Genomic DNA, 106738 nt, shown 5'->3' with positions numbered 1-106738 from the left:
GACCGTCGCCCGCGCCCGCAAGATCCAGCGCTTCCTGTCGCAGCCCTTCGACGTGGCGCAGGTCTTCACCGGTTCGCCGGGCGTGCAGGTGCCGCTGGCCGAGACGATCCGCGGTTTCAAGGAAATCACCGAAGGCAAGCACGACCATCTGCCGGAATCGGCCTTCTACATGGTCGGCACCATCGACGAGGTGATTGCCAAGGCGAAGAAGCTGGCCGCCGAGGCGGCCTGATCACCGCCTGAACGGGTAAGGAGCTAGACCATGGCCGAGACCTTCGGGTTCGAACTGGTATCGCCGGAAAAGCTGCTGCTCTCGGTGCAGGCCGAGCAGGTGGTGGTGCCCGGCGAGGCCGGCGATTTCGGTGTGCTGCCGGGCCATGCGCCGGTGATCTCGACCTTGCGCAACGGCATCATCGAGGTGACCGGGGCGGACGGCAGGATCGAGCGCATCTTCGTCTCCGGCGGCTTCGCGGAAGTTGCCAACGACAAGCTGACCGTGCTGGCGGAAGAAGCCATGCCGGTCGGCCAGATCGACCGGGCCAAGACCGAAGCGGCGCTGAAAGATGCCCGCGAGGATGCCGAGGACGCCAAGGACGACCACAGCCGGACCCGTGCCCAGGCCAAGGTGGAAAAGTTCACCGCCATGCTTGAGGCGGCGGCGTAAGCCTCATTGTCATGGCCGGGCTTGACCCGGCCATCCACGTTTCAAGGCCCCTTCAAACCGGGCCTTGATTTTTTGGAAAAAATGTTCTTATATTGTTCTTTTATCGCTCTTGATCATCGTGAATATATTGCTTCGTGCATAGAAGCTGCCCCGTGGAGAATTTCGGATGGAAGCCCGCGAATTTCGAGAGCGTTTTATAGTCACTCTCTTCCGAGTGGCTCATTCAGCGGGACTAATAAAATATTATGATGCTGTAATGATCGCAGACAAAGGTGGGCTAACCCCATTACGCGACCAGCTTCGGCTTGTTGTAGACGACATTGCAGGACGGGGGTGGGGGAAAGCTTATCCGGGCATGAGCCATCTTAATGTGCAGATTACGCATGCAGGAATTGAAGCGGCGGAAGATCTATTACAGGTTCATCCTGAGTATAAAGGCGTACCAGCATCAGATCGATATGTTGCGTTGTCAGATAATCAACGTAATGAAGTTGCCGCGGAAGTTCAGAATCTAAAATCTGCCGTCAGGGCCGCTAACGATGTTGAAGAAAAAGACAGGCAGATAGCGCTTAGTGAGATTGCGGTATTCGAGGCGACGATAGTTCAACCTCAAATACCGGTGGAGCTTGTTGAGCGTTTCGCTCAGAAGGTCTTGGGTTGGATTTTGAAGAAATTTGGCGAGGCACTGACCGGAGCGGCCATAAAAGTCCTCGTTGACCGTTTAATCAAGATTGCGCTCGGCGTTGGTTAGCGCCGAATGATTTGCGTCCCGACCCCGCGGCGGTGTTCCCAGCCGCGTTTTTCCAGTTCCGGGGTATCCGTCTCTTCCGCCGGCCAGCCGACGCAGAGATAGGCGACCAGCCGCCAGTCCGGCTCCATGATGTCGAGGTCGCGGGCGATGCGCTCGGGGTCGAGGATCGACACCCAGCCGACGCCGACCCCCGCGGCGCGGGCGGTCAGCCAGAAGCCATAGACCGCCATCACCGCGGAATAATCCAGCATCTCCGGCATGGTGCGGCGGCCGAGCCCGTGGCCCTGACCGGTGGCCTCGTCGCAGAACACCGCCAGATGCACCGGCGCGTCGCGCAGGCCGGCCAGCTTCAGCCCGGCATAGAGCCTGGCCTGTTCGCCGCGATAGTCGCCCAGCGCTTCGGCATTGGCCGCCTCGAAATTGGCAATCACCTTCTGCCGCCGGGCCGGATCTTCCACCAGCACGAAGCGCCAGGGCTGGCTGTTGCCCACCGAGGGCGCCAGCGCGGCCATTTCCAGCAGCCGGGCGATCAGGTCGGCGGGCACCGCTCTGCCGGCCTGGAAATGGCGCACGTCGCGCCGCCAGGCCAGCAGGTCGGTCAGCTTCTGCCGGAAGGCATCGTCGAAGACCGGCGGCGTAGTCACGTCTTAGATCTGCTGGATGGCGCTCAGAATCCAGCGACCATTATTGGCGCGCAGGAAAGTCCAGGTCTCGAGGCTTTCGCCGCGCTCAGTCGTGCTGCCTTCCACCACCTTGCCGCTGGCATCGGTGGTGTAGTCCAGCGCGCTCCAGCGCATGGCGACGGTGGCATAGTCGACGCCGTATTCGCTCCAGGCTTCCGCCAGATCGCCCTGTTCGAGAGTCACCTGCTCGACATGGTTGGTCAGGCCCTGGCTCGCCAGCGCCGAGAGTTCGCGGCCGAAATAGCCGAGCATCTCCGGTGTGACATGGCTGCGCAGGGCTTCGAGGTCGGCCTTCGACCAGGCAGACTGGATATCCGACAGCGCCTGCTGAAAAGCCTCGAAGTCAGCGTCGCCGATCTGCAGCGCCGGAGCGCCGCCACCCAGCATGGTGCCGGTGCGTGCCTGGGTGTGGGATGGGATGTCAGTCACCAGCGCGCGGTCGCTATCCTGCGGACCGCCGGCCATGGCTGGCTGCTGGCGGTTGCGGAAGACGTTCAGCGCAAAGCGCACGATGAAGAAGACCAGCACCAACTGCAGCAGAAGGCCGATCATGCCGCCAAAGCCCATGGCGCCGAGGCCGCCTTCGCCGAACAGGCCGCCGCCGAACAGCAAACCGCCGATCCCCATACCGATCAGGCCGCCCATCAGGGCCGGCATGAAGGGGCGGTTGAAGAAGCCGGGCTGAGCCGCGGCGGGGGCACCTGCCGTGGTGGCCGGGCGGGGCGCAGCCTGCGGCTGGGTCTGCGTGGGCGGCGGTGGCGTAACCGTGCGCTGCACCGGTGCGGCCGAGGGCGCAGTGGGCGTGGCGGGCGCCGCATCGTAGGTGCGCATGCCGCGGCTGCCCATGCTGCCGCCGCGACCGGCCTTGGCTTCGACCAGGGCCGGCAGCAGGGCGAGACCTGCCGCCAGGATGGCGACAAGAATGGAAGTCGGTTTGCGGATCATGGTTGCCTGCCCTGTGAAGCGGTCCCGATTTTATGCCGGGTTTATGGTCCACGAGATGTAAGCAGCGGCAGCCGGATGCACAAGACCCGGCTGCCGCTTTTGCGCTGCGGCAGGCTCAGCCGGCTGGCCGGTAGATTTCCCCGCCCTGGTCGCGGAAGCGTTCTGCCATCTCCGTCATGCCCTGTTGGGCGACGTCATTCTGTGCCACGTCATTCTGCTTCCTGGCGGCGTCGCGCACCTCCTGGCTGATTTTCATCGAGCAGAATTTCGGCCCGCACATCGAGCAGAAATGGGCGAGCTTGTGGGCCTCCTTGGGCATGGTCTGGTCGTGGAAGTCGCGCGCGGTTTCCGGGTCCAGCCCGAGGTTGAACTGGTCCTCCCAGCGGAACTCGAAGCGGGCGCGGCTGAGCGCGTCGTCGCGGCGCTGGGCACCCGGATGGCCTTTCGCCAGATCGGCGGCATGGGCGGCGATGCGGTAGGTGATCACCCCGGTTTTCACGTCCTTGCGGTTGGGCAGGCCGAGGTGTTCCTTCGGTGTGACATAGCACAGCATGGCGCAGCCGAACCAGCCGATCATCGCAGCCCCGATGCCGCTGGTGATGTGGTCATAACCCGGCGCGATGTCGGTGGTCAGCGGCCCCAGCGTATAGAAAGGCGCCTCGCCGCAGGCCTTGAGCTGCTTGTCCATGTTGGCCTTGATCTTGTGCATCGGCACATGGCCGGGGCCCTCGATCATCACCTGCACGCCCTTGTCCCAGGCGATTTTTGTCAGCTCACCCAGCGTCTCCAGTTCGGCGAACTGTGCCGCATCGTTGGCGTCGGCGATCGAGCCCGGCCGCAGCCCGTCGCCCAGCGAGAACGAGATATCGTAAGACCGCATGATGTCGCAGATCTCGGCAAAATGCGTGTAGAGGAAATTCTCCTCGTGATGCGCCAGGCACCATTTCGCCATGATCGAGCCACCGCGCGACACGATCCCGGTCACGCGATTGGCGGTCAGCGGGATGTAGCTCAGCCGCACGCCGGCATGGATGGTGAAATAGTCGACACCCTGTTCGGCCTGCTCGATCAGGGTGTCGCGGAACATCTCCCAGGTCAGGTCCTCGGCCTTGCCGTTCACCTTCTCCAGCGCCTGGTAGATCGGCACGGTGCCGATGGGGACCGGCGAATTGCGCAGGATCCAGTCGCGGATATTGTGGATGTTGCGCCCGGTCGACAGGTCCATCACCGTATCGGCGCCCCAGCGGATCGCCCAGACCATCTTGTCGACTTCCTCGGCCACCGAGGAAGTGACGGCGGAATTGCCGATATTGGCATTCACCTTCACCAGGAAATTGCGGCCGATGATCATCGGCTCGAGTTCCGGGTGGTTGATGTTGCAGGGGATGATGGCGCGGCCGCGCGCGATCTCGTCGCGCACGAACTCCGGCGTCACATAGTCGGGGATCGACGCGTCGAAATCCTCGCCGTCGCGGACGGCAGCCTGCGCCAGCGCCGCGCGGCCCTCGTTCTCGCGGATCGCGACATATTCCATTTCCGGCGTGATAATGCCGCGCCGGGCATATTCGAACTGGGTGACGGCGACGCCGGGCTTGCCGCGCAGCGGCCGGTTGGCAACCGGGAACAGCGGCACGGTCGCCGCGCCGCCATTGTCCTCGGGCTTGATGCTGCGGCCGTCATAGCCTTCCACATCGCCGCGGGCCTCGACCAGTGCGCTGCGCCAGCGCGGCAGGCCGCGATTGATGTCGATCTCGGCGGCCGCGTCGCTGTAGGGGCCCGAGGTGTCGTAGACCGGCAGCGGTGGCTCGTTGGCCGTCGGATGGGTGGCGATCTCGCGATGCGGCACGCGGATGGCCGGGTGCAGCCGGCCGGGCGTGTAGCGCTTCACCGAGGCCGGCAGCGGTCCCCCACTCACTTGAATATTGGTGGTGATCTGGAAATTCTGGGCGTCGGCAATCTTGTCCATGGGGATCTCCTTCTCAACAGCGACAGGAGATCCGGGGTGTGGTGGATGGTTGTGCGGAATGCCGGTGCCGTGGCACCGCGCGACCGTTCCCTCCGCCGGCATGACCCGGATCAGGTTCACAAGCCCCGCCGGCCTCTGGAAACAGTGACGGACGGGACTCTCAGGGTCACGGCGGTGCCGGAAGCATGCTCCCGGCCGGCCGAATCTCAGCGCCCTCACGGCGCCCCCCTCGGTAGCCGGGACCCTGACGCCTTTCCGTCCCCGCGTCAACCACACGCCCTATGGTTGTGCTTCGGCGATAGATTGCGATTTACGGCAGGCCTTTCGACCGCCATGCTGGCAGGGGTGATTCGGGCAGGGAATCGCCGTTTTTCCGGTCGCGATTGCGCGGAAGCCGGGGAGGGATGAATGGGTACGGTTGCAGAATTCTTCGCCACCGATGGCTTCATGCCACATGGCGTCTGCCTGCTGTGGAAACCGGAAGTTTTCTGGCTGCAGATGATTTCAGACCTGGTCATCGCCGCCAGCTATTTCGCCATTCCGGCAGCCCTGCTCTATCTGGCGATCTACCGTGCCGATCTGGTGCCGCGCGGCATCCTGGCGTTGTTCAGCGCCTTCATCGTGCTCTGCGGCATGACTCATCTGTTTGCGGTCTGGGTGCTGTGGACTCCGGATTATGGCGCCGAGGGCCTGGTCAAGGCTGCCACCGCCGTGGTGTCGCTGGCCACCGCCATCTCGCTGGTGCCGGCGCTGCGTTGGGCGCGGCTGGTGCCAAGCGCCGGGCAGTGGATGGGGCTGAACGACATGCTCAACCGCGAGGTGGCCGACCGTCGCGCCGCCGAGGCCCAGGTGCGGGCGCTGAATGCCGATCTGGAAAACCGTATCCAGTCGCGCACCGCGGAGCTTGAAGCCACCAACCGGCAATTGCGCCGCGAGGTGGAAGAGCGGCGCAATGCCGATCGCCGCTTCCGCGACGTCGCCAGCCTCAGCGTCGACTGGATCTGGGAGACCGATGCCGACCTTGCCTATACCTTCATGTCGGACCGGGTCGAACGGGTCACCGGTCTGCCGCCCGCGGGCTATATCGGCCAGTCGCGCATCGCCCTGTTCGGCGATCCGGAGGGCGACTATTTCCTGCAGCAGCATGTCGCCGACCTGCAGGCGCGGCGGCCGTTTGCCGATTTCGTGCAATGGATCAACCGGCCGCGCGGCATGGTCTGCATCAGCACCAGCGGCAAGCCACGGTATGACGGGCAGGGCCACTTCATCGGCTATATCGGCGTCGGCCGCGACGTCACCGAGGAGCAGAGCCAGCGCCGCCGGCTGGAGGAGATGAATCTGGCGCTGGCCGCGGCGCGCGACCATGCGCTGCGTGCCAGTACCAGCAAGTCGTCGTTCCTGGCCCATATGAGCCACGAGCTGCGCACGCCGCTGAATGCCGTGCTCGGCTTTTCGGAAGTGATGAAGGAACAGCTGCTCGGCCCGCTCGAGGAGCGTTATCGCACCTATGCCGCCCACATCCATGACAGCGCCCAGCACCTGCTGAGCCTGATCAACGATGTGCTCGACCTGTCCAAGATCGAGGCTGGCGCCTACGAGCTGCATGAGGGCGAGGTCGATCTTGCGTCTCTTGCCGGTCGCGCCGTGCGCCAGGTGGAAGCCGAGGCCCGGCGTGCCGGCATCAGCGTCACGGTGGCCGGCACCGACGGGCTGCCGCGGCTGCGGGCCGACCAGCGTGCGGTGTTCCAGATCTATCTGAACCTGCTGTCGAATGCGGTGAAATATTCCGGCACCGGCGGCCATGTGACGGCATTTGCCGGCCTGCACTCCGATGGCGGCGTGGCCTTCGGGGTGCGCGATACCGGTGTCGGCATGAACGAGAAAGAGATCGACAAGGCCCTGCAGCGCTTTGGCCAGGTCGAGAATGTCATGACCCGCGAGCGCCAGGGCACCGGGCTCGGCCTGCCGCTGGTGCGCGAACTCGCCCTGCTGCATGGCGGCAGTGTCGAGATCGAATCCGAGCCGGGTGAGGGAACGACGGTGACGGTGCGTTTCGGCGCCGACCGCGTGCTGCAGGCCGGCCTGCGCGCCGATGCCGGCTAGGGCACCCAATTAAGAAAAAGGCCGGCCCGGTCGCTGGGACCGGACCGGCCTTGTGTGCCGGCAGGCTGCTGGACTACTTCTTGGCGGCGTCGATGATCGCGTTGGTCCAGAAGTCGTTCTCGCCCTTCTTGGCATCGAGCGGCTTGTCGAATTTGGTGCCGGTCTCGGAGGCGAAGGCGATCACGTTGGCGATGCCGGCCGCCGTGAAACGCGGGCTGGCGATGCCGTCCGTCATGTCCTTCACCGCGGCTTCAACCACCTCCGGCTTGACCTTGGCAAAGAACTTGCCCTGAATCGCGGCGGCGGTGCCCTTCGGGTCCTTCACGGTCGCCGCGCTGGCAGCCAGCAGGGCCTTCACCGTCTTCACGGCGAGTGCCTTCTTTTCCGCGCTCATCGGCTTCTTGGCGACCAGCACCAGGAAGGGCTGCTGCTTCAGCTTGGGGAAAGCATCGGCTAGGTCGACCAGCACCTTGCCAAAGCCTTCCTGCTCGACCACGGCACCGGACGGCGGCGACAGCATGAAGGCGTCGATCTGCTTGTTCTGCAGCGCGGCATTCAGGGCTGGCGGCGGGCCGATCATGGCGACGTTGAGGTCCTTGGCCGGATCGAGGCCGCCCTGGGCGACCAGCCAGCGGCCGGCGCGGTCTTGGGCGCCCTTGATGGCGCTGACACCCAGCGTGGCGCCCTTCAGAGCCGCCAACCGCTTGGCCAGCGGGTCCTTCGGCGACACGCCCTTGCGCTGCATGAAGTCGTTGGACACGACGAGCTGCAGCGACACCTTGTTCATCAACGGCATGATGAATTCGAAAGGCTGGCCCTTGGAGATCGCTTGCAGCGGGGTTTCCGAGCCGACGGCGACGAAATCGAGGTCGCCGGCATCGAGGGCCGCCAGCGCATTCGGGTCACCGCCGGGGATCGCCGCCCATTCTAGGTCGAGCCCCTGGGCCTTGAAGCTGTCGAGCGCGCGCGCCGACCAGACCGGCAGGAAACTCAGCGACGAGGTCGCCTGGCCGATCCTGACCTTCTGCTGGGCCATGGCCTGGCCGCTGACGCCCAGCACAAGGACGGCGGCGGTGGCGAGTAAGATACGCAATGTCCGGGTCATTGGCAGGTCTCCTTCTCTCTCTGTCAGATTTCACTTCTCTCGGTGTTGATGGCGGGGCGCCAGCGCAGCAGGCGCTTTTCCAGCTGGCCGGCGACGGCATTGGCGACCACGATGAACATCAGCAGCAGTGCGATGCCGGCGAACACGCCGGCCGGGTCGTAGGTCGAGGAGGCCTGGTTGATGAACAGGCCCAGCCCCTTCACCGACGAGGTGAATTCGCCGACGATGACGCCGATCACGCTGTAGGGGATCGCCATGCGCATGCCCATGATGACGAAGGGCGCGGCGGCGGGGAAGTAGACGTGCCGGGTCAGCTGACTTTCGCCGGCGCCCATGATGCGGGCGAGATTCAGCAGTTCGCGGTCAACATTCCGTACGCCGACATAGACGTTGTAGAAGACCAGAAAGAACACCATGGTCGCCGCCAGCGCCACTTTCGACCACAGGCCGATGCCGAACCAGATGATGAACAGTGGCGCCAGCGCGATCTTTGGGATGCCGTAGAAGGCCATCACATAGGGCTCGAAAATGGCCGCTGCGCGCGGGCTGCGGCCAAGCAGGTAGCCGGCCACCACGCCGACGCCGACGCCGATGCAGTAGCCGAGCACCAGTTCCTGCAGGGTGATCATGATATGCGGCTGGATTTCGCCGCTGGCAAACATCTCGTAGAAGCGCGCGGCGATGTCGGTCGGCTTGCTGACATACAGCGTGGCGATCAGCCGGCCGGATGCCCATTGCCAGAACAGAATCAGGATCGCGCCGGGCAGCAGCAGAAGCAGCAGGCGGAGCAGCCGGAGGCCAAGGCGCTGCAGCAGTGTCGGATCGGTCATCTCGCTCATACCGCACCTCCGATGCTGGCCGGTCGCAGGTCGGGCAGTTCCGAGCGGAAGATCGACCAGATCCGGTCGTAGATCGCCTCGTAGCCGGCCATGCGGAACGGCTCGAAGACATTGCGCGGCCGTTCCAGCGTGATCGGCACGGCGGCCAGCACGCGGGTTGGCCGCTGGCTCAATACGATGACAGTGTCGGCTAGGGTGATTGCCTCGGTGATGTCATGGGTGATGAACAGCACGGTCGGCCGGCGCTGCATCGAGATCGCCTGCAGGTCGTTCTGCATGATCATGCGGGTCTGGGCATCCAGCGCACCGAAGGGTTCGTCCATCAGGATGACGTCGGGCGTATAGACCAGTGTGCGGGCGATCGAGCCGCGCTTCTGCATGCCGCCGGACAGCTGGTGCGGATAATGGTTCTCGAAGCCGGCAAGACCGACGGCGGCGATGATCTCGGCAACGCGCGATGCGCGTTCGGCCGGCGCGGTGCCACGCAGCAGCAGCGGCAGTTCGATATTCTCGCGCAAGGTCTTCCACGGGAACAGCTGGGCCTGCTGGGGGACGAAGCCGACCCGCTGGTTGACGCCGCTGACCGCCTGGCCGCCATGCAGTACGCTGCCGGCGGTGGGGCGCAGCAGGCCGGCCATCAGTTGCAGCAGGGTGCTTTTGCCGCAGCCGCTCGGCCCGATCACGGCCGTGAAGGTGCCGGGTTCGGCGGAAAAGGAGATATCGTCCAGCACGCGCAGGCGACCGCCGCCGGCAGGCGCGCGGAACTCGTGCACGATATTACGGAAATCCATGGCAGGCGGCAGGCTCACCGTCATTCCCCTCTTTCAGTCTCAGCCCGGCAGGGCATAGCCGGCAGCGGCCGCTTCGCGGTCCCAGGCCAGCGTCAGATCATAATCCCCCGGCGCCATCATGGTGAAATGCGACAGGCAGAGCGCGTCGCGGATGCCGGCGGTTTCCGGCGCACTGCCGACCTGCAGCAGCGCCTGCCGCAGGGCGGCGGCAACCTGTGGTGTGCAGTCCGGGCCGGCCACCAGCAGTGGCACCGGTGCCGGGTCGGTGGTGGCGACGATGCGCAGGCGGGCAACAAGATCGGGTTCGTGCCGGCGCAGGATGTCGAGGTTGTAGCCATCGACCGGCCCGACATCGATCTCACCGGCCAGTACCGCCTCGATCACCTTGCGCGGCGTATAGAGCGGCCCGATGCTGGCGGCATAGAGCTGCGGCCGCTCCGCGCTGCGATACCGCAGCAGGTGATGGCGCGGTGCGTTGCAGCCGGAATGCGAGTCGTCCACCGTGTAGCCGATGCGGCCGCCGAAGCTGTCTTCCAGGCTGCGGAATGGTCCGTCGGCGCGCACGACGAAATCGGTCATGTAGACCGGCCGGCCGGCATAACGCGCCGGCGACGGCACTGGCGCGGCTAGGATCTGCTGCCGCTTGCCGCCAAGCGCGTAGGGATAGCCGCAGATGAAGGCGGCGCCGAGATCGCGTCGCGTCCATAGGTCATTCAGCGGCGCCGGGAAGGCATGGGCGATGACGTCGAGCGGCTGGCCGCTCGCCTCTGCCGCCCAGGCGAACAGCTGCGTCCACGCCGCGGCCGAAGCTGGCGTGATCGCATACATGCGCGCATTGGCGACGAGAGGCATGTCCCGGAACCCCTCTGCCGTCAGGCGTAGCGCAGGCGGTGGCCGATATTCAGCCGCTCGGCCTTTTCCAGCATGGCATGGCCGAGCGCGATGTCGGACAGCGACAGGCCGCGATGCCAGAACAGGATGGTCTCGTCGTCGCGTTCGCGGCCGGGCTTCAGGCCGGCGACGATCTGGCCCATCTCGGCATGCAGGGTCTGTTCCGACAGTTTGCCGGCCTCGACATGGGCACGCAGGCTGCCGAATTTGCCGCCCTTGCACTGGCCCCAGTCGTCGACCACCAGCTTGCTCATGATGTCGGTCAGCGACAATTCGACCGCGCTCATGGTGCCGTATGGCATCACCAGCGCGCCGGGCTTGATCCAGGCGGTTTTCAGCATCGGCGTCGGCTCGTTCAGGCGCGAGGCCTCGACCACGATATCGGCACCCTCGACGCAGCTCTGCCAGTCCTCGGTGACGATCACCGGCTTGCCGAGGTCTTGGCGCAGCTTTTCGGCAAAGGCCTCGCGGCTTTCGACGCGGCGGGAATGCACACGGATCTCGTCGAAATCGAAGATCCGGTCCATCAGTCGCACGTTCCAGTAAGCGGTGCCGCGCGCGCCGACATGGCCGAGGATCTTGGAGTTTTTACGTGCCAGATACTTGGCGCCGATGGCAGTGACCGCGCCGGTGCGCATGTCGGTGATGCGGCTGGCATCCAGAATGGCCTTCGGCACGCCGGTACGCGGATCGAACAGCAGCAGGATGGCCAGTTCAGACGGCAGGTTGTGCTTGTAGTTGTCGACGAAGTCGCCGACCACCTTGACGCCGGCGGAATCGACCGGCTCGCGCAGGGCGCCGCGCAGCACGTTGAAATGGCCGTTGGCGACGCCGGGTTCGAGATGCATGCGCGGCTCGATCACCGCCTCGCCACGGCCCTGGCTGGCCAGGCTGGTCTTGATGGCGGCAAGGATTTCGTCGTCGGTGAGCGCCAGTTCCTCGACATCGAGGCGGTTCAGATAGGTCAGGTAAATCGACGGATGCTGCATGAAAAACTCCGGTGCCTGATCGGGTCGGGGCCTTGAGGTGGCCGTATGTCCACACCTGTCTATACAACACGATTTGAGTAAGCGCGTAATCAAAATTCCCGAATCGCACAGAAAGCGGAAGATTTCTCCAAAAATGCCGGGATATTGGGCGTCCTGCACAAATTCCGGGAAGAATCGGCCGGATTCGCTGCCGGCGGCCGGCTACATCAGGCCACGCTCGCGGAAGGAAACATGGCCCTTGCGGCCGATGATCAGATGGTCATGTACCGCAATGCCGAGGGCGGCGGCGGCCTGCATCACCTGTTTGGTCATCTCGATATCGGCGCGCGACGGCGTCGGGTCGCCGGAGGGATGGTTGTGGACCAGGATCAGCGCCGCGGCGTCGAGTTCCAGCGCGCGTTTGACCACCTCGCGCGGATAGACCGGCGTGTGGTCGACGGTGCCGCGCTGCTGTTGCTCGTCGGCGATCACCTGGTTCTTGCGGTCGAGAAATAGGATGCGGAACTGCTCGATGCCCTCATGCTGCAGGGCGGCGCGGCAGTAATCGAGCAGGGCCTGCCAGTTGGCGATCGCCGGCCGCTGCATCGCGTCCGCTTTCAGCAGCCGCAGACCGGCCTCGCGGGTGACCTTCAAGGTGGCGATCACCGCATCGCCGCAGCCGGGGATTTTCGCCAGCCGCTCGGCCGGCGCCGAGAGGACGGCGCCGAGGCTGCCGCCGCAGCCCTCGATCAGCGCTTTCGCCAGCGGCTTGACGTCGCCGTTGCGGAAGACCCCGAACAAGATCAGTTCGAGGATTTCATAATCCGGTATGCCGGCGCCGCCGCTGTCGAGGAAACGGGCCCGCAAGCGTGCGCGATGCCCGTGGTAATGGGGTTTCGGCTCCGCATCCTCGTCCGTCGCGGCCATGCGGCAAGGCTAGCATGGCCGCTGCACTGGCGGCAGGGGGATTCGCGCCGAGGGCTCACTGGGCGATTTCAGGCTCGACGAGTTTGGCGAGCTTGCGCAGCGACTCCTGCCAGCCGAGGTAACAGGCCTCGACGGGAATGAGATCGGGGATGTTCTCCTGAACCACCGTCATCTCGGTTCCGACGGAAACGGCCTTCAGCGTGACGGTCACTTTCATCTCGCCCGGAAGGTTCGCGTCATCGAACACGTCGCTGTAGACGAGCAGTTCGCCCGGGACAAGTTTCAGATAGGTGCCGCCGAAGGCATGGCTTTGCCCGGTGGTGAAGTTCCGGAAGGACATTCTGTGCCGGCCGCCTTCCCTGGCCTCAAGCTCGTGGACCGTACAGGTGAAACCGAAGGGTGGCAGCCAGCTCGCAACGGCGTCGGGTTCCAGGAATGCGCGGTAGACCTTTTCCGGCCTGGTGGCGAAGACCCGGTGCAGTTTGACAGTATTGGGCATGGTCATCTCCTTTCGCGGGGCTATGCAGGCTGCGCCGCCCCGTGGCCGAAATCAGCCGGCCGCCGCGGCTTCCAGCGTCGCGATATCGATCTTCGTCATCGTCATCATCGCCTCGAAGGCGCGCTTTGCCTTGCTGCGGTCAGCATCGGTTGTCAGGTCGAGCAGGCGCCGCGGCGTGATCTGCCAGAAGAAGCCCCAGCGATCATTGCACCAGCCGCAGGCATTCTCAGCGCCCCCGTTCCCGACAATCGCGTTCCAGTAACGGTCGGTCTCCGCCTGGTCGGCGGTCAGGACCATGAAGCTCACCGCTTGGTTCGGTTTGAAATTCGGCCCGCCGTTCAGGCCGATGAACTTCCGCCCCAGCACGGTGAATTCGACGGTCAGCTCCTTGCCTTCCTGTCCGCCGGGAAAATCGCCCGGCGCCGCGTTGACCCGGCCGACATGACTGTCGGGGAAGGTTGCCGCGTAAAATTCGGCCGCTTTTCTTGCCTCGCCATGGTCGAACCATATGCAGGTAACGAGTTCTGTCATGTCTGGTCTCCTCGGGTCCTGGGTGTCATGTGCCTGCGCCGCCGGCCAGCATGCGGCGGCGGGAGGATTCGCGGTTCAGTCGCAGCAGGCGGCCTTCTTCGGCGCATCCTGGTATTCGTCGTGGCGTCGCATCCAGTCCATGGTGCCGCCTTCGTTGCGGCCTTTCGGCGTCAGGTCTAGGTAATGGTGCGCGCCGATCAGGATGTCGCCGCCGCGGGCATAGCTCGAATAGGTGTGGAAGATGTCGCCGGCCTCGTTCCGGTAGAACACGCTGATGCCGGGCAGTTCGTCATGGCCGCCTTCGGTCATGGCGAAATTGTAAAAGACCTTGCCTTCGGCCAGCTCTTCGGGCGTGAAGGAGACATGGTAGTCGTGGTTGAAGTCGCTGCCGTGCGACGAGACCCAGTCGAACTGCCAGCCCATCCGTTTGCGATAGGCTTCGATCTTGTCGAGCGGTGCCCGCGAGACCACCACCAGCGAGACATCGTGGTGCTTCAGGTGCTGGTTGGCGCCGTCGATATGGTCGGCGAGGAAGGAACAGCCGGGGCAGCCGGCCTCCCAGTCGGGCCCGAGCATGAAATGATAGACGATCAGCTGGCTGTTGCCGTCGAACAGCCCGGCCAGCGTCTTGCGGCCCTGCAGGGTGTCGAAGCCGTAGTCCTTGTCGACCTTCACCCAGGGCAGCGCGCGCCGCTCGGCGGCGATCATGTCACTCATGCGGGTGAGCGCCTTCTCGTTGCGCAGATGCGCCCGGCGGGCGTCCAGCCAGTCCTCGCGGGACACGATGCGGTGCGGTTGCATGGTTGCCTCCTGTGCTGGGGGATCCAGGGGGTTCAGGCGGCGGCGCGCTCGACCGGGAAGGGATCGAGCCAGCCCGGCAGCGCGCAGAGCCGGTCATGCCAGCGGCGCACGGCGGGGAAGTCGTTCAGCGGGATATGCGCGGTATCGGCATAGGGCAGGGTGACGCCGACCGCGAAATCCGCCAGGCTGAGCTTGCTGGCGACGATGAAGTCCTGCTGCTGCAGATGCGCGTCGAGCACGGCGAAATAGCGGCGCATGAAGCCGATGGCCTCGTCGACCGCCTTGGCATCCGGCTCGCCGAGGCCAAACTTGCGGCGGATGATATGCTCGAAATACAGGCTGCCGCCGTGGCGCGAGAAATGCTGGCTGTCCCAGAACAGCCAGCGCACCACCTCGACCTGGCGGTCGTCGGCCGGCCAGAGATCAGAGCCGGCGATCTGCGCCAGCCGGCACATGATGGCATTCGATTCCCACAGCACATCATTGCCGGTCTGCAGCACCGGCACCTTGGCATTGGGATTGAGGGCGAGGAAGTCGGGCGTCTTGTTCTGGCCCTTGCCGAGGTCGACGCGGATGAAGTCGACCGGGCTATCGAGATAACGGGCAACGGCACAGACTTTGCGTGGATTCATGGTCTCGTCGTAATACAGCTTCATCATGGTGGCCTCCCGGGGCGTGCGGATCAGAGAAACAGGCGTTCCAGCTTGTCGAGGCTGCCGGTCCAGCCGCGGCGGTGGCCGTCGCGGGCGGCGTCGTCGAAGAATTGTTCGTGGTGCAGGGTCAGCAAGGTGCCGGCGCCATCGGGCTTCAGGCTGATGGTCACCTGCGACTGCCGCTCCGGCGTGCTGATCCAGGCCCAGCTGAACACCAGTTTCTCGCCCGGCACGATCTCGCGGTAGATGCCGCTGACGCTGTGCAACTCGCCGTCCTGGGTGCGGAAGGCGATGGTGAAGCCGCCGCCGATCCGCAGGTCGATATCCGTCTGGGTCACCGGGCCACTGTCAGGGCCCCACCAGCGGACGATCAGCGCCGGGTCGGTCCAGGCGGCGAAGACTTTTTCCGGCGCGGCGTTGATCCGCTTTTTGAGGGTGAGGCTGGGGCGCTGGGCGAAGACGGGATCGGCGGACATGGTTCCTCCTCCAGGAAAGCGGCCAGCCGGTCGAGCTGGGCGGACCAGAAACGCTGGTAGCGGTTCAGCCATTCCATCGCCTGCTCCATCGGGCCGGCATTGAGACGGACGCTGACGGTGCGACCGGCCTTGGCGCGGGTGATCAGGCCGGCGTCCGACAGCACGTCGAGATGCTTCATCACCGCCGGCAGCGATACCGGAAACGGTTTGGCCAGTTCGCTAACGGACAGCTCGGTTTCCTGTTCCAGCCGGGCCAGCAGGGCGCGGCGGGTCGGGTCGGCGAGGGCGGCAAAGGTGCGGTCGAGACCGGCATCCTGATACTTAACCATAAGGTAAAGTGTTAGGGCGCCGAGACAGCTCTGTCAAGCGACCTTTTCTCAGAGACGGGGTTCTGGCGGGCCCGGGTCAGGCCCGGCACGTCAGGCGTAGGGCGGCTTGTGCCAGCCCTTCGGCGACTGGGTGAAGATCTCGTAGCCGGTTTCGGTGACGCCGATCGAATGCTCGAACTGCGCCGACAGCGAGCGGTCCTTGGTCACCGCGGTCCAGCCGTCGGACAGCAGCTTCACCTGCCATTTGCCGGCATTCACCATCGGCTCGATGGTGAAGAACATGCCGGCCTGCAGCGGGATGCCGCGGCCGGCCTCGCCGTAATGCAGGATGTTGGGCGCCTCGTGGAAAATGCGTCCCAGCCCGTGGCCGCAGAAATCGCGCACCACGGAGAAGCGTTCCTTCTCGACGAACTTCTGGATCGCATGGCCGATATCGCCGGTGGTGGCGCCGGGCTTCACCACCTCGATGCCGCGCATCATCGCTTCGTAGGTGATGTCGCAGATGCGACGGGCCTTCACGCCGACGTCACCCAGCAGGAACATGCGGCTGGTGTCGCCGTGCCAGCCATCGAGGATGACGGTGACGTCGATATTCAGGATGTCGCCATCCTCCAGCACCTTGTCGCCCGGGATGCCATGGCAGACCACATGGTTGACCGAGGTGCAGATCGATTTCGGAAAGCCGCGATAGCCGAGCGGTGCCGGCACGGCGCCATGCTCGAGGATGAAATTGTGGCAAAGTTCGTCGAGCTGCCCGGTGGTGATGCCGGGCACGACATGGGGGGTGATGAAATCCAGCGTCTCGGCGCCCAGCCGTCCGGCCTTGCGCATACCCTCGAAATCCTCGGGCTTGTGCAGGCGGATGGCGCCGGCCTCAAGGATGCCGTCATCCTCGTCCGTATCGGCAACAGCCAGGGCCTGGTTCTGATTCACCGTGTCACTCCAGTCACTTATCTTCGATGTGCAGGCGGCGGCGGAGCGCAATCGCAGTCTCCGTCACGGCACAATCGTAACATAGCGCGTCCACCCCGGCTTTCAAAGCATCCCTGAAGGCGGCGGCATAGCCCGGGTCGCAGTCGGCGGCGAGCCGGAAGCGCCCGCAATCGGGCCGCTGCACCAGGAACAGCATCGCCGCGCGGTGGCCGGCCGCCACCATGGCCGCCAGCTCGCGCAGATGCTTCGCCCCGCGCGTGGTGACGCAGTCGGGGAATTCGGCCAGGCCCGGCTGTCGCATCAGGTGGACGTTCTTCACTTCGAGATAGCAGTCCGGCCGGTCCGGGCCCGAGAGCAGGAAGTCGACCCGGCTGTTCTCGGTGCCATAGGGCACTTCCGGGCGATGGGTCGCGTAGCCCTGCAGTTCGGGGATCGTATCCGCCGCCAGCGCTTCGGCGACCAGCCGGTTGGGCAGGGTCGTGTCGATGCCGACCAGCGCATCGTCGGCCTCGACCAGCACCCAGCCCCACCTAAGCTTGCCGCGGCCGGGCTTCAGCCAGGCCCGGCTGCCCGGCGCATCGAGGCCCAGCATGGCGCCGGGGTTCGGGCAATGCACGGTCTCCTCATGGCCGTCGGCGAAGCGCATGTCGGCGAGGAACCGCTTGTAGCGGCGCAGCAGGGTGGCGGGGGTCAGCGGGACGGGAAATTCCATATCCCGCCTATAGACATCCGGCCCGGCCGCGGCAACCCGGAGGCGAAGATCGCGGGCGGCGGTGTCGCAGTCCCGTCGGGCCGCTGGCCTGCACCCGCGTCGCGTGCTATCTCCTTGCGCCATGTCGGAAGCGCAGGGATCGGGGCAGCCGCGGATTGTGACAGCGGCCATGCTGGTGATTGGCAACGAGATTCTCTCGGGCCGCACCCGTGACGCCAATGCGTATTTCCTGGCCGGCCGGCTGACCGAACTCGGCATCCGGTTGCGCGAAGTGCGTGTGGTGCCCGATGTCGAGGCCACCATCATCGCCGCGGTCAACGCCCTGCGGGCGACCTACGATTACGTCTTCACCTCGGGCGGCATCGGCCCGACCCATGACGACATTACCGCCGACTGCATCGCCAAGGCCTTCGGTGTCGGCATCGACGTGCAGCCGGAAGCGCGTCGCCGGCTCGAGGCGCATTACGAGGCCGGCATGCTGAACGAAGCCCGGCTGCGCATGGCGCGGATTCCGGACGGTGCGACGCTGATCGACAACCCGGTCTCGACCGCACCCGGCTTCCGCATCGGTAACGTTCATGTGATGGCCGGGGTGCCGGCGATCTTCCAGGCTATGGTGGCAAGTCTGGCCCCCGGCCTGACCGGCGGCGCTCCGCTGCTGTCGCGCACGGTGATCGCCCAGGTGCCGGAAGGCACGGTGGCGGCCGATCTCGGCAGCCTGCAGCAGCAGTATCCCGATGTCGACATGGGCTCCTATCCGGCCTTTCGCGGCGGCAAGGCGTCGACCGCCATCGTGCTGCGTTCGACCGACCGGGCCCGGCTCGATGCGGCCACTGAGGCCATGTATGCCATTTTTCGCCGTTTCGGCGGCGAGCCGACCGAAAACGAAATCGTGTGATCCGATGCGCGCTTCTCTGTCTGCCTTTCTGCCTGCCCTGCTGACGGTTTTGCTGTTTCTCGCCACTTCTGCTGTTGCTCCGGCCCAGACGGCCCCGGCCACGCCCTCGGCCGACAGCAGCATGCCGGCCGGTCTGGCACCACCGCCGAAATTTCTGGCGAAGGACCTGCTGACCGGCTGTCAGGCTGCCGACGGCAGTGTGCAGCAGCGCGGCTGCCTGCGTTATCTGCAGGGTGCGGCGGCGATGTACAATCTGATCGCGGCCGACGGCAAGGACCCGGGCTGGTTCTGCACCCCGCGCGATGCGCCGGCGGAAATGCTGCGGCAGCAGTTCGTCAGCTGGGCCCAGGACAATGCCGACCAGATGGGGCTGGAGGCGATCCAGGCCCTGCGGTTGGCCCTGGCCGACGCTTTCCCCTGCCAGGAATAACCTGCCCCGATTTTGCCGCAATCCGGCCCGAGCCTTTTTCCCGACGCGCCCTATATTGGGCCTGTCAGTGCTGGCGGCCGGCAGGGAGCGGGCCGCGAAGGTAAGGCGATGCCAGGTTTCCGTCCCGCGTTCATGGCAACGGTTTTTCTGCTCGCACCTGTTTTGTCGGGCTGCGGGCCGGCACTGGAATGGAGCCGGCCGAATACCTCGGTGTTGCAGGCCCGGCAGGACAGCGCCGAATGCGCCGGCCTGGCCCGCGATCAGGCCTTCCGCGACAGCTTTTATTACGGGCCGGGATACGGTTATGCCGGTTCCCCTTTCCTCGGCATGCCGGGCCCGTACCGGGGCGGCTTCGGGCCGTTCCCCTATGCCGGCTATCGTGATGATTTCATGTGGCGGGCGCAGCGCGAAAGCGATCTGCGGGATTTCTGCCTGCGCGCCCGCGGTTATGCGTTGACCACCGTACAACCATGACAATGCCATCGTGGCGGCAGAGGGAAGGTGTGACATGGACAAGCGTTGTTTACTGATTGTGGCAGCAGTGCTGGCCGTGACGGCCTGTGCCCCGCAGGTCGAGTGGGTGAAAACGAGCGCCAGCCCGGCACAGGAGGCGACCGACGAGAAGCAGTGCAACGATATTGCCTACAACGAGGCCAGCCTCGAGATGATGTCGAGCCATCCGCTCTATCCGCCGGAGACCGATACCCTGTATGTCCCGAGCGGCGGCAACATGAGCGGCCATGGCCCCAAGCCGTCCTACAGCCGGGAGGGCGCACGCGCCTACGAACTGGCCAGTTACTGCATGAAGCAGCGCGGTTATACTCTGGAGCAGGTTGCGCCCAGGCAGGCAGGATGAGGGACATGGCGGTGGTTCAAAAGCGATGGAATCTGGGGATGGCTGGCCTGGTGGCCGTGCTGCTGCTGGCGGCCTGTGCCCCGGCCACCGAGTATGTCCGCCCGAACATGACCGCCCAGCAGCGCGATGCCGATGAAAAGGCCTGCCAGGATATTGCCGACTGGCAGGCGCTGGACGAAAGCTTCAGCAGCCATCCGAAATACCCGCCGCTGCGCGACACCCAGTTCGTCGACGAAGGCGGACCGGATGGCGGCGGGCGCAATGTCAGCTACAGCCGCCGCGGCGCCCGGGCCTACGAACTGACCGAATATTGCATGCAGCAGCGCGGCTACAAGCTGGTGGCTGTGAAGAAATGATCCTGCGACGCGTTCTGCTGCCGGGTTTGCTGCTGGCGCTGGCCGGTTGCGCGACGCCGACCGAATGGACGAAGCCCGGCACGCCGGTGGCCCAGCGTGATCAGGATCAGAAGCAATGCTCGGACAAGGCCTACTGGCAGGCACTCGATGAGAGCCAGTCGTCGCATCCGCTCTATCCGCCTTATACCGGTACCGGTTTCGGCTGGGGGCCACCGTTCGGTCCGGTCGAATCGCCGTCGTATTTCTCGCGCGGGCCGCGCGAAGCCGAGTTCATTGCCTACTGCATGCAGCAGCGCGGCTACAGCCTCACCCCGCTGCCGGTGACGCACTGATACCGCCATTGGCGCTGCCAGGCAGGGTGGCCAGCAGGGCCTGCGTATAGGGATGCTCCGGCCGGGAGAACACCGTCGCGGTGTCGCCGGCCTCGACGATGCGGCCGCGATGCATCACGACGACCCGGCTGCACAGATGGTCGACCACGGCAAGGTTATGGCTGACGAACAGATAGGTCACGCCGTGGCGCTGCTGCAGGTCGGCCATCAGGTTCAGCACCTGCGCCTGCACTGAGACATCAAGCGCCGAGACCGCCTCGTCGGCGACGATCAGCTTGGGCCGGGTGATCAGCGCACGGGCGATGGCGATGCGCTGGCGCTGGCCGCCGGAAAATTCATGCGGGTACTTGCCGGCATCGGCAGGTCTGAGCCCGACGTCGGCCAGCGCCTCGCCGATCCGTTCGCCGCGTTCGGCGCGCGACAGCCGCTCCAGCATGTCGAGCGGTTCGCCGACGATGCGTGCCACCGTCATGCGCGGATCGAGCGAACCATACGGGTCCTGGAATACCATCTGGAAATCGCGCCGTGCCAGACGCAGCGCCGCGGGTGACAGGGCATTGAGGTCCTGCCCGGCGAAACTGATGGTGCCGCTGTCGGGCGCCTCCAGCGCCATGGCCAGCCGGGCCAGCGTCGACTTGCCGCTGCCGCTCTCGCCGACGATGCCGAGGTTCTCGCCGGCCGTCATCTCCAGCGACAGGCCGTCGACGGCCTGGATGCGCCGTCGCGGCGCCAGCAGCGCATGGCGCGGCAGGGCGTAGCTCTTGCGGACATCGCGGAGCTGCAGCAGGGGCGCATCCGCTGTCATGAGACCGGTTCCATGCCAAGCAGCCGGGCCTGGTCGGTATGCCAGCAGGCGGCGGTATGGCCGGGCGTCATAGTGACGTCCGGCGGGGTCTCGGCGTGGCAGCGGGCATCGGCCAGCGGACAGCGGCCGGCAAAGGCGCAGCCGGCGCCGAGATCGGCCAGGTCCGGCACGATGCCTGCAATGGTCGGCAGCGGCGGGCGCGGATGCGGCCGGCCGGGGCGCAATCGCGGCATGGCGGCGAACAGGCCACGCGTATAGGGATGTGCAAGGCCGGCAAAGACCTCGCGCACCGGGCCGGCCTCGGCGGCACGGCCGCCATACATCACCAGCACGCGGTCGACACTGTCGGCGATCACGCCGAGATCGTGGCTGATCAGCACCAGCGCCATGCCCTCGTCATCGACCAGACGGCGGATCAGGTCGAGGATCTGGCGCTGGATGGTGACGTCGAGTGCCGTGGTCGGTTCGTCGGCGATCAGGATGTCGGGCCCGCAGGCCAGTGCCATGGCGATCATCACCCGCTGGCGCTGACCGCCGGACAGCTGGTGCGGCCAGGCCTCGAGGCGGGCGCGCGGTTCCGGAATGCCGACGCGGTCGAGCAGGTCGGCGGCACGCTCGCGGGCCTGTCGCGCATTGAGGCCCGCATGCAGCAGCAAAGGCTCGGCGATCTGGTCGCCGATCCGGTGCAGCGGATTGAGCGCGGTCATCGGCTCCTGGAAGATCATCGCCAGCCGGTTGCCGCGCAGGGCGCACAGCCGCTCCTCGCCGGCGGCCAGCAGATCCTCGCCGGCGAAACGCACGCTGCCGCCGGCCGTCGCCCCTTCGGGCAGCAGGCCCATCAGAGCCAAAGCCGCCATCGACTTGCCGCTGCCGCTCTCGCCGACGATGCCAAGCGTGGCACCCTTTTCCAGGTCGAAATCGAGACCGCGCACGGCCTGTACCAGTGCTCCGGACGTGGGCAGCGTCACCGTGAGATTGCGGACGGAAAGCAAAATAGTCATGCCGTCACCGCCGCCGCGCCAGTCGCGGATCGGTCAGGTCGCGCAACCCGTCGCCGAGCAGGTTCAGCCCCAGCACGGCGATGGCGATGGCACAGCCCGGCCAGACCGCCAGCAGGGGCGCGCGGAACACATAGGACTGCGCCTCGTTCAGCATGCGGCCCCAGGACGGCGTCGGCGGCTGGGTGCCGAGGCCGAGATAGGACAGTGCGGCCTCGGCCAGGATCGCCAGCGCGAACTGGATGGTCGCCTGCACCACAATGGCCGACAGGATGTTGGGCAGCACGTGTTCCAGGGTAATGCGGAAACTGCCTTTGCCGGCAGCGCGCGCCGCCAGCACGTAGTCGCGCGTCCAGACCGCGTTGGCCGAAGCGCGCACCACGCGGGCGAAGACCGGGATGTTGAAAATGCCGATGGCGATCACCGAATTCAGCGTGCCGGGGCCGAACACCGCAGCCAGCATGATCGCCGACAGCACGGCGGGAAAGGCGAAGGTGAAATCGGCACAGCGCATCACCAGCTCCTCGGTCCAGCCGCGCCGCGCTGCGGCAAGGAAACCGAGCAGGCCGCCGAGTGCCAGCCCGATGCCGACCGCCAGTACCGCGACCAGCAGCGAGTTCTGCGCCCCGGCGAGAAGCTGCGAGACGATGTCGCGGCCCAGAGCATCGGTGCCAAGCCAATGGACGGCGGACGGCGCCGCCAGTCGCTGGCGCACATCGGGCTGGGTGGCGACATAGGGTGTCCAGACCAGCGACAGCAGCGCCATGCCGATCACCAGCGCGGTCAGCAGGCCGCCGGCGGCAAAGCTGCGGTGCTGCCGGGCGCGATGCAGGAAGGCGGCGAGATCACGCATCGCGGGCCTGCAGGCGCGGGTCGATGGCGACATAGAGCAGGTCGACGGCGAAGTTGACCAGCACCACGGTGCCGGCCAGCAGCATGACGGCGGCCTTCACCACCTCGATGTCACGGTTGCTGATTGCCTGGAAGATCAGGCGGCCCAATCCGGGCAGCGAGAAAACCTGCTCGACCACGATGGAGCCGGCCAGCAGGTTGCCGAACTGCAGGCCGATCACCGTGATCACCGGGATCAGCGCGTTGCGCAATACATGGCGCCACAGCACGGCATTGCGGCTCAGTCCCTTGGCGCGGGCGGTGCGCACGAAATCCTCGCGCAGCACGTCGAGTACGGCCGAGCGGGTGATGCGGGCGAGGATCGCCGCCTGCATGGCGGCGAGCGACAGGCTCGGCAGCACCAGGCCGGACAGTGCCGGCAGCAGGCCGGCATGCCAGCCGGGGAAACCGCCGGCCGACAGCCAGCCGAGATTGACCGCGAACAGCAGGATCAGCAGCAGGCCGAACCAGAAATTCGGAATCGAGATGCCAAGCTGGCTTAAGGCCATCACCAGCAGGTCGGTCGGGCGGCCATGGCGCGCGGCGGCAAACAGCCCGAGGCCGAGCGCCAGTGCCACGGTAAGCGCCATGGCGATCACCGCCAGCGGATAGGTCAGCGCCAGCCGGTCGGCGATCAGCGGCCAGACCGCGGTCTTGTAGGCGTAGGAGATGCCGAAATCGCCATGCAGCAGATGCCCGAGCCAGTCGAGATAGCGCTCCAGCGGCGGCCGGTCGAGGCCGTATTGCGCGCGGAAGGCGATAAGCTGCTCGCTGCTGGCATCGATGCCGAGCGCCAGCAGGGCCGGATCGCCGGGCAGGATTTCCAGCACGAGGAAGATGATCGCCGAGGTCGCCCACAGGGTGGCGATCAGGGTGGCCAGGCGTTTCAGCAGGTAATAGGCCATGGCCTCACGACATCAGCGGCGGACCGCGAGGGTCACGCCGTCGCCGATGGGCAGCATGGCGATCTGCACGCGGTCGTCGGCCGCCAGCATGGCGTTGAAGGCCCGCAGCGCCACGGTGTCGTCGGATTGGTCGGTATCGTCGATCACGCTGCCGCCCCACAGCACGTTGTCATAGGCGACGAGGCCGCCCGGCCGCAGCAGGGTCAGCACCTGTTCGTGATACCCGGCATAGCCGGTCTTGTCGGCATCGACGAAGGCGAAGTCGTAGGAGCCCGCGGCGCCGCCGGCGATCAGTGCGTCGAGCGTGTCGCCGGCCGGACCGATGCGCAGGTCGATACGGTCGGCAAGGCTGGCTTTCTTCCAGAAGCGCTGCGCGATGGCCGTGGTCTTCGGGTTGATGTCGCAGGCGGTGATCTGCCCGTCGGGCGGCAGGGCGAGGCCTACGGCCAGCGAACTGTAGCCGGTGAACACCCCGACCTCGAGGCAGCGGCGGGCGCCGGTCAGTTTCACCAGGATCTGGAACAGCGCGCCCTGGTCGCGGCCGATCTGCATGCCGGCGCCCGACAGCGAAGCCGTGCGCTGGCGCAATTCGGCCAGCAGCGGATGTTCGGGTGGCGAGACCGACAGCAGGTAGTCATAGAGGGGTGCGTCGAGGCCGAGCGAGCGGGTCATCGTGGGATCATCCTGCCGCTCGCTGCTGCCGCCGGCGCTCGTCCAGGGTCCGCAGCAGGGCGAGCCGCTCGTCGAGCCCCATGCGCGGCCAGGCGCCGATCTCTTCGCCGCTGCGCAGGCAGCCCAGGCACCAGCCGGTCCGCCGGTCGATCTGGCAGATCTTGGTGCAGGGCGAGGGAATGTCGTAGGCGCTGGTCATGCTGCAGGGTGACTGTGTTGGGGGGCTCTGGCGGGTGGATCGTGGCGAAAATGTGGCGGCGTTCGTGTTAAGACCCCGTTCGCGATGGGTTTGTTAATCGCAATTAATGCTCCGAGGCTTGAACCCTGGTGGCAGAAACTTTTATCTAGCGGTCGCCGTGCGGCCACAATCTGGTAACGGTGAGGCAGGGGACCACGCAAAACGATGATCGACATAAAGAATCTGGTCAAGCAATTCGGTCCGTTTACGGCAGTCGACAACATCAGTTTATCCGTCGCCAGGGGCGAGGTGCTGGGTTTCCTCGGGCCGAACGGCGCCGGCAAATCCACCACCATGAAGATGCTCTGCGGCTTCCTGGCGCCGACCTCGGGCAGCATCGCGGTCTGCGGCCATGATGTCGAGGCCGATCCGCTGGCCGCCAAGCGCAGCATCGGCTACCTGCCCGAAGGCGCCCCGGCCTATGCCGACATGACGGCGCGCGGCTTCCTCGATTTCATCGCCGACATCCGCGGCCTGTCCGGCGCTGACCGCCGCACGCGGCTCGCCCGCGTGGTCGACCAGATCAACATCCGCGACGTGCTCGACCAGCCGATCGACACGCTGTCCAAGGGCTACAAGCGCCGCGTCGGCCTCGCCCAGGCGATCCTGCACGATCCGCCGGTGCTGGTGCTCGACGAACCGACCGACGGTCTCGATCCGAACCAGAAGCATGAAGTGCGCGACCTGATCCAGGCCATGGCGAAGGACAAGGCGATCATCATCTCGACCCATATCCTCGAAGAGGTCGAGGCGGTATGCAGCCGCGCCATCATCATCGCGCGCGGCCGCGTGGTGGCCGAGGGCCGGCCCGATCCGGCCAGCGGCGGCTGGCGCATCGGCGACATCATCGCCGAGCCGGGCCGCATGGACGCCGCCTTCCGCCAAGTCACGCAAGCCGGCGCGCCCGCGCGCGCCGCCTGATCGGAGCTTCCGTCATGTCATCGCTGTTCTCGATCACCCGTCGCGAGCTCTCGGGCTATTTCGCGACCCCGGTCGCCTATGTCTTCATCGTGGTGTTCCTGTTCACCGCGGGCATCTTCACCTTCTATCTCGGCCAGTTCTTCGAACGCGGCCAGGCCGACCTCAAGGCCTTCTTCCTGTTCCATCCCTGGCTCTACCTGTTCTTCCTGCCGGCCATCGCCATGCGGCTGTGGGCGGAAGAACGCAAGTCGGGCACCATCGAGCTGCTGCTGACCTTGCCGATCCCGTTGTGGGCCGCGGTGGTCGGCAAGTTCCTCGCCGCCTGGATCTTCGCCGGCATCGCGCTGGCGCTGACCTTCCCGATGTGGCTGACGGTCAACTGGCTCGGCCACCCCGACAACGGCGTCATCCTCGGTGGTTATATCGGCAGCTTCCTGATGGCCGGCGGCTATCTCGCGGTCGGCTCCTGCCTCAGTGCCATCACCAAGAACCAGGTGATCGCCTTCGTGATCAGCGTGCTGGTCTGCTTCGTGTTCACGGTGGCCGGCGCGCCGATGGTGCTCAGCTTCTTCCAGGGCTGGGCGCCGCCGCTGATCGTCGACACCATCGCGTCGTTCAGCTTCCTCACCCATTTCAACGCGATTACCGAAGGTGTGATCGATGTGCGCGATCTCATCTTCTTCCTGTCACTGATGGCCGTCGCTCTCTTCGCCACCGCCGTCATCGTCGATTACAAGAAAGCGGGCTGAGGGCAGGATCATGAAGACCGGCAGCAAAGCGCTCCTCACCGGCACCGGCCTCGTCGCGGCCTTCGCCATTTTTTTCGGCGTCAACGTCCTGTCGAACCAGGGCCTGCGCAGTGCCCGCATCGACCTGACCGAGGCGCGGCTCTACACGCTCTCCGACGGCACGCGCAACGTGATCAAGGCGATCCCCGAGCCGATCACGCTGCGGTTCTTCTTCTCGGACCGGCTGTCCAGCGCCGCGCCGCAGCTCAAGCAGTACGGCAACCGGGTCCGCGAACTGCTCGAACGCTATGCCGCGCTGTCGGGCGGCAAGATCCATCTCGAGGTGATCGACCCCGAGCCGTTCACCGAATCGGAAGACCGCGCCGTGCAGGCCGGCCTGCAGGCGGCGCCGCTGCCTGACGGCGGCCAGCTCTACTTCGGCCTGGTCGGCAGCAATGCGCTCGACCAGCAGCAGTCGATCCCGTTCTTCCAGGCGGATCGCGAGCAGTTCCTCGAATACGACCTGACCAAGATGGTCTATGGCCTCAGCAACCCGAAGAAGCCGACCGTCGGCATCCTCGGTTCGCTGCCGCTGGAGTATGGTCCGGGCGGCATGATGGCGGCGATGCGCGGCCAGTCGCAGCCCTATCTGATCCTCGACCAGATCAAGCAGTTCTTCGACGTGAAGATGCTGGATGCGAGCAAGCCCGACGAGATCAACGACAAGCTCGGCGTGCTGCTGCTGGCGCATCCCAAGGACCTGAAGCCGGCCGAGAAATACGCCATCGACCAGTTCGTGCTGAAGGGCGGCCATCTGATCGTCTTCAGCGATCCCTATTCCGAGACGATGGCGGCGATGCCCAATCCGATGACCGGCCAGCCGATACCGCCGGGCATGGACCAGTCCTCGCTGATGAACGACCTGTTCAAGGCCTGGGGCGTCAAGATCGAGCCGGGCAAGTTCGTCGCCGACCTGACCCTGGCCCAGCGCGTGCAGACCGGCAAGCCGGGCGCCGCCGCGGTGGTCGATTACGTGCCGTGGCTGAATATCCCGCAGCAGAACATGGACCATGGCGACATCGTCACGGCGTCGCTGACCAACATCAACGGCGCCTCGTTCGGCGCCATCGAGACGCTGCCCGGCGCCACCACCAAGGTGACGCCGCTGATGACCTCGTCGGACAAGGCGATGCTGATGGATGTCTCCAACATCCAGGGCGATCCCGATCCGGAAGCGATTGCCGGCAAGTTCAAGCCCGACGGCAAGACCTATGTGCTGGCTGCCCGCATCAGCGGTCCGGCCAAGACCGCCTTCCCGGACGGTGCCCCGGCCCCCGAGCAGAAGGCCGGCGACAAGCCGGCTGATGCGGCCAAGCCTGCCGACGCCAAGCCGGCGGCGCCTGAGGTCAAGGAGAGCGTCAAGCCGATCAACGTGCTGCTGGTGGCCGATGCCGACATGCTGGATGACCGCTTCTGGGCCCGCACCCAGCAGATGTTCGGCCAGAATGTGTTCGTGCCGATTGCCGCCAATGCCGATTTCCTGGTCAACGCCATCGACAACATGGCGGGCTCCAGCGACCTGATCGGCCTGCGCAGCCGCGGCCGCGCCCAGCGCCCGTTCGAGAAGATCGAGGCGATGCGCCGCGATGCCGACCAGCAGTTCCTGGCCCGCCAGAACGAGCTGCAGAAAAAGATGGAAGACACGCAGAAGAAGCTGGCCGACCTGCAGTCGAAGGCACAGGGCCAGTCGAATGCCCTGCTGACCGCCGAGCAGCAGGCCACCATCGACACCTTCCGCGACCAGCTGCTGCAGACCCGGCGCGAGCTGCGCAACGTCCAGCACCAGCTCAACCGCGGCATCGAACGGCTGCAGCTGCTGATCAAGTTCATCAATATCGGCCTGATGCCGCTGCTGGCCGCCGTGGTTGCGGTCGGGCTCGGCATCTTCTGGCGCCGGCGCCGCCAGCGCCGGGCGCTGGAAGGCTGACGGGCGGGCAGGGAGAGTAGTCATGATGCGCAACAAGAGCTGGGCCGTTCTGGTCGGCGTCGCAATCGTGCTGGGCGGGGCCGCCTGGTGGGTGACCTCCTCGCGCAACCAGGCGTCCGAGGCCGATTTCACCCCGAAGCCGATGTTTCCGGGCCTGACCGCCAAGGTGAATGACGTCGATTCGCTGGAGATCGCCACCCCGAAGGCTTTGTTCCGGATCGAGAAGGGCGCCGATTCCGAACACTGGACCATGCCGGGCCATGCTGGCTATCCGGTGCAGGCCGACCTGGTGCGCAAGAACGTGCTCGGCATCGCCGGGCTCGAGACCATCGAGCCGCGCAGCGACAAGCCGGAGAATTACGACCTGCTGCAGGTCGCCGACCCCGAGCATTACAAGCCGGTCGACAAGGCCGCCGAATCCGATCCCGGCCCGGTGCTGATCCGGCTGGTCGGCAAGGATGCCAAGCCGATTGCCGCGGTGATCGTCGGCAAGACCAAGTCTTACCCGGTCGAGGGCAAGCCCGGCCAGTATCTGGTGCGCAAGCCCGACGAGGCGCGGGCCTGGGTGGCCCGCGGCATGCTCGATGCCAAGGCGGACCCGATCGACTGGTTGGTCAAGGACCTGATCAAGATCGACCGCAACCGGGTGGCCGAGGCGAGCGTGCGCCAGCCCGATGGCGAGACGCTGGCCCTGGTGCGGGCGCCGAAGACCGACAAGGATGCCGGCAGCGCCAATTTCACCCCGAGTGAGCCGCTGCCCAAGGGCATGAAGATCTCGTCGCAGTATGACGTCAACGCGGTGGCCGGCGTGCTGTCGTGGATGACCTTCGACGATGTCGCCAAGGCGGCCGACCACGATTTCTCCAAGGCGACGGTCACCGATCTGAAGACGCTGGACGGCGTTCATGCCGTGATCCGCAGCATCCCGGCCATGGACAAGGACGGCAAGGACGACAAGAAGGCCTGGATCACCATCGCGGTGACCTATGACCCGGCCCTCTTGAAACCGGACGCGGCGAACCCAGATTTGCTGAAGCCGGATGACGCCCAGAAGCAGGTCAAGGAGGCGGCGGCGCGCATGGATGGCTGGGCCTATCTGGTACCCGAGTCCGAACGCCGCGACCTGACCCGCCACCTGAAGGACCTGCTCGAGGCCGACAAGCCGGAAGACAAGAAGGACGCCAAGAAGGCGGGCTGAACCCGCCGCTTGGCCATTGACGCCGGGAACCGGAGCCATGACCGAGCAGACCCATGACTGAACAGACGCTGCAATTCCAGGCCGAAGTCGCGCGCCTACTGCATATCGTCACCCATGCGCTGTACAGCCAGAAAGAGATCTTCCTGCGGGAATTGATCTCGAATGCGTCCGACGCCTGCGACAAGCTGCGCTTCGCCGCCCAGACCGATGAGACGCTATGGGCCGGCGATGCCGACCTGAAGGTGACGATCGGCGCCGACAAGGCGGCCCGCATCCTGACCATCGCCGACAACGGCATCGGCATGAACCGCGACGAGCTGGTCGCCAATCTGGGCACCATCGCCCGCTCGGGCACCGGCGAGTTCCTGTCCGGACTGACCGGCGATGCCGGCAAGGACATGGCGCTGATCGGCCAGTTCGGCGTCGGCTTCTATTCGGCCTTCATGGTTGCGGAGCGCGTCGAGGTGGTCTCGCGCAAGGCGGGCGAGGCACAGGCCTGGCACTGGGCATCGGACGGCTCCGGCCAGTTCACCATCGGCGAAGCGGCCCGCGAGACGCGGGGAACCACCATCACCCTGCATCTGCGCGCCGGCGAGGACGAATTCCTCGAACCGGAACGGCTGCGCCATATCGTCAAGACCTATTCCGACCATATCGCCCTGCCGGTGCTGCTGCAGGACGGCGACAGGACCGAGGCGCTGAATGCCGCCAGTGCCCTGTGGGCGCGGCCGAAAGCCGAGATCGAGCCGCAGCAGTATACGGACTTCTACCATCACGTGGCGCATGCCTTCGACGACCCCTGGCTGACCCTGCACAACCGGGTCGAGGGCAAGCTCGATTACACGCTGCTGCTGTTCGTGCCCGGCCGCCGGCCGCCGGACCTGTTCGAGCCGTCGCGCAAGGCGCAGCTCAAGCTGTATGTGCGCCGGGTCTTCATCACCGACCGCTGCGACGAACTGGTGCCGTCCTGGCTGCGCTTCCTGCGCGGCGTGGTCGATTCTGCCGACCTGCCACTGAATGTCAGCCGCGAGATGCTGCAGCATAATCCGGTGGTCGCCCGCATCCGCCAGGCGATCACCCGCCGCGTGCTGGGCGAGCTGGAGAAGAAGGCCGCCGGCGAGGCCGAGGCCTACGCGGGCTTCTGGGAGAATTTCGGCGCCGTCCTGAAAGAGGGCCTCTACGAGGATGCCGAGCATCGCGAGGTGTTGCTGAAGCTCGCCCGCTTCCGTTCGTCGTCGCGCGACGGCTGGGTTTCGCTGGCCGATTATGTCGCCGCCATGAAGGACGGCCAGACCGCAATCTATGTCATCAACGGCGAGCAGCTCGACCAGCTCAAGCGCAGCCCGCAGCTCGAGGGTTTCCGTGCCAAGGGCATCGAAGTGCTGCTGCTGACCGATCCGGTCGACGATTTCTGGCTCTCGGTGGTCAGCGATTTCGAAGGCAAGCCGATCAGGTCGGCGACCCGGGCCGGCGCCGATCTCGACGGCATTGCCGGCGGCGCGGATGCCGCGAAGCCGGAAGACAAGGCGGAAGGTGCCGCGCTCGGTACCCTGGTCGCCCTGCTGAAGCAGACGCTGGGCGAGGCCGTGAAGGATGTGCGGGAGTCGAAGCGGCTGACCGACAGCGCGGTCTGTCTGGTCGCCGGCGACGGCGACATGGACATGCATCTCGAACGCCTGCTGCGGATGCACCAGAAGCTCGACATGGCCAGCCCGCGCATCCTCGAGATCAATCCGTCACACCCGCTGATCCGCCGGCTGGCCGAGCGGGCGACCCAGCCCGGTGCGGTCGATGCGTTGGCCGATGCGGCACAGCTGTTGCTCGACCAGGCCCGCATCGTCGAGGGCGAACCGTTGGCCGATCCGCAGGCCTTTGCCCGCCGGCTCGCGGCGGTGATGCAGCAGGGACTCTAGGCGGAATTACATGCCGATGCGGCTGACCGGGACTTCGGTCACGCCATAGCCGGCCTCGACCGGGATGCGCAGATGCGGCTCGCCCGGTGCGTTCTTGTCGAGTACCGGCATCACGTCGACGATGATGTCGCCCGCCGCATTGGCCAGTGCCGCGGCCACGCTGTCGGCCCGGGCCAGTTTGACCAGCTGCATGCGGGTGGCGAACACGATCGTGCGTCGCTTGGCTTCCCAGTCGTCGAGCGCGGCCTGGGCGCCGAGCCAGCCGGAATCGACCGACTCGCTGCCGTCGTGGGCGCCGATCTGGCCTTCGGGGGCTGCCGCGACAAAGAACCAGGTGTCGAAGCGCTTGGGCATGCTCTCCGGCGTGATCCAGTGCGCGAACGGCACCAGCGTATCCAGCGCGTAATCAAGGCCCTCGGCTTCGGCCATGTCGCGGAGCGTCTTGTCGCCGCGATTGAGCGGGTCGCGCCAGGGGGCGAGTGCGGCTGCGCGGTCGGCCGGCAGCAGGGCGCCGTCGCCCTTCGGCCGCGCCAGCAGCAGGCCGGATTCCTCGAAGACCTCGCGAATGGCACCGAAGGCGAAAGGCGTGAGGGCGGGATCGAAACGGCCCGGCCGGGCATGGCGGCCCATCAGCACCGGATCGCTGTCGCCCTCGGCCAGCTTGCCGCCGGGAAACACCATGGCGCCCGAGGCGAAGTCGATGGCGTGGTTGCGCTTGACCATGAAGACTTCCAGGCCGGCCGCGCCATCGCGGATCATCAGCACGGTGCTGGACGGCAGCAGCCTGCCGGACTTCGGATCGCTCATCGCAGTGTTTCCCCGGATTTATGGTTTTATGTCGCGCCCGTGCTGGGCCGGCCGGCGCAGCAGGGTGCGGTTGCCGGTCGGCGTCATCGGGGCAAAGCCGAGCCGTTGCAGCCAGGCAATACGCACGCGGTCGCTGTCGGAGACCTGGATCTCGACGCCGGCCAGCCCGGCGGTGCGGGCATGATGGGTGGCGAAATCGAGCAGCCAGCCGCCAAGCCCGCGGCGGCGCATGTCGGCGGCAATGGCCAGCCGGTGCACCAGGATGGCGTCATGCAACGGCAGCAGCACGATGAAGCCATCCAGTGCCGTGCGCCATTCGGCGACGAACAGGCTTTCCTCCTGCTGCAGGGCGGCAAGGTCGGTGGTGAAGGACGGATAGGATTCGGCGGCGATCTCGTGCAGCCGCGACAGGTCGCGGGCATCGGCCAGCCGCACGCGATGGTCGATGCGTGGCGGCCTGCGGGTTGTACCCGCGGCCGGGACTCGTTCGGACGGAACCATCGTCATGACGGCAGCTTCCGACTGCCGCGCCGGACTGTCAACCGCCGCTTGTGCTTTGCTGCGGAAAGGTCACGGCGGCTGTCCGCGCGTTCAGTTCGCGCCGCGCAGGTCGACGGCGCCGAGGATCGGGCCCTGCAGGGATTGCAGCATCACCACGACGCCATGCTGCTGCCAGTCGACCTTGCCGAGGTCAGGCACCGTGTAGCTCGCGGCCTGGCCCTTCCAGCGGCCGAAATCATTCCAGCTGCGCGCCACATTGAGGTAGGTCAGCGTCTGGCCGGTATTCTCGCCGCGCTCGATCGCCACCTTGTGTTCGCGGTCGTATTCGCAGAGCAGCAGCTTGGCCTCGCCCTGCCAGCCGGCGATGGCCGGCACGGCAATCTGCCAGACCGTCTTGCCGGCTTCGGTCACCGGCTTGGCCTGCAGGGTGACGCGCTTTTCCTTTTCGGCGGCCTTGATGGCGGCCGCGACCGCGCCGCGGTTGGAGCCGACCGCCTGGAACTGGCCGTCGACCACCGCCTGCGGCGTATAGATCTGCCGGGAGCCGAAGCTCTGCGCATAGGCCTGCTGGCGGTTGGTGTGGCCTTTCTTGCCGAAGGTGTCGCGCCAGCCGAGATAGTCCCAGTAATCGACATGCAGCGACAGCGGCAGCACACCGGGCAGCTTCTCCCAGTCTTTCATCAGCGCGTCGGCCGGCGGGCAGGAGTTGCAGCCCTGGCTGGTGAAGAGTTCAAGCACCACCATCTGCTGCTGCGCCTTTGCGGTTCCGCCGGCAAGCATCAGGCCGAACGCCGCTGCGAAGGCGAGCAGTCCGATCCGGGCGGATATGGCAAGTCGTTTCGTCATGGCGTTCAAGCTAGGCAACGTTGCGCTCGGGGGCCAGTCACGTTGCGGTGAAATTTTCCGCGATCCGGTCAAGCAGAGCGGAGGGCAACGGCATCAGCCGGGGTGCGAAGGTCCATAACAGGGCCGTTTCGACCGGCCGGCCGGGATATATCTGCTGCAACAGGGCGCGGTAAAGCGCCATCTGTTCCAGATAGGCCGGGTCGACATCCTCCACCCGTGCCGGCGGTGGCCGGTTGGTCTTGTAGTCGACCACCAGAATTGCGTCGGTGTTCACAATCAGGCGATCCACCTGGCCGGCGACCAGCCGGTTCCCGACACGACCGGCCAGCGGCGCCTCGACCAGGGCACCGGGGCCGAAGACCGGCAGATAGTCCGGCATCGCAAGAATCCGTGAGACTTCGCCGGCGATCTCCCCCTGTGCCGGGGCCGACAGGCCATGGGCCGGATGGGCCAGAAAGCGCCGCGCCGCCGCCTCGCGCTCCGCCGGATCGAGCTCGGGCAGGGTCTGCAGCAGGCGGTGGATCAGCCGGCCGCGGGCCAGGCCGGCCAGGCGCTCCGGCTGCGTCGGGCTGAGCGGTGCCGGGTCGTTGCGGGACGGCCGCGAGGGGCTGAGCGGCCGCGGCGGCACCGGCTCCTGCGCCGGCGGATTGCGGGCCCAGCCGGGCAATGCCATCACGGCCGGTTCGGCGGCTTCGGGTTTCGCCACAGCGGGCGTCTGCCCGGGGAAACTGTCATGGCGCTGCCCGGTTGCGCCCCAGGGCAGGGCGATTTCCTGCTGCGGCGCCAGCGCGGCGAAGCCGGCCTCGATCAGGCTGTACCAGCTTTCCGGCGCGGGCCCCTTCTCTGCGGTCTTGTGATTGAGATAGCCGCAGACATAGAGCCGGTCGCGGGCGCGGGTCAGCGCCACATAGAGCAGCCGGCGGTATTCCGCCATCAGCGCGGTGCGGCGCTGCTCGCGGATGCCGCGGCTCAGTGGCGTGTCGTAGGCGCGATTGAGCGGCCACAGCAGCAGGGGCGTGGTGCCGGCCTCGCTCCACAGCAGACCGTCGGGGTCGCGTTCCTGCGGCAGGTCGCAGGTATCGGGCAGGATTACCACCGGTGCCTCGAGGCCCTTGGCGCCATGCACGGTGAGAATGCGCACCTCGTCGCGGCCCTGCTCAAGGTCGCGCTTCACCACGCCGGCATGGTCGTCGAACCACAACAGGAAGCCCTGCAGGCTGGTGGCGGCCTCGCGCTCGTAATTCAGCGTCGCTGCGAGGAATTCGTCGATCGGCTCGCTGGCCTGGCGGCCGAGCCGGGCGAGCAGGCGGCGGCGGCCGTTACCGGCGCCCAGCAGTTCGGCATAGAACCCGAACGGCGTGACGAGGTCGGCGCGGCTCATCAGGGCGCGCAGCTCGTCGAAGGCGGCCTGCCAGTGCGGCTGTTCATGGGCGCGCGCGCGCAAAGCCGGCCACAGCCGGCCGTCGCGCTGCCAGCACAGGGCAAACAGGTCGTCGTCGGTGAAATTGAACAGCGGGCCTTTGAGAACCGTGGCCAAGGTCAGGTCATCGTCGGGCAGCAGGCAGGCCTCGCCCAGTGCCAGCAGGTCACGCACAGCGATCTGTTCGGCGAGCTGCATGCGGTCGGCACCGGCCACCGGCACGCCGGCAGCCTTCAGCGCCTGCACCATCGCCTCGAAGAAGACATTGCGCCGGCGCACCAGGATCATCACATCGCCGGCACGCAGGCGCCGGCCTAGGCTCGGCAGCATTTCGCTGTCCATCCAGCGGCGGATCTGCCCGGCGATGACTTCGGCCAGCCGCAGGCGCGGATCGCGCTGGCCCACGTAATCCACCGGCACGTCCCAGGGTTCGCTGTCGGCTTTCGGGTCGGGCTTGAACGGCGGCCAGATCTCGATGCGGCCGGCTTCCTCGCGGCGCTTGGCCCGATGGGTCAGGATGGTGCCATCCTCGACCACGCCGGGCCGCGCGGTCTCGGCGGCGAAAACGGCATCGACCAGCCGCAGCACAGCCGGCGCCGAGCGGAACGACATTTCGAGCGGGGTCGACAGCAGCGTCTTCTCTGCGGCCCGGGCGGCGCGGCGGAAATGCTCGCGCATGTCGAGGAAGGCCTGCGGCCGCGCACCCTGGAAACTGTAGATCGACTGCTTGACGTCGCCGACGGCAAACACCGTGCGGTCGACCTCGCGGGCGCCGAGGCCGGAGAAGAAATCCTCGGCCAGCGCCGCGATCACCGACCACTGGTCGGGGCTGGTGTCCTGCGCCTCGTCAACCAGCACATGGTCGATGCCCTGGTCGAGCTTGTACATCACCCAGGGGACGCGCGTGGGCTCGACCAGCAGGTCACGGGCGCGCAGGATCAGGTCGTCATAGTCCAGCAGCGCCAGCACGCGCTTCTGCTCGGCATAATACCCGAGCAGCCGTTCGCCCAGCCGCAGCAGGTTGCCGGTGGCTTCCAGAACGACGGCGGCATTGAGCAGAGGTTTCAGCGCTTCCAGCCGCATCTGTTCAGTGCGCAGGATGTCGCCGCAATCGGCGGCAATCTTCTCGACCGCCTTGGTGACCAGCTTGTCGCGCGGCTTGTTGGGATCGCTGGCGGTGAAGAAGGCGGCCATCCAGCCGGCCTCGAAATCCGCCGGCGGGCAACCGGCGGCGAGCCAGTTCGCGACCGCATCGGCGAGCTTGCGGTCATTTGCCCCGCCTTCAGCCAGTGCGGCAACGGCGCGGCGCAGGTCGGCCTGCGGCATGGCGGCGATATGGCCGGTGATCAGGCTGTCGCGGCTGGCGCCGTCGGGCAGGCCAAGCTGCCTTGCCAGTGCTGCGATGGCCGCTTCAGCACTGCCATGGGTCTCCAGCAGCGCCGCAAGATCGCGGCGCCGACCGAGCAGGCTGGCCAGCAGTTTGGTGAAGCGCGTGTCGTCGAGTTTTGCCGCGAAATAGCCGATCAGTGCTGCAAGACCGGCGTCGCTGCGGCTCTCGTCGAGAATCCGCGTCTGCGCTTCGGCCAGCAGGGCGGCGGTGGCGGCCTCGTCGGCGACCTGGAAATGCGGCGGCAGGCCGGCCTCGACGGGGAAGCGTTTCAGCAGGGCTTCGCAGAAGGCATGCACGGTCTGCAGCCGCAGGCCCCCGGGTGCTTCGAGGGTGCGGGCGAACAGCCGCCGTGCCGCCGCCATGTCGGCCGGCTCGACCGGCCGGCCGAGCAGGTCGAACAGGTCGGCCTTCAGTTTGTCGTCGGACAGAGTCGTCCAGGCGCCGATCCGCTCGGTCAGGCGCAGCGCCATCTCGGCGGCGGCCGCCTTGGTGAAGGTCAGGCACAGCACGCCGCTCGGCCGCGTGCCGCCGAGCAGGATGCGGATGACACGGTCGACCAGCACGCGGGTCTTGCCCGAGCCGGCATTGGCCGCCACCCAGGCCGACAGTGCCGGATCGGCGGCGCTGCGCTGGTTCATCTGGTGCGCCAGCAGCTCGCGGTCGGTATCGGCTGCGGCAGGACTCATGCGTCCTCGCCGCCTTCGGCGCGTTCGGCGACCCGGGCGAGATGGTCATAGTCGCCGGGATACTGCACGAATTGCGGTCGCGGCCGTGACAGATAGGCCCGGTCGGGATCATCGAACTGGGCGACCCAGCCTTGCAGGTGTTCAAGCGCCAGCATCGCGATGTCGGTGGGCGGCGGAATGTCGCGGCCGCGGATGTTCACGGCCCTGCCCGGTTCGGCGCCGCCGCGCAGGCTGATGTAGACAAGCTCGGCGATCTCCCGCGCGGTCAGGCCGTCGAAGCCGCCGCCGAGTGCAATGGCGGCTTCCAGCGGCAACTGCGGTGCCAGGCCGACATTGACCTCTTTCACGCCGGGCGAATTGCCGGTCTTGTAGTCCAGCACTGCAACCGCACCGTCCGCCGCGCGGCGGTCGATGCGGTCGGCCCGGGCCTTCAGCGTGAACGGCCCTGCCGGCGCGGCGAAGCTCAGCGCACCGTCCTGTTCGAGCAGGGCCGGCATGAAGCCGGCGGCGCGCCGTTCGCGCTCATAGCCGACGAACCAGCGCATGGCCCGTTCGAAGCGCGGCCACCACAGCACGGCGATCTGCGGCTGGTCGAGCCAGAGGCCAAAGGCCGCGCGGCCGAGCGCCAGCAGTTCGTCCAATGCCGCATCATCTGCCGGCAGGGCATCGGCATGCCGCTTGAGGAATCTGTCGAGCACGTCATGGATGATATTGCCGCGCAGACGGGCATCCGGCGGCGCGTCGACGGGATCGAGCCGCCGCAGCCGCAGGATGCGTTTGGCATAGATCGCGTAAGGGTCGCGCACCCAGGTCTGGATGTCGGTGACATACAGGCTGCGCGGCCGCGCCTCGACCGGCGGCCGCGGCATCGGCGGCTCGCTGCGGACGGCGGTCTCCGGCTGGTCGAGCTGCTCGGCCCAGGCGAGGTAGCGCGGCGCCCGCGTGGCCGTCCAGCGGGGATGGCCCTTCAGCATGGCATCGAGCCGCAGCAGCCAGCGCGCCGGCACGGTCGGTGTGCCATCCACCTTGGTGGCGCGGCTGAGGATGACGTCGCTGCCGCAGGCGGCCTGCAGGAAATCATGGGCGGTCTGGCCGAGGCGGCGTTCCGGTGGCGCCAGGCCGAGCTGTTCGCGCATCGGCCGGCTGAGCCAGGGATCTTCCTCGGCCTGCGGCGGCCAGGTGCCTTCGTTGAGGCCGCCGAGGATGATGCGGTCGGCCTGCTGCAGCCGGGCTTCGAGCAGGCCCCAGATGAACAGGCGCGTATGGCTGCCATGGCGCGGGCGCACCACGCGGCCCTCGAGCAGGGCATCCAGCAGCCGCGGTCCCTGCGCCACCGGCAGCGGCCCGAGGATGTCGCCGGTCTGCAGCAGTTCGGTGACGAGGTCATGCAGCGCCTCGCCGGCCTCGCGTTGCCACAGCGGCATAGTCTCGCCGCCGTCGCGCTGGGGCTCGGCCAGCGCCTCGGCGGCGCCGGTCAGCAGGCGCAGGATGTCCGGCAATGGCAGGCTGTCGCCGGATCGCAGCCGGGCAAAGGGTGCGATCGCCTGGCGGAAGGCGGCGAACAGCGGCAACAGGCGGTCATCGCCAGCCAGTCTGCGCCCCAGCGCCTCGATGCCGGTCTCCGGCTGCGGGCCGCGCAGGAACGAGCGCTCGATGCGCCGCGTCCAGCGCAACAGCTCGCGGCGCGACCGGCCGAGACGGCAGAAGGGATGTTTCAGCAGCGCGAGCAGCGGCACGGCGGCGAAATCCGCGGCGACGGCGCCAGCCAGCAGGCGCAGGAAGATCGCCGGCGGCGTCTGCGCCAGCGGCCGGCCGGCGGAATCGTCGATCGCCAGTCCGTCGTAGCGCGCGAGCTCGGCGGCAACGCGACGGGCCAGCACGCGGTCGGGCGTGATCAGGGCGGCGGTCCGGCCGGGCGTTTCCAGGGTCTCGCGCAATGCCAGCGCGATGGCGACGGCCTCCTCGTGCAGGCCCGGCGCCTCGATGCGCTGCAGGCCGGCAAAGGCGGCATCCTCAGGCGCGGGCAGGTCGCGCCAGCGGTGGGTCTCGCCGGGCGGCAGCAGGGCGGCCGACAGCAGCCGGGCGTGCGCCGGTGCGCCTGAACTGTCTTCGCTGCGCCATTCGGCAACCTCGCCGCGCAGCACGCCGAGGCTGTCGAGCAGGCGGGCCAGCATATGCTGTGGATGGGTCGGCTCGTCCTTCGCCGCTGTCCAGGCCGCCTCGTCGAGGTCACGGTCGAGGCCGGGCAGGATCACCAGGCCCTGCGGCAGGCGGCAGACCAGTTTCAGCAGGCGTGCGGTGGCCGGGATGCTGCCGGTCGAACCGGCGGCGATCACCGGATTCTGCGGCGGTTCGGCCTGCCAGTGGGCGATCCAGCGGTCCGTCACCAGGCGGCGGTGCTCGGCGGCATCCAGCCTGCCGGCCTCGGCCTTGATTGCCGGCCAGTGTGCACGGATCACGTCGAGGAAATCCAGCGTCGCCTGCCAGTGTCGGGCAAGGTCGATGCTGCCGGCCAGTCCGATCAGGCCGGTGAGGTCGACTTCTTCGGTGGCGGCCGTATCCAGCAGTTGCCCGAGCTGATGCGCCAGCCGCAGCGCACCGGCCGCATCGCCGCCGGCGAGCGGCGAGGCGCGCACCAGTTTCGCCAGCAGCAGGTCGCGTTCCCGCGGCGCGAAGGGCAGCGCATCATCGCCGGCCCTGCCATCCATCATGCCGGCGCCGCGCAGGTCGAGTTCGTCCTCGTCGACATCGCCAAGCGGCCGGATCGCCGGCAGCAGCAGGGCGCGGCCATCGCGCTGGCGCAGGAAGGCCTCGGTCAGCGCGCGGCAGGCGCGCCGCGTCGGCAGCAGCACGGTGACCCGGCTCAGGCGTTCCGGCGCGTCGCCCCAGCGCTCCAGAATCTCGGCGGCGAGCAGGTCGAGAAAAGGCCGGCCGGGGGCAATGCTGAAGACGGCGGGGGCGGCCCGGTCAGGCATCGTTGCCCGGCCCCGCGCTGCCCGGCCCCGCGCTGTCGGGTCCTGTCAGCATCGCTTCGGCGATGGCGAGGCCATCATGGGTGCCGACATCCATCCAGTCGCCCTGGTGCACCAGCCCGTGCAGCCGGCCGGCGGCGATGGCGCGGTCGTAGAGCAGGTTCAGCGAAAAGGCGCCGGCCGGCGCGTCGGCAAACAGGCCGGGCTGCAGCAGTTGCACCCCGGTATAGACATAGCCGGCGGCCGGCTTCGCGCCGCGACGGACCAGACGGCCGCCGGGGTCGAGATCGAAATCGCCCGGCCCGCCATGGCCGGTGGCTGTCTCGCGCGGTTGCAGCAGCAGCAGGCCATCCATCGCGGCCGGATCGAAGGTCGCGGCGAGCCGGCGCAGGGCATCACCGCCGTAATCGCGCCAGATCACATCGGCATTGACGGCAAGGAAGGGTGCGTCGCCCAGCAGCGGCAGGGCGCGGGCGATGCCGCCGCCGGTTTCCAGCAGTTCGCCGCTCTCGTCGGAAATCGTCACCGCGATGTCGCGGCGGGCAGCGAGATGCTCGCGGATCTGGCTGCCGAGCCAGTGGATGTTGACCACGGCGCGGCGCACGCCGGCCTCGACCAGCCGGTCGATGCAGTGATCGAGCAGGCTGCGGCCGGCGACGGTGATCAGCGGCTTGGGTGTGCGGTCGGTCAGCGGACGCAGGCGGGTGCCGAGTCCGGCGGCCAGCACCATGGCGGTATCCGGAACCGGGATCATGAGGCGTCCGCCAGGCCGGGCAGCGGGCGGAAGCGCTGCTCATGCGGCACCAGGGCATCGAGCCAGCCGCGCAGGTCGGCGAGTGCCGGATGCGCGAGATCGCGTTCGACCAGGCGCCACATGCGCGGCAGGAAGGCCTGGTAATGCGGCTTGCCGTCGCGTTTCCACAGCCGCGTGAAGATGCCGATGATGCGCAGGTTGCGCTGGGCGCCGAGGATGGCATAGGCGCGGCGGAAGCCGGCCTCGTCGAGGCCGCTGCCGACGATGTAGCGCTGCAGCATCGCTTCGGCGAGATCGGGCGAAACGTCGCGGCGGGCATCTTCCAGCAGCGAGACGAGGTCATAGGCGCGGTGGCCGGCCACCGCATCCTGGAAGTCGAGCAGGCCGAGGCGGGCCGGGCCTTCGCGACCGGGCAGCCAGATCAGGTTCTCGGCATGGAAGTCGCGCAGCACCAGCACGCGCGGGCGCTGCGGGCTTTCGGTGGCGACCTCCGGGGCGAGAATGGCCCAGAGGAAGCGGAAGGCCTGGGTGATATTCTCCAGCGTGTCGCGGCCGGTCAGTGCCGGCAGGTACCAGTCGGTGAACAGCCCGAGCTCGTCGATCAGCCGCGCTTCGTCATAGGTGGCAAGGCCGGCCGGCGCCGGCCGGCGGTGCAGGTCGAGCAGGAAGTCGATCGCTGCTTCATACAGCGGCCGTTCGTCGGCACCATTGGCGATCAGCCGGGCATAGAGATCGTCGCCGAGATCCTCCAGCAGCAGGAAACCGTGCTCGGTATCCTCGGCCAGGATGCGCGGCGCGCTGTAGCCGCCTGCGGCCAGTGCCCGGGCGATGCGGACAAAGGGGCGCACATCCTCCTGCGGCGGCGGCGCATCCATCAGCACCGCATGGCTGCCGTCGCGCCGCAGGCGGTCGTATTTGCGGAACGAGGCATCGCCGGCCAGCCGGCTGCGCGCGGCGCCGCCCCAGCCAGCCCTGGCGAGGAAATCGCGGGCCAGACTATCGCGAATGGGCGCGGCATAATCAGCCAAGGCGTATCTCCATACCCTGCAGGCGGGCGGCCCAGGCGGCATCGCCGTCGAACTCGGCGACGCGCGCAGTCGCGCCGGCCGGATCGGGCCGCAGGCGCAGGGTCAGGGCATCGGCCGGAGTTTCCGGACCGAGCCGGTCGGGCCATTCGATCAGGCTGATGCCTTCGGCCAGTGCATCGTCCAGCCCGAGTTCGTCGAGTTCGCGCGGGTCATCGATGCGGTAGAGATCGAAATGCCACAGCGTCACGCCATCGATGTCATAGGTCAGCACGAGGTTGAAGGTCGGGCTGGGCACTTCGGTGCCGGGGCCGGCCAGCCGGCGGATCAGGGCGCGGGCGAAACTGGTCTTGCCGGCGCCCAGCGGGCCATCCAGCAGCAGGGCGTCGCCGGCCTTGAGGCGGGGCGCCAGAGCCGCGGCGAGCGCGGCGGTGGCTGCCTCACTGGCCAGCGGAAAACGGCGAATCACGGCCATGGGCGGACTCTACTGACCGCCCGGACTCGCTGCAATGGCGGCCATGGCCGGCGTACGACCGGCCGGCAGCAGGATTTCCACCGCCTGCATGCCGTCGCCGTCGTCGAGGCGCAGGCCGCAGCCATGCAGGTCGAGCAGGCCACGCGCCACCACCAGCGACAGGTCGGCATGGGTGCGGCGGCGGTCCGGGGCATCGGCGAGGTCGGCAAAGACCCGGGTCGGGCGCACCGGCGCCAGCCCGCCACTGTGGCTTTCGATGCGCAGGCAGAGACGTCCATTGGTGTCGGCGGCGCCATTCTCGGCGGTATAGGTCGACAGCCGGACCCGGCCGCCCTGCGGCGTGCCGTCGATGGCGGCGCAGAACACGCTGTCGAGCGCCTGGCGCAGCCGGTGGCCATCGCCGGTCAGCCGGCCGGCCGGCGTGGCCTGGCCATCCGGCAGTTCGATGGCGACGCCGCGCTGCTCGGCGAGGTCCAGCCATTGCGTGCTCTGCGGCTGCCACAGGTCTTCGGCGGCAAGGTCGTCGGGATCGAGCGCCATCTGGCCGACCTCGATGGTCGCGATGGCGATGATGTCGTCGAGCAGCCGCAGCATGTTGCGCGAGGCCAGCATGATGTCGCCGCAGTATTCCTCCTGCCGCGCATTGACCGGGCCGAGAATGCCCTGCGCCAGCACCTCGGTCATGCTGATCAGCGTACCCAGCGGCGAGCGCAGCTCGTGGGTGATGTTGCTGATGAAGGCGGCATTCATCCGGTCGGTGCGTTCCAGCGCTTCGTTACGGTCGCGCAGTGCGCGTTCGATGCGAATGCTGTCGCTGACATCGAGATAGGTATAGAGCACGGCGCCGTCGGGCAGTGGCACCGAGGCATAGTCGATCACCGCGCCGTCGCCGCGTTCGAGCCGGCCGCGGGTCGGCTTGCGGGCGGCGAAGCTGTCGACCAGCCGCTCGCGCAGTTGCGCCCAGCCCGGTCCGCGCTGCATTAGCGGGCGGGCGGCTTCAAGCACTTCGGTCAGATGCGGCTGGCGGTTCAGCAGGTCGGGATCGATCTGCCAGAGCTGCGAGAAGGCGCGGTTGTACAGCGACAGCCGGCCGTCGGAGCCATAGACCACCACGGCTTCGTAGAGGTTGTCGAGCGTGGCGCGCTGCACGGCGATCATGGTGTTGGTGGCGCGCTCCAGCGTCAGCTGCCGGGTCACATCGTCATAGGCGAACAGCAGGCCGCCGGAGGGATAGGCACTGATGACCAGCCGCAGTGTCGAGCCGTCCGGCAGATGCAGCAGTTCCTCCTGCCGCTCGATCACCGTGGTGAACAGGCCGAGCTGGCCGCGCTTGTAGGACTGCCAGTCGATCTGCTCGGGCAGGCGGCGGTCGGCACGCAGCTGCTCGAGGATCTCGCCGAAGGTCGGGCTGGTATCGAGCCAGGCCTCGTCGAGCTGCCAGAGGCGGGCATAGGCGCGGTTGAACAGGATCAGCTTGCGGTCGGGACCGAAGATTGCCGTTGCCGTCGAGATGGTGCGCAGCACTTCCATATGGGCTTCCATATGGCGGCGCAGCTGGCCGCGGGCGTCGGCCTCGGTGGTGATGTCCTGGCCGAAGCCGAGCGTGCCGCTGCCGACCGGCTGTTCGAAGATGCGATAGTTGCGGCGGTCACCCTCGGCGACGAAGCGCCGATCCTCGGTGCGCAGGATGCCGGCATCACGGGCGGCGAGCGCGAGATCGCGCGGCTGGCTCAGGTCATGCGAGGAGGCGAGCTCAAGGCCGCGGGCGACGGCCTCGGCCGGCGTGGTCTCGGCCATCTGGGCATAGCGCGCATTGACCCAGACGAGGCGGGCCTCGGCATCGCGGCGCCAGATCGGAAACGGCGCCGCATCGAGCAGGGCCTGGGCTTCCGCCTCGGCCTGGCGCAGGGCCTGGACCTCGGTGCGCAGGGAGGCAGTGTCCATCGCGAGTGCCGCCAGCCGGTCGGCCAGCGCGGCGGCCTCGCCGCGGGCACCGTCGCGTTCGCGCGTCAGCCGCTTGCGGTCGTCCTCGGCCTGCTTCAGGTGCGCGGCCAGCCGGCGCGCCTGCCGGTTCTGCCGCAGGGCGACGATGGCGGCAGCCGAGCCGGCCAGTACCGACAGGCCGGCCCAGATCAAGGCGCTATCGGCCATGACCGGCCGCTCCACCATCTGTGTTACGCCACGGGGACATGGCGGTCACTATCGGCAGACGGCGGCGGGAAAACAAGGCGTTAAAAAGACGAATGGCCGGGCGGATTTCCCCGCCCGGCCATCGTGCCGCCGCGTGCTGTGGCCGGCGGATCAGTAGCGGTAATGATCGGGCTTGAACGGGCCGGTGTTGCCGATGCCGAGGTACTTCGCCTGCTTGTCGCTCAGCTTGGTCAGCTTGGCGCCGACCTTGGCCAGATGCAGCGAGGCGACCTTCTCGTCGAGATGCTTCGGCAGGGTGTAGACCTGCTTCTGGTACTTGCCCGGGTTGCCCCAGAGTTCCATCTGCGCCAGCACCTGGTTGGTGAAGGACGCGCTCATCACGAAGCTCGGATGGCCGGTGGCGTTGCCGAGGTTGACCAGGCGGCCTTCCGACAGGACGATGATGCGCTTCTTGTCGGGGAACTCGATCTCGTCGACCTGCGGCTTGACGTTGTGCCAGGTCAGGTTCTTCAGCGCGCCGATCTGGATCTCGCTGTCGAAGTGGCCGATGTTGCAGACGATGGCGCGATGCTTCATCTGGCGCATGTGGTCGAGCGTGATGACATCGACGTTGCCGGTGGCAGTGACGAAGATGTCGCCCTGCGGGGCGGCGTCTTCCATGGTCACGACTTCGTAGCCTTCCATCGCCGCCTGCAGGGCGCAGATCGGATCGATCTCGGTGACCATGACGCGGCAGCCGGCGTTGCGCAAGGAAGCGGCCGAACCTTTGCCGACATCGCCGAAGCCGGCGACCACGGCGACCTTGCCGGCCATCATCACGTCGGTGCCGCGGCGGATGCCGTCGACCAGGCTTTCGCGGCAGCCGTAGAGGTTGTCGAACTTCGACTTGGTAACGCTGTCATTGACGTTGATCGCCGGGAACAGCAGGCGGCCTTCCTTGGCCATCTGGTACAGGCGGTGCACGCCAGTGGTGGTCTCTTCGGTCACGCCCTTGATGGCGGTGCCCATCTTGGTGTACCAGCCGGGCTGCTCCTTGACGCGCTTCTTGATCGCGGCGAAGAGGACTTCCTCTTCCTCGTTGGTCGGCTTGGCGACGACCGACAGATCCTTCTCGGCCTGCATGCCAAGATGCAGCAGCAGGGTGGCGTCGCCGCCGTCGTCGAGGATCATGTTCGGCGTGCCGCCGTCGGCCCAGTCGAAGATCTTATGGGTGTAGTCCCAGTATTCGGTCAGCGACTCGCCCTTGACGGCGAAGACCGGGATGCCGGCCTTGGCGATGGCGGCGGCGGCATGGTCCTGGGTCGAATAGATGTTGCACGAGGCCCAGCGGATGTCGGCGCCGAGCGCTTGCAGGGTCTCGATCAGCACTGCGGTCTGGATCGTCATGTGCAGCGAGCCGGCGATGCGGGCGCCCTTCAGCGGCTGCTTCTTGCCGAATTCCTCGCGCAGGGCCATCAGGCCCGGCATCTCGGTCTCGGCCATGTCGAGTTCCTTGCGGCCCCAGTCGGCCAGCCCGATGTCCTTGATGATGTAATCCGCGCTCATATCCGCTCGCTCCGGCGTTCAGGGTCGAAAACTGGGGGCGGTATAGCAAAGGCCGGGCGGGGCTGTCCAGCCTTATATAAAGAAATCTTTATATAGGAATATATGATCCCGGGGCGGTATATCGGGGGCGGCCCGCCCGAACCGGCTACTCCCCCTCGCCGAACTTGTTCGCCACCAGCTCTTCCAGGGCGGCCATGGCCGCCTCGGCCTGGGGCCCGCTGGCGGCGATCTCGATGCTGGAGCCTTGCGTGCCGGCCAGCATCATCAGGCCCATGATGGACTCGCCATTGACGGTCTGGCCGTCCTTGGAGACCTGGATGCGGGCCTGCGGGAAGCGCGCCACCACCTGGACGAACTTGGCCGCGGCGCGGGCATGCAGGCCACGCTGGTTGATGATGGTGACGCTGCGCACCAGTGGTGCGCTGCTGGCGGCCGGCGTGCCGGAAGCCGTGTCCACTAGCGCGATTCTCCCGCCAGCAGCTTGGACGCGACATTGATGTATTTGCGGCCGGCTTCCTGGCCGGCGGCGACTGCGGCGGCCATGTCGAACTTGTCGCGCACCGAGGCCAGTTTGATCAGCATCGGCAGGTTGACGCCGGCGATCACCTCGATCTTGCCTTCCGACAGGATCGAGATGGCGAGGTTCGACGGTGTGCCGCCGAACATGTCGGTCAGGATGATGACGCCCTTGCCGGCATCGACGGCGGCGACGGCATCGACGATGTCCTGGCGGCGTTCGTCCTTGTCGGTCGGCGCGATGCAGACGGCGCGGATATTCTTCTGCGGGCCCACCACATGCTCGGTGGCATTGATGAATTCCTCGGCCAGGCGGCCGTGGGTGACGATGACAATACCGATCATGGGGTGCAGCCGGTCATGGGGGTCGCGGTCCTCATTTCCCTCGGTCTTCATTTCCTTGTCGCGTCGGCCAGGGCCTGATCGCGGTCGCGGTGCCGGATATCGACATGCTGGCCGCTGTTGCGCAAGGCCTGCGCCAGCTGTTCGGCGACAAACACCGAGCGATGCTGGCCGCCGGTACACCCCAGCGCAATGGTCAGATAGCGTTTGCCCTCGGCGCCGTAGCGCGGCAGCAGAGCCTCCAGCATTCCGGTCAGGCGGCTGAAAAAACCCGGATAATCCGGGTCGGCGGCGATATAGGCGGCGACGGCCGGGTCCTCGCCGGTGCGCGCCCGCAGCTGCTCGTCATAATGGGGATTGCGCAGGAAGCGCACGTCGAACACCAAATCCGCCTCGCGCGGCAGGCCATGCCGGTAAGAAAACGAGACGATCATGATACCGGGGCCGGTCTGGTCGTCCAGCGCGAATTGGCTGGCCAGCACCTGCCGCAAACCGGGCAGGGCTAGCGTTGAGGTATCTATGACGAGATCGGCCTCAGCCTTGAGTGGTGCCATCAGGTGGCGCTCGGCGGCAATGCCGTCACTGACCGGCCGGTCGCCGGCCAGCGGATGGCGCCGCCGCGTTGCCGTGAAGCGACGCAGCAGCACATCGTCGTCGCAGTCGAAATAGACCAGTTGCACGTCGAGGTCGCCGCGCTGCCGGATGTCGCCGAGGATGGCCAGCAGGCGGTCGGGCTGGAAATCGCGCGTACGGCTGTCGACCCCGACAGCGATGCCGTGCTGTGCCGCCTGGGCGTCAGCTTCGCCCGGCTGGGTGAGGCGCGGCAGCAGCGACACCGGCAGGTTATCCACAGCTTCGTAGCCGGCATCCTCAAGCAGCTTGAGCGCCGTCGACTTGCCGGCACCGGACAGACCGCTGACGATGGCAAGACGCGGACGATGCGGAGCTGCGGTCATGGGCGGAGCGGTTCAGCCATGGTGCACGTCGCGTTGCAGGGCGCGGGCTTCGGCCGGCTCGAACAGGCGGCCGGTAGCGGCGCGCATCAGCGCCAGTCGCGCGACGGCGGCCGCGCTGGCGGTGAAGGGCGCGAGCTTCAGGCAGGGCAGGTCGATGCCGAGCAGGGTTTCATGCTGCGGGTCCGGCAGCCGCGGCACCTCGTCCTGCGGCACGAGGTCGATGACCAGCACCACCGGGGTGGCCGCGGCGGGGATCATTTCGACCGGACCGAGGCCGCGGATTTCGATGAGGCCGCGGATGGTCTCCGGCGCGGCGGCGATCAGCCGCGCGTCGTCGCGGGTGAGGATGGTGCGGTCATCGGCGACGAGGCGGCAGCCCGCCTCGATCATCCGGAAGGCAAGATCGGATTTGCCGGATCCAGAAGGGCCGCGCAACAGCACGGCGGCGCCGGTGAAGGCCACACAGCTCGCATGGATCGTCAGCATGGTCGGGAGCCTGCCGCCGGGGAGGCGGCACTGTCAATACATGCCGCCGCTAAATTGCCGCCGCTAACCGCACGATATGGTTAAAGCGGCAGGCGCACGGTGAACCGCGCGCCGCTGTGGCCGTCGTCGCGGTTCTCGGCATGGATCTGGCCGCCGAGCGACTGCACGATCTGGCGGGCAATCGGCAGGCCGAGGCCGGAATGCAGGCCAAAGGCCTCGCTGGACGGCCGCTCGCTGTAAAAGCGGTCGAAGATCGATTCCAGGCTTTCGGCCGGAATGCCCGGGCCATCGTCGGTGACGGTAAACACCACATGGCGCGGCTCGCGGCGCACCGCCACCGTGATGGTGCCGCCTTCGGGGCTGAACGAGATGGCATTGTCGATCAGGTTGCGTATCACCTGGCCGAGCCGGCCCTCGAAGGCGGACGCGAGATAGGGGCCGGGCTCGATGCGCTTCAGCTCGATCTTCGGCATCGCCTGCACGGCGCCGCGTGCCGCATAGGTATCGACCACCGCCTGCAGCATCTCGGCAATGTCGATCGGCTCGGCATCGCTGCGGGCGAGTTCGGCATCCAGCCGCGAGGATTCGGAAATGTCGCTGATCAGCCGGTTCATGCGGCCGACATCGTCCTGCATGACGACCAGCAGCCGCTCGCGCAGCTCCGGTTTTTCGGTGCGCGCGAAGGTTTCCATGGCGCTGCGCAGCGAGGTCAGCGGATTCTTGATCTCGTGGGCCACATCGGCGGCGAAGCGCTCGATGGCATCCAGCCGCTGCGACAGTGCGCTGGTCATGGCGCGCAGTACTGTCGACAGGTCGCCGATCTCGTCGCTGCGACCCGAGAAATCAGGGATATGCAGATGGCCGATGCGGCCCTTGGCGGCGCGGATGCGCTCGGCGGCATCGGCCAGTCGGTGGATCGGCCGCACGATGGCGCCGGCGAGATACAGCGAGGCCAGCACGGTGAAGCCGAGCACGGCGGCGAACACCTTCAGCGCGGTCAGCCGCTCCTCGCGCACGCGGTTGTCGATCTCGGTACTGTCGACGGTCAGCATCAGGGCGCCGACCACCTTGCGCAGGCCCTGCACCGGCACCGCGACCGACAGCAGGATGCGGCCGCTGCCAAGGTCGCGCAGCTGCTGGGCGTCGTCGCCGGTCAGCGCGCGGCGCACCTCCGCATAGTCATTGGCATGGGTATAGGGCAGCTCGACGTATTTCGGCAGGTCGAGGCGCGTCATGAACAGCGCGTTGATATGATCGTAGATGCCGATCAGGGCGCGTTCCCACGGCGTGTCGATCTGCGGTGGCGGCAGCTGGCGGGTGATCACGCCGCGGCCGGCCGCCAGCAGCAGCCGGCTGTCGGCCACCATCTCGCCGTCGGTATCGAACAGCCGGGCGCGGGCGCTCGATTGCGCTGACAGGCGCCGCAGCAGTTGCCGCGCAGTTTCCGGCTCCAGCGCCGGGGTCAGTTCGTAGGGGCTGATCGCCGCCTCGCCGAGCGCGCCCGACATCAGGTTGGCCTCGTAGCGCAACGAGGTCAGGCGCGTCTCGATCAGGCCGAGGCGGAACTGGTCGAGATACAGGAAAGCCAGCACCAGCGAGATCGGCGCCGCCAGATTGATCAGCAGGATGCGGCGGGTCAGCGGCGACATCAGCCGCCGCGGGCGTCCCGCGGTCACCGCTTGTCTCCCGTCACTGGTTCACTCCCCCTGCCGGCATCACACGGTCAGGATGCCTGCTCCTTGAAGCGGTAGCCGACGCCATACAGCGTCTCGATGGCATCGAAATCGTCGTCGACCTGCTTGAACTTCTTGCGCAGGCGCTTGATATGGCTGTCGATGGTGCGGTCGTCGACATAGACGTTGTCGTCATAGGCCGCATCCATCAGCTGGTCGCGGTTCTTCACATGGCCCGGCCGCTGCGCCAGCGCTTCCAGCAGCAGGAACTCGGTGACCGTCAGCGTGACGTCCTCGCCGTTCCACAGGCAGCGATGGCGCGCCGGATCGAGCGAGAGCGGGCCGCGCAGGATCATCTTGTCGGCCGAAGTCTCTTCGGCGCCGGGCTTGTTCGCCTCGGCGCGGCGCAGCACCGCCTTGATGCGTTCGATCAGCAGGCGCTGGCTGAACGGCTTGGTGATGTAGTCGTCGGCACCCATCTTCAGGCCGAGCGCCTCGTCGATCTCGTCGTCCTTCGAGGTCAGGAAGATTACCGGCACCTGGCTGACCCGGCGCAGCCGGCTCAGCGTTTCCATGCCGTCGAGGCGCGGCATCTTGATGTCGAGGATGACGAGGTCGGGCATCTGCTGGGTCAGGTGACGCAGGGCCTCGGCGCCGTCGTTATAGGTGCGGACCTTGTAGCCTTCGGCTTCCAGCGCGATGGAAACCGAGGTCAGGATATTCCGGTCGTCGTCGACCAGGGCAATGGTGGCGCTCACGGTTAATGTCCTTGGCTAAGTGAATGGGGGTGGGCTGAAAGGATTTTTCCCGGAATCGGCTGTGATTTGGATCACAGGCCTTATATAGCAAACTTATGGCTGTTTTTCAGGGTCTTCGCTAAGTCTGTAGCCATGAATTATGCCCCAATTATGGCCGCCGGCCCGGTCATCCAGCTCCATCTGGCCGCCACCCTGGCGGCGCTGGTGCTCGGCGTCGTCATGCTGGTGCGCCGCAAGGGCACCGCCTCGCACCGCCGGCTCGGCTGGATCTGGGTCATCCTGATGGCGACGGCGGCGCTGAGCAGCCTGTTCATCCGCACCATCCATCCGGGCCAGTTCAGCCCGATCCACATCCTGTCGGTGGTCACTTTGCTGGCCCTGCCCTGGGGCATCTACGCGATCCGTCGCGGCAATGTGCAGCGCCATCGCTGGACGATGATCGGGCTGTTCACCGGCGGGCTGGTGCTGGCCGGCCTGTTCACCCTGCTGCCGAACCGGCTGCTCGGGCATCTGCTGTTCGGCGGCTAGTTTTTATTCACCCTGGCCGAGCAGCAGGCCGCGACGGCGCGCCGCCTCGAACCAGCGCAGGAAGGCGGCCATGCCGAGGGCGAGGTAGACGGCATTCAGCGCAAAGCCGCGCCACATCAGGTCGCTGCGGATCACCCCGTCGATCAAGAGCGCGCGCATGCCCTCGAAGACATAGGCCGGCGGCATCGCCCAGGCGACGTATTGCAGCCACTGCGGCAGGATCGTTACCGGGTAATAGACGGCGGCGACCGGCAGGATCAGGAACATGGTGCCCCAGGCGGCGCTTTCCGCCCCCATGCCGTAGCGCATGATCAGGCCGCAGACGGCGATGCCGATGGCCCAGCCGAACAGGATCAGGCTGGCGAAAAAGGCAGCCAGCGCCAGCCCCATGGAATAGACCGAGAAGCCGAAGAACCACCAGGCCAGCAGGCTGACCGGCACCATGCCCAGCAACGTGCGGATGGCACCCATCAGCAGCACGGAGGCCGCGAATTCGGTCGGCCTAAGCGGGCTGACGAACAGGTTGCCGAGATTGCGCGACCACATTTCCTCGAGGAAGGAAACGGCGACGCCGAGCTGCACCCGGAACAGGGTGTCCCACAGCATGATCCCTGACAAAAGGATGCCGAAGGCCTGCGCCACGTAACTGGTCTTGCCGGCGAGGAACTGGGTGAGGAAGCCCCACATGATCATCTGCACCGCCGGCCAGTAGATCAGCTCGAAGACGCGGAACCATGATCCCGACAGCAGGTACCAGTGCCGGCGCAGCATGGCGCCGATGCGCCCCGGGCCGATGCCGAACATCTCGAAACCGCAGCCGGGCGTGCTCATGCCAGTGACTCCTTGGCCACCGCCTCCTGCGCCGCTGCGGCCTTGCCGCGGTTGCGCGCGATGTCGAGGAAGACCTCTTCCAGATTGCGCCGGCCATAGCGTTCGATCAGCTCGGCCGCCGTGCCGCGGTCGACGATGCGGCCCTGTTTCATCATCAGCACCTGGTCGCACAGCCGTTCGACCTCGGCCATGTTGTGCGAGGCCAGCAATATCGTGGCGCCGGCCTCGCGGCGATAGCGTTCCAGCAGGCTGCGCACCCAGTCGGCGGTATCGGGATCGAGCGACGCGGTCGGCTCGTCGAGCAGCAGCAGGGCAGGCTTGTTGATCAGTGCCTTGGCCAGCGCCACGCGGGTTTTCTGGCCGGCCGACAGCGCGCCGGCCGGCCGGTCGAGCAGGGCGGCGAAATCCAGTTCCGCGGCCAGTTCGGCGATGCGCGCCTCGGCCTGGGGCACGGCATAGAGCTGGGCGAAGACGCGCAGGTTCTGCCGCACGGTCAGGCGGTGCGGCAGGTCGACATAGGGCGACGAGAAATTCATCTGCGGCAGCACCTGGTGGCGGTCGCGCAGCATGTCGACGCCGAGCACCGCGATGTTGCCGGCCGTGGGGCTCAGCAGGCCGAGCAGCATGGCAATCGTGGTGGTCTTGCCGGCGCCGTTGCCGCCGAGCAAAGCCGTGACGCTGCCGCGCGGCACGGCGAAGTCGATGCCCGCCACCGCCGCGACCTGGTCGTAGGTCTTGGCGAGGCCGGTCACGACGATGGCCGGGCCGGCACTGCGGTCAGCGTCGGGGCGGCTGTCTGGGCTCTGCGTCATGGCGGGCGGATCGGGCTTAAGCGGCTTTCGCAGCGAGAGAAATTTGTCCTGCCTTGATATGGACAGGCCGGGGGAATTTGTCTATAACCGCGCGCCGTTGCGATGCGCCCGCGCACATCGCGATCTGTGGGCCCAGGTAGCTCAGTTGGTAGAGCAGAGGACTGAAAATCCTCGTGTCGGCGGTTCAAATCCGTCCCTGGGCACCATCTTTTCAAACACTTAGAGACCGTGAACAGATGGGGTTTTGCAAAACCGTCCTCTGGTTTTGCAACTTACTTCCGCTTTTTAGCCCTCTGAGCCTTCGCCAGAAGGTCCATTGCATCGAACGCCTCGATGCTGCGGTCCGCTTCATCCGAATAATGATCCGACATGGCATCGGTTTCATGGCCCAAGACGGCCTTGCGGCCTTCACGTGAGACTCTGGCCTCGCGCATTTCCTTGCCGAGGGTGTGGCGCAGTCCGTGGAATGTCAGTCCATCGGCAACAAGGCCTTCAGATTCGAGCGCCCTGATGAATTTGAAAAAGTCGGATCGGAAGCCATCCTCGGTGTATGGCTTACCGCGCTTGCCGCGCAGAACCGTATCGTCTTCTGCCTTCCGCAGAGCCACTACATTCCCGACCTGGTCACCGGCCTTCCTGGCCAGCTCGGCTTCATGGGATTCCTGGCGGGCTCTTTCAGCGTTCAGGATGGCTTTCAGGGCCGGTAGGGCCTTAACCGCGACCGGCACGCCTGTCTTCCTGCGGGTAAACCGGATCGCAGTGCCGTCATATGCCGGCCATATCAGGCGGACCATGTCTCCCTCTGATATGCCAGTAAAGACACCGAGGGCAATGCCTGGCAGTAGATGCGGGATGCGTCGTTCCGCTTCACGCAGCACGGTCTCTTTCTCGTCGGTCGACCAAGCCCGGTTGACTTTCTTGGCATCGCGGGGTCGGCGGATCATCGGAACATCCGCTGCCGGGTTGACCTTGGGCCAGCCACGCGGCTTTCCCCATTTGAACAACAGCCGCAGCACCGCAACGACATAGTTGGCGAACCGCCGTTTGCGGAGACGGAACACCCGATCCCGCAAGGCTACCACGAAAGGCGAGTCGACTTCGGTTGCCGGCATGTCGGCGATCCCGGCGAGATAGTCGAATACCTTGTTGTAATCACGCTTGGTGAGGTCCGCGAGGCCCAGAAACTCCGGGCTGCCGCGGTACGCTGCGATCATGGCACCGAGGCTGCCGGGCAGACTCCTGGCTTGGGCGACACCGGCAGAATCGAGGGCCGCGATCTCGCGGATGAACTCGGCCGTGCCCGGCATCTGCTGCAGCCGCGTTCCGGTGGCACGATGGTAGTAATACACCCGGCCCTTGGCCCGGACCTTGTTGACGCCTTTAACGGGGTGCATGACCATCGTCCAGCCGGTCCAGCCAGTGTTTATTGGAGCCTTCAGCCTGACGCCGCCCGGTGCGCAGGTCAAGCGCGTCGTCGAGGGCCATCCTATCCCATGTGTCGAGACCGCCCTTGCGCCCGCGCGGCAAAGGCTTGGGTAACAGGCCCTCTGCGACCTCCAGATCGAATGTGGATGGTGACACCCCGACATAGGCCGCAGCCAGGTCGCGCGACATCATCCGCGGCCAACCAGGCAATTCGGCAGTATCGAGGCGGCGGCCAGCCATGATCAGGCAATCTTGTCCATCGGAACGGCGTTCCGGATCAGGTCATCCGGCACGTCGAAAAAGCCCTGCGCGCCCTTGAATGGTATGGGGCATCCGCCGGACTGGTTTCTAAACGGCGTCGGGTTACGCAGGACGAACCCGCGGCTGCCGAAAAACCACGGGCTGGTGCTGGCGGACAGGCAGTCGGTGATTCCGACGGTCCCGACCAGGGCTCCGCGGTATTGCGGGTCCAGAAAATCACGCCATCGCGGGATCTCTGTTTGGCTATGCCCGGATGCCTTCATGATGGCGCCGGCGCATGCGAGGTCATCACGCAGGTTGCTCTTAACGATGGTCTTTGCGGCATGCACCAGTACGGTGCCCCTGAAATTGGTTCGCCAGCTACGGTTCTCGATATCCTTGCCGCCATGCAGGATGAACCACCACCACGGCGCGCGGATGCTGAGGGCCTTCATGGCGTCTCTCGCTCGAACAAATCGCCTACGGCGCGAGACGCATGGGCGCGGGCCTGCATGCCGGCGCGGCGCATCGGCATGTCATAGCGGTTATGGCAGCGCTGGCAGGCGTCTTTCAGGTTCGCCATATCGCAGTTCTCCGGCTGGTGATCGAGGTGGGCCACGGTCAGGACCACCTTGCTGCCGGTGATCGGATGGGGCTCGCCCTGCAGGGCCGGGCACCGTCCGCCGTCCACCTCGAACTCGCAGCGGCCGCCGGACCTGGCGCGCACGGCCGGCACGATTTCGCTCGACCAGTTGGCCGGATAGCGCGCCTTGTTCTCCGGCCGGATCGGCATGTCAGTAGGTCTTGCCGCCGGCGGCCTGGCGCGCCTCGATCTTGTGGTCGGCGCGCTGGGCGTTATAGGCCAGCTTTTCGACGATGGCGGCGCCGAGGTCATAATTCATCGCCCCAGCCAGGTCGAAGATGCGGATGACGGCATCGGCCAGCTCGACCTCGGCCATCTTGCGGTGTGGCAGATGGTCGTCCATCAGATCCTTGCGGTCGCCTTCGAGGGCTTCGCTCAGTTCCGAGTGACACAGCGCGATGCGGGTGGGGAACAGGGCCTTCTGCTGCTCCGGGGTGAACGGCGTTCCGGTCTTGCGGTCGACATGCCAGCCGGCGCGCACGCTGCCGCCATGGCAGGCGACGGTCAGGACATTGCCGGCACAGGCGATGGTCAAACTTGACCATTCGGTCTGGATGTCGGTCATCATTCGCACCCCTTTCCGACGATCTCGCCGCGGTGGCCGGCGGTGAAGTCTTCCCAGTGGCGCCAGCCCTGCGGGCACCAGAAGCCCCATTCGCGGATGCGCGGCCCTGTCAGGAACAGCGTCACGGCCGGGCCGGCATGCAGCAGCACGCGATGGGCGGCACGCGGCCGGCGGAAGACGACACTGCCCGGCCGCAGGATGCGGCTGGTGGTGGTGGCGCCGATGGTCGGCAAGACCTCGGTGTATTCGTTGGCCAGCAGGATGCTGCAGTTCACCCAGGGGTGATCATGCAGGGCGCGGTCATCGTCGCTGCGCAGGAACTGGTGCAGGTAGACATTGAGCCAGCGGTTGCGCGGGATCACATACCAGCGTTTCAGATAGGGCTTGTCGTTGCCGCCGATGATGATGTCGGGGTCGCGGCTGGCCGAGACCGTCTCAAGCCGTTTGTGGAGCGCGGTGATGAACCGGTCAGGCAGTTTCATGGCGGGGTTCCTCTTCGGCCTGAGTGGATCGGGACAGGGATGCTTCGATGAACTGGCGGCAATCGCCGAGCGGGATGCATCCGAGGCACAGCAGGCCCTCGATATGGGCCTCGGCGCAGCGAAACCGGGCATTGGTCCGCGCCGGCTTGTGGTCATTTAGTTGACCGGCACACCAATCGCGGATGAACCGCAGTAGGGCGACGCCGTGTACATCCGGCGGGACGATGGCGGTGATCAGGCTCAGCAGGATGCTGACCAGCAGCCACCGCAGTTCGGTGAACAGCCTCGTCATGCCGCCGCCCTCGTGTCAGGCAGAGCTTGGGCGATTACGACCTTGGTCATGTCCCTGGAAACCCGCAGACCGCGCTGGTGCGCGAGACGGGCAATGCTGGCACATTGTTCCTGGCTGCCGGTATGCCGGAATAATCCGAGATAGGAGTTGACGCTTTCGGCCAGGTCTTCCTTCGGCAGATTCGACAGCCGGTGCATGGCGGCCCGGTGCGTTTTGGCGCGGCCGATGGTGCGGTGTGGGCGGATCACCTGGCCGACGAAATCGACGCCCTTCTCGGCCGGGGCGATGAAGGTCTTGCGCTCGGCCAACGCCAGACCGATGCCGGACAGATGCTCCCGGATGGCATCGGCGGCCTGCAGCAGCGCCTTCGGGTCCGGGTGCACCAGCACCATGTCGTCGACGTAGCGGACATAGTGGCGCATCCCGAGCTTGCGCTTGACCATCTGGTCGAGGCCGTCGAGATAGACGTTGGCGAAGAACTGGCTGGACAGGTTGCCGATCGGCAGGCCCGTGCCGGGCGGCGCGTGGAACAGGCTCTTGTGGCGCGGCACCATCGCCATGTGATGCGCTGCACCGCGCTGGACCGCGCCGTGGCGCACGTCCTGGAACACCAGCTTGCGGCACAGGTCCAGCATGGTGGCGTCGCTGACCCGGCGTGCCAGCATGGCGAACAGGTCGGCGTGCCGGATCGAGCCGAAGAAGTTGGCAACATCGGCCTTCAGCACGAAGGCAGGCTTGGTCCAGCTCTCGGTCGCGCTCAGCAGATGGCGCCGCAGTCTGTCCGCGCCATAGAGCGTGCCGCGGCCGGGGATGCAGGCGCAGGACCCGGCGATGAACGACGGCTCGAACAGCGGCGCGATGGCGCGGTAGACCAGATGGTGGACGATGCGGTCGCGGAAATCGGCGGCCCAGACCTCGCGCGGCTTCGGCCGGGTGATGGCGAAGACGGTTGCCGGCGCCGGCGCCCATGTCCCCGTCTGCAGGTCGCGCAGCAGGGCCATCAGGTTGTCTTCCAGGTTCACCTCGAAGGTCAGGGCGGCGCGCGTGTTGCGCTTGGCTCGGCGGCAGTCGTAATAGGCCTCGAAAAGAGAGGCCACGGTGATCTCAGATGGCATGACGCTTCTCACTTGCGGACGGCGCGGACCCGGCAGCTCCAGTCCTTGTCGTTGTTGTTCTGGTTGCCGTTGTTGAAGTTCTGGACCCAGGCGTAGCCGCACAGACGGGGGTTTACAGGCCGGGCCGGCGATTGCGAATTTTGCATCGACGCCGGCCGGGCTGCGCCGGGACGTGCGGGGGAGCAGTCCCGCCGTATCCCTGAAGGCGCGTGGAGCTGCGGCACCGCCGGCTTCGCCGGCAGACCATACGATCTGCGGGCAAGGCCCGCGGGGCATCGTTACCGCCGCTACCCCGACCAAATGATACGCACGGGCCCGAAGGCCTTGACCCTCGGGCATCAGGCGCGGTTCCTTGCGTAGTTCAGCCATCCCGACGCCTGCTTGCCGATGGCGTCGGTGAGTTCGGCCGTGGCCCCGAACTGGCCGGCGGAGATCAGGTGCAGGTCTTTCGACAGCCGCAGCAGCAGCTTGAGCGCTTCCAGATGCTCGCGCAGCGTCTCCAGGTGCGGTGTCTTGTCGGTGGCGCTGTTGGCGCTGAAGATCCCGATGACAACCGCCTGGGCTTTGGCGAAGACCTCGCGTGCCAGTCCCTGCCGATAACCGCGCGGATACTGCTGCGTCAGCTTCGCCAGAAGCTGCAGCAGCTCGTAAGCCACCCGGTAAATCGGCAGATCAGTGGCGCGCGCCATGATAAATCTCTCCCGGTCACGAAACCCGGGCCGCGCAGCGGCCCGGGAATGGGTTAAGGGTTAAAGTGGGCATTTGCGGACGGCGCGGACCCGGCAGCTCCAGTCCTTGGCGTCGCTGGTCTGGCCGCCGTAGTCGAAGAGCTGGACCCAGGCGTAGCCGCTGCCCCATTCGGTGCTGGTCCAGTACCAGTCGTCGATGTCGAAGGCCTCCGGGCCGCCGAGCTTGAACGCCTCGGCCGTCGTCTGTTCCGGGATGTGATCGTCTTCCGGGGTGAAGTTGGCGCGCTGCACCGACATCTGGTCGAGGGCCGGCAGATGCCAGTCGTCGAGGCCGCCGATGCGAAGATCGAGACAGTACTTCGCGGCGGGGGATGCATCGCCCAGGGCGCGGGTATTGGCGAGGCCATCGATCAGCGAGCGGGCGCCGGCGATCTTTCCGGCCGCGCCGAAGGGCAGCTTGATCGTCGACTGGCCGAGAGCCTTCGGCGGGACGATCAGCGCCATGGGCGTGCCATATTCGAGATATGCCCCGCCGAACAAGCCGCCGCCGAAGGGCGTGCCGATGGCGGGAAGGCCGGCGAGGGGAATGGTCGTGACGGTCATGGTTGGTCTCCTGGTTTCAACTGGCGCCCCGGGCCGCGCAGCGGCCCGGGAATGGGTGAAGGGTTAAAGGAAGCATTTGCGGACGGCGCGGACCCGGCAGCTCCAGTCCTTGCCGGTGCCGTACTGGTGGCCGCCGTAGAAGAGCTGGACCCAGGCGGAGCCGCTGGTGCACTCGGTGCTGCTCCAGTACAAGGCGCGCTGGAAGGCTGCCGGACCGCCCTCCCTGAAGGCTGCTGCCGTCGTCTGCTGCGGCACGATGCCGGCGCCGGGCATGCAATTCTCGGCCAACCGGTAAATGTCGCGGCGGCTCGGCAGCTGCCAGTCGTCTTTCCCGCCGATCCGCAGGGACCGGCAGTGCTGTGCCGCCGGATGCTCGGCATCGTTCATCGCCTCGGAATTGGCGAGGCCGTCATGCAGGCTGCGTGCGCCGGGGTCGGCCGTGCGGCTGGTCTTGAACACCGCCTCGATCTCGCTCGACGCCGGCGCAGTGATCAGGCCGACGCGGCGGCCGTCATCATCGAAATACACGGCGCCCAGAAACCCGCCGCCGAACGGCGTTCCGACGGCTGGGAGTTCTGTTTGATCTATCTTGGTCATGGGAAATCCTTTTCCGGTTTTTGGTTAGGATGGATTCTCGTCTACTCGAACGGTTGCTCGCTCATGAGGCCTCGGCTGCGGCGCGCGCTTCGGCTTCACGCCGGCGCTCAGCCAGACGATGGTCGAGTTCGGTCCGCGCCGTGTGGATCACGTCGGCGTCGAAATCGCGCTCCAGCACCCAGTAGAGGAAACCGTCATCGACCTCAGCCCAGCGCATCCCCTTGCTGTGACCGAACGGCACGCGCGGCAGCAGGGCGGGGTTTTCGGTGATGCGGACGAGGTCTTCGACGGTGTCGCCGGCGCGCAGCAATTCGCGCAGGGTGAACGCCGTGGCATAGGCGTCCGGGCCGGCGCGATGGGCCGGCTGGGCGATGCCGCGGTCGAGGCCATGCGGGTCGAGCCAGTAGCGCAGCACCTGGTTGCCATGGCCGGGGGCATCGGGCCAGCGGGCCAGCGCGGCCTTCCACGTGCATATCCACGGCATGTCCGCCGGCAGGAGGCCGGAGAGGAACAGCCGCTCGAATTTGGCGTTATGCGCAGCAAAGGCGATGATGCGGGCGCCTTTGGGATACGTCGCAATCTCGATGGCATCCTTCAGCAACAGGCCGCTGGTCAGGTCGGCGTCCACCAGGTGATGGATGGCGCTGGTCTCCGGCGGCACCGGCCGTTCCGGGCGAACCAACAGGCTGAACGGCTCCTGAACGACAACGGGCCCTGTCGGGCGCAGGACCACGTCGGTCCAGCCGATCTCGATGATTTCGGCCTCGGGGGGCTGGAAGCCGGTGGTTTCGAGGTCGAGGACGCGGATGATATCCATGGTGGTTCCTGTCGCGGCGGGTGGGAAAAGCCCCGCCGGTGGTGGCCGGCGGGGTAGTCGGGGATGCGGATTATTCTTCCGGATTGCCCAGCATCAGCGGCAGGGCGGTGGCGGCCTCGGCCTTGCGGATCGCCTCGCCGAAGGCATCCTCGAAGGCGAGGTCCGGGCGGTGCATGGTGTAGAACCACAGCACCTTGCCGGCGGCGATCCGGTAGCGCAGCCGCACCGGCAGGCGGTAGACCACGCCATTGTCGAAGACCGGGATGCCGATCAGGAACCAGTTCGGCACCTTGATCGGCTGGCCGGCACCATCGACATGCTGTTCATCCCAGTTGACCGAAATCTCGCCGGTCGAGAGGTTCTGCGCGTTGCGCACCTTGCTGTCGACGTTGACTTCGAGGCCGCGGCTGAGTTCCAGCAGCTTCTTGCGCGTGGCCAGGTTGCCGTCGACATTGGCCATCAGTTCGGCCAGCTTCTGGTCGGCGTTGGGTTCGACGCCATCCTTGCTGTCGAAGGCGGCATGGATGAAATCCGGCGGGTCCATCACGTCGATGATCTGGTCTTCGAGGAAGCGGGCGAAGTCGCCCGACTGCATGACCTCCTCGTTGTGGTCCAGCCACTTCTTCCACTGCTTGGACAGCGGGAACTGGTAGAGCGAGCGATGCCGGCCGAAACGCGGCTGGCCGGCGCCGGCCTCGTGATAATCCAGCACGGCGGTGATGCTGGGGTCTTCCATGTCGTTCACCGCGAAGAGGGCCGAGTTCTCGTCCTTGAAGCGGTTGGCATGGGCGATGAAGCTGTCCAGGCTCAGCAGGGTCGCCGTGCCGGAACGGCGTTCCGGCCGGTTGCGGAACATGTCCTGGATGGCTTTGAGGGTTTCGATCTTCAGGTGGCCGGCGCCGTTCGGCATGGCGAAGACGGGCAGGGTCTCGCCGGTTTTTTCCGGGTGCGGGATCTTGAGGTCGGTGGGGTTGAGGTGCTGGGCCAGCACGCCGGCGATGTCCTTGACGGACTGGCCGACCTGCGACAGCGGCACCTTTTCGCTGCCGCCGGCATTGGAGGTTTCGGGCTTCGACATGGGGACTCAGTCTCCTGTGGCTGTGAACATTGGTACTGCGAAGGCTGTTACTGTCGGGATGGAGGCGGTCAGACCGAGCGGACCTCGCGCTGGCCCGACACATCGCGGAACATGTCGGTCTGCTTGGGGTTGCGCCCGGTCAGAAGATTGTCGGCGGTGACCCAGAACAGCGACCGGCCGCCGACCCGCTTGGGCGCGGTGATGCTGTAGTTGCCGGTGACCTCGACGACGCCGTTTTCCAGCTTGAAGCCGAACTTGACGGTGATGTCGCCTTTGGGCACGCCGCCGACATTGATCTGGTGGTTCTGCATGTCGCCGATCAGCTTCTGCAGCTCGTTGGTCAGGTCGGCGAGAAGCTGGCCGTCTTCGACGACGCCGATGAACTGCTGGAAATTATGCGACACCGCAGGGTCGCGCTGGGCATGCTGTTGACTCATGAGGCTGTCTCCTTGGGGTTAAGAAATCACGCCGCCATATGCAGGCGTGCGGGGCGGAAGATGATGAATTCGTAATTGCCGTCCGCAGCGCGGAATCCGGTGTCGCGGATCACAATGTCGAGCCGCTGGCCGGCTGCGATGGCATCGAGGCAGCGCGACTTGCCGCAGGCCGCCGGCCCGAAAAGTTCCAGCCGGTTGGTGTTGCTGTTCGAGCGGCGTTCATGGGTGACGCGGAAACCATGCTCCCGTGCCACCATGGCAACCTTTTCGGCGGTGCTGTTGCGCGGGCCGTGCAGTATTGCGGTCTTGGTCATGCGGATTTTCCTTGTCCGGTCAGAGGGGATGTCGTCTTTGCCGGTCAGGGGCCTGGCGCAGCGATGCCGATGGCCTCGACGTGCTGCATTTCGGCATTGCGCTGGGCCATGACCTCGGCGGGGGCCAGCGGGCGACCGTAGATGCAGGCCGATTCCCGTGGTTCGGCATCTGCTGTCTCCATCCCGAATTCGCGGTCGCGGACGATGAAGCCGGCGTCGGCCAGGCCATTGAGGAAGGTGGTCTTGCCGCAGCCGGCCGGACCGGTCAGCGTGATATGCAGTGGGCCGCTGGTATTGCGCGGCGGCAGGCAGCGGGTGACGAAGCCGTGCCGCGCGCAGCGTTCGGCGATCTCGGCGCGCAGGTCATTGGCCGGTCCCTGCAGGATGGCGCAGCGCGATGTCCCCGTTGCCGCATGGAAGCGGCGGGCCGCTTCGGTATACAGCGCGCAGCCGGCGAGTGGCGAAGCGTCGAGGGCCTGCGGCTGATGCCGCAGGCCGATCTCAGTCGGACCGGAGCCGAAGGGGTTGATGCCGGGCACCGTGTCGTCGCCGGACTTGCGGTCGAGGCTTTCAATGGCGGCGAGGATCAGGGCGCCGGCGCGGATCAGGTCGCCGCGCACATCGCGGGGCTTCCACCACTGCAGCGGAAACGGCCATGTCGCCGGCATCGGCGCCAGGTGATGCGCGGCATGCGCCAGCGGGCTGCCGGCGGCGCGGGCGATCTCCTGGCCGGCGGTGATCGCATAACTGCCGGCGGCGCGCGCCAGCTCGCCGAACTCATAGGCGTCGTCGTTCTGGATGGTGAAGCCCTCGGCGTGAATCTGCCGCATGCGTTCGGCGGCGATCTGGTCGGCGATGGCCAGCGTATGGCTGATGGTCGGATTCGGACGGTTATCCGGCATGGTCGGTCTCCGGTGTTGGGGGGGCTGCGGTGGTGGATGCGGGCCTGGGGGCCAGGGCGTTGTTGTGCTGCCAGGCCTGGGCGGCGGCCCGCATGCGGTTGGCCAGCCTGGCGGCGATGAAATCCCGGCTGCAGCCGTTCCTGACAGCGGCGATGATCTGGTCGACGCAGCCGGCGGCTTCGCCCTCGAAGTGGTCCATGGCCGTCACCGTCTGGCGATGATGAGGGCGCTGGCCACCAGAACGATGGCGACCAGGCCGATCAGGAAGCCGGTGGCATATGGGCTCATGCCGCGGCCTCGGACACCGTCTCGCCAGTCGCCTCGTCTGTCGCCTCGGCTGCCGCCTCGACGAAGACCGTGACACCTTTGCCGAACAGCCGCAGTGCGGCCTCGAAGGCTTCCTGGTTCGGCGCCTGCAGGCTGATGGTCAGCAGCTTCGGCGTCGCCGTGACCAGCAGCCAGCAATCCGGATCGGGCAGGCCGGCGACCAGGTCGGCATCGCTGGCCGGTCCGGCCTGGTCGCCAATGGCTGCTGCGGCGGCGGGCAGCGGCAGGCTGGTGCGATAGGGCGCCGGGTCCTTCATGGCCGTCTGGCCGGGGCCGGCCTCGTCCGCGGGCGGCTTGCGGGCCTCGCGCGGTGCGCGTTCGGCTGCCGGCTTCAGGCTGTCGGCGAGGGCTTTGGCACGGGTGGTGAAATCGGCAAAGAGGCCGTTGAGGTCCGGATCGCCGTTCCGCAGGGTCTCGATGATCAGGGCCTGGGCCGCGACCATGTCCTTCTGGCACAGGAACCGCGCCTTCTCGAACGAGATCAGGTCGCCGTGCAGGGCCTCTTTCGCCTCGGGGATCAGTTGCCGCGACAGGGCGAGACGCTGCAGCACATAGCGCTGGCCGCTTTCGCCGGTCTTGCCGATGGCCCTGGCGATGGCCGCCGTAGTCCAGACATCGGGGTCCATCATGGTCAACTGGTCGAAGGCATCGGCTTCTTCGAGCGGGGAGACATCTTCGCGCTGCAGGTTTTCCAGCAGGGCGACCGAGCGGGCTTCGCCCTCGGTGTAGGACTCGACCTTGATCGGAACGAAGGCCTCGCCGGGTTTGCGGCGGCCCTGTTCGACCAGCAGGCAACAGGCGCGCCAGCGGCGCTCGCCGGCGACGATCTCGAAATCGCCGGCAGCGCCGCCGGGCTTGGGCCGCACGGTCAGGTTCTGCAGCACGCCCTTGGCGGCGGGGTCGTCGGTGGCGCCGATGCTGTCGGCCATCTCCTGCAGGGATTCCGCGCGGAACAGCTTGCGCGGGTTGAACGGCGAGGGATACAGCCGGGCCGGATCGACCAGTATGATGTCACCGCCGGCGGCAGCCGGTTGCGCCGGCTGCGCGGCGGCCCTGACATCGAGTCCCAGCGTCTCGGCCACGGCCTCGGCCAGGCCATCAACCTGCTTGGTGTCGATCAGGCGGCGCAGCACGTCCATCGCCAGTTCCTTGCCCGGCACGCTGGTGCCGCGCGAAAGCACCGAGTTGTCGACGCCGGCATCGCGTGCCAGTGCCCGCAGGGAATTGCCTTCGGTCTGCACCCAGCCGCGCAGGGCGCGCTGGTAGGGCAGCCAGCCGCCTGCGGCAGGCTTTTTGGCGGTGCCGGACTTTTTGGTGGCTGGGGTCTTTGCGGCGGTCTTGCTGGCCATGGGTCGGTCTCCGGTTTGGCAGGGGCGGTCAGCGGCGCGGGGCCGGGCAGGGCGGATGGTCGAAGACCATGTCGACCCGGGGCGTGCCCGTCGGCAGCCAGCGCTCGGTCAGGGTCCGGCGCGGGCGCCAGACGAAGCTGTTGTCGTGGCGCCGGATCAGCGTGTAGGCGCCGATATCCGACATGACGGTCGCGGGCCGCTGGTCTTCGTCCCAGACCGGGGTGCCGCCTTCGAGATGTGGCGGGATGATGACCGCAAGGCGACGGACGACGCCGGCGACGCGAACATACGTGACGGTCATGACTGCACCGCCTCTTGAGTGACCGCCTGACCGGAACGGCGTTCAGCCCTCCGTTCTTCGAGGTCTTTCCGCCATGCCTCAATCTTCTCGTCGTCGCGGCGGTTCATTTCGACCTGTTTCCCGGAGACTTCGAGAATCCGGGAAAGCGATTTGACGATTTCCGATTTCTTCAAAAAGCGAGCATCGACAATGAGGTTGCTCAGCTTCTCGTGAAGGATCTCGACGGTGGCTTGATGATGACCTAGTCGCCGCGCTCGGCCTTCGTCCGTCCAGGACTCGGCATTCTGCAGGGTTCCCATCACTGCGCCCCATTCATGTGATCGACCTTCTCGGCGAGGTCGGGGCGCTTGTCGGCGACCCAGCGGGCCGCCTCGGCGCATCTGGATTGCAGGAAGATCGGCGCGAAGCCGTAGGTTCCGGTCAGGTTGTTGACGGTGACCGGCGTGTCGTTGTCGGCGAGGACCATGATGGCGCCGCAGAGGCGCTGGAACTCGCGAGCGCGTTCTTCACGCTCGCGCTGGGCGCGATCCAGTGCCGCAGCCGCCATGCGGCGGCGGTTGCTGGGGCGCTGGTTGAAATACTGCAGGTGCATCGGTGTGGCCTCCGGTCAGTGCGGATGGCCAGTTATATGTCTGTAATAGACATATCGGCAAGCAAAAAATGTCTAAGATAGACAAAAATCGGACATGCGCCGGCGTCCGGTGCCAATAATCGCGGAAATCGGGGTTAGTGCTTGGCCAGCGGCTGGCAGGATTTGGCGGTCAGGGCGACCTTGCAGCGCTGCGCCCGGGCCCGGACCAGGGTCATTGCGGCGGCGGCATTATCCAGTTTCGACAAATCATCCACCGCGGCCGGATCGAGGTCGATGGTGACGAGGTCCATGCCCTTGTCGGATTCAGCCACGCTGATGCCGGGCGCGACATGGCGTTGGCCGGCGATCACTGCCGCCATATGAGCGACGCCGGCAATGACCGGCATCGTCGCCGTGCCGGATTTGGCTGCGGCGGGCACCAGCGTGACCTGGCTGTGCGCGAGATCGGCGTGGCACTCGGCCGGCGGCATGCTGCCGCGCATGACGGCGGCGCAGAAGCTTTCGTTGGCGACCCGCGCCTGTCGCGCCGCGCTGGTCTCGGCCCATGCCGGCGCCGGCAGGATCGTTGCCGCTGCGAGTATGGTCACGGCACAGATGGTTTTCAGTCTTCCTTTCATGGCGCCCTCCCGACAGTCTGTCGCCTCCGCCGAAGCCGCGGCCTGCGGCGGGTCTTCCTTCCACACAACCGGACATCGACATGAAGAAAAAAGACATAGCCCTGCATCATCATATCGCGGCCCTGAATGCGGCATTCTCGGCCGCCGGCTTTCGCGCCACGCTGTCCGGCGATGCGGCCTCGTACCGTGCCGCCGTCGCCGCCATTCCAGACTATCACATCTATTCGCCGCTGGACGACAGCCTGGCGGATTTCGGCGCCGGCATGCTGTGGGTCGGCCTTGAAGACGCGCAGGGCCGGATGGTTGCCGTCGAGGCGGGGCGGGTGATCGATGCGCCGGCGAAGGCCGGCGGCCTGAACGCCGTTCTGAACAGCCGCGTATTCGGTCGTGTGCTGCCGGTGGTGGATCGTCCACCGCCGGTCAACCTGACCGGCCGGCTGGCCTACCTCGGCGGAGCCTGGGTCGACCCCGACCTGCGGGGTCGCCGGGTGATGAGCCTGACTTTGAAACTGACCATCGCGCATCTGGTGCGCTGTTACGGCATCGACGCGGTGTTCGGTTTCGTGCGGTCGAAACATGCCGGTCTGGCGCTGGCGCCGGAAGGTTATGGCTTTACCTCGGCCACCGCGCTCGACCTGATGTATCTGCCGGGTGAGGCGGCGGCCGACCTGCTGTGTCTGGTCTGGACAGACCCCGGCATCCTGGCCGAACGCTGGTCGCTGCCGGCCGATTACCAGATCGGGCCGGCGGCGGCGCGCGGGAAAACCGGGAAAAAGCCGTCGGAACGGCGTTCGGCCGGCCCGTCGCCACGGCACCTGTAGAAAGTTACAGTTGACTCTTATGCAACCGGTCGTAATCATCCGTCTATCAGGAGGGATACCGCCGCCATGCAGGACGCACCCAAGGTTACATCGCCGGCCCGGCCGGGGAGCCCGCTGGCCCCCCGGCTGAAGGCGGTCATGGACCTGTTCAAGGCCGAGGCCGGCGTGTCCCTGGTGCGGGTCGCCGCCGATATGGGCAAAAGCGACCGGCAGTTGCGGGCCTGGCGCGGCGGCGAAAACGAGCCCTCGTATTCCGAGATCGAACGCATGGACCGGGTCTATGCCGGCCGCGGCTGTCCCGGCCTGATCGACCGGATCAGGGCGGCGGCCCGCTGGCACAGCGAGCGGCTGACGCTGGGCCGCGAAACCATGGCGGACGCGCGGGGCTGGGCCCTGCTGGATTGTCTGGGCGACATGCGCGCGGCGGTCAGCCTCGAAGACTGGCTGGCGGAACACGGCCTGCTGGCCCATGTGCATATCATGCTGCGCAGCGAAACCGACGGCATGTTCATCACCCATCGCGGCAGCAAGATGGCCAGCGCGGCGCAGATCGACCGCGGTATCTATGGCCGCGACATCCGCACCCTGGCGCCGCAGGGCTACGGCATCGAGGTCTATCCGCAGGTGATGGACTGTCTCGGCCGGGATGAACCGATGCTGCACCATATCACCGCGCCCGACATGGATTATTACCGGCTTGCCGTGCCGGTCGGCCGCTTTTGCGTCGCCTATTCGCACCGGATCTGGGCAGCCCCCAGCTTTGCACTGCGATAAGGCGGCATCATCCGACAGTGACGACGCTGGTATCTGGCCATTGTGTGAGGACGGAATGGATCGTGGGGGACGGGTTGCCGCAGGATGCGGCGACAGGCAGGGCGGGGCGGCGTCGAATCCGGACGCCGGGCCGGCGGCCGACGCAGGCATGGCCGATGCCGGCATGGATGATGCCGAACGGCGTTCGGCCGCGCTGGCATCCTGGGGCGTGGTGTTCGGCATCGTGCTGGCCGAGCGGCTAGCGGCGGGCCGGCGTCCGGGTTCCGGCAGTATCGTCCGCCTTGACGAGATCCGCCAGCAGCGCGGCCGGGTCGGCCCCGGCGCGGATGCGTTCCCAGATTTCGAGGGCATGGCCGACTAGCTTCATTTCCTCGGCGCGCGACAGCCTGACGCCACTGAGCAACAGCCCGGCGCGAATCGTCGCCATGAAGGCGTCCTCGTCCATCGCCGTCACCGCCGGGGCCGCGGCCGATTTGGCATCGGGCGGTCCCAGAATATCCGCCGGCTTGACCCCGAAGGCGCGGGCATAGCGCTGCAGCCAGTCGTCGTTGAGTTTCTGGCGGCTCTTTTCAAGCTTGCTGACCTGGCTGGCGGTGGCGCCGCCCAGCCGCTCGCCCATTTCCGCCATGGTCCAGTCGCGGGAATCGCGCCAGGCTTTCAGGTGATTCTGCATGGCCGGAGTTTGTCTCCGGCGGACAGATTTCGCTATTTCCCGTTTAGACATTTTCGTTGACTTTTGTGTCTCAAATAGACATAAACGGGGCATGCACCTGCTTGAAGCCTACCGCCGCGAAAACAAACTGACCTATCAGGCCCTTGCCGCCCTGATCGGCGGGGTGAATGCCAGCCAGGCGCGCAAATATGCGCTCGGCCTGACCATGCCGCCGGGCGATACCATCCGGCAGATCGCCGTCGCCACCGGCTTCCGGGTGACCGCCAACGACATGTTCGGTATCGATGCCGCCGGCCGCCGGCTGCTGATCCCTGCGGAGGCCGCATGATCGCCGCCGTCTGCATCGCGCTGGTGTCCGCGCTGCTGGTCGGCGAAGCGGCCTTGTGCTGGCAGTGGGCGCGGCGGGAAATGCGCTGGCTGACAATCGAGCCTGTCTTCCTGCGCTGGCAGTCCTGGGTCCGTCGGGCGATCTCGCAGCCGTGGCCAGGATACAACGGCCTGCAATATTTCGAGACCGCGGCATTGCTGCCTGAAATGAAGGTCGAACGGTTGGGCGATGAGATCGTCATTTCCGGTCTCGACCAAGCCCTGCGGGACGCGGTCCATCGGGCGATTGCACGCGCACCAGCAGGTTCCGCGTGATGCGGGCGACCTGGTCTTCCAGCGCCAGCGCGACCGCCGCGTCGCCGGTGCCGGCCCGGCGCATTCCGATGGCCGTCCGGCGTGCCCGTGCGGTCGCCTGCGCCGCCAGCCGTTCGGGCATCGGCGTCACCTGCAGCAGGGCGGCCAGCACTTCTTCCAGCACCAGTTCCATGGCGCCCAGCCGGGCGGCCGTCTCCGAGAGGATGTCATGAGCAGTCGCGGTCAAGGGCATGGTCATGGGCGCAGAGTCGCAGCCGATAGCGCCGGTGTCACGGCAGAACGGCCCACCGCGGTTCTACCGCGCGGTCCGATGAAACCGCGGCCCTACGGCGATGCCAAGAGCATGGTCGACGACCTGATCCGCATGGCCGGCGGGCACAAGGCGGTGGCCGACCGGCTCGGCCTCAACGTCTCGATTGTCTATGCCTATGGCGACCCGGCGCAGGAAAAGGACATGGGGGTCAGCCGCGCCGCCGCCCTGACCGCGCCGGACAATGCCGTGGCCGCCGAGTTCTTCGCCCATCGCGCCGGCGGCATCTTCATGCCGCTGCCGCAGGACAAGAGCAGCGAGCTGGGTCTGCTGACCTCCGACATGGCGCGTGAATCCGGCGAGGCGCTGGCCGCCATCGTCAGCAGCCTGCTGGATGGCGAGGTGACACAGGATGAGGCGCGCGTGGATGTGCGCGAACTCGACGACCTGATGCGCAAGGCCGCGGCGCTGCGCAGCCGGCTGATGGCCATCGCGGAAGGGGTGGGCGCATGAGCGTCAGCGTCGCGTTCCGCCCGGCCACCATCGTGCGGGTGCGCCTGAAAGGCCATGTGCTGCACGGGCAGTTTGCCGTGGTCGACGGCATGATCGACGGCATGCTGCTGGACGGGCCGCATGGCAAGGTGGCGCTGCCGCGCCTGGTCAGCCTGCGCGCAGCCCAAGGCGCCTTTGCCGGCGAGCGGTTTGCCCTGCTGCCGCAATGGCTGGCCGAACTGCCGGTGACGCCGGTCTGGGCCGCCAAGCTGCGGCGCCAGGCCTATGGCCTCGATATCCCGCTGACGCCGATCAGCTCGCCGGTGCCGCCCGCAGTTCCCCATGCCGGGACAGCCAAACGATGATCGCGCCGCAGTATCCGCCCGCCGACGGCGCGCCATGGCTGCCGCGCTGCGGCCATGGCGACTGCATGGCCTGGGGCGTGTTTGGCGAGGGCAGCCGCGGTCCGTTCTGGTGCCGCGGGCATCTGCCGGATGGCTTCCTGCCGGGCATGCCGGCAGCGCCGGCGGGCATTCTGCCGCCGTCGGCAAATGTCCCATCCGCCGCGCAGGGGGCGCTGCTGTGATGGCGATCTGCCCGACCTGCGGCGGCTGCGGCCATGTCGAGAAAGCCATCGAACCGGTGCTGGCCTATGACGGGGCGCGGCTGACGCTGTGCCAGGGCACCATCCTCGCCATCCTGCTGGAACAGCGCGGCCGGCCGATCCGCTCGGCCGAACTCTATTCGCGCTATGCCTCGTCGCGCGACGAACCGCCCCAGCCCGAGACCATCAAGGTGCAGGTCAGTATGATCCGCCGCAAGCTGCGCGCGGCGGGCAGCGCGGTGGCCATCGTGCAGCCGGTGCACGGCACCTATGCCCTTGAAGGCCTGCCGCCGGAAAATTTGGCGGAACCTGTTTCACGTGAAACACCCCTGCCATGCAGTGGGGTGGCGTGATGGACCCGCGAAGTTCCTTGGCGCGATTTCATGCTGACCGACCTGATCCGGAAACGGTCAAGCGCGATGGCTGGCAGGAGACCGGCATCCTCGCTGTGCATCCCGATGACGCGCGGCTGGATTTTGTCGAGCGCGAGGTGATCCGGCGCATCGGCAACCGGCTGTATGGCGCGCGGGTCGACATGCCGGGCTCGAACATCCGGAGCCTGCGGCGGTGACCGATATGCTCGATAGCATCCTGCCGCCCGATCTTGCCGAGGATGCGCGCGCCGTGCTGACCTGGCAGCGCGACCCGCCGCTGTGGGACGAGGCTTTCGACAACTGGCTGAAGACCGGCACCAATGCCGCCGTCGCCCCGTGGCTGACCGAAAAGGTCGGGCTCGACCTGGTGCTGGTGACCATGTTCCGCATGGGGGTGGCGCGGATCGCCATCGACCCGCTGACCGGCCTGTGGACGCCGGTCGGCCGCGCGGATGCCGAAGACGGCGGCCAGCCTGCCGTGACCCTGCCGGTGCTGGCCGACCCGGACGACAGGCACAGCATCGTCGATATCGTCGCCTTCGACCCGGACGACCTCAACCGCTTCTGGCTGCGCACCGGCCTGGCCGACCTGCTGGGCGAGGCGGCGCTGGCCCATGCGGTGATCGAGGGTCGACCGCTGCGGCTGTATCCGACGCCATGGGCCTGGCTGCGTGGCTGGGGCGAGGCGCGACTGGCCTGGCGGTCGGAACGGCGTTCGGCGGAAGCCGACTGCCGGGCGATGGCGGTGAAGGCGGCGGTCGAGACCGGGCGGACCGGATGGGAATGGCTGCGCTGGGCCGAAACCACCCTGCGGGTCTGGTTCGACCAGCGGCTGCCGGCGATGCCGGTGCCCGGTCTGCATGGGGTTTGCGTGCTGTCCGGTGCGGTGAACTACGAACACCTGTTTGCCGCGGTGCCGGCCCTGGTGGCCGATGGCGAGGATCATGCCGCATGGCTGGCCGAGCGGATGGCCATGGAACGCCGGCGCCGGCGGGCGGCAGAGAAGATGCCGAAGATCGGATTCATCAAACCGTCGCCACCGGCGGCGGTGGCGGCAGCGTAGGGCGGGGTTGAGCGAGTATGGCGCGTGACGAAGACGATGACGATTTGCCGGCCGGCTTCGAGGCGGTATCCCGTCCGCCGGCGCGCTCTGCCGGCGGCGGCAAGGCGCGCGGCGGCAAAGGCAAGCGCAAGGGGACGGCCGGCGCGGTGGCGATGATGCGCGGGTCCACGGGCGGCGATGCCCAGGATGATGTCGGCGATGACGCTGCAAGCGGGCAGGGCGAGGCGGTAGACGACCTGTCGCTGCGGCTGGCGCGCGAACCGCACAACGATATCGGCAATTCGGTGCGGTTTCGGGATCGCCACGGCAAGCACTTCATGGTGATCCGCGACCTCGGCTGGCATTTCTACGACGGCCGCTGCTGGAACCACGAGGAAGGCGAGACGCAGTCGCTGATCCATGCCCAGAAGGTGGCCGAGGCGCTGCGTGAGGAAGCCAAGGCCATCGAGGCGGCGGGGCCGCGCCCGCGCGAGGATGAGGATGCCTTCGAGGCCCGGCTGGAACGGGCATGGAAATGGGCGGCGCAATGCGGCAACAAGACGCGGCTGCTGGCCATGCTGGAAGTGGCCTCGCCGCACCTGATGCGCAACCTCGAAGACCTCGACACCGATCCGCGGCTGTTCAACTGCCAGAACGGCACGCTGTATCTGGGGCCAAAGGGCGTCGTCGAGCTGCGCGACCATGACCCGGCCCATCTGATCACCCATGTCGCGCCGGCCGCCTATGACGACAATGCCGCGGCGGATGTGTTCCTGAATTTCCTCGAACGGGTGCAACCCGACCCGGCGATGCGGGCGTTTCTGCAGCGCTGGTTCGGCTATTGCCTGTCGGGCTTCTGGTCGGAACAGGTGCTGGTGCTGTTTTTCGGCAAGGGCGCCAACGGCAAATCGACGCTGGTCGACCTGATGCGCTGGCTGTTCGGCTCCTATGCCGTGGTGCTGCCGCCGGAAAGCCTGGTGCAGGACGACCGGCGTTCCGGCGGATCGGCCACGCCGGACATTGCGCGGCTGCCGGGTGCGCGGCTGGTGCCGGCGTCTGAGTTCAACCAGAACGCCCGGCTGGACGAATCGCTGGTCAAGCGGCTGACCGGCGGCGAGACGATGACGGCGCGACACCTGAACAAGGGGTTTTTCGACTTCGACCCGGAGTTCAAGGTCATCCTGTCGTCGAACCACCTGCCGCGCATCCGCGGCCAGGAGGAAGGCATCTGGCGCCGCGTGCTGCTGGTGCCGTTCAACGAGGTGATCCCGCGCGACGAACGCGATGCGGATCTGATGCGCAAGCTGAAAGCCGAGGCGGCCGGCATCCTCGCCTGGTGCGTCGACGGCTGGCGCGCCTATGCCAGCGACGGCCTCAACCCGCCGGAGACGGTGCGCAATGCCACGGCCGAATACCGCGAGGACCAGGACCCGCTCGGCCTGTTCCTTGCCACCATGACGGAACCGGCGGCTTGGACCGAGACTATCGGGTCGTCGATGCTGTTCTCGCTCTACAAGGACTGGGCGCGGGTCAATGCCGCCGATCCGATGTCGCAGACCGCCTTCTCGAACAGCCTGAAGGCCCGCGGTTTCCGCAAGACCAAGTCCAGCTCGATGATGTGGATGGGGATGAAGGTCAATGCCAAGGCGCAGACCGAACTGAACCATGCGCTGAACATGGTGTCGCGGCATGACGACCCTCTGCCGGCGACGGCAGATGTGGGGGATGGCGATGATCCGCTGCGCTGAAAAACCCTCCCTGACCCTCCCGCACCCTCCCGGCCCAAAGCCCGGCAATCGGCCATTCCGGGAGGGTCGGGATAGTAGGGAGGCCACACTGTGTCAGGTGCGCGCGCCGGCCTGCGCCCATGCGGTGGGTCTGCGTCTACCCTCCCGACCCTCCCGGAATGGCGGTTATCAGCCGTCAATCATCACACTCAACCCTCCCTTGACCCTCCCTTTGATTTTTTCTCTCCGGAACGAGGTCTGACATGGCAATTGCGCAGTCGCATATCCCGACCGAGACCCTGACCAGTGAAGTGCTGGAACGGATCGAACGGTTGATGCAGGTCGAGGAAGCCAAGGTGGCTGAGCAGGCCCGGCGGCTGGCGCTGGTCGGGCCGGAGCCGGCCATCCTGATGCGGGACCGGAACGGCGTTCAGGTTGCCATGTTCGGCGACGACCGGCCGACGCCGGAGCGGGTGCGCCATGCCGGCGGGGTGCAATACGGCACGCTGGTCGGCAAGGAACGGGTGCCGGCGGCGCGCGTCAATGACAGCACTCCGCTGCGCAAGTATCTCCGCGACAAGGCCATCACCGAGACGCAGTTCGGCGCCGGCCTGCGCCTGCATGGCGATTTCCACCGCTCCGGCATCGAACCGCGCGTGACGGCGTCGTATTGCGAAAAGGTCGGCGGGCGCGGGCAGGGCTGGGACGACCTTGGCGCCGGACAAAGCGATGCGCGGCGCTGCTATGTGGCGGCGATGGCCTTCGTGCATTACCGCTTTCGCCCGGTGCTGGTGCATGTCGTCTGCATCGGCGGCACTGCCTCGGGCTGGGCGGCCAGCACCGGCAAGCGCGGCACCACGGCGCAGTCGGTCGGCATGGAAACGCTGCGCTATGGCCTCGATGATCTGGCGGCCTGGTACGAACTTTCAAAACGGCGTTGACAGAGGGCCGATGCACTTCTAAGGTCCCTACCTAGATTCGATGATTGCGCCCGACGGGAAACCGCCGGGCGTTTTCGATTCCGGGGCGGTGTCATGGTCGATGGCTTCAAGGTCAGCTTCAGCCGCGACATCGGCAAGTTCGCCAAAGGCCTCGAAGACATCAAGCAGAAGCAGTTTCCCTTCGCAGCCGCACGCGCCCTGACCCAGACGGCGCAGGCCGTGAAGGAAGCCGAGCGACAGAAGATGCAAAGCGTCTTCGACCGCCCGACGCGGTTTGCACTGAACAGCCTCTATGTGAAGCCTGCGACCAAGAACCGGCTCTATGCCAACGTGTTCTTCCGCGAGTTCGCCAGCAAGGGCACGCCGGCGGTGAAATACCTCGGCCCCGAGGTCTATGGCGGCAAGCGGCGCGTCAAGCGTTTCGAGCGGGCCATGCAAATGGCGGGGAAGCTGCCAAAGAACATGGCCGTCGTTCCGGGTAAGGGGGCGCGGGTCAACAGCTATGGCAATATGTCGCCAGGCCAGATCACGCAGATCCTGTCGGACCTGCGCGCGTCGTCCGATGCCACGCAGAACCGCGGCGATGGCAAGCGTGCCAAGTATTTCGTCGGCAAGCCCGGGAATGGCCCGATGGGTGTATGGATGCGCAAAGGCCGCAAGGCCCGCGACATCACGCCGGTCATGCTGTTCATCGAGGTGCCTAGCTACAACAAGCTGCTGCCGTTCTATGAGACTGCGGTGCGCGTCTCGCGTGAGGTCTTCGAACCGAAGTTCCGCAAGTCACTCGACGATGCAATCCGCACGGCGAAATGATCGGCTCGGCAAGGCTTCGATAGGTTAACAGACCGGCTCTCCAAAAGTTAACGGGTCCTTCCTGGGGGGGGTGTGCATTGCGGGTAATTCGATCCGCATGCCATCGCCAGTGTGAGACGGATTTTAGAGCCTAAACTTTAGCTAAAGACGGAGCCTTTAGACGGGCCGGAGCGGCTAAACATGACCACACCTGCCAGCGTGACCAAGGGCGAGTTTGCGGCCATGCGGCAAGTCTCGCCCGGCCGCGTCTCGCAGTGGATTTCCGAGGGCAAGATCAGCGGCCTCGCCATCGTCGGTGAAGGCCGCAGCGCACGTATCGATCCGGTGGTCGCCTGCCAGCAGCTTGGCGTGACGCTCGACCCGGTCCAGTCCGTCGCCAACGGCCTGCAGTCGACAATCCCGCTTGATGGTCAGGCCTCGCCCAACTCCGTTCAGCCGGAAGTGTTCACCGACCAGCGGCGTCTGGCGAAGATCAAGGCCGACCAGGCCGAGATGGCCTATGAGCGTGACCGTCGTGAGTTCGAGGCTGAATCCGGCCGCTACCTGCTGGCCGATCAGGCTGCTGCTGCATGGTCGAAAATCTTTGGCAAGGTGATCGCCGATCTCGAAGGGGCCATCCCAGACATGGCGGTTTCGGTCGCGCAGGCCCTTGGCAGCGATGATCCCAAGAAGGCGACCGTAGCACTGCGCAATGCCTTCCGCACCTGGCGCGGCAAACTGACCAACCTCGCCGCGGCCGAGGCCGCAGCGCTTGACCGGCTTGTTGTCGACCCCGAGCGGTTGCCTCCGGCCGATGATGCAACGGAACGTCGTTCGGATACGCCGGCCGCGGCCTGACCATCATGGGTATCATCGACCCGAAGTTCCTGGCCAATCCTTATGCCATCGGCTGGGGCGTGATTGCCCACGTCGCCGAACCGCCGCCGCCGGTCAACTATCTCGAATGGGCAAAACGAAAGGTTGCCTTCGGCAAGGAAAGCCCGCGTCCCGGCCCCTATAACCCGGATGACTTCCCGTTCTTCAACCGGATTCTTGAAGTGCTGGGTCCGGAACATGCCGCCCGCGTGGTGGTGCTGAAGAAATCGGCCCAGCTCGGCGGCACGGTACTGGCGCAGATCTTCGTCGGTGCCAGCCTCGACCTCGACCCGTCGCCGATCCTGTATGTCCATCCGACCGAGTCAAACGCGGTCCGCTGGGTCAAGCAGAAGTGGCGGGCGATGCTGCGGCAGATCCCGTCGCTGCAGCGGCTGTTCCCGTCGAACACCTCGCGCGATGGCGGCAACTCGATCCTGTATCAGGAACGGACCGACAGCCTCGGGTCGCTGACCGTCTCCGGCGCCAACTCGGATGCATCGCTGTCGATGATCTCGATGTATCGCCAGGTGCAGGACGACCTGTCGAAGTGGGAACTGAATAAAGCCGGCGATCCGGAATCCCAGGCCGACAGCCGCTCGATGGCCTTCTCCTGGGCCAAGATTTTCAAGATCGGCACTGCCCTGCTGAAGGACAACTGCCGGATCTCGAAGAACTACGCGCGGTCGACCCGCGAACAGTTTCATGTCCCCTGTCCGCATTGCGATCATTACCAGCCGCTCACGGTCGAGAACTTCCTCGCCAACCTCGATCCGACCCGGCCCGGCGATCCCCACTTCGCCTGCGTCGAATGCGGCGCGGCCATCGAGGAACGCGACCGCGATGCGATCCTGCGCCGCGGTCGCTGGGTTGCGGAAAACCCAGATGCCGCGATCATCGGCTTCTATCTGTGGTCGGCCTATTCCAAGCTGGTCACCTGGCGCGACATCGCCGAGAAATGGCTGGCCGCCAAGGGCGATCCGGAAGCCGAAAGGGTCGTCTACAACGACTGGTTCGGACTCGCCTATGAAGGCGCCAGCGATGCGCCGGACTGGGAAAAGCTGCGCGACCGGGCCGAGGCCAGCGGCCTGCGCCGCGGCTATATCCCGGCCGGCTTTCCACTGTTCACGATTGGCGTCGACTGCCAGGCCGATCGCGTCGAGTGGCATGCCATTGTCTATGGCCGCAATGTCCGCCGCTGCATCGTCGACTATGGCGTGATCGACGGCCACATCAGCGAACTGGAAACCCGCGCCGCGCTGAACGCGCTGCTGAAGCGGGACTGGCCCGATGCCTTCGGCAACCGCCGGCAGGCCAATGGCCTCGGCATCGACGGCAATGCCTGGACTCAGGATGTCTTCGACTGGGTCAAGGTGCATCCGCAGTCCCGCGTCATCATGGTGCGTGGCGCGCAGTCCGATGCCGCGCCGCCGCTGGCGCTGGTCAAATATGAACGCAAGAAGGACGGCAAGGTCCTGAAATTCAGCCGGCGGTTTTTCAACGTCGGCGTCAGCCAGTTGAAGTCGGCCTTGTACATCTGCCTGAAGAAGCCCGACCCGCTGGAACGCGGCGCCATCCTGATCCCGGCCGGCTTCGACGACGACTACTTCGAACAGCTCTGTTCGGAACGCCGTGCCGAAGTCAAGAAGCGCGGCGGCGCCCGCGAGTTCCGCTGGATTCTGCCGCCGGGCAAACGCAACGAAGGCCTCGACACCGCGATGTATTCCGAGGCGATGGCGATCCGTCTCGGCTGGCGCAAGAACACCGATGCCGACTGGGACCGCCTCGAAGCGACGGTCGACGTGCCGAAGCCCGGCGCCCAGGGCGACCTTGAAGACCTGTTCACCGGCCCGGCCCGCGCGCCGGCCACCCCGAAACCCGCCACCGCGGCTGCTGCCCCAGCCAAGCCGCGCCGCCTGGCCTGAGATCCGGACCCGCAATGACCGACACAGCCACCCTGCAAGCCCGCCTCGCTGAAGCCGAGGCGGCCCTGCATGCGCTGAATATCGGCAGCCAGCGGGTCTCGATCAGCTTCGACGGCAAGTCGCTGACCTATACGCCGGCCGATGCCACCCGGCTGCGCGCCTATATCGGCGAACTTAAGGCCCAGCTCGGGCAGGGCAGCCGGCCCCGGCCGCTGACCATGGTGTTCAAATGAAGGGCAAGGGCCAGGTGTTGCCGTCGCTGGTCGACGCAAGCGGCGCGCCGCTGCGCCGCTCGGCCGAAATGTACCGCGCCGGCTCGGCCTTCAGCCGCGAACTGCGCGAGTGGCAGCCGTTCCCCGGCTCGGCCGATTCCGACCTGCTGCAGGGCCTGCCGCTCATCATGGCGCGCACGCGCGACATCGCCCAGAATCACGGCTTCGCCTCAGGTGCGATGCAGACCCACCTCGACAATGTCATCGGCGGCAACCTGCGCCTGTCGGCCAAGCCGGAATGGCGCGTGCTGGGCCAGAGCCCGGAATGGGCCGATGAATGGGGCCGCGAGGTCGAGGCCAAGTTCCGGCTCTGGGCCTATGACCCGCGCAAGTTCTGCGATGCCGCGCGCAAATGCTCGCTGCCCGGCCTGTTCGGCCTCGCCTATCGCAGCCAGTTCATGAACGGCGCCGCGCTGGCCCTGCCGCAGTGGATCGAACATCGCGGCGCGCCCTATGCCACGGCGATCCAGTTGCTCGAACCCGACCGCCTGTCCAACCCGCTCGGCCAGCCCGACAGCGATGTCATGCGCGGCGGCGTCGAGATCGACGAGTTCGGCGCTGCCGTCGCCTATCACATCCGTTCGCGCCATCCCGGCGACATCTTCGCCTCTGCCATGGGCCAGTCGCCGTTCACCTGGGTGCGGGTGCCGCGCGAGACCGCCTGGGGTCGCGCCCAGTGCATCCATGCCTTCGATGTCGAGCGGGTCGAACAGACCCGCGGCAAGCCGCAGATGACGGCGATCCTCGAACACCTCAAGATGCTGACCCGCTACGAGGCCGCCGAATTGCAGGCGACCATCGTCAACGCCATGTTCGCCGCCTTCATCGAGAGCCCCTTCGATGCCTCGCTGCTGGGCGAGGCGCTGGGCGCCGAAGACTTCATGACCTACCAGAATGCCCGCGCCGATTTCCACACCGAGCGCGGCCTCAAGATGGACGGGGTGAAAATCCCCCAGCTCTTCCCCGGCGAGAAATTCACCTTCACCACGCCGACCCGGCCGAACACCGGCTTCGATGCCTTTACCGCCGCGGCGCTGCGCAACATCGCCGCCGGCACCGGCCTGACCTACGAGCAACTGTCGCGCGATTATTCGAAGACGAACTATTCCTCGGCCCGCGCCGCCCTGCTGGAAAGCTGGAAGTTCTTCCGCGGCAAGCGCCAGCAGTTCGGCTTCGATTTCTGCACGCCGACCTACGCGCTGTGGCTGGAAGAGGCGGTCGACAAGGGCGAGGTCACGCTGCCGCCCGGCGCCCCGGATTTCTGGGAGGCCTATCCGGCCTATACCGCCTGCAAATGGATCGGACCGTCGATGGGCTGGATCGACCCGATGAAAGAGGCTGACGCGGTGGCCCGCCGGCTCGAGCTCAACATCACCACCATGGAAGCGGAATGCGCCGCACAGGGCGAGGACTTCGACGACGTGCTGCAGCAGCGCGCCCGTGAACTGCGCCGCATGCGGGGCCTTGGCCTGGCGCCGGCCGGTCCGGCGGTGCCGGGCGCGACCTATGCCAGCGATGCCGAGCTGGCAGCGAAGTAGGGCCACGCCATGCCAAACGTCCCGACCGCCTTTCCGCTGATCGCCCAGCGGCTGTTCAACCGCGCGCTGATGATCCGGCCGGAAAAGGCCGAACTGATCGTCGCCGCCCTGGCCAGCCGTCTCGGCATCGCCCGTCTCGACATCATGGACCCGAACGGCGTTCGGACCCTGCAGGCCGGCGAGTTCCAGGCCCTGCTGTCCGACGACCTCGGCCTGCCCGGCGAATACCGCGGCTACGATGTCACCGACGGCGTCGCCGTGATCCCCGTCGAGGGCACCCTGGTCAACAAGCTCGGCACCCTGCGCCCGTGGTCGGGGATGACCGGTTACGACGGCATCCGCGCCAGCTATCTCAATGCCCTCGAAGACAGCGACGTGCGCGCCATCGCCTTCGATATCGACAGTCCGGGCGGCGAGGTCTCCGGCTGCTTCGACCTGGTCGACCTGATCTACCAGAACCGTGGCATCAAGCCCTGCTGGGCCATCCTGACCGACATGGCCTGTTCGGCCGCCTATGCCATCGCCTCGGCCTGCGACGAAATCAGCCTGCCGCGCACCGGCTTTGCCGGCTCGGTCGGCGCCTGCACCATGCATGTCGACTGGTCGAAGGCCCTGAGTGAGGACGGCATCGGCGTAACCCTGATCTTTGGCGGCGCCCACAAGGTCGACGGCAATCCCTACCAGCCGCTGCCGGCCGACGTGCGTGATTCCATCCAGTCCGAGATCGACACCGTCGTGAACCTCTTCGTCGAGACCGTCGCCCGCAACCGCGACATCCCGGCAGACAAGATCCGCGCCACCGAGGCGCGGGTGTACATGGGCCAGGCCGCCGTCGATGTCGGTCTCGCCGATCAAGTCGAGGCTTCCGACGAAGCCTTCGAGGCCCTGCTGGCCACCCTGAAATCCCCGACCTGACGAAAAGGAACACCGTCATGCCCGCACCCAGCCCCCGTCCCGGCCATCTGCGCGGCGCCCGCGGCGCCCGCTCCACCAAGCCGGCCGCCGGCAAGATCGGCGCCGCTGCTGCCGCCGCCGAAGACAAGGACGACGACAAGAACCAGACCGACGGCACGGCGGCCGAAGGCGATGACAAGGACCAGACCGACGGCACGGCGGCCGAAGGCGACGACAAGGACCAGGACGCCGCAGCCGAAGACGACGACGGCGAGGATGCCGAAGATGCGGCCGAGGATGAGGATGACGACGCCGACAAGCCGAAAGCCAAGGCGGCAGCCGCCGAGCGGACCCGCATCAGGTCGATCCTCACCCATGAGGCCGCCGCAGGCCGCGAGAGCCTGGCCCAGCACTTCGCCTTCGGCACCGGCCTGTCGGCCAAGGCGGCCATTGCTGCCCTCGCGGCGGCCCCGAAGGGCACGGCCAAGGGCGCGCTCGGCATCGCCATGGCGGGCCTCGGGACGCCCAAGGTCGGCGCCAGTGCCGGTGGCGGCGCCACCGACAGCGAAGCCGCCGCGGTGCAGCGGATCGCCGCTTACGCCGGCGGTCGCCGCTGAACCGCTGCCCTGTCAACGCCACGACTGCCGTGGCCTGATCTTCACGTAAACCCAGGAGACACAAAATGCCGACTGCTGACGGTTTCACTTCGCAGGGCACGCTGGTTCAGGAGAACCTGTTTGCCAGCGACTTCCCCCGCATCTACCGCAAGCTCACCCTCACCGGCGGCGCCGCCCGCCGCCGCGGCGATATGCTGGGCGCGATCACCGCCACCGGTAAGCTGAAACTGGCCGCTGCGGCGGCCGGCGATGGCTCCGAGGTGCCGCGCTTTGCGCTGGCCGAGGATGCCGATGCCTCGGCGGCCGACGTGGAATGCCTGGTCTTCGTGACCGGCCATTTCCTGCCCGATGCGCTGACCTTCGGCGCCGGCCTCACCGCCGACAGTTCGCGCGACGGCCTGCGCACCCTCGGTCTGCATATCTGACCGTCGCCGTTCCTGACCCCGCTGCCGGCCCCGGCCGGCAGCCATTTCCTTCGCCGGCCCGTGTGGTGTGCCGGCACCATCCCGACCCCCGGAGGACTCCATGGACTATTTCAACACGACCTTCCTGACCCGCGTGGTGCAGGCGCTCTACGATCCCTCGACCTTCCTGCTGCGCACCTATTTCCCCTTCGTTCAGACCAACCCGGACAAGGAAGAGATCGCCTTCGACATTGACCAGTCGAAGCCGCGCATCACCCCCTTCGTGCATCCGACCGTCGCCGGCAAGGTGGTGAAGCATGAGGGCTTCGAGACCATGACCTTCAAGCCGGCCTATGTGAAGGACAAGCGCGAGTTCAATACCCGCATGGCGCTGAAGCGGGTGATGGGCGAACAGATCGCTGGCAACCTGACGCCGGAACAGCGCCGCGAAATGCTGATCGCCCAGACCCTCGACGACCAGCTTCGCATGCTGACCCGGCGCGAGACCGTGATGGCGTCCGAGGTGCTGCGCCTCGGCCAGGTCACCGTCTCCGGCGATGGCTATCCGGCCAAGGTCCTCGATTTCAAGCGCGATGCCGGCCTGACCATCGCGCTCGGTGCCGGCTCCAAGTGGGGCGATGCCGGTATCTCCCCGGTCGACAACCTTGAAACCTGGGCGTCGCTGATCCTCGACAAGTCCGGCACGGCGGCCCGTGTGGTCACCATGGACCCCAAGGCCTATGCCCTCGCCCGTGCCGATGACAAGTTCCAGCGCATGCTGGACCGCGATGCCTATCGCGGCCAGACCCAGCTCGTCGATGGCCCGGTCACCCGCGCCCGTGGCGAGGCGGCGGCGCGCTTCGTCGGCATGCTCGGCGATCTCGAAATCTGGGTCTACAACGAGCCCTATATCGACGATGCGGGCGCGCAGCAGAATGTGCTGCCGGACTTCACCGTGATCATGGGCGCCACTGGTGCGGATGGCTCCGGCGCTGGCGGCCTCGAAGGCACCCGCGCCTATGGCGCCATCATGGACGAAGAGGCCGCCTTCAAGGCGGATCGCTACTTCGTCAAGTCGTGGCTGGAGAATGACCCTTCGGTGCGGTGGATTCTGCTGCAGTCGGCGCCGCTGGTCTTCCCCTACCGCCCGAACGCCAGCATCTGCGTCACCGTCAAGTAACGCGGCGCCCGCCCGTCGCGCCGGTCCGGCTGGTTGCAGCCAGCCTGACCAACCCGCCAGGCGGCGGCTGCCGGTTCCGGTCCCGGCCGTTTCCGCCTGGCGGGCCCGCTTCCATTCCCGACAACCCAGAGGACTGACCATGGCAGCCAAGCCGAACACCTCCGCCGTTGCGGCGGTCACCATCCACCGCAAGCGCAACGGCAAGGATGAAGTCATCCCGCGCGGCACCATCTTCAAGGGCGATGCCGACGAGATCGGCGACTACCTGACGCGTGGCCACGCCACCCCGGTGGTGCCGCAGAAGGTGCAGGAAGACGGCGACGGCGCGGCCTGATCCGTCATGGCCGGCTGGCGGGACATGGTGGCGGATTACTACGCGCAGGCGATTGCGGATTTCCGCAACGTCGCGGTTGCCTATCGTCCCGCCGCCGGCGCGCCGTTCCCGTTCGAGGCGATCTTCGACGATGCCGCGCAGATCACCGATCTGGGCGGCGAGGTCGAGGTCTCGCACAGCAACCCGGTCCTGTCGGTCAGTCTGGCCGGCATGGCGGTGGCGCCGGCGCAGGGCGACACCTGCACCATTACGTTCCTGCCGTCTGCCGCAGATCCGAATCCGGCGCCGCTCGGCGACTACAAGGTCGCCGATGTGCTGGCCGACGGCCGCGGCGGGGCCAAGCTGCCCTTGCACAAGCTGTAAGCGCCGAACGCCGTTCCGATGCCGCATCCCCGCAAGACCCTGCGTGCCGAGACCGTCTCGCGCCTGCGCAACATTGCCGGCCTGGCCGACAGTGTTTTCCCTGGCCGGCTGCTGCCGCTGAAAGCATCGGCCATGCCGGCGATCTGCGTCTACACCCTGCATAGCGATGCCCAGTCGCAGGGCGCCCAGACCCAGCCGTCGTTCCTCGATACCTGCACCCTGGCCATCGAGGTCTATGTCAAGGCCGCCGGCGCCGACTGCGAAGACGACATGGACGATCTGATCGACCAGATCGAGGCCGCCGTGCTGTGCGATCCGACCTGGCGGACGGCCTGCAAACTGCGCCGCGTCGACGGCATCACCACCAGCTACAAGGTCGACGGCAAGGGCGACGATATCTACATCGGCGCCCAGCTCTCTCTTTCGGTCCAGTTCAATACGACCTTCCCGCCGGCCCTCGACCAGACGTTTGCCGGCGTCGACCTGGCCGTGAAGCCTGTCGAGCCCCGCGATCCCAACCTGCCGTTTCCACCCGAAGACTGGCAACTCAGCCCCTTCGCCAAGATCACCGTCGACCCCTGACCGCACCTGCCGCGCCCCGGAGACCCGCCATGTTCCTGATTCCGAAACCCGGTCTGATCGTCATCGACCCCGCAACCCACAAGGCCTTGCCGGCCGAGGGCAAGACCGTCGTCGGCGACGCCAGCTACTGGCATCGCCGTCTGATCGACAAGGACGTGACCGCCGGCGGTGCCCCGCAGTCATCCGCTGCCCCGGTCAAGCCGCCCGCCGGCAAATCGCCGGCCGCCAAGTAACCCTCCCGCCCTCTGCCCGGAAAGGGACCTCCGATGCCGCTTCCCTTCAATACCCTGCCGCCGAATCTCCGCATCCCGCTGTTCTATGCCGAGATCGACAACAGCCAGGCCAGCTATTTCGTCAACAACAACCGCGCCCTGATCATCGGCCAGAAGCTGCCGGCCGGTACGGCGCCGGCCGACGTGCCGGTCCTGGTGACCAGCAATGACCAGGCGATTGCCTATTTCGGCCGCGGCTCGATGCTGCAGCGGATGGTTGCGGCTTATCGCGCCAACGACGATTTCGGCGAACTCTGGTGCATCCCGGTCGACGACCTCGGCGCCGGCGTTGCCGCCACCAAGACCCTGACCATCGGCGGCCCGGCCACGGCGGCCGGCGTCATCCCGCTCTATCTGGCGGGCCAGCGCCTGCAGGTCGGTGTCGCCGCGGCGGACACCGATGCCGATATCGCCACGGCGATTGCCGCGGCGGTCAATGCTGCGCCCGACCAGCCCTATACCGCGGTGGCCGCCGCCGAAGTGGTCACGCTGACCGCGCGGCACAAGGGCCTGGTCGGCAACGACCTCGACGTGCGGGTGGCCTATCTCGGCCAGTCCGGCGGCGAGGTGCTGCCGGCCGGCGTGACGGTGGTGATTGCCGACGGCGTCGCCGGCGCCGGCAACCCGGATCTGACCGCCGCCATCGCCGCCATGGGGGACGAACCCTACGACTACATCGCGGTTCCCTGGACCGATGCCGCCTCGCTCGATGCGCTGAAGGCGGAAATGAACGATGCCACCGGCCGCTGGTCGCCGCTGCGCATGATCTATGGCCACGTCTTCGCGGCCAAGGTCGCCAGCCACGCCAGCCTCGTCACGCTCGGCACGGGCCGCAACGACCCGCATGCCACCATCTTCGGCTTCTACAACACGCCGACTCCGGGCTACGAGATCGCCGCCAGCGCCACCGCCGTGGCGGCCCGGTCGCTGAATATCGACCCGGCCCGGCCGCTGCAGACCCTGCCGCTGACTGGCGTGCTGCAGCCGCCGTCGGGCAGCCGCTTCACCCTGCAGGAGCGCAATATCCTCGCCTATGGTGGCATCGCCACCCTGATGGTCTCGGGCGGCTATGTCCGCCTCGAACGGGTGATCACCACCTACCAGAAGAACGCCTACGACCAGACCGACCCGTCGTTCCTCAACGTGACGACGGTCGCCAACCTGGCCTATATTGTCCGTTTCCTGCGCCAGCGCATCACCCAGAAGTTCGGTCGCCACAAGCTGGCCGCCGACGGAACGGCGTTCGGCGCCGGCGATGCCGTCGTCACCCCGAAGGTGATCCGCGCCGAACTGATCGCCGCCTATGTCGAACTGATCGGCCTCGGTCTGGTCGAGAACCTGGCGGCCTTCACGGCCAACCTGATCGTCGAGATCAACCAGAACGATCCCAGCCGCCTCGACGTGCTGTTCGCGCCCGACCTGGTCAACGAACTCAACATCGTCGCCCTGCTGGTGCAGTTCCGCCAGCAGTACCCGGCGGCGCAGGCCGCCTGATCTCCCCCAGATATGCCGGCGGCCCGGCCGCCGGCTGACCCCTCCCGCTTTCGCAGAAGGATATCCCCATGCAGACTGGCCCGATTGGCGGCACCGTCTATTTCAAGATCGACGGCGCCCAGTATTCCGTCGGCGGCAAGTTCACCTTCAAGCCGGCCAAGGTCTCGCGCGAACCGAAGGTCGGCCTGTCGGGCACGCCGAACTACACCGAGAAGCCGGTGGTGCAGCAGGTCGACTGCGAACTGCAGCATACCGCCGACCTCGACCCGATGAATCTGAACGACCTGAAGGGCGTGACCTTGACCTTCGAACTGGTCAACGGCCAGTCCTACCTGCTCAGCAATGCCTATCAGTCGGGCGAATACGAGGTGGATGCGGCGGAAGGCTCGATCCCCGTCACCTTCGTCGGCGTGATGACGCGGAACTGACGCTATGGCCACCCTGTCCCTCTCCAAGCCCATCGAGACCCCGACCGGTCCGGTCAAGGATTTCACCCTCCCGGACGAGGCCACCTTGGCCTTGTTCCGCGGCATCGAAATGCCGATGACGGTCGATGCCAACACCATGAAGGTCGAGTTCGCACTGAAGACCGACGCCGTCACCATCTTCATCGCCAACCTGCTGGCCATCCCGCCGTCGTTTGCGTGGAAACTGCCGCTGACGCAGACGACGGAGGTCATGAAAGCCGCCCTCCCTTTGCTGCCGCAGGAATTGCGGGACTTCGCCGCGGCTGGGAAAAAGACGCCGGCGACCTGATGTACGTCTATTCCTGGTCGCCGCCCGCGGTGTTCGGGATGTCGATCGCCGATTTCAATTTTGCCGTCACCCATACCCTGCGGGTCGGCAAGGAACTGAAAAAGCAGAAACGCTGAGCCATGGCCGCTGAAACCGTCATCCGCGCGATCATTACCGCCGTCGACCGCTTCAGCGGTCCGATGGGACGCATCGTCGCCTCGGCGCGCGGGCCGGTGGCGGCCTTCGGGCAGATGGGCCCGGCGCTGGCCAATGTCTCGACCCAGATGGGCCGCCTGCTGGGGCCGGTGGCGGCGGTCGGGGCGGCCTTCACGGCGGCCGGCCTCGGCAAAGCGGTCAAGGATTTCTCGGAGTATTCGTCCGAGGTCAACGACAGCAGCACCCGGCTCGGCATCGCCGCCCGCGCCCTGCAGGAATACCGCTTTGCCGCCGGCCAGGTCGGCGTGCAGCAGGGCACGCTGGACAGCGGCATCGAGGGCCTGAACAAGACCATGGGCGATATCGCCAAGGGCGGCGCGCTGGAAGCCCGCGAGGTGTTCCGCCAGCTCGGCATCACCATGCGCAACCCGAACGGCAGCATGCGCGATGCATCGCAGATCCTGCCGGAACTCATTCAGGGCTTCGAGCGCATCCAGAATCCTGCGGCGCGCAGCAGCGTCGCCATGGCGGTCTTCGGTGGCGCCGGCAAGGACCTGCTGCCGCTGCTGTCGGCCGGCTCGGGCGAGATCGCCCGGCTGCGCGCCGAGGCCGAACGGCTCGGCATCGTGCTGGATGATTCGGCGATTGCCGCCGGCGACGATTTCGGCGACACCCTCGACACGCTGGCCGCGGCGGCCCGCGGGCTCAGCCGCACCATCGGCACCTATCTGGTGCCGACCCTGAAGCCGATCCTTGAAGGCCTGACCGAGTGGATCGCCGCCAACCGCGTGCTGATCGCCCAACGGGTCGAACAGGCCGTCGGTGCCTTTGCCGCCGCCCTGGCTGCGGTCAACTGGGACGCGGTGTTCGGCGCCCTGCAGAATATCGGCCATGCGCTGGTCACCGTGGCCGACCTGCTGGGGCCGACCGGCACCCTGGTCGCCGGGCTCACTGTCGCCTTCGCGCCACTGATCCTGGCGGTCGGCCAGCTCGGCTGGGCCTTCACCGGTGCCACGGTGGCGCTGGTCAAATGGGTGGTCGGCATGACGGTCGGCCCGGTCATCGCCGCCTTCGTAGAGGCAATCCAGGCCGGCACCGGCGCCATGTTCGCCTTCAACTTCGCGCTGGCCGCCAATCCCATCGGCCTCGTCATCACGGCCATCGCCGCGCTGGCCGGCGCCGCCGTGCTGCTGTACACCCACTGGGAACAGGTGGTCGGCATTCTCGGCAAGGTCTGGGGCTGGATCAGGCAGCAGATCGCCAGCCTGCTGGAAACCGTCGCCGGTTTCAGCGAGGCGTTGGCCGACCTGCTGCCGGACTGGCTCGGCGGCAAGGGGCTCAAGGCCGATATCGAACAGCGCACCCGCTCGATCCGCGAATGGGGCGGCAAGCCGGCCGATGGCGCGGTGGCCGAACGCCGTTCCGGCGAGGGCGGCGGCCTGCTGAACGCCGCGCCGGAACAGCGGGTCGGCGGCGAGATCGTCATCAAGATGGACAACGCGCCGCCGGGCACCCGCATCGACAGCGTGCGCGCCGACGGCGGCATCGACCTGTCGGCCGATATCGGCCGCCAGCCTTTGCCCATCGGCCCGTGACGCCACGGCATATCCGATGACCTGGCGCGATGAACTGCAGCCGGCGCGCTTTCGCACGGCCGGCTTCGAGGTCGAGGCGGCTGAACGCTCCGGCGGCCGGCGCCTGGCCAAGCACGAATATCCCCAGCAGGATATTCCCTATGTCGAGGACCTGGGTCGCAAGGCCGAGGGCTTCCGGGTCACCGCCTATGTCATCGGCGAATCGTACAAGACCGCCCGCGATGCCCTGCTGGCCGCCCTGCGCGAAGCCGGCCCCGGCATCCTGGTGCATCCGCTGCATGGCCAGGTCTCGGTCGCCGTCGATAGCTGGACCCAGCGCGAGACCACCGACCAGGGTGGCATGGCCAGTTTCGAGATCGCCTTCGTCGAGGCCGGCGACCAGCAGTATCCCCAGTCCAGCTATGACACCGCCGCCCGGGTCGGCATGTCCTCCGACGCCGCGATGGCTGCTGCCGGCACAGATCTCGCCAATCGCCTCGATACCCGCGGCCCTGGCTTTCTGACCCAGTCGGCCGGCGACGCCCTGCGCGGCGCGCTCGACAAGCTGAACACGCTGTCCTCGCAGATGGCGCCGGCCGATGCCGCGGCGGCGACCCGCAATCTGTCCGGGATGACCGGCGACCTCGACGGCCTGGTCTCCACCGGCGCCGGCTTGTCCTCCCGTCTCACCGGCGTCTTCTCGGCCCTGCGCGGCCTCGATCCGGCCGGCCGTATCGCTGGCTATCGCAGCCTTCTGGGCTACGGCAGCGGTCTGCCTGGCGCCTCAACCAGCCAGCCGCTCGACGGCACCGCCTGGGCCACCGCCTCACGTCAGCAGGAAGCCGCCAACAACCTGGCGATTGCCGACGCCGTGCAGCGCATGGCCCTGATCGAGACGACGCGGGCCGGCGCCGAAACCGATTTTGCCACCTATGACGATGCCATCGCCTGGCGCGACGATATCGGCCAGCGGCTCGACGATGCCAGCGAAGTCGTCGCCAGCCGCTCGACCGGCAGCGACGACATGTTCACGGCCCTGACCGACCTGCGCACCGAGGCCCTGCGCGACATCGACACCCGCGCGGTCAACAAGCCGGCCCTGCGCAAAATCCAGCCGCCGGAGACCATGCCGGCAACGGTACTGGCCTACCAGCTCTATGGCGATGCGACCCGCGCCGATGAAATCGCCAGCCGCAACGGTGTCGCGCATCCGGGTTTCGTGCCGCCCGAGCCCCTGTCGGTACTGAGCGTCTGACATGGCGGCCACAGCATCGGCGGCCAGCAGCCGCGACCGCGTCGTCCTGAAGGTCGATGGCCGGGACTACAGCGGCTGGGAATCGGTCCGCATTGCCCGTGGCGTCGACCGCGCCGCCGCCGATTTCACCCTTGCGGTCACCCGGCAATACTGGCCGATCACCGCCGGCATGGCCTGCGAGGTTTGGATCGGCGCCGACCGCCTGGTCACCGGCTATGTCGACGACGTGGCGCACAGCCATGATTCCGCCACGCATCGCATCGACGTGAGCGGGCGCAGCCGGACTGCCGACCTGATCGATTGCGGCGCCTCGAACCGGCCCGGCCAGTGGCTCGGCCAGACGGCCCAGCGCATCGCCGACGAACTCGCCGGCCCGTTCGGCGTGCCGGTCATCGTCCGCGATGGCGGTGCGCCGATCCCGGACCACCAGTTGCAGCAGGGCGAGACGGTGATGGAAAGCCTGCACCGGATCTGCGCCATGCGCAGCCTGGTGCCGACCGACGACGTGAATGGCCGGCTGATCCTGCATCGCCCCGGGTCTGGCGGTACTGCCGGCGCCCTGGTGGCCGGCCAGGGCGGCAATGTGCTGAAGGCCACCGTGAAGTTCAGCCAGCGCGACCGCTTTCATACCTACATCGTCAAGGGCCAGCAGGCCGGCTTCGACATCGCCGACCCGAACCAGATCGCCCAGCCGACCGGCACCGCCACCGACCCCAATATCCGCAGCAACCGGGTCGCCGTCATCATCGCCGAATCGCAGGCGGATGCCGATATTTGTGCGCGGCGCGCCCGCTGGGAGGCCGCCAACCGCGCCGGCCGCGGTCTCGATATCACGGTGACGGTGCCGGGCTGGCGCCAGGCCGACGGGCGGCTGTGGACGGTCGACCAGATCACCAGCTATCGCGACGACATCATCGGCCTGCCGGCCACCAGCCTGCTGGTCGCGGAAACCGTCTGGACCAAGGGCCCCGACGGCACCCTGACCGAAATGAAGCTGGCACCGCCGGCGGCCTATCAGCCGCAGCCTGTCGTGCCGCTCAATCCGACGCTGGCCGGCTTTGCCGGCCTGCTGCGCGACGAACTTAAGCGCAACGGGTAGGGCAGACCATGGACAATCGTGTCTCCGAGCGGGCGATCAATCGCCTGCTGGCGCCGCTGGCGCGCCGCGTCCTGATGATGGTCGCCCGCGTGGTGCTGACTCAGGCGCGGGACCATGCGCCGGTGCAGGCCGTGCAGATTTCCCTGCTGGCCGATGAAGTGAAGGACAACGTCGAATACCTGCAGGCCTTCGGGTTTTCATCGGTCGCGCCGGCCGGTGCCCGTGGCGTCGCGGTGTTTCCCGCCGGCGACCGCAGCCATGGCGTCGTCCTCGTGCTGGACGACCGCAAGCGGCAGCCCAAGGCGCTGGCCGCTGGCGAGTCGATGCTGTGGGACATGCTGGGAAAATTCATCCATCTGCGCGCGGACGGCAGCCTTCATATCAAGGCACCGCGCATCGTGCTGGATGCTGACGACATCGTGGTCCTGGCCGCCAACCGGCACCGCCTCGATGTCAACGGCTATGCCGAGGAACTGCGCAAGTCCGGCGCCGGATATCAGCGCGAGACATGGTCCACTGGCGCGGTCTTCGACCCGCAGATCGACAATCCGATTGCGCCGCCGCGCAGCGAAGACCCGTAGGGGAGGGACCGGATGGACCGCCTTGGGCTTCTCTTCGATCTCACGGCGCTGGCCGGCGACATCAAGGTCGAGGTCACCGGTGCCGGCCTGACCGACCGCCTGCGCGAGGCGGTGCTGATCAGCCTGTTCACCTGGCGCCAGGCCGATCCCAGCGATCCGCTGCCCGATGGCGACCGCAGGGGCTGGTGGGGCGACAGTTTTCCGGCAGTGCCGGGCGACAGGATCGGCTCGCGTCTGTGGCTGCTGGTGCGCGAGAAGATCGTGCCGTCGACGCTGGTCCGCGCCCGGCAATATACCGAAGAGGCGCTGGCCTGGCTGGTGACGGATGGTTTGGCGCGCAGCGTGTTTATCACCGTCGAACGTATCGGCATCGAGGCCATCGGCATTGGTGCCGAAATTGAGGAGATCGACGGCGCGGTCAGCCGGCTCGATATCCAGTTTCCGTGGGAAATTCTGAATGGGTGAGGTCTGATCATGGCCAGCGATTTCAGCCGTCCGACCCTGACGGCGCTGATCGGCCGGATCGCCGCCGAGCTGGTGGCGCGTCTCGGGTCGACCGAGTTTTCCCTGCGCCGTTCGCTGGCCGGCGTGCTGTCGCGGGTGATCGCCGAGGTCGCCAATAGCCTCTATGCCTTCATCGGTGTCGTCGCCCGCGAACTCCTGCCCGATACGGCCGTCCTGCTGCTGGCGCGCCATGCCGGCATCTGGAAGATCGACCGCATCGCCGCGACCTACGCTGGCGGCAGCTTCACTATCGCCGGTTCCCCCGATGGCGTCGTCCTGCCGGCCGGGCAGGTCCTGCGCCGCACCGACGGCATCGAGTTCACCGTGCAGGCCGATGGCGTGGTCGCGCTCGGGACCGTCACGGTGCCGCTGCTGTGCAGCACGGCGGGCATCACCGGCAACATGGACGCTGGCGCGCCCCTGGCGCTGGTCTCGCCGGTCGCCGGCCTCGCCGGCACCGGCACGGTTGCCGCCGGCGGCCTGACCGGTGGTGCCGAGACCGAGGATATCGAGGCGTGGCGGGCGCGCATTCTTGACCGTATCCGCCAGCCGCCTCATGGCGGCAAGGAAACCGATTACGACACCTGGATCAGGGCCTATTCCGCCGCCGTCACGCGGTCATGGCCGGCGCCGCAGGAAGCCGGCCTCGGCACCGTCAACGTGCGATTCATGATGGATGACACCTATCCGGATGGCATTCCACTGCCTGCCGACGTAGCCGCGGCGCAGACGTATATGGACATCCAGCGTCCGGTGACCGCCGAAGTCTTTGTCGGCGCCCCGAACGCCGTTCCGATTGCATTTGAAATCGCTGGCCTGCAGCCCGATACGCCGGCGGTCCGCACCGCCATCGCGGTGGAACTGCGGGATCTGATCCGCCGCGAAACGAAGCCTGGCGGCACCCTGCTGATCAGTCACATCCGCGAGGCGATTTCGAACGCCGCCGGCGAATCCGACCATGTGCTGGTGACCCCGGCGGCCAATGTGGTCTCGGCGCTGGGTGACATCAGCACCTTCGGCGATATCACCTGGACCTGATCCGATGCCCGCGATGCTGACCCGCCTGTCCACGGCTGACTACCGGTCGTTGCTGCTGTCCCTGCTGCCGCTGGGGCCGCTCTGGCCGCGCGACCTCGGCAGTCGTCTGGCTGCTTTTCTTGAAGGCATCGCCGGCGAGTTCGCCCGCATCCATGGCCGGGTCATGGACCTGGTGGAAGAGGGCGACCCACGCACCGCCTACGAAATGCTGGCGCGCTGGGAACGGGTCTGCGGACTGCCCGATGAATGCACGGTGCCCGGCGGCGAGACCATCGCCGAACGCCAGTTGCGGGTGACCCAGAAATGGACCAGCCGCGGTGGCCAGTCGCGCGCCTATTTCATCGGCATCGCCGACCAGCTCGGCTATCCCGGCGCCGTCATCACCGAGTTCCGCCCGTTCACCTGCAACAGCAACTGTGACGACAGCCTCGACCCCGACCCGTGGCGCTTCGTCTGGCGCATGGATATCGCGCAGGCCACCCGCATCGTCGACATGACCTGCGAATCGGCCTGCGACGAAGCGATCCGGGTCTGGGGCGATACCACGCTGGAATGCGTGATCGACAAGCTGAAACCCGCCCATACCAAGGTCCTGTTTTCTTACGGAGTGGCCGCATGAAGCGCATCGACACCAGCACCGCCTTCGTCGACAAGTTCGGCGCCGGCAAGAACGGCTTCCGGAACGGCGATCCGCTCGCCGCCGTGCTGGCGACGCGGCTTATCGCTGAGTGGTGCGACCATGTCCAGGAACAGCTTGCGCAATGCGTCGAGTCCGCCGGCATTCCGCTCGATGCCGGCAACTACAACCAGCTCTATGACGCCATCGTGGCGATCACCGCCGGCGTCAACGTGGTGCCGCTGGTCGAGGCCAGCCCGGTCGCGGTGCCGCTGGCCGCCGGCTCGGCGTTCACGCTCGGCCTGACCGCCAGCCGCACGCTGGGCAATCCGACCGGCGTGACCCTGCTCAAGCCCTTCGTCATCAAGATCGCCCAGCCGGCCGGCGGCGGCTGCGGCCTGGCCTACGATACCAACTGGCAGTTCGAGAACGGCGAGGCACCGGCGCCGACCACCACCGCCAATGCCGTCGACCTGCTGATCGGCATCGGCATGCCGGGCGGCAAGGTCTTCGCCCACATGAAAAACAACATCCTCTGAGGCCGCGATGCACGAGTTTATACTCCCGCACGCCATGGGCGGCTGCGCCAAATTCCGCGTCAAGCGCAGCGTGCTGGCCCGCGCCGCCGGCACCACCTATGCGCAGAAGACCTTTGCGACGGCAGGCAACACCCGCCGCTGGACCGTCTTCATGATGCTCAAGCGGGCCTCGCTCGCCGATGGCTGGATTTTCACCGATGGTTCGGCGTCCAATACCACCGGTATCGGCATCGTTGGTGACCGGCTGACGGCGCACCTTGCCAATGCCGGCGGGGCTTACCCGATCTTCACCAGCCGGCTGTTCCGCGACCCGACGGCATGGCTGCCGTTCACCTGGCGCGTGGATACCGACCAGGCCGTCGCGGCCGACCGCAACCGGCTCTATGTCGGCCTCGACCAGATCACCGATTTCAACAGCGCGACCTATCCGGCGGTGAATTTCGACACCCGCATGAATACCGCCATCGCGCACCAGTTCGGGCGAAACACGTCGGTATCGCCGCAGTATTTCGATGGCTACATCGCGCTGTTCTATCACCTCGACGGCGTCTCGCTGGGGCCGGAAGCCTTTCTCGCCACAGATCCGCGCAGCGGCAATCTCATGCCTGTCATCTGGACCGGCGATGCCGGAAAGAATGGCCACCTCCTCAACTTCACCGGCGATGCGGGTGATCTGCCGGCCACGGTGGCTGAAGGATTCAAGGACCGCGCGCTGTTGGCGGCGAACCACGTCGCCGCGAACGACTGGACGCCAGCGAATTTTATTCAATCCGATTTCGTCAAGGATACCCCGACCAACTATCGGTCCGGGACCGACTTCCGCGGCAATTGCTGCATCCCGAATTTGGCCTCGGGCGCGCTGAATGGTGGCGTGGTTTCCGAGGGCGGTCTGAAATTTCAGACCGCAGTGGCCGGACTTCGGATAGATTTTAATCCGTCCTTGTTTGTCTCGACCGGCCAGTTCTTCCACGAGGGCACCGCGATCTCCAATGCGGGATATGGCAGCACCGGCCTTGGTATCGTCGAGCTGGATGCTACAGGCGCCACCTCTTATGTGGCAGTCAAGTATGCCGGCAACGGCGCCGACTATGCGACCTATGGCATCTATGGTGTCGCCGCGGATGTAACGGCCGGGAAAATCTGGCTGCGGTCGCCAGCCGGCGCCTGGATCGGCGGCGGCGATCCGGTTGCCGGCACCCTGCCCACCATGACCTTTTCGCCGGTTCCCGGTCGGCGCTACGGCCCCATTACCTCGGTCAGCCGAACGACCGGCATCAACACCGCCGGGATCGGGCAATATAACTTCGGCCAGCGTGATTTCTCGATTGCCGCGCCGGCCGGCTTCCGGCCGTGGTGCATGGCTGCGGTCGCCCGTCCGGCAGTGGTGAAGGCCGCTGCTGCCGTTGCCAGGGCCGCCGAATCCGGCTCGACCATCGAGGCGGCCTTGGCGGCTAAGCGTCTCGGCTGGCCGGCCTATATCGAGGTGTTCAAGCGTACCGATGTGGCCGAGGGCTGGCGCTACCGCTTCAGCGACGACTTTGCCAATGCGCTCGATACGTCGTCGACCGGCATCAAGGTGGCGTTTCCCGCGCTGACCGCCGGCGGGCAGTATGTCGGCCTGACCCTGCGGGTCGACCCGGCCTATGGCATCGCGACCGGCGAGATCGACCATGTCAACGGCGTCGCCACCACGGTGGCCGATGGCCTCGGCACCAGCCGCAAGGTCGTGATCCTCAAGCGGGTCGACGGCGCCGGCGGGCGCTGGCCGTTCTTCCATCCGGATCTCGCGGCCGGCAAGCTGTTCTACATGGACGGCCAGGATACCAGCACGGCCGACACCAGCATCACCAGCGTCACGGCCGCCGGCTTCGATATCGGGGCGGCGGCGGCCACCGGCCGCTATCGCTATATCGTGCTGGCCGATGGCCCGGTGGTCGCGCTCCGCAAATTCACCGGCACGGCGACGGCATGGTCGCCGTTCATCAACCTGCCGTTCCTTGCCGGCATCGGCGTCTGCAAGGTCGAGGCCGGCGGCTACAACTGGATCTGGAACGATGCCGGCCTGCCGGCCTACAACCCGGCGCCGCACAATCTGATCCCGAACCTCAACAGCGGCGATATCGCCAGCAATCGTCTGGCTTTCTTCGCCGCGGGTGCCGCGCCGGCCGACAACACCAGCAACACCAATGCCAGCGGCGCGGCGATCTTCGCCTTCTTCCTGGCCGACCAGATTTTCGCCACCGGCGACTGCGCCGCCCAGGGCACCGCCAGATAAACAGGGCACCGCCCGATAAGGAGACACCATGGCCAAGCCCACCGAGTATTTCATTCCCGGCCTCGGCATCGTGCAGGTCGGTTCTGCCTTCAGCTTCCAGAACCGGCTCTATGATGCAGCTTTCCTCGGCGGCGCCGATGCCGAGACGCTGGCGGCGCTTGGGGCCGTTCCGGTCCAGCGTGCCGCACGGCCCGCTGTCGACGACCGCTACTACGTTGTATCCGAGAACCGGAATAACGAGGTGATCACCTATGAGGCCACGCCTCGGCCGGTGGCCGATATCCTGGTCCGCCGCCAGGCCGACCTCGCGGCCTTCCGCTATGGCATCGAGACGGCCGGCATCGAACTGGGCGGCAGCGTGATCCGCACGGACGAGGCAAGCCAGGCCAAGATCAGCTCCGCCTACAGCCTGGTACAGCGCGACCCGGAAATGGTGATCGATTGGAAGGCAGCTAACGGCTGGGAACAGCTTGACGCTGCCGCCATGACCGCCATCGCCGTTACCGCCGGCACGCATGTGCAGGCGTGCTACAGCACCGAGAAGCTGCACAGCCAGGCGATGAAGGCGCTGGCCGATGCCGAGAATATCCCCAGCCTGATCGACTATGACTTCACCGCCGGCTGGCCGCCGGTGGCCGGTCAGCAGCAATAACCGGAACGCCGTTCCGCCGGGCCTGAACCGGCGGACAAGAGGCGGGGGTCTGGGCTGCTGGACACAGCCCGAACCGCGCGGGTGGTGCCGCGCTTGACCGTCCAGGCCGGCCCGACCGGCCAACCCGCCACCCCTGCAGGGGCGGGTAAAAGTAGGAAATCCACAGCATGGAGTCGAGCAACAGGCCGGTGGAACCGCCGGCCGGTCCCGAGTCGCCGTCCCTGAAACCGGTCCGTCCGGTCGCGCCGGTGGCACCCTATCTGGGCGGCAAGCGGCATCTGGCCGAGCGGCTGGGCGACCTGATCGGCGAGGTGCCGCACGATACCTATGCCGAACCCTTCATTGGCATGGGCGGGGTGTTCTTCCGTCGCAAGTCACGGCCGCGCTGCGAGGTGATCAACGATATCAGCCGTGACGTGATCAACCTGTTCCGCATCCTGAACCATCATTACCCGCAGTTCATGGATGTCCTGAAATACCAGATCACCAGCCGCGACGAGTTCGAGCGGCTGGCCGGGCAGAACCCCGACAGCCTGACCGACATGCAGCGCGCCGCGCGCTTCCTCTACCTGCAGCGCACGGCATTTGGCGGCAAGATCGTCGGCCGCACCTTCGGCATCGCACCAGGCACGGCCGGCCGCTTCGACGTGAACCGTCTCGCTCCAGACCTTGCCGAGGTTCATGAGCGGCTGTCCGGTGTCATCATCGAGCGGCTGCCATGGGCCGATCTTGTCTCGCGCTGGGACCGGCCCGGCACGCTGTTCTATTGTGACCCGCCCTACTGGAACTGCGAGACCGATTACGGCGCCGGTGTCTTCGGCAAGGATGATTTCGAGCGGCTGGCGCAGGTCCTGGCCGGTATCAGCGGCCGGTTCATCCTATCGATCAACGACGCCCCGGAAATCCGGTCGATCTTCGCCGCCTTCCATTGCTCGGTGATCGAGACGACCTATTCGATTGCCGAGGCGGCCAGCCAGAAAGTCAACGAGCTGGTCTTCACCAATATCGACCCGGCCGTGCGCCGCCAGGCGTCGCTGCTGTGAAGGAACTTGCCATGACCATGATGCTGTTCGACCTGCGCATCCTTGCGCAGGCGCTGTGGTGCCTCGGCTTCATCCTGCTGGGCGCCGTCACCTTTCGCCTGCGCGGTTCCGGCCTGTGGGATGCCGTCACCGGCACCGGCACCACCGGCGGCCGGCTGCAGTATGCGACGCTGCTGGGCCTTGCCGGCATGGCCTATGGCGCCGACTGGCGCCTGCTGGCGCTGGTGCCGGCGCTATTCCTCGGCTGTCTGCCGCCGTGGTTCGACGACGGATTGGTGCCGGCTGGTGTCGAACGCGCCATCGCCAATGCAGTGCGAGGTCTGCTGTGGCTGTATCCGTCAGCCTGTGTTTTTGCGCTGACCGGATACGACTGCGGCCGGTTCGTCGGTTTGGCCGGCCTGGCCTCGGCGCCGCTGTACATGGCGGCTTGGGCTTTGCCGATGCGGCCGGTGGTGTGGCGCGGCGAGGTGGTGATCGGGCGGGGCACCGAACTGGCCGAACTGCTGTTCGGCGGCTGGATCGGCCTGTGCATCTGGTGGGCGGTGACAGCCGGAGTGTCTGCATGACGGCGCCTGCTGGTTTCTGGCGACAAGGGGGAGATATGGTCGAGAGACTGGGCGATTGGTGGGTCGAGGCCTCGACCGCCCTCTCTAACTGGGCCTGGCCCTTCGCCATTGCCGGCCTGGCGCGGCTGATGTGGTACGCGCAACAGATCCGTGCCGGCCGGGCGCGGCTGGCTTTCTCGCTGATCGCCTTCGAGATCGGCATGGCGATCCTCTGCGCCATCATCGGCGTCGGCATCGCCGATTATTTCCACATCGCACCGGGGCCGCAGCAGGCCGCCTTCATCGGCCTGTTTTCGTGGTTCGGCATGAACGGCATCCAGTCGCTGATCGTGCTGTGGCTGCGCCGGAACGGCGTGCCGATGCCGCCGGTCACCCAGACCCACGCCCCGCCGGTGCTGCCGGCCGATCCTTCGAAACACTGAGGTCCTGACATGCCCGATATTCTCCCGCTGTTCATCGCCGCCGCCCGCACGGTCTGGCAGTTCCTCTGCGGCATCTGGCCGGCGATATGGCAGTTCCTGCATGAGTCCTATGGCCCGGCCGCGCTGCAGCTCGTGACCAGCTATTCGCTGAAATTCCTGCTGGCGACGGCGGTCGGCCTTGGGGCGGTTCTCACCCTGCGCCTGTTCGACTGGCTGCGCGGCGTGCGCTTCCGCGACATCGATCATGATTCCGCCGCCATGCGCGGCTATATGGGCTGCCGGGTGCTGGCCGTCTTCCTGTCCTATGCGCTGATCATGGCCTTCGGCTGCCTGGCGCTGGCGATCATCGTCCTGCCGGGGCCGGCGCAGGCGGCGACCTTCACCGGCAAGTATGACCTGGCCATCATGCAGGCTTCGAAACGCTGGATGCCCGGCGTGCCGTGGAAACTGTGGAAGGCCCAGCTCTATCAGGAATCGCGCCTCGACCCGGCGGCGCGCAGCCCGGCCGGCGCCGAGGGTCTGGCGCAGTTCATGCCGGCGACCTGGACCGAGGTCACCGCGGCGATGGGCCTCGGCGCCGTGCCGCGCAGCCAGGCCGCGGTCAGTATCGAGGCCGGCGCCTATTACATGGCGCGGCTGCGGGCCGGCTGGTCGAGCCCGCGGCCGGCGCTGGACCGGCATCACCTGGCGCAGGCGAGCTACAACGGCGGTTTCGGCAATATCCTCGCTGCCCAGCGGGCCTGTGCCGAGAACGGCATGCTACCGCCGGGATACGACGCCATCATGCGCTGCCTGCCGCAGATCACCGGCCGCCATGCCGCCGAGACGCTGGGCTACGCCCCGGCCATCGACCGCTGGTGGCGGCTGATGGAAGCGGGCGGCTGACCATGGGCCGCCTTGTCAGCCTGCTGGGCGCGGGCAGTTCGCTGCGGGCATGGGCGACCGGCGCGATGATCTGCGCCGTCCTGCTGTTGGCCGGCGCCGTCGGCCTGACGGAGTGGCGCCTCGGCCGCGCGCAGATGGCGCTCGGCACCGAAACCGCCAACCGCAAGACGGCGGAACAGGTGGCGCAGGATAACTTTGCCGCCTTCCAGCATGAACAGAGTCTCAACCGGCTCAACGCGGCGGCGCTGCAGGCCATGATGGCCCGCGCCGATCGCCTTGCCGGCCAGGTCAGGGTGGAAGTGAGGAAGGTCTATGTCGAACGCAAAATCCCGGTGCCGGTGGCCGCGGCCTGCGGTGCTGTTCTCGATGCTTTCAACAGCGATCTTGACGGCCTGCGGTGGATCGTCGGCGGTGGTGATCCCCAAGGCGGTGATCCAGCGGCAGGACATTCCGCAGATCCAGCCCTGCGCCCGGCCGCAACTGCCGGCGGCCTACGCCAGCCTTGACGAGGCGCGCGCCGCGGCCTTCGAGCTGGCCGGCTGGGGTGCCTGCAACGAAGCCATGATCGGCGCGGCCAATCAACTGCTGAAGGATCGCGCGGCGCTGCCGCTGCCCTGACTGCCCATATCGCCTTCCTCCCAGACTGGGTGCCCGCCGGCTTCGTGCCGGCGGGCTTTTTTTTATGTCCGCCGCCGCGTCTTCATGGTCGCGAATGGGTCCGTGGTATCCAGCCGGCCCTCGAACTGGCTGCCGAACCAGACCGGCCGCTGCTGCGGCGCGGTGTCGATCACGACATAGGCATCGCCGGCCATACCTTCGCCGCAATGCGGGCAGCGGTGGACGCCGATCAGGTCCCTGCCGGTGGCATCGTCGCCCAGCTCGCGGCGCGCCGCATCGAGGTTGACGCTCCACTTCCAGCCGCAGGACCGGCAGACGGCGATCTGTTCGGCGCCCAGCCGGCCCTGGGTGGCGCGGCGGAAGCCATGGACATGGGCGAGGGTGCGAAGCGGGAAGCGCATGGCGACGACAGATAGACCGGAATGCCGGCCATCCGCCACAGGACAATGTTCGGGGGCTGCCGGATCGCAGTCTTATTTGGCGCTGGCGCCGGGACAGTTGTCCGGCTGACCGCCGCCCTTTTTCCAGCAGTTGGTGCGCCACCAGTAGGGATCGAGGGCCTGCCATGCCGGCAGGCCCCAGCGGCCCCGGTGTGCCGCGATGGCCTCGGCCTCGATGGCACGCGACTGGGGGTCATGGACCCAGTTCGACCGCGTGAAGATCAGGCCCCAGCCGGCGCGGATGACCTGCCGGTTCAAACTCTCGACCTGGCCGTCGACGGTAACATGGCAGGCCAGCCGGCCGTAGCCCCCGGAGCCATAGCACAGCGCGGTGGCGCGGTGGCCGAGGGCGAGATCGCGCAGCACCTTGCCGGCGTCTTCGCCGCCCGGCTGGCCGGGGTAGGGCGCGGGCGGCCAGTTTCCGGGTGAACCGCCGCAGGCCGGTGTCTGCCCCGGCCGGTGGGCGATTTCCGGGCTGTCATAGTCCGACATGCGGACCTCGATGCACCGGCCGTCATCGGCCTGCAGGGTCAGGGTGTCGCCATCGTCGACGGCGGTGACGACCCCGGTGATCGTCTCGGGCCGTTTCGTGTTGGCCTGTGCCGGCAGGGCAGCGATCAGCAGGAGTCCGAACGCCGTTCCGAGAGTTTTGCAAATTGCCGGTAACCTATTGACCACTGGTGCCCCCAAATACCCAAGTTTTGCACGCAAGTCATTGATTTTCTACAAAGAGCGTCGGACTGAAAATCCTCGTGTCGGCGGTTCAAATCCGTCCCTGGGCACCATTCCCCTCCAAAAATCCGTCCTGCAGCGATCCGGCGCCCGCCGGGTCAAAAAAATGCCCAATTCCGACAATAGCTTGCCGGTCTTCCACGGATTTTGAACTGGCACCATCGGGTGTGCCGTCTACAATCAGGCCGATGACCGACAAGATAGTTTTCCCCAGGCTGTGCCGTCAGGCCCGGCTGTTCCCTGCCATTACGCTCCTGCTTGCCGCCCTGCTGGCGGCCATGCCCGCCGCTGCCCAGCAGACAGCGCCCGCTCCGGCGACGGCGACCGGCGAGACGGCGGGCCTGAATGCGCAGGACCTCAACGGCCTGGCCGACCGGCTGCAGAATCCCGACGAGCGCCAGAAACTGGTCGAGACCCTGCGGGCGCTGGCCGCGGCGCGCGATTCGGCCGATGGCAAGACGGCTGACGGCAAACCAGCACCGCCGCAGGCCGCCGACACCGATCCGGGCAGCGCCATCGTCGATGGCGTGATGGCACAGATGCGCCGCGCCGGCAGCACGCTCGCGGCGGCGAGTGCATTATTCTCCGACCTGCCGGCGCTGACCGACTGGGTGCAGCGGCAGTTCGCCAATCCGCAGCGCCGCGCCGCCTGGGCCGATGTTCTGCTGAAGCTCGGTGCCGCGATTCTCGTTGCCGCCGCCTTGCAGGCGCTGGCTTTCGCCATGCTGCGCCGGCCGCTGGCCACGCTCGGCGCCCAGCCGGGCGGTTCGCTGTGGTTCAACCTGCTGCTGCTGGTGCTGCGCGCCGTCGTCGCGCTGATCCCGACGGCGGTCTTCGCCGGCGCCGCCTACGGCATCCTCGGCCTGCTGGCGCCCGGCCCGCTGACGCGCGACCTCGCGCAGTACATCGTGCTGGCTTTCGTCGCCGTGCGCGGTGTGCAGATCGTCGGCCAGGCGCTGCTGTCGCCCGACGACGGCCATGGTAATGCCGCGCTCCGGCTCGCCCGCGTCAGCGACGAGACGGCGGCCTATACCTATCTGTGGCTCAGCCGGCTCGCCGTGCTCGGCTTTTTCGGCCATGCGCTGGTGCGCATCGCCGGCCGCGTGCATGTGCCGCCCGACGGCGTCGATGCCATCGCCAGGCTGGTCGCCTTCCTGTTTGCCGCTATGGTCACCGTATTGGTGTTGCAGAACCGCCGCGCGGTGGCCGAGCATATCCGCGGCCACGGCCACCACGAGACGCCGCGGGGCAATGCCATGCGCCTGCTGCGCCAGCGGGCCGCCGACATCTGGCATGTGCTGGCGCTGCTGTATATCGGCGCCACCTATGCGATCTGGGCCTTCGAGGTCGCCGGCGGCTTCCGCCTGATCCTGCGCGGCACCCTGCTGACCATTGCCATCCTCGTTGTCACCCGCCTGCTGCTGGCGGCGTCCGACCGCGGCTTCCGCCGGCTGTTTGCCGTCGGCGCGGAGACGCGGCTGCGCTTTCCCGGCCTCGAGGCGCGGGCCAACCGCTACCTGCCGGTGCTGCTCGGCACCATCCGCGTGGTGCTCTATGGGGTGGCGGCCTTTGCCGTGCTGCAGGCCTGGGGCATCGACACGCTGGTCTGGCTCGGCAGCGACGCCGGCCGCGCCGTGGTGGCGCGGCTGACCACCATCGTGCTGGTGCTGCTGCTCACCCTGGTGCTGTGGGAGGCGATCGGCACCGGCATCGAGTATTACCTGACCCAGCCGGGCGCGGATGGCACGCCGACGCCGCGGTCGGGCCGGGTGCGCACCCTGCTGCCGCTGCTGCGCCGCACGGTCACCGTGGTGCTCGGCCTGATTTCCGGCCTGATCATCCTGTCCGAGCTCGGCATCAACATCGCGCCGCTGCTGGCCGGTGCCGGCGTCATCGGCCTCGCCATCGGCTTTGGCGCCCAGACCCTGGTCAAGGACGTGATCACCGGCGCCTTCATCCTGATGGAGGACACCATCTCGGTCGGCGATGTGGTCGATCTCGGCGGCAATGCCGGCGTGGTCGAGGATATCTCGATCCGCATCATCCGCCTGCGCGACCTGAACGGCACCGTGCATGTGATCCCGTTCAGCGAGGTCACCCGCGTGCAGAACATGACGCGCGGCTTCTCCTACGCGGTGATCGATGCCGGCGTCGCCTATCGCGAGAATGTCGACGAAGTGATCGCGGTGCTGCAGGCACTGGGCGAGACGATGCGGCAGGAGCCCGACTGGGCGGCGCGCATCCTCGAGCCGCTGGAGGTCCTGGGCCTCGATCAGCTCGCCGATTCCGCCGTCATCGTGCGCGTGCGCTTTAAGACGGTGGCCGGCGGGCAATGGGCGGTGAAACGCGAATTCCAGCGCCGCATGAAGGCGCGCTTCGACGAGCTCGGCATCGAGATTCCGTTTCCGCACCAGACGATCTATTTCGGCGTCGACAAGCAGGGCAAGGCACCGCCGGTCTTCGTGACGCAGGACCGGCCGGCGGCGGAAGCGCCACCTGCGTCGCTGCCCAAGGCGCCGCCGCCGGTCAGCGACGCCCATGAAATGGACGCGCCCGACGATGCCGATGGGGCCGATGCGAAAAGCTAGGGGTTCATATCACGCAGCGCACGGAGCGCCGCATGCAGGGCATCGTCGCGGATGCGGGGCAGCAGGCGGTCGAGGTCGGCGGCGGCATCGCCGGTAAAGCCCGATGGCAGCTGCGCCGCCGGTGCCGGCAGGCCGTTGCAGAGTCCATCCAGGCGGGCGGCGATCTCCGCCGGTGCGCCGGCGGCCATCGCCCGCAGCACGGCGGCGATCTCGGCGGGTGCCAGATAGCCGCGATAGCTGTCGGGGGCCTCGTCCAGGCTGCAGGCGGGCGAGGCAGGGGGCTTTTGTGACATGGCGCCAGCCTACACCCGCCGGCGGCACCGGGAAAATCGCCGATGGGGAAAATCGCCGATGGGGAAAATCGCCGATGGGGAAAATCGCCGATGGGGAAAATCGCTTGTGGCCGCCCTGTGCGGCGGCGCTTGCCGGCCTAGCTCCTGCCGCAACGGTGGCTGCCCTGCCGGCTCTGAGCCGATGCCGGGCCCCGGCAGACAAGCCGCCGATCCGGGGGCAGATGGTCTTCTTCCTCTAGAATAGCCGGCCGGCGCTCCGCCTTCTGCGTCTTCTGCGGAGCTGCCGGCCGCTTTTTCAGCCGGTAATATCCCGCTCAGCCGATCTCCCAGTCCGCCAGCTTGCCCATCGTGCCCTGCGGCAGGGCCGGACCCAAGGTCAGGCTGCGCGGCCGCTCGATCGCCGGCAGCCGGCTGCGCAGCCAGGCCTCGATCTCGCCGCGCAGAGCCGTGGTGTCGGCGTCCGCCGCGGCCGGGACGATAAAGGCCTTCAGTCGCAGGGTCGGGCCGGCGCGGTAGGGCCGCACGGCGACATCGGCGATGCCGGGATGGTTGCGCAGCAGGTCGGCGACGCGGCCGGGATGCACGTTGATGCCGCCGATCTGGATGGCGCCGTCATGGCGGCCGCGCACCACGAAATGCTGGCCATCCGGCGTGGTCGTCTCGATGCGATCGGGCAGGGCCAGAGTGAAATCGCGGGTCCGGTGGTGCAGGGTCGCGGCATCCGCTTCGAGCCGCCAGTAGGGGAACAGCGTATAGGGCTGTGCCGGGTCGTCACGCCAGCCGATCCCCATGGTCTCGCTGGAGCCGTAGAGTTCGACCAGGCGGGCGAAGCCGGCGGCGCGCACCAGGCGTGCGGTGTCCGGCGGGCAGGGCGCCGTCGAGGTGATGCCGCGCACGTCCGGCGGGATCGGCCGGCCGCTCTGCAGCGCGCTCTGCGCCAGCGTCCTCCAGATCTGCGGGAAGCCGACCACCAGGTCGCCGGGCTGCAGGGCAGCAATAATCGCGGCCGGCCGGCGGTCGCGCAGGTCGAGCACCGGCGCGGCATAGCGATAGGGCAGCAGCACGGTGAACATATAGCCGTAGATATGATGCGCCGGCACCAGGCTGACGATGCGCGGAGCATGGCCCTGCAGCTCGAGCTGGAAGGCGGCTTCCTCGTCGAGCCGCGACCAGGGCTGGCGTACCGGCTTGGGCTCGCCGCTGCTGCCCGAGGTCAGGAAGCCGAGATCGCCGGGGCCGCCCTGCAGAACGGCCTGCAGGGCGGCCAGCCAGTCGGGCTGCTGCAGGGCGGCCGCGACCGGCGTGTCATCGGCCAGGCAGAAAAAGCGGGTGATCGCGGCGCCGACGGCTGCCTGTTCGGCCGGGGTCATCGGCGGCAGGCCGGCGGCGGCGGGCCAGGTCATCGGCCGCTCGGCCGGATGCAGCCGGTTGAGTTCGGCGCCGGCCAGATCGGTAATCAGGCGCCGCAGCGCCCCGGAATCCTGCCACCACGCGGTACGTTGCCAAATTGTCATGGGTATCTGTCCAACTGGGGGATAAGCGCCGTTGAAGGTAGTCCGACCGGTTCCGCCGGGGAGTCATATCCCCGTGATAGCGGTCTTGATGGCTGCGGCATGGTGCCGCTGCCGGCCCGGCTGGCCATGGCCGGTCCCCCGGCTTGCCGGGCGACTCGCCGCCCCGTAGATTGCCGGCA

At 67.0% G+C, this 106738-nt stretch carries 131 protein-coding genes and 1 tRNA gene (1 of these 132 running past the window's edge); 61 read left to right on the top strand and 71 right to left on the bottom strand.

The window, feature by feature from the left end; genetic code table 11:
- The 3 genes from atpD to ACFOOQ_RS04360 all read left to right on the top strand — a co-directional run.
- Positions 1-232, top strand: partial view of a F0F1 ATP synthase subunit beta gene (gene atpD, locus ACFOOQ_RS04370; protein ID WP_379722199.1) — the end only. It extends 1193 nt beyond the left edge of the window; only the last 232 of its 1425 coding nucleotides appear in the window; the start codon falls outside the window, past its left edge; its stop codon occupies positions 230-232.
- A gap of 30 nt (positions 233-262) precedes the next feature.
- Positions 263-664: a F0F1 ATP synthase subunit epsilon gene (locus ACFOOQ_RS04365; RefSeq protein ID WP_379722197.1), complete on the top strand. Its 402-nt coding sequence runs from the start codon at positions 263-265 to the stop codon at positions 662-664.
- Positions 665-830: 166 nt separating this feature from the next.
- Positions 831-1415, top strand: coding sequence for a hypothetical protein (locus tag ACFOOQ_RS04360; protein WP_379722195.1), 585 nt, complete (start codon positions 831-833; stop codon positions 1413-1415).
- On the opposite strand, the gene bluB is transcribed toward ACFOOQ_RS04360, so the two are convergent.
- From bluB to thiC, 3 genes are all read right to left on the bottom strand, one after another.
- Positions 1412-2059 carry a 5,6-dimethylbenzimidazole synthase gene (bluB, locus tag ACFOOQ_RS04355; protein ID WP_379722193.1) on the bottom strand — a complete coding sequence of 216 codons (648 nt, stop codon included), beginning with the start codon at positions 2057-2059 and terminating at the stop codon, positions 1412-1414. The two genes, ACFOOQ_RS04360 and bluB, sit on opposite strands and share 4 nt — an antisense overlap.
- A 3-nt stretch (positions 2060-2062) precedes the next feature.
- Positions 2063-3043: a Tim44 domain-containing protein gene (locus tag ACFOOQ_RS04350; RefSeq protein ID WP_379722191.1), complete on the bottom strand. Its 981-nt coding sequence runs from the start codon at positions 3041-3043 to the stop codon at positions 2063-2065.
- A 115-nt stretch (positions 3044-3158) separates the two neighbouring features.
- On the bottom strand, positions 3159-5009 hold the full coding sequence (thiC, locus tag ACFOOQ_RS04345) for a phosphomethylpyrimidine synthase ThiC (protein ID WP_379722189.1): 1851 nt from the start codon (positions 5007-5009) through the stop codon (positions 3159-3161).
- A 408-nt stretch (positions 5010-5417) separates the two neighbouring features.
- On the opposite strand from thiC, the gene ACFOOQ_RS04340 reads away from it, so the two are divergent.
- On the top strand, positions 5418-7112 hold the full coding sequence (locus ACFOOQ_RS04340; protein ID WP_379722187.1) for a sensor histidine kinase: 1695 nt from the start codon (positions 5418-5420) through the stop codon (positions 7110-7112).
- A gap of 73 nt (positions 7113-7185) precedes the next feature.
- On the opposite strand, the gene ACFOOQ_RS04335 is transcribed toward ACFOOQ_RS04340, so the two are convergent.
- The 14 genes from ACFOOQ_RS04335 to sfsA form a co-directional block, all read right to left on the bottom strand.
- Entirely contained in the window at positions 7186-8217 is a 1032-nt protein-coding gene (locus ACFOOQ_RS04335; RefSeq protein ID WP_379722185.1) for an ABC transporter substrate-binding protein, read from the bottom strand.
- A 23-nt stretch (positions 8218-8240) separates the two neighbouring features.
- Positions 8241-9056 carry an ABC transporter permease gene (locus ACFOOQ_RS04330; RefSeq protein ID WP_379722183.1) on the bottom strand — a complete coding sequence of 272 codons (816 nt, stop codon included), beginning with the start codon at positions 9054-9056 and terminating at the stop codon, positions 8241-8243.
- Entirely contained in the window at positions 9053-9865 is an 813-nt protein-coding gene (locus ACFOOQ_RS04325) for an ABC transporter ATP-binding protein (protein WP_379722181.1), read from the bottom strand. Before ACFOOQ_RS04325 ends, ACFOOQ_RS04330 begins: the two co-directional genes overlap by 4 nt.
- Before the next feature lie 21 nt (positions 9866-9886).
- Entirely contained in the window at positions 9887-10699 is an 813-nt protein-coding gene (locus ACFOOQ_RS04320) for a phosphate/phosphite/phosphonate ABC transporter substrate-binding protein (RefSeq protein WP_379722179.1), read from the bottom strand.
- Positions 10700-10719: 20 nt separating this feature from the next.
- Positions 10720-11727 (bottom strand): ornithine cyclodeaminase family protein, encoded by a 1008-nt coding sequence (locus ACFOOQ_RS04315; protein WP_379722177.1) that lies wholly within the window; start codon positions 11725-11727, stop codon positions 10720-10722.
- Between the two features lie 201 nt (positions 11728-11928).
- Positions 11929-12633 (bottom strand): RadC family protein, encoded by a 705-nt coding sequence (gene radC / locus ACFOOQ_RS04310; RefSeq protein WP_379722175.1) that lies wholly within the window; start codon positions 12631-12633, stop codon positions 11929-11931.
- A gap of 55 nt (positions 12634-12688) precedes the next feature.
- Entirely contained in the window at positions 12689-13132 is a 444-nt protein-coding gene (locus tag ACFOOQ_RS04305; protein WP_379722173.1) for an SRPBCC family protein, read from the bottom strand.
- Positions 13133-13183: 51 nt separating this feature from the next.
- Positions 13184-13663, bottom strand: coding sequence for a VOC family protein (locus tag ACFOOQ_RS04300; protein WP_379722171.1), 480 nt, complete (start codon positions 13661-13663; stop codon positions 13184-13186).
- 75 nt (positions 13664-13738) lie between these two features.
- Positions 13739-14464, bottom strand: a complete 726-nt coding sequence (locus tag ACFOOQ_RS04295; protein WP_379722169.1) for a DUF899 domain-containing protein — start codon at positions 14462-14464, stop codon at positions 13739-13741.
- Between the two features lie 32 nt (positions 14465-14496).
- Entirely contained in the window at positions 14497-15123 is a 627-nt protein-coding gene (locus ACFOOQ_RS04290; RefSeq protein ID WP_379722167.1) for a glutathione S-transferase family protein, read from the bottom strand.
- A 23-nt stretch (positions 15124-15146) separates the two neighbouring features.
- Positions 15147-15593 carry an SRPBCC family protein gene (locus tag ACFOOQ_RS04285; RefSeq protein WP_379722165.1) on the bottom strand — a complete coding sequence of 149 codons (447 nt, stop codon included), beginning with the start codon at positions 15591-15593 and terminating at the stop codon, positions 15147-15149.
- Positions 15488-15922 (bottom strand): ArsR/SmtB family transcription factor, encoded by a 435-nt coding sequence (locus tag ACFOOQ_RS04280; protein WP_379722163.1) that lies wholly within the window; start codon positions 15920-15922, stop codon positions 15488-15490. Before ACFOOQ_RS04280 ends, ACFOOQ_RS04285 begins: the two co-directional genes overlap by 106 nt.
- A 90-nt stretch (positions 15923-16012) precedes the next feature.
- A complete protein-coding gene (gene map, locus ACFOOQ_RS04275) occupies positions 16013-16804 on the bottom strand; it encodes a type I methionyl aminopeptidase (RefSeq protein ID WP_379725327.1) in 792 nt (263 codons plus the stop codon).
- A 64-nt stretch (positions 16805-16868) separates the two neighbouring features.
- Complete coding sequence (sfsA, locus tag ACFOOQ_RS04270; RefSeq protein WP_379722161.1) at positions 16869-17567, bottom strand: DNA/RNA nuclease SfsA; 699 nt, start codon at positions 17565-17567, stop codon at positions 16869-16871.
- 169 nt (positions 17568-17736) lie between these two features.
- Between sfsA and ACFOOQ_RS04265 the strand changes: the two genes are divergently transcribed.
- The 6 genes from ACFOOQ_RS04265 (at position 17737) to ACFOOQ_RS04240 (ending at position 20439) form a co-directional block, all read left to right on the top strand.
- A complete protein-coding gene (locus ACFOOQ_RS04265) occupies positions 17737-18465 on the top strand; it encodes a competence/damage-inducible protein A (protein ID WP_379722159.1) in 729 nt (242 codons plus the stop codon).
- A 4-nt stretch (positions 18466-18469) separates the two neighbouring features.
- Positions 18470-18895, top strand: coding sequence for a Rap1a/Tai family immunity protein (locus ACFOOQ_RS04260; protein ID WP_379722157.1), 426 nt, complete (start codon positions 18470-18472; stop codon positions 18893-18895).
- A 12-nt stretch (positions 18896-18907) separates the two neighbouring features.
- Positions 18908-19369 carry a hypothetical protein gene (locus tag ACFOOQ_RS04255; protein ID WP_379722155.1) on the top strand — a complete coding sequence of 154 codons (462 nt, stop codon included), beginning with the start codon at positions 18908-18910 and terminating at the stop codon, positions 19367-19369.
- A 76-nt stretch (positions 19370-19445) separates the two neighbouring features.
- Positions 19446-19751, top strand: a complete 306-nt coding sequence (locus ACFOOQ_RS04250) for a hypothetical protein (RefSeq protein ID WP_379722153.1) — start codon at positions 19446-19448, stop codon at positions 19749-19751.
- A gap of 5 nt (positions 19752-19756) precedes the next feature.
- Positions 19757-20107, top strand: coding sequence for a hypothetical protein (locus ACFOOQ_RS04245; protein ID WP_379722151.1), 351 nt, complete (start codon positions 19757-19759; stop codon positions 20105-20107).
- Positions 20104-20439: a hypothetical protein gene (locus ACFOOQ_RS04240; protein ID WP_379722149.1), complete on the top strand. Its 336-nt coding sequence runs from the start codon at positions 20104-20106 to the stop codon at positions 20437-20439. Before ACFOOQ_RS04245 ends, ACFOOQ_RS04240 begins: the two co-directional genes overlap by 4 nt.
- Here ACFOOQ_RS04240 and ACFOOQ_RS04235 read toward each other — a convergent pair.
- The 6 genes from ACFOOQ_RS04235 to ACFOOQ_RS04210 are packed head-to-tail and all read right to left on the bottom strand — an operon-like array spanning position 20414 to position 24909.
- Positions 20414-21244: an ATP-binding cassette domain-containing protein gene (locus tag ACFOOQ_RS04235; protein ID WP_379722147.1), complete on the bottom strand. Its 831-nt coding sequence runs from the start codon at positions 21242-21244 to the stop codon at positions 20414-20416. The two genes, ACFOOQ_RS04240 and ACFOOQ_RS04235, sit on opposite strands and share 26 nt — an antisense overlap.
- On the bottom strand, positions 21241-22245 hold the full coding sequence (locus ACFOOQ_RS04230) for an ABC transporter ATP-binding protein (RefSeq protein WP_379722145.1): 1005 nt from the start codon (positions 22243-22245) through the stop codon (positions 21241-21243). The genes ACFOOQ_RS04235 and ACFOOQ_RS04230 overlap by 4 nt, the downstream gene beginning before the upstream one ends.
- A gap of 4 nt (positions 22246-22249) precedes the next feature.
- Complete coding sequence (locus tag ACFOOQ_RS04225; protein ID WP_379722143.1) at positions 22250-23095, bottom strand: ABC transporter permease; 846 nt, start codon at positions 23093-23095, stop codon at positions 22250-22252.
- Positions 23088-24038 carry an ABC transporter permease gene (locus tag ACFOOQ_RS04220; protein WP_379722141.1) on the bottom strand — a complete coding sequence of 317 codons (951 nt, stop codon included), beginning with the start codon at positions 24036-24038 and terminating at the stop codon, positions 23088-23090. Before ACFOOQ_RS04220 ends, ACFOOQ_RS04225 begins: the two co-directional genes overlap by 8 nt.
- A gap of 12 nt (positions 24039-24050) precedes the next feature.
- Entirely contained in the window at positions 24051-24710 is a 660-nt protein-coding gene (locus ACFOOQ_RS04215; protein WP_379722139.1) for a class I SAM-dependent methyltransferase, read from the bottom strand.
- Between the two features lie 7 nt (positions 24711-24717).
- Positions 24718-24909, bottom strand: coding sequence for a DUF1289 domain-containing protein (locus ACFOOQ_RS04210; protein WP_379722138.1), 192 nt, complete (start codon positions 24907-24909; stop codon positions 24718-24720).
- Between the two features lie 204 nt (positions 24910-25113).
- Between ACFOOQ_RS04210 and ACFOOQ_RS04205 the strand changes: the two genes are divergently transcribed.
- Genes ACFOOQ_RS04205 through htpG form a run of 5 tightly spaced genes read left to right on the top strand, consistent with a single transcriptional unit; the run spans position 25114 to position 31695 of the window.
- Positions 25114-25869 carry an ABC transporter ATP-binding protein gene (locus ACFOOQ_RS04205; RefSeq protein ID WP_379722136.1) on the top strand — a complete coding sequence of 252 codons (756 nt, stop codon included), beginning with the start codon at positions 25114-25116 and terminating at the stop codon, positions 25867-25869.
- Between the two features lie 14 nt (positions 25870-25883).
- Positions 25884-26618: an ABC transporter permease subunit gene (locus ACFOOQ_RS04200; RefSeq protein ID WP_379722134.1), complete on the top strand. Its 735-nt coding sequence runs from the start codon at positions 25884-25886 to the stop codon at positions 26616-26618.
- Between the two features lie 10 nt (positions 26619-26628).
- Positions 26629-28584 (top strand): Gldg family protein, encoded by a 1956-nt coding sequence (locus tag ACFOOQ_RS04195; protein WP_379722132.1) that lies wholly within the window; start codon positions 26629-26631, stop codon positions 28582-28584.
- A gap of 22 nt (positions 28585-28606) precedes the next feature.
- Positions 28607-29782 (top strand): DUF4340 domain-containing protein, encoded by a 1176-nt coding sequence (locus tag ACFOOQ_RS04190; protein ID WP_379722130.1) that lies wholly within the window; start codon positions 28607-28609, stop codon positions 29780-29782.
- A gap of 53 nt (positions 29783-29835) precedes the next feature.
- A complete protein-coding gene (gene htpG, locus ACFOOQ_RS04185; protein WP_379722128.1) occupies positions 29836-31695 on the top strand; it encodes a molecular chaperone HtpG in 1860 nt (619 codons plus the stop codon).
- A 6-nt stretch (positions 31696-31701) separates the two neighbouring features.
- Here the strand turns inward: htpG and ACFOOQ_RS04180 are convergent, their stop codons facing one another.
- From ACFOOQ_RS04180 to ACFOOQ_RS04105, 16 genes are all read right to left on the bottom strand, one after another.
- A complete protein-coding gene (locus ACFOOQ_RS04180) occupies positions 31702-32502 on the bottom strand; it encodes an NUDIX hydrolase (protein ID WP_379722126.1) in 801 nt (266 codons plus the stop codon).
- 18 nt (positions 32503-32520) lie between these two features.
- Entirely contained in the window at positions 32521-33009 is a 489-nt protein-coding gene (locus tag ACFOOQ_RS04175; RefSeq protein WP_379722124.1) for a GNAT family N-acetyltransferase, read from the bottom strand.
- 84 nt (positions 33010-33093) lie between these two features.
- Positions 33094-33849, bottom strand: coding sequence for a DUF1223 domain-containing protein (locus tag ACFOOQ_RS04170; RefSeq protein ID WP_379722122.1), 756 nt, complete (start codon positions 33847-33849; stop codon positions 33094-33096).
- A 37-nt stretch (positions 33850-33886) separates the two neighbouring features.
- A complete protein-coding gene (gene addA / locus ACFOOQ_RS04165) occupies positions 33887-37345 on the bottom strand; it encodes a double-strand break repair helicase AddA (RefSeq protein WP_379722120.1) in 3459 nt (1152 codons plus the stop codon).
- Entirely contained in the window at positions 37342-40320 is a 2979-nt protein-coding gene (gene addB / locus ACFOOQ_RS04160) for a double-strand break repair protein AddB (RefSeq protein ID WP_379722118.1), read from the bottom strand. The genes addA and addB overlap by 4 nt, the downstream gene beginning before the upstream one ends.
- Entirely contained in the window at positions 40313-41071 is a 759-nt protein-coding gene (locus tag ACFOOQ_RS04155) for a nucleotidyltransferase family protein (protein ID WP_379722116.1), read from the bottom strand. Before ACFOOQ_RS04155 ends, addB begins: the two co-directional genes overlap by 8 nt.
- Complete coding sequence (locus ACFOOQ_RS04150; RefSeq protein WP_379722114.1) at positions 41068-42099, bottom strand: aminoglycoside phosphotransferase family protein; 1032 nt, start codon at positions 42097-42099, stop codon at positions 41068-41070. The genes ACFOOQ_RS04155 and ACFOOQ_RS04150 overlap by 4 nt, the downstream gene beginning before the upstream one ends.
- Positions 42092-42571, bottom strand: coding sequence for a tRNA (adenosine(37)-N6)-threonylcarbamoyltransferase complex ATPase subunit type 1 TsaE (gene tsaE, locus ACFOOQ_RS04145; protein WP_379722112.1), 480 nt, complete (start codon positions 42569-42571; stop codon positions 42092-42094). Before tsaE ends, ACFOOQ_RS04150 begins: the two co-directional genes overlap by 8 nt.
- 9 nt (positions 42572-42580) lie before the next feature.
- On the bottom strand, positions 42581-44722 hold the full coding sequence (locus ACFOOQ_RS04140) for a sensor histidine kinase (protein WP_379722110.1): 2142 nt from the start codon (positions 44720-44722) through the stop codon (positions 42581-42583).
- Between the two features lie 150 nt (positions 44723-44872).
- The gene (gene ahcY / locus ACFOOQ_RS04135) at positions 44873-46267 is read right to left on the bottom strand and encodes an adenosylhomocysteinase (RefSeq protein WP_379722108.1); all 1395 of its coding nucleotides are present in this window, start codon (positions 46265-46267) and stop codon (positions 44873-44875) included.
- Positions 46268-46412: 145 nt separating this feature from the next.
- The gene (locus ACFOOQ_RS04130; RefSeq protein WP_379722106.1) at positions 46413-46724 is read right to left on the bottom strand and encodes an HPr family phosphocarrier protein; all 312 of its coding nucleotides are present in this window, start codon (positions 46722-46724) and stop codon (positions 46413-46415) included.
- A complete protein-coding gene (locus ACFOOQ_RS04125; protein ID WP_379725324.1) occupies positions 46724-47128 on the bottom strand; it encodes a PTS sugar transporter subunit IIA in 405 nt (134 codons plus the stop codon). The genes ACFOOQ_RS04130 and ACFOOQ_RS04125 overlap by 1 nt, the downstream gene beginning before the upstream one ends.
- A gap of 47 nt (positions 47129-47175) precedes the next feature.
- Complete coding sequence (rapZ, locus tag ACFOOQ_RS04120; protein WP_379722104.1) at positions 47176-48081, bottom strand: RNase adapter RapZ; 906 nt, start codon at positions 48079-48081, stop codon at positions 47176-47178.
- A 12-nt stretch (positions 48082-48093) separates the two neighbouring features.
- The gene (locus tag ACFOOQ_RS04115; protein WP_379722102.1) at positions 48094-48567 is read right to left on the bottom strand and encodes an HPr kinase/phosphorylase; all 474 of its coding nucleotides are present in this window, start codon (positions 48565-48567) and stop codon (positions 48094-48096) included.
- An 80-nt stretch (positions 48568-48647) separates the two neighbouring features.
- A complete protein-coding gene (locus tag ACFOOQ_RS04110) occupies positions 48648-50243 on the bottom strand; it encodes a sensor histidine kinase (RefSeq protein WP_379722100.1) in 1596 nt (531 codons plus the stop codon).
- A gap of 47 nt (positions 50244-50290) precedes the next feature.
- Positions 50291-50998, bottom strand: coding sequence for a response regulator transcription factor (locus tag ACFOOQ_RS04105; protein WP_379722098.1), 708 nt, complete (start codon positions 50996-50998; stop codon positions 50291-50293).
- A gap of 132 nt (positions 50999-51130) precedes the next feature.
- Between ACFOOQ_RS04105 and ACFOOQ_RS04100 the strand changes: the two genes are divergently transcribed.
- Positions 51131-51526, top strand: a complete 396-nt coding sequence (locus tag ACFOOQ_RS04100; protein WP_379722096.1) for a DUF2306 domain-containing protein — start codon at positions 51131-51133, stop codon at positions 51524-51526.
- 3 nt (positions 51527-51529) lie between these two features.
- Here the strand turns inward: ACFOOQ_RS04100 and ACFOOQ_RS04095 are convergent, their stop codons facing one another.
- Positions 51530-52357: an ABC transporter permease gene (locus ACFOOQ_RS04095; protein ID WP_379722094.1), complete on the bottom strand. Its 828-nt coding sequence runs from the start codon at positions 52355-52357 to the stop codon at positions 51530-51532.
- Positions 52354-53169 (bottom strand): ABC transporter ATP-binding protein, encoded by an 816-nt coding sequence (locus tag ACFOOQ_RS04090; RefSeq protein WP_379722092.1) that lies wholly within the window; start codon positions 53167-53169, stop codon positions 52354-52356. The genes ACFOOQ_RS04095 and ACFOOQ_RS04090 overlap by 4 nt, the downstream gene beginning before the upstream one ends.
- Before the next feature lie 130 nt (positions 53170-53299).
- Between ACFOOQ_RS04090 and ACFOOQ_RS04085 the strand changes: the two genes are divergently transcribed.
- A tRNA-Phe gene (locus ACFOOQ_RS04085) sits at positions 53300-53375 on the top strand.
- A gap of 66 nt (positions 53376-53441) precedes the next feature.
- Here ACFOOQ_RS04085 and ACFOOQ_RS04080 read toward each other — a convergent pair.
- The 22 genes from ACFOOQ_RS04080 to ACFOOQ_RS03975 all read right to left on the bottom strand — a co-directional run bounded on the left by ACFOOQ_RS04080 (position 53442) and on the right by ACFOOQ_RS03975 (position 66554).
- A complete protein-coding gene (locus ACFOOQ_RS04080) occupies positions 53442-54563 on the bottom strand; it encodes a tyrosine-type recombinase/integrase (protein WP_379722090.1) in 1122 nt (373 codons plus the stop codon).
- Positions 54550-54834 (bottom strand): hypothetical protein, encoded by a 285-nt coding sequence (locus tag ACFOOQ_RS04075; RefSeq protein WP_379722088.1) that lies wholly within the window; start codon positions 54832-54834, stop codon positions 54550-54552. The genes ACFOOQ_RS04080 and ACFOOQ_RS04075 overlap by 14 nt, the downstream gene beginning before the upstream one ends.
- Positions 54835-54836: 2 nt before the next feature.
- Positions 54837-55289, bottom strand: a complete 453-nt coding sequence (locus tag ACFOOQ_RS04070) for an ASCH domain-containing protein (RefSeq protein WP_379722086.1) — start codon at positions 55287-55289, stop codon at positions 54837-54839.
- Positions 55286-55627, bottom strand: a complete 342-nt coding sequence (locus ACFOOQ_RS04065) for a hypothetical protein (protein ID WP_379722084.1) — start codon at positions 55625-55627, stop codon at positions 55286-55288. Before ACFOOQ_RS04065 ends, ACFOOQ_RS04070 begins: the two co-directional genes overlap by 4 nt.
- 1 nt (position 55628) lies before the next feature.
- Entirely contained in the window at positions 55629-56045 is a 417-nt protein-coding gene (locus ACFOOQ_RS04060) for a hypothetical protein (protein ID WP_379722082.1), read from the bottom strand.
- Entirely contained in the window at positions 56042-56524 is a 483-nt protein-coding gene (locus ACFOOQ_RS04055; RefSeq protein ID WP_379722080.1) for a hypothetical protein, read from the bottom strand. Before ACFOOQ_RS04055 ends, ACFOOQ_RS04060 begins: the two co-directional genes overlap by 4 nt.
- The gene (locus ACFOOQ_RS04050) at positions 56511-56816 is read right to left on the bottom strand and encodes a hypothetical protein (RefSeq protein WP_379722078.1); all 306 of its coding nucleotides are present in this window, start codon (positions 56814-56816) and stop codon (positions 56511-56513) included. The genes ACFOOQ_RS04055 and ACFOOQ_RS04050 overlap by 14 nt, the downstream gene beginning before the upstream one ends.
- Positions 56813-57931: an RNA-directed DNA polymerase gene (locus tag ACFOOQ_RS04045; protein WP_379722076.1), complete on the bottom strand. Its 1119-nt coding sequence runs from the start codon at positions 57929-57931 to the stop codon at positions 56813-56815. The genes ACFOOQ_RS04050 and ACFOOQ_RS04045 overlap by 4 nt, the downstream gene beginning before the upstream one ends.
- Positions 57932-58269: 338 nt before the next feature.
- Positions 58270-58620, bottom strand: a complete 351-nt coding sequence (locus tag ACFOOQ_RS04040) for a four helix bundle protein (RefSeq protein WP_379722074.1) — start codon at positions 58618-58620, stop codon at positions 58270-58272.
- A 60-nt stretch (positions 58621-58680) separates the two neighbouring features.
- Complete coding sequence (locus ACFOOQ_RS04035) at positions 58681-59223, bottom strand: DUF1566 domain-containing protein (protein WP_379722072.1); 543 nt, start codon at positions 59221-59223, stop codon at positions 58681-58683.
- 63 nt (positions 59224-59286) lie between these two features.
- On the bottom strand, positions 59287-59820 hold the full coding sequence (locus tag ACFOOQ_RS04030) for an Lcl C-terminal domain-containing protein (RefSeq protein WP_379722070.1): 534 nt from the start codon (positions 59818-59820) through the stop codon (positions 59287-59289).
- A 61-nt stretch (positions 59821-59881) separates the two neighbouring features.
- Positions 59882-60637, bottom strand: coding sequence for an exonuclease domain-containing protein (locus ACFOOQ_RS04025; RefSeq protein ID WP_379722068.1), 756 nt, complete (start codon positions 60635-60637; stop codon positions 59882-59884).
- Positions 60638-60707: 70 nt separating this feature from the next.
- The gene (locus ACFOOQ_RS04020; protein WP_379722066.1) at positions 60708-61715 is read right to left on the bottom strand and encodes a DUF2303 family protein; all 1008 of its coding nucleotides are present in this window, start codon (positions 61713-61715) and stop codon (positions 60708-60710) included.
- 68 nt (positions 61716-61783) lie between these two features.
- Complete coding sequence (locus ACFOOQ_RS04015; protein WP_379722064.1) at positions 61784-62152, bottom strand: hypothetical protein; 369 nt, start codon at positions 62150-62152, stop codon at positions 61784-61786.
- A 26-nt stretch (positions 62153-62178) separates the two neighbouring features.
- Entirely contained in the window at positions 62179-62466 is a 288-nt protein-coding gene (locus tag ACFOOQ_RS04010; protein ID WP_379722062.1) for a hypothetical protein, read from the bottom strand.
- 44 nt (positions 62467-62510) lie between these two features.
- Positions 62511-63368 (bottom strand): hypothetical protein, encoded by an 858-nt coding sequence (locus ACFOOQ_RS04005; RefSeq protein ID WP_379722060.1) that lies wholly within the window; start codon positions 63366-63368, stop codon positions 62511-62513.
- Positions 63358-63567, bottom strand: coding sequence for a hypothetical protein (locus tag ACFOOQ_RS04000; protein WP_379722058.1), 210 nt, complete (start codon positions 63565-63567; stop codon positions 63358-63360). The genes ACFOOQ_RS04005 and ACFOOQ_RS04000 overlap by 11 nt, the downstream gene beginning before the upstream one ends.
- Before the next feature lie 85 nt (positions 63568-63652).
- Entirely contained in the window at positions 63653-65044 is a 1392-nt protein-coding gene (locus tag ACFOOQ_RS03995) for a ParB/RepB/Spo0J family partition protein (protein ID WP_379722056.1), read from the bottom strand.
- Between the two features lie 28 nt (positions 65045-65072).
- Complete coding sequence (locus ACFOOQ_RS03990; protein WP_379722054.1) at positions 65073-65345, bottom strand: hypothetical protein; 273 nt, start codon at positions 65343-65345, stop codon at positions 65073-65075.
- Complete coding sequence (locus ACFOOQ_RS03985) at positions 65342-65644, bottom strand: hypothetical protein (protein ID WP_379722052.1); 303 nt, start codon at positions 65642-65644, stop codon at positions 65342-65344. Before ACFOOQ_RS03985 ends, ACFOOQ_RS03990 begins: the two co-directional genes overlap by 4 nt.
- A complete protein-coding gene (locus ACFOOQ_RS03980) occupies positions 65644-65937 on the bottom strand; it encodes a hypothetical protein (RefSeq protein ID WP_379722050.1) in 294 nt (97 codons plus the stop codon). Before ACFOOQ_RS03980 ends, ACFOOQ_RS03985 begins: the two co-directional genes overlap by 1 nt.
- Positions 65938-66071: 134 nt before the next feature.
- Positions 66072-66554, bottom strand: coding sequence for a hypothetical protein (locus ACFOOQ_RS03975; RefSeq protein ID WP_379722048.1), 483 nt, complete (start codon positions 66552-66554; stop codon positions 66072-66074).
- Positions 66555-66634: 80 nt separating this feature from the next.
- Here ACFOOQ_RS03975 and ACFOOQ_RS03970 point away from each other — a divergent pair, with 80 nt between their 5' ends.
- Both ACFOOQ_RS03970 and ACFOOQ_RS03965 read left to right on the top strand, forming a co-directional pair.
- Positions 66635-67375, top strand: a complete 741-nt coding sequence (locus ACFOOQ_RS03970) for a hypothetical protein (protein WP_379722046.1) — start codon at positions 66635-66637, stop codon at positions 67373-67375.
- A gap of 66 nt (positions 67376-67441) precedes the next feature.
- Entirely contained in the window at positions 67442-68149 is a 708-nt protein-coding gene (locus tag ACFOOQ_RS03965; RefSeq protein ID WP_379722044.1) for a hypothetical protein, read from the top strand.
- A gap of 238 nt (positions 68150-68387) precedes the next feature.
- Here ACFOOQ_RS03965 and ACFOOQ_RS03960 read toward each other — a convergent pair whose 3' ends face one another.
- Positions 68388-68822 carry a helix-turn-helix domain-containing protein gene (locus ACFOOQ_RS03960; RefSeq protein ID WP_379722042.1) on the bottom strand — a complete coding sequence of 145 codons (435 nt, stop codon included), beginning with the start codon at positions 68820-68822 and terminating at the stop codon, positions 68388-68390.
- Between the two features lie 91 nt (positions 68823-68913).
- Here ACFOOQ_RS03960 and ACFOOQ_RS03955 point away from each other — a divergent pair, with 91 nt between their 5' ends.
- Both ACFOOQ_RS03955 and ACFOOQ_RS03950 read left to right on the top strand, forming a co-directional pair.
- Complete coding sequence (locus ACFOOQ_RS03955; RefSeq protein WP_379722040.1) at positions 68914-69150, top strand: helix-turn-helix domain-containing protein; 237 nt, start codon at positions 68914-68916, stop codon at positions 69148-69150.
- Positions 69147-69464 (top strand): hypothetical protein, encoded by a 318-nt coding sequence (locus ACFOOQ_RS03950; protein WP_379722038.1) that lies wholly within the window; start codon positions 69147-69149, stop codon positions 69462-69464. Before ACFOOQ_RS03955 ends, ACFOOQ_RS03950 begins: the two co-directional genes overlap by 4 nt.
- Here the strand turns inward: ACFOOQ_RS03950 and ACFOOQ_RS03945 are convergent.
- Positions 69388-69702, bottom strand: coding sequence for a hypothetical protein (locus ACFOOQ_RS03945; protein ID WP_379722036.1), 315 nt, complete (start codon positions 69700-69702; stop codon positions 69388-69390). The two genes, ACFOOQ_RS03950 and ACFOOQ_RS03945, sit on opposite strands and share 77 nt — an antisense overlap.
- A gap of 72 nt (positions 69703-69774) precedes the next feature.
- On the opposite strand from ACFOOQ_RS03945, the gene ACFOOQ_RS03940 reads away from it, so the two are divergent.
- The 38 genes from ACFOOQ_RS03940 to ACFOOQ_RS03755 all read left to right on the top strand — a co-directional run bounded on the left by ACFOOQ_RS03940 (position 69775) and on the right by ACFOOQ_RS03755 (position 100374).
- Positions 69775-70227, top strand: a complete 453-nt coding sequence (locus ACFOOQ_RS03940; protein WP_379722034.1) for a phage regulatory CII family protein — start codon at positions 69775-69777, stop codon at positions 70225-70227.
- Entirely contained in the window at positions 70224-70571 is a 348-nt protein-coding gene (locus ACFOOQ_RS03935) for a hypothetical protein (protein ID WP_379722032.1), read from the top strand. Before ACFOOQ_RS03940 ends, ACFOOQ_RS03935 begins: the two co-directional genes overlap by 4 nt.
- Complete coding sequence (locus tag ACFOOQ_RS03930; protein ID WP_379722030.1) at positions 70568-70792, top strand: hypothetical protein; 225 nt, start codon at positions 70568-70570, stop codon at positions 70790-70792. The genes ACFOOQ_RS03935 and ACFOOQ_RS03930 overlap by 4 nt, the downstream gene beginning before the upstream one ends.
- A complete protein-coding gene (locus ACFOOQ_RS03925) occupies positions 70792-71163 on the top strand; it encodes a helix-turn-helix domain-containing protein (RefSeq protein ID WP_379722028.1) in 372 nt (123 codons plus the stop codon). The genes ACFOOQ_RS03930 and ACFOOQ_RS03925 overlap by 1 nt, the downstream gene beginning before the upstream one ends.
- 17 nt (positions 71164-71180) lie before the next feature.
- Complete coding sequence (locus tag ACFOOQ_RS03920; protein WP_379722026.1) at positions 71181-71381, top strand: hypothetical protein; 201 nt, start codon at positions 71181-71183, stop codon at positions 71379-71381.
- Positions 71378-72247 (top strand): hypothetical protein, encoded by an 870-nt coding sequence (locus ACFOOQ_RS03915; RefSeq protein ID WP_379722025.1) that lies wholly within the window; start codon positions 71378-71380, stop codon positions 72245-72247. The genes ACFOOQ_RS03920 and ACFOOQ_RS03915 overlap by 4 nt, the downstream gene beginning before the upstream one ends.
- A 17-nt stretch (positions 72248-72264) precedes the next feature.
- The gene (locus ACFOOQ_RS03910) at positions 72265-73974 is read left to right on the top strand and encodes a DNA primase family protein (protein ID WP_379722023.1); all 1710 of its coding nucleotides are present in this window, start codon (positions 72265-72267) and stop codon (positions 73972-73974) included.
- 242 nt (positions 73975-74216) lie between these two features.
- Positions 74217-74894, top strand: coding sequence for a DUF6456 domain-containing protein (locus tag ACFOOQ_RS03905; RefSeq protein ID WP_379722021.1), 678 nt, complete (start codon positions 74217-74219; stop codon positions 74892-74894).
- 93 nt (positions 74895-74987) lie between these two features.
- A complete protein-coding gene (locus tag ACFOOQ_RS03900; RefSeq protein WP_379722019.1) occupies positions 74988-75707 on the top strand; it encodes a hypothetical protein in 720 nt (239 codons plus the stop codon).
- 180 nt (positions 75708-75887) lie between these two features.
- A complete protein-coding gene (locus ACFOOQ_RS03895; RefSeq protein ID WP_379722017.1) occupies positions 75888-76544 on the top strand; it encodes a hypothetical protein in 657 nt (218 codons plus the stop codon).
- 5 nt (positions 76545-76549) lie between these two features.
- On the top strand, positions 76550-78484 hold the full coding sequence (locus tag ACFOOQ_RS03890) for a phage terminase large subunit family protein (protein ID WP_379722015.1): 1935 nt from the start codon (positions 76550-76552) through the stop codon (positions 78482-78484).
- 14 nt (positions 78485-78498) lie between these two features.
- The gene (gene gpW / locus ACFOOQ_RS03885; protein WP_379722013.1) at positions 78499-78717 is read left to right on the top strand and encodes a gpW family head-tail joining protein; all 219 of its coding nucleotides are present in this window, start codon (positions 78499-78501) and stop codon (positions 78715-78717) included.
- Positions 78714-80294, top strand: a complete 1581-nt coding sequence (locus ACFOOQ_RS03880) for a phage portal protein (RefSeq protein WP_379722011.1) — start codon at positions 78714-78716, stop codon at positions 80292-80294. Before gpW ends, ACFOOQ_RS03880 begins: the two co-directional genes overlap by 4 nt.
- Positions 80295-80303: 9 nt before the next feature.
- The gene (locus ACFOOQ_RS03875; RefSeq protein ID WP_379722009.1) at positions 80304-81209 is read left to right on the top strand and encodes a S49 family peptidase; all 906 of its coding nucleotides are present in this window, start codon (positions 80304-80306) and stop codon (positions 81207-81209) included.
- A 17-nt stretch (positions 81210-81226) separates the two neighbouring features.
- Entirely contained in the window at positions 81227-81805 is a 579-nt protein-coding gene (locus ACFOOQ_RS03870; RefSeq protein ID WP_379722007.1) for a hypothetical protein, read from the top strand.
- A gap of 65 nt (positions 81806-81870) precedes the next feature.
- Positions 81871-82230: a head decoration protein gene (locus ACFOOQ_RS03865; RefSeq protein ID WP_379722005.1), complete on the top strand. Its 360-nt coding sequence runs from the start codon at positions 81871-81873 to the stop codon at positions 82228-82230.
- Positions 82231-82330: 100 nt separating this feature from the next.
- A complete protein-coding gene (locus ACFOOQ_RS03860; RefSeq protein WP_379722003.1) occupies positions 82331-83389 on the top strand; it encodes a major capsid protein in 1059 nt (352 codons plus the stop codon).
- Between the two features lie 139 nt (positions 83390-83528).
- The gene (locus ACFOOQ_RS03855) at positions 83529-83723 is read left to right on the top strand and encodes a hypothetical protein (RefSeq protein ID WP_379722001.1); all 195 of its coding nucleotides are present in this window, start codon (positions 83529-83531) and stop codon (positions 83721-83723) included.
- A 6-nt stretch (positions 83724-83729) separates the two neighbouring features.
- On the top strand, positions 83730-84086 hold the full coding sequence (locus tag ACFOOQ_RS03850; protein ID WP_379721999.1) for a head-tail joining protein: 357 nt from the start codon (positions 83730-83732) through the stop codon (positions 84084-84086).
- 18 nt (positions 84087-84104) lie between these two features.
- A complete protein-coding gene (locus ACFOOQ_RS03845; protein ID WP_379721997.1) occupies positions 84105-84668 on the top strand; it encodes a hypothetical protein in 564 nt (187 codons plus the stop codon).
- Positions 84669-84697: 29 nt separating this feature from the next.
- Positions 84698-84901: a DUF2635 domain-containing protein gene (locus ACFOOQ_RS03840; RefSeq protein WP_379721995.1), complete on the top strand. Its 204-nt coding sequence runs from the start codon at positions 84698-84700 to the stop codon at positions 84899-84901.
- Positions 84902-84934: 33 nt separating this feature from the next.
- Entirely contained in the window at positions 84935-86434 is a 1500-nt protein-coding gene (locus ACFOOQ_RS03835; RefSeq protein WP_379721993.1) for a phage tail sheath subtilisin-like domain-containing protein, read from the top strand.
- Positions 86435-86502: 68 nt separating this feature from the next.
- A complete protein-coding gene (locus tag ACFOOQ_RS03830; RefSeq protein ID WP_379721991.1) occupies positions 86503-86862 on the top strand; it encodes a phage tail tube protein in 360 nt (119 codons plus the stop codon).
- A gap of 4 nt (positions 86863-86866) precedes the next feature.
- A complete protein-coding gene (locus ACFOOQ_RS03825; protein WP_379721989.1) occupies positions 86867-87190 on the top strand; it encodes a hypothetical protein in 324 nt (107 codons plus the stop codon).
- Positions 87191-87309: 119 nt separating this feature from the next.
- Positions 87310-88920, top strand: coding sequence for a phage tail tape measure protein (locus ACFOOQ_RS03820; protein ID WP_379721987.1), 1611 nt, complete (start codon positions 87310-87312; stop codon positions 88918-88920).
- 16 nt (positions 88921-88936) lie between these two features.
- Positions 88937-90154, top strand: a complete 1218-nt coding sequence (locus tag ACFOOQ_RS03815) for a DNA circularization protein (RefSeq protein WP_379721985.1) — start codon at positions 88937-88939, stop codon at positions 90152-90154.
- A gap of 1 nt (position 90155) precedes the next feature.
- Positions 90156-91253: a phage baseplate assembly protein gene (locus ACFOOQ_RS03810; RefSeq protein ID WP_379721983.1), complete on the top strand. Its 1098-nt coding sequence runs from the start codon at positions 90156-90158 to the stop codon at positions 91251-91253.
- A gap of 8 nt (positions 91254-91261) precedes the next feature.
- On the top strand, positions 91262-91834 hold the full coding sequence (locus tag ACFOOQ_RS03805; protein ID WP_379721981.1) for a phage baseplate assembly protein V: 573 nt from the start codon (positions 91262-91264) through the stop codon (positions 91832-91834).
- A gap of 12 nt (positions 91835-91846) precedes the next feature.
- Entirely contained in the window at positions 91847-92299 is a 453-nt protein-coding gene (locus ACFOOQ_RS03800; RefSeq protein ID WP_379721979.1) for a phage GP46 family protein, read from the top strand.
- A gap of 9 nt (positions 92300-92308) precedes the next feature.
- Complete coding sequence (locus ACFOOQ_RS03795; RefSeq protein WP_379721977.1) at positions 92309-93376, top strand: baseplate J/gp47 family protein; 1068 nt, start codon at positions 92309-92311, stop codon at positions 93374-93376.
- Positions 93377-93380: 4 nt separating this feature from the next.
- Positions 93381-93995, top strand: coding sequence for a YmfQ family protein (locus tag ACFOOQ_RS03790; protein ID WP_379721975.1), 615 nt, complete (start codon positions 93381-93383; stop codon positions 93993-93995).
- Positions 93992-94531, top strand: coding sequence for a hypothetical protein (locus ACFOOQ_RS03785; protein WP_379721973.1), 540 nt, complete (start codon positions 93992-93994; stop codon positions 94529-94531). Before ACFOOQ_RS03790 ends, ACFOOQ_RS03785 begins: the two co-directional genes overlap by 4 nt.
- 7 nt (positions 94532-94538) lie before the next feature.
- Positions 94539-96806 carry a DUF7483 domain-containing protein gene (locus tag ACFOOQ_RS03780; RefSeq protein WP_379721971.1) on the top strand — a complete coding sequence of 756 codons (2268 nt, stop codon included), beginning with the start codon at positions 94539-94541 and terminating at the stop codon, positions 96804-96806.
- Between the two features lie 28 nt (positions 96807-96834).
- Complete coding sequence (locus tag ACFOOQ_RS03775) at positions 96835-97458, top strand: DUF4376 domain-containing protein (RefSeq protein WP_379721969.1); 624 nt, start codon at positions 96835-96837, stop codon at positions 97456-97458.
- A 167-nt stretch (positions 97459-97625) separates the two neighbouring features.
- Complete coding sequence (locus tag ACFOOQ_RS03770; RefSeq protein ID WP_379721967.1) at positions 97626-98501, top strand: DNA adenine methylase; 876 nt, start codon at positions 97626-97628, stop codon at positions 98499-98501.
- A gap of 11 nt (positions 98502-98512) precedes the next feature.
- A complete protein-coding gene (locus tag ACFOOQ_RS03765) occupies positions 98513-99067 on the top strand; it encodes a hypothetical protein (protein WP_379721965.1) in 555 nt (184 codons plus the stop codon).
- Positions 99064-99489, top strand: coding sequence for a phage holin family protein (locus ACFOOQ_RS03760; RefSeq protein ID WP_379721963.1), 426 nt, complete (start codon positions 99064-99066; stop codon positions 99487-99489). The genes ACFOOQ_RS03765 and ACFOOQ_RS03760 overlap by 4 nt, the downstream gene beginning before the upstream one ends.
- Before the next feature lie 9 nt (positions 99490-99498).
- Complete coding sequence (locus ACFOOQ_RS03755; protein ID WP_379721961.1) at positions 99499-100374, top strand: transglycosylase SLT domain-containing protein; 876 nt, start codon at positions 99499-99501, stop codon at positions 100372-100374.
- On the opposite strand, the gene ACFOOQ_RS03750 is transcribed toward ACFOOQ_RS03755, so the two are convergent.
- Positions 100323-100799: a hypothetical protein gene (locus tag ACFOOQ_RS03750; RefSeq protein WP_379721959.1), complete on the bottom strand. Its 477-nt coding sequence runs from the start codon at positions 100797-100799 to the stop codon at positions 100323-100325. The genes ACFOOQ_RS03755 and ACFOOQ_RS03750 overlap by 52 nt on opposite strands.
- On the opposite strand from ACFOOQ_RS03750, the gene ACFOOQ_RS03745 reads away from it, so the two are divergent.
- On the top strand, positions 100786-100992 hold the full coding sequence (locus ACFOOQ_RS03745; protein WP_379721957.1) for a hypothetical protein: 207 nt from the start codon (positions 100786-100788) through the stop codon (positions 100990-100992). The two genes, ACFOOQ_RS03750 and ACFOOQ_RS03745, sit on opposite strands and share 14 nt — an antisense overlap.
- A 62-nt stretch (positions 100993-101054) precedes the next feature.
- Here the strand turns inward: ACFOOQ_RS03745 and ACFOOQ_RS03740 are convergent, their stop codons facing one another.
- The 3 genes from ACFOOQ_RS03740 to ACFOOQ_RS03730 form a co-directional block, all read right to left on the bottom strand.
- Positions 101055-101393, bottom strand: coding sequence for a hypothetical protein (locus ACFOOQ_RS03740; RefSeq protein WP_379721955.1), 339 nt, complete (start codon positions 101391-101393; stop codon positions 101055-101057).
- 72 nt (positions 101394-101465) lie between these two features.
- Complete coding sequence (locus ACFOOQ_RS03735; protein WP_379721953.1) at positions 101466-102110, bottom strand: thermonuclease family protein; 645 nt, start codon at positions 102108-102110, stop codon at positions 101466-101468.
- A gap of 85 nt (positions 102111-102195) precedes the next feature.
- Positions 102196-102363: a hypothetical protein gene (locus ACFOOQ_RS03730; protein WP_379721951.1), complete on the bottom strand. Its 168-nt coding sequence runs from the start codon at positions 102361-102363 to the stop codon at positions 102196-102198.
- Between ACFOOQ_RS03730 and ACFOOQ_RS03725 the strand changes: the two genes are divergently transcribed.
- Positions 102353-104752, top strand: coding sequence for a mechanosensitive ion channel domain-containing protein (locus tag ACFOOQ_RS03725; RefSeq protein ID WP_379721949.1), 2400 nt, complete (start codon positions 102353-102355; stop codon positions 104750-104752). The two genes, ACFOOQ_RS03730 and ACFOOQ_RS03725, sit on opposite strands and share 11 nt — an antisense overlap.
- On the opposite strand, the gene ACFOOQ_RS03720 is transcribed toward ACFOOQ_RS03725, so the two are convergent.
- Both ACFOOQ_RS03720 and ACFOOQ_RS03715 read right to left on the bottom strand, forming a co-directional pair.
- A complete protein-coding gene (locus tag ACFOOQ_RS03720; RefSeq protein WP_379721947.1) occupies positions 104749-105045 on the bottom strand; it encodes a hypothetical protein in 297 nt (98 codons plus the stop codon). The two genes, ACFOOQ_RS03725 and ACFOOQ_RS03720, sit on opposite strands and share 4 nt — an antisense overlap.
- Before the next feature lie 314 nt (positions 105046-105359).
- A complete protein-coding gene (locus ACFOOQ_RS03715) occupies positions 105360-106559 on the bottom strand; it encodes an AMP-binding protein (protein ID WP_379721945.1) in 1200 nt (399 codons plus the stop codon).
- Between the last annotated feature and the right edge of the window lie 179 nt (positions 106560-106738).

The sequence above is a fragment of the Ferrovibrio xuzhouensis genome (assembly GCF_042648965.1).
GTDB classification, from domain to species: Bacteria; Pseudomonadota; Alphaproteobacteria; order Ferrovibrionales; family Ferrovibrionaceae; genus Ferrovibrio; species Ferrovibrio xuzhouensis.
Note: the sequence above shows the minus strand (reverse complement) of the source record. Positions and strands in the feature narration are given on the sequence as shown.

Coding starts and splice junctions, on each gene's coding strand:
- ACFOOQ_RS04365 (WP_379722197.1), top strand. CDS start 263: ATGGCCGAGACCTTCGGGTTCGAACTGGTATCGCCGGAAAAGCTGCTG.
- ACFOOQ_RS04360 (WP_379722195.1), top strand. CDS start 831: ATGGAAGCCCGCGAATTTCGAGAGCGTTTTATAGTCACTCTCTTCCGA.
- ACFOOQ_RS04350 (WP_379722191.1), bottom strand. CDS start 3,043: ATGATCCGCAAACCGACTTCCATTCTTGTCGCCATCCTGGCGGCAGGT.
- thiC (WP_379722189.1), bottom strand. CDS start 5,009: ATGGACAAGATTGCCGACGCCCAGAATTTCCAGATCACCACCAATATT.
- ACFOOQ_RS04340 (WP_379722187.1), top strand. CDS start 5,418: ATGGGTACGGTTGCAGAATTCTTCGCCACCGATGGCTTCATGCCACAT.
- ACFOOQ_RS04335 (WP_379722185.1), bottom strand. CDS start 8,217: ATGACCCGGACATTGCGTATCTTACTCGCCACCGCCGCCGTCCTTGTG.
- ACFOOQ_RS04330 (WP_379722183.1), bottom strand. CDS start 9,056: ATGAGCGAGATGACCGATCCGACACTGCTGCAGCGCCTTGGCCTCCGG.
- ACFOOQ_RS04320 (WP_379722179.1), bottom strand. CDS start 10,699: ATGCCTCTCGTCGCCAATGCGCGCATGTATGCGATCACGCCAGCTTCG.
- ACFOOQ_RS04315 (WP_379722177.1), bottom strand. CDS start 11,727: ATGCAGCATCCGTCGATTTACCTGACCTATCTGAACCGCCTCGATGTC.
- radC (WP_379722175.1), bottom strand. CDS start 12,633: ATGGCCGCGACGGACGAGGATGCGGAGCCGAAACCCCATTACCACGGG.
- ACFOOQ_RS04305 (WP_379722173.1), bottom strand. CDS start 13,132: ATGCCCAATACTGTCAAACTGCACCGGGTCTTCGCCACCAGGCCGGAA.
- ACFOOQ_RS04300 (WP_379722171.1), bottom strand. CDS start 13,663: ATGACAGAACTCGTTACCTGCATATGGTTCGACCATGGCGAGGCAAGA.
- ACFOOQ_RS04295 (WP_379722169.1), bottom strand. CDS start 14,464: ATGCAACCGCACCGCATCGTGTCCCGCGAGGACTGGCTGGACGCCCGC.
- ACFOOQ_RS04290 (WP_379722167.1), bottom strand. CDS start 15,123: ATGATGAAGCTGTATTACGACGAGACCATGAATCCACGCAAAGTCTGT.
- ACFOOQ_RS04285 (WP_379722165.1), bottom strand. CDS start 15,593: ATGTCCGCCGATCCCGTCTTCGCCCAGCGCCCCAGCCTCACCCTCAAA.
- ACFOOQ_RS04280 (WP_379722163.1), bottom strand. CDS start 15,922: ATGGTTAAGTATCAGGATGCCGGTCTCGACCGCACCTTTGCCGCCCTC.
- sfsA (WP_379722161.1), bottom strand. CDS start 17,567: ATGGAATTTCCCGTCCCGCTGACCCCCGCCACCCTGCTGCGCCGCTAC.
- ACFOOQ_RS04265 (WP_379722159.1), top strand. CDS start 17,737: ATGCTGGTGATTGGCAACGAGATTCTCTCGGGCCGCACCCGTGACGCC.
- ACFOOQ_RS04260 (WP_379722157.1), top strand. CDS start 18,470: ATGCGCGCTTCTCTGTCTGCCTTTCTGCCTGCCCTGCTGACGGTTTTG.
- ACFOOQ_RS04245 (WP_379722151.1), top strand. CDS start 19,757: ATGGCGGTGGTTCAAAAGCGATGGAATCTGGGGATGGCTGGCCTGGTG.
- ACFOOQ_RS04240 (WP_379722149.1), top strand. CDS start 20,104: ATGATCCTGCGACGCGTTCTGCTGCCGGGTTTGCTGCTGGCGCTGGCC.
- ACFOOQ_RS04235 (WP_379722147.1), bottom strand. CDS start 21,244: ATGACAGCGGATGCGCCCCTGCTGCAGCTCCGCGATGTCCGCAAGAGC.
- ACFOOQ_RS04230 (WP_379722145.1), bottom strand. CDS start 22,245: ATGACTATTTTGCTTTCCGTCCGCAATCTCACGGTGACGCTGCCCACG.
- ACFOOQ_RS04225 (WP_379722143.1), bottom strand. CDS start 23,095: ATGCGTGATCTCGCCGCCTTCCTGCATCGCGCCCGGCAGCACCGCAGC.
- ACFOOQ_RS04220 (WP_379722141.1), bottom strand. CDS start 24,038: ATGGCCTATTACCTGCTGAAACGCCTGGCCACCCTGATCGCCACCCTG.
- ACFOOQ_RS04215 (WP_379722139.1), bottom strand. CDS start 24,710: ATGACCCGCTCGCTCGGCCTCGACGCACCCCTCTATGACTACCTGCTG.
- ACFOOQ_RS04210 (WP_379722138.1), bottom strand. CDS start 24,909: ATGACCAGCGCCTACGACATTCCCTCGCCCTGCACCAAGATCTGCCAG.
- ACFOOQ_RS04205 (WP_379722136.1), top strand. CDS start 25,114: ATGATCGACATAAAGAATCTGGTCAAGCAATTCGGTCCGTTTACGGCA.
- ACFOOQ_RS04200 (WP_379722134.1), top strand. CDS start 25,884: ATGTCATCGCTGTTCTCGATCACCCGTCGCGAGCTCTCGGGCTATTTC.
- ACFOOQ_RS04195 (WP_379722132.1), top strand. CDS start 26,629: ATGAAGACCGGCAGCAAAGCGCTCCTCACCGGCACCGGCCTCGTCGCG.
- ACFOOQ_RS04190 (WP_379722130.1), top strand. CDS start 28,607: ATGATGCGCAACAAGAGCTGGGCCGTTCTGGTCGGCGTCGCAATCGTG.
- htpG (WP_379722128.1), top strand. CDS start 29,836: ATGACTGAACAGACGCTGCAATTCCAGGCCGAAGTCGCGCGCCTACTG.
- ACFOOQ_RS04180 (WP_379722126.1), bottom strand. CDS start 32,502: ATGAGCGATCCGAAGTCCGGCAGGCTGCTGCCGTCCAGCACCGTGCTG.
- ACFOOQ_RS04175 (WP_379722124.1), bottom strand. CDS start 33,009: ATGACGATGGTTCCGTCCGAACGAGTCCCGGCCGCGGGTACAACCCGC.
- ACFOOQ_RS04170 (WP_379722122.1), bottom strand. CDS start 33,849: ATGACGAAACGACTTGCCATATCCGCCCGGATCGGACTGCTCGCCTTC.
- addA (WP_379722120.1), bottom strand. CDS start 37,345: ATGAGTCCTGCCGCAGCCGATACCGACCGCGAGCTGCTGGCGCACCAG.
- addB (WP_379722118.1), bottom strand. CDS start 40,320: ATGCCTGACCGGGCCGCCCCCGCCGTCTTCAGCATTGCCCCCGGCCGG.
- ACFOOQ_RS04155 (WP_379722116.1), bottom strand. CDS start 41,071: ATGATCCCGGTTCCGGATACCGCCATGGTGCTGGCCGCCGGACTCGGC.
- tsaE (WP_379722112.1), bottom strand. CDS start 42,571: ATGGCCGTGATTCGCCGTTTTCCGCTGGCCAGTGAGGCAGCCACCGCC.
- ACFOOQ_RS04140 (WP_379722110.1), bottom strand. CDS start 44,722: ATGGCCGATAGCGCCTTGATCTGGGCCGGCCTGTCGGTACTGGCCGGC.
- ahcY (WP_379722108.1), bottom strand. CDS start 46,267: ATGAGCGCGGATTACATCATCAAGGACATCGGGCTGGCCGACTGGGGC.
- ACFOOQ_RS04125 (WP_379725324.1), bottom strand. CDS start 47,128: ATGATCGGTATTGTCATCGTCACCCACGGCCGCCTGGCCGAGGAATTC.
- rapZ (WP_379722104.1), bottom strand. CDS start 48,081: ATGACCGCAGCTCCGCATCGTCCGCGTCTTGCCATCGTCAGCGGTCTG.
- ACFOOQ_RS04115 (WP_379722102.1), bottom strand. CDS start 48,567: ATGCTGACGATCCATGCGAGCTGTGTGGCCTTCACCGGCGCCGCCGTG.
- ACFOOQ_RS04100 (WP_379722096.1), top strand. CDS start 51,131: ATGAATTATGCCCCAATTATGGCCGCCGGCCCGGTCATCCAGCTCCAT.
- ACFOOQ_RS04095 (WP_379722094.1), bottom strand. CDS start 52,357: ATGAGCACGCCCGGCTGCGGTTTCGAGATGTTCGGCATCGGCCCGGGG.
- ACFOOQ_RS04090 (WP_379722092.1), bottom strand. CDS start 53,169: ATGACGCAGAGCCCAGACAGCCGCCCCGACGCTGACCGCAGTGCCGGC.
- ACFOOQ_RS04080 (WP_379722090.1), bottom strand. CDS start 54,563: ATGCACCCCGTTAAAGGCGTCAACAAGGTCCGGGCCAAGGGCCGGGTG.
- ACFOOQ_RS04075 (WP_379722088.1), bottom strand. CDS start 54,834: ATGGCTGGCCGCCGCCTCGATACTGCCGAATTGCCTGGTTGGCCGCGG.
- ACFOOQ_RS04070 (WP_379722086.1), bottom strand. CDS start 55,289: ATGAAGGCCCTCAGCATCCGCGCGCCGTGGTGGTGGTTCATCCTGCAT.
- ACFOOQ_RS04065 (WP_379722084.1), bottom strand. CDS start 55,627: ATGCCGATCCGGCCGGAGAACAAGGCGCGCTATCCGGCCAACTGGTCG.
- ACFOOQ_RS04060 (WP_379722082.1), bottom strand. CDS start 56,045: ATGATGACCGACATCCAGACCGAATGGTCAAGTTTGACCATCGCCTGT.
- ACFOOQ_RS04055 (WP_379722080.1), bottom strand. CDS start 56,524: ATGAAACTGCCTGACCGGTTCATCACCGCGCTCCACAAACGGCTTGAG.
- ACFOOQ_RS04050 (WP_379722078.1), bottom strand. CDS start 56,816: ATGACGAGGCTGTTCACCGAACTGCGGTGGCTGCTGGTCAGCATCCTG.
- ACFOOQ_RS04045 (WP_379722076.1), bottom strand. CDS start 57,931: ATGCCATCTGAGATCACCGTGGCCTCTCTTTTCGAGGCCTATTACGAC.
- ACFOOQ_RS04040 (WP_379722074.1), bottom strand. CDS start 58,620: ATGGCGCGCGCCACTGATCTGCCGATTTACCGGGTGGCTTACGAGCTG.
- ACFOOQ_RS04035 (WP_379722072.1), bottom strand. CDS start 59,223: ATGACCGTCACGACCATTCCCCTCGCCGGCCTTCCCGCCATCGGCACG.
- ACFOOQ_RS04030 (WP_379722070.1), bottom strand. CDS start 59,820: ATGACCAAGATAGATCAAACAGAACTCCCAGCCGTCGGAACGCCGTTC.
- ACFOOQ_RS04025 (WP_379722068.1), bottom strand. CDS start 60,637: ATGGATATCATCCGCGTCCTCGACCTCGAAACCACCGGCTTCCAGCCC.
- ACFOOQ_RS04020 (WP_379722066.1), bottom strand. CDS start 61,715: ATGTCGAAGCCCGAAACCTCCAATGCCGGCGGCAGCGAAAAGGTGCCG.
- ACFOOQ_RS04015 (WP_379722064.1), bottom strand. CDS start 62,152: ATGAGTCAACAGCATGCCCAGCGCGACCCTGCGGTGTCGCATAATTTC.
- ACFOOQ_RS04010 (WP_379722062.1), bottom strand. CDS start 62,466: ATGACCAAGACCGCAATACTGCACGGCCCGCGCAACAGCACCGCCGAA.
- ACFOOQ_RS04005 (WP_379722060.1), bottom strand. CDS start 63,368: ATGCCGGATAACCGTCCGAATCCGACCATCAGCCATACGCTGGCCATC.
- ACFOOQ_RS04000 (WP_379722058.1), bottom strand. CDS start 63,567: ATGGACCACTTCGAGGGCGAAGCCGCCGGCTGCGTCGACCAGATCATC.
- ACFOOQ_RS03995 (WP_379722056.1), bottom strand. CDS start 65,044: ATGGCCAGCAAGACCGCCGCAAAGACCCCAGCCACCAAAAAGTCCGGC.
- ACFOOQ_RS03990 (WP_379722054.1), bottom strand. CDS start 65,345: ATGACCGTCACGTATGTTCGCGTCGCCGGCGTCGTCCGTCGCCTTGCG.
- ACFOOQ_RS03985 (WP_379722052.1), bottom strand. CDS start 65,644: ATGGGAACCCTGCAGAATGCCGAGTCCTGGACGGACGAAGGCCGAGCG.
- ACFOOQ_RS03980 (WP_379722050.1), bottom strand. CDS start 65,937: ATGCACCTGCAGTATTTCAACCAGCGCCCCAGCAACCGCCGCCGCATG.
- ACFOOQ_RS03975 (WP_379722048.1), bottom strand. CDS start 66,554: ATGAAAGGAAGACTGAAAACCATCTGTGCCGTGACCATACTCGCAGCG.
- ACFOOQ_RS03970 (WP_379722046.1), top strand. CDS start 66,635: ATGAAGAAAAAAGACATAGCCCTGCATCATCATATCGCGGCCCTGAAT.
- ACFOOQ_RS03965 (WP_379722044.1), top strand. CDS start 67,442: ATGCAGGACGCACCCAAGGTTACATCGCCGGCCCGGCCGGGGAGCCCG.
- ACFOOQ_RS03960 (WP_379722042.1), bottom strand. CDS start 68,822: ATGCAGAATCACCTGAAAGCCTGGCGCGATTCCCGCGACTGGACCATG.
- ACFOOQ_RS03955 (WP_379722040.1), top strand. CDS start 68,914: ATGCACCTGCTTGAAGCCTACCGCCGCGAAAACAAACTGACCTATCAG.
- ACFOOQ_RS03950 (WP_379722038.1), top strand. CDS start 69,147: ATGATCGCCGCCGTCTGCATCGCGCTGGTGTCCGCGCTGCTGGTCGGC.
- ACFOOQ_RS03945 (WP_379722036.1), bottom strand. CDS start 69,702: ATGACCATGCCCTTGACCGCGACTGCTCATGACATCCTCTCGGAGACG.
- ACFOOQ_RS03940 (WP_379722034.1), top strand. CDS start 69,775: ATGAAACCGCGGCCCTACGGCGATGCCAAGAGCATGGTCGACGACCTG.
- ACFOOQ_RS03935 (WP_379722032.1), top strand. CDS start 70,224: ATGAGCGTCAGCGTCGCGTTCCGCCCGGCCACCATCGTGCGGGTGCGC.
- ACFOOQ_RS03930 (WP_379722030.1), top strand. CDS start 70,568: ATGATCGCGCCGCAGTATCCGCCCGCCGACGGCGCGCCATGGCTGCCG.
- ACFOOQ_RS03925 (WP_379722028.1), top strand. CDS start 70,792: ATGGCGATCTGCCCGACCTGCGGCGGCTGCGGCCATGTCGAGAAAGCC.
- ACFOOQ_RS03910 (WP_379722023.1), top strand. CDS start 72,265: ATGGCGCGTGACGAAGACGATGACGATTTGCCGGCCGGCTTCGAGGCG.
- ACFOOQ_RS03905 (WP_379722021.1), top strand. CDS start 74,217: ATGGCAATTGCGCAGTCGCATATCCCGACCGAGACCCTGACCAGTGAA.
- ACFOOQ_RS03900 (WP_379722019.1), top strand. CDS start 74,988: ATGGTCGATGGCTTCAAGGTCAGCTTCAGCCGCGACATCGGCAAGTTC.
- ACFOOQ_RS03895 (WP_379722017.1), top strand. CDS start 75,888: ATGACCACACCTGCCAGCGTGACCAAGGGCGAGTTTGCGGCCATGCGG.
- ACFOOQ_RS03890 (WP_379722015.1), top strand. CDS start 76,550: ATGGGTATCATCGACCCGAAGTTCCTGGCCAATCCTTATGCCATCGGC.
- gpW (WP_379722013.1), top strand. CDS start 78,499: ATGACCGACACAGCCACCCTGCAAGCCCGCCTCGCTGAAGCCGAGGCG.
- ACFOOQ_RS03880 (WP_379722011.1), top strand. CDS start 78,714: ATGAAGGGCAAGGGCCAGGTGTTGCCGTCGCTGGTCGACGCAAGCGGC.
- ACFOOQ_RS03875 (WP_379722009.1), top strand. CDS start 80,304: ATGCCAAACGTCCCGACCGCCTTTCCGCTGATCGCCCAGCGGCTGTTC.
- ACFOOQ_RS03870 (WP_379722007.1), top strand. CDS start 81,227: ATGCCCGCACCCAGCCCCCGTCCCGGCCATCTGCGCGGCGCCCGCGGC.
- ACFOOQ_RS03865 (WP_379722005.1), top strand. CDS start 81,871: ATGCCGACTGCTGACGGTTTCACTTCGCAGGGCACGCTGGTTCAGGAG.
- ACFOOQ_RS03860 (WP_379722003.1), top strand. CDS start 82,331: ATGGACTATTTCAACACGACCTTCCTGACCCGCGTGGTGCAGGCGCTC.
- ACFOOQ_RS03855 (WP_379722001.1), top strand. CDS start 83,529: ATGGCAGCCAAGCCGAACACCTCCGCCGTTGCGGCGGTCACCATCCAC.
- ACFOOQ_RS03850 (WP_379721999.1), top strand. CDS start 83,730: ATGGCCGGCTGGCGGGACATGGTGGCGGATTACTACGCGCAGGCGATT.
- ACFOOQ_RS03845 (WP_379721997.1), top strand. CDS start 84,105: ATGCCGCATCCCCGCAAGACCCTGCGTGCCGAGACCGTCTCGCGCCTG.
- ACFOOQ_RS03840 (WP_379721995.1), top strand. CDS start 84,698: ATGTTCCTGATTCCGAAACCCGGTCTGATCGTCATCGACCCCGCAACC.
- ACFOOQ_RS03835 (WP_379721993.1), top strand. CDS start 84,935: ATGCCGCTTCCCTTCAATACCCTGCCGCCGAATCTCCGCATCCCGCTG.
- ACFOOQ_RS03830 (WP_379721991.1), top strand. CDS start 86,503: ATGCAGACTGGCCCGATTGGCGGCACCGTCTATTTCAAGATCGACGGC.
- ACFOOQ_RS03825 (WP_379721989.1), top strand. CDS start 86,867: ATGGCCACCCTGTCCCTCTCCAAGCCCATCGAGACCCCGACCGGTCCG.
- ACFOOQ_RS03820 (WP_379721987.1), top strand. CDS start 87,310: ATGGCCGCTGAAACCGTCATCCGCGCGATCATTACCGCCGTCGACCGC.
- ACFOOQ_RS03815 (WP_379721985.1), top strand. CDS start 88,937: ATGACCTGGCGCGATGAACTGCAGCCGGCGCGCTTTCGCACGGCCGGC.
- ACFOOQ_RS03810 (WP_379721983.1), top strand. CDS start 90,156: ATGGCGGCCACAGCATCGGCGGCCAGCAGCCGCGACCGCGTCGTCCTG.
- ACFOOQ_RS03805 (WP_379721981.1), top strand. CDS start 91,262: ATGGACAATCGTGTCTCCGAGCGGGCGATCAATCGCCTGCTGGCGCCG.
- ACFOOQ_RS03800 (WP_379721979.1), top strand. CDS start 91,847: ATGGACCGCCTTGGGCTTCTCTTCGATCTCACGGCGCTGGCCGGCGAC.
- ACFOOQ_RS03795 (WP_379721977.1), top strand. CDS start 92,309: ATGGCCAGCGATTTCAGCCGTCCGACCCTGACGGCGCTGATCGGCCGG.
- ACFOOQ_RS03790 (WP_379721975.1), top strand. CDS start 93,381: ATGCCCGCGATGCTGACCCGCCTGTCCACGGCTGACTACCGGTCGTTG.
- ACFOOQ_RS03785 (WP_379721973.1), top strand. CDS start 93,992: ATGAAGCGCATCGACACCAGCACCGCCTTCGTCGACAAGTTCGGCGCC.
- ACFOOQ_RS03780 (WP_379721971.1), top strand. CDS start 94,539: ATGCACGAGTTTATACTCCCGCACGCCATGGGCGGCTGCGCCAAATTC.
- ACFOOQ_RS03775 (WP_379721969.1), top strand. CDS start 96,835: ATGGCCAAGCCCACCGAGTATTTCATTCCCGGCCTCGGCATCGTGCAG.
- ACFOOQ_RS03770 (WP_379721967.1), top strand. CDS start 97,626: ATGGAGTCGAGCAACAGGCCGGTGGAACCGCCGGCCGGTCCCGAGTCG.
- ACFOOQ_RS03765 (WP_379721965.1), top strand. CDS start 98,513: ATGACCATGATGCTGTTCGACCTGCGCATCCTTGCGCAGGCGCTGTGG.
- ACFOOQ_RS03760 (WP_379721963.1), top strand. CDS start 99,064: ATGACGGCGCCTGCTGGTTTCTGGCGACAAGGGGGAGATATGGTCGAG.
- ACFOOQ_RS03755 (WP_379721961.1), top strand. CDS start 99,499: ATGCCCGATATTCTCCCGCTGTTCATCGCCGCCGCCCGCACGGTCTGG.
- ACFOOQ_RS03740 (WP_379721955.1), bottom strand. CDS start 101,393: ATGCGCTTCCCGCTTCGCACCCTCGCCCATGTCCATGGCTTCCGCCGC.
- ACFOOQ_RS03725 (WP_379721949.1), top strand. CDS start 102,353: ATGACCGACAAGATAGTTTTCCCCAGGCTGTGCCGTCAGGCCCGGCTG.
- ACFOOQ_RS03720 (WP_379721947.1), bottom strand. CDS start 105,045: ATGTCACAAAAGCCCCCTGCCTCGCCCGCCTGCAGCCTGGACGAGGCC.
- ACFOOQ_RS03715 (WP_379721945.1), bottom strand. CDS start 106,559: ATGACAATTTGGCAACGTACCGCGTGGTGGCAGGATTCCGGGGCGCTG.